The 115,343-nt window shown below is 73.0% G+C and carries 92 protein-coding genes and 4 tRNA genes (1 of these 96 only partly in view); 53 read left to right on the forward strand and 43 right to left on the reverse strand.

Going from position 1 to position 115,343, the window contains the following annotated elements:
• A protein-coding gene (locus ACIGO8_RS26085; RefSeq protein WP_399735334.1) for a helix-turn-helix domain-containing protein crosses the window boundary here: on the forward strand, positions 1–2,394 show its 3' portion. Its footprint begins 36 nt before the window's first position; the window shows 2,394 of its 2,430 coding nt (coding positions 37–2,430); the start codon falls outside the window, past its left edge; it ends in the stop codon at positions 2,392–2,394.
• Between the two features lie 81 nt (positions 2,395–2,475).
• Here the strand turns inward: ACIGO8_RS26085 and ACIGO8_RS26090 are convergent, their stop codons facing one another.
• Positions 2,476–3,684: an IS701 family transposase gene (locus ACIGO8_RS26090; RefSeq protein ID WP_399735337.1), complete on the reverse strand. Its 1,209-nt coding sequence runs from the start codon at positions 3,682–3,684 to the stop codon at positions 2,476–2,478.
• Positions 3,685–4,149: 465 nt separating this feature from the next.
• On the opposite strand from ACIGO8_RS26090, the gene crcB (ACIGO8_RS26095) reads away from it, so the two are divergent.
• From crcB (ACIGO8_RS26095) to ACIGO8_RS26125, 7 genes are all read left to right on the forward strand, one after another.
• Entirely contained in the window at positions 4,150–4,572 is a 423-nt protein-coding gene (gene crcB / locus ACIGO8_RS26095) for a fluoride efflux transporter CrcB (RefSeq protein WP_399735340.1), read from the forward strand.
• Complete coding sequence (locus tag ACIGO8_RS26100) at positions 4,569–4,991, forward strand: DUF190 domain-containing protein (protein ID WP_399735343.1); 423 nt, start codon at positions 4,569–4,571, stop codon at positions 4,989–4,991. Before crcB (ACIGO8_RS26095) ends, ACIGO8_RS26100 begins: the two co-directional genes overlap by 4 nt.
• Positions 4,988–5,344: a fluoride efflux transporter CrcB gene (gene crcB / locus ACIGO8_RS26105; protein ID WP_399735346.1), complete on the forward strand. Its 357-nt coding sequence runs from the start codon at positions 4,988–4,990 to the stop codon at positions 5,342–5,344. Before ACIGO8_RS26100 ends, crcB (ACIGO8_RS26105) begins: the two co-directional genes overlap by 4 nt.
• A gap of 241 nt (positions 5,345–5,585) precedes the next feature.
• On the forward strand, positions 5,586–5,675 hold the full coding sequence (gene kdpF, locus ACIGO8_RS26110) for a K(+)-transporting ATPase subunit F (RefSeq protein ID WP_399735348.1): 90 nt from the start codon (positions 5,586–5,588) through the stop codon (positions 5,673–5,675).
• 8 nt (positions 5,676–5,683) lie between these two features.
• Positions 5,684–7,348, forward strand: a complete 1,665-nt coding sequence (gene kdpA / locus ACIGO8_RS26115) for a potassium-transporting ATPase subunit KdpA (RefSeq protein WP_399735353.1) — start codon at positions 5,684–5,686, stop codon at positions 7,346–7,348.
• Positions 7,345–9,474, forward strand: coding sequence for a potassium-transporting ATPase subunit KdpB (gene kdpB / locus ACIGO8_RS26120; protein ID WP_399735356.1), 2,130 nt, complete (start codon positions 7,345–7,347; stop codon positions 9,472–9,474). Before kdpA ends, kdpB begins: the two co-directional genes overlap by 4 nt.
• A gap of 21 nt (positions 9,475–9,495) precedes the next feature.
• Positions 9,496–10,140, forward strand: a complete 645-nt coding sequence (locus tag ACIGO8_RS26125; RefSeq protein WP_399735823.1) for a potassium-transporting ATPase subunit C — start codon at positions 9,496–9,498, stop codon at positions 10,138–10,140.
• Positions 10,141–10,219: 79 nt separating this feature from the next.
• Here the strand turns inward: ACIGO8_RS26125 and ACIGO8_RS26130 are convergent, their stop codons facing one another.
• Positions 10,220–11,629, reverse strand: a complete 1,410-nt coding sequence (locus ACIGO8_RS26130) for a DHA2 family efflux MFS transporter permease subunit (protein ID WP_399735359.1) — start codon at positions 11,627–11,629, stop codon at positions 10,220–10,222.
• A 14-nt stretch (positions 11,630–11,643) separates the two neighbouring features.
• Complete coding sequence (locus tag ACIGO8_RS26135) at positions 11,644–12,297, reverse strand: NADPH-dependent FMN reductase (RefSeq protein WP_399735362.1); 654 nt, start codon at positions 12,295–12,297, stop codon at positions 11,644–11,646.
• Positions 12,298–12,424: 127 nt separating this feature from the next.
• Here ACIGO8_RS26135 and ACIGO8_RS26140 point away from each other — a divergent pair, with 127 nt between their 5' ends.
• Positions 12,425–13,150: a TetR/AcrR family transcriptional regulator gene (locus ACIGO8_RS26140; protein WP_399735365.1), complete on the forward strand. Its 726-nt coding sequence runs from the start codon at positions 12,425–12,427 to the stop codon at positions 13,148–13,150.
• Here the strand turns inward: ACIGO8_RS26140 and ACIGO8_RS26145 are convergent.
• Positions 13,108–14,001 (reverse strand): hypothetical protein, encoded by an 894-nt coding sequence (locus ACIGO8_RS26145; protein ID WP_399735368.1) that lies wholly within the window; start codon positions 13,999–14,001, stop codon positions 13,108–13,110. The genes ACIGO8_RS26140 and ACIGO8_RS26145 overlap by 43 nt on opposite strands.
• Positions 14,002–14,070: 69 nt before the next feature.
• The gene (locus ACIGO8_RS26150) at positions 14,071–15,114 is read right to left on the reverse strand and encodes a serine hydrolase domain-containing protein (RefSeq protein WP_399735370.1); all 1,044 of its coding nucleotides are present in this window, start codon (positions 15,112–15,114) and stop codon (positions 14,071–14,073) included.
• 129 nt (positions 15,115–15,243) lie between these two features.
• Here ACIGO8_RS26150 and ACIGO8_RS26155 point away from each other — a divergent pair, with 129 nt between their 5' ends.
• Both ACIGO8_RS26155 and ACIGO8_RS26160 read left to right on the forward strand, forming a co-directional pair.
• Complete coding sequence (locus ACIGO8_RS26155; protein ID WP_399735372.1) at positions 15,244–15,603, forward strand: hypothetical protein; 360 nt, start codon at positions 15,244–15,246, stop codon at positions 15,601–15,603.
• 97 nt (positions 15,604–15,700) lie between these two features.
• Entirely contained in the window at positions 15,701–16,375 is a 675-nt protein-coding gene (locus tag ACIGO8_RS26160) for a DUF6928 family protein (RefSeq protein WP_399735374.1), read from the forward strand.
• Between the two features lie 41 nt (positions 16,376–16,416).
• Here the strand turns inward: ACIGO8_RS26160 and ACIGO8_RS26165 are convergent, their stop codons facing one another.
• Entirely contained in the window at positions 16,417–16,752 is a 336-nt protein-coding gene (locus ACIGO8_RS26165) for a TfoX/Sxy family protein (RefSeq protein WP_399735377.1), read from the reverse strand.
• Positions 16,753–17,075: 323 nt separating this feature from the next.
• A tRNA-Arg gene (locus ACIGO8_RS26170) sits at positions 17,076–17,151 on the reverse strand.
• A gap of 323 nt (positions 17,152–17,474) precedes the next feature.
• Here ACIGO8_RS26170 and ACIGO8_RS26175 point away from each other — a divergent pair.
• From ACIGO8_RS26175 to ACIGO8_RS26205, 7 genes are all read left to right on the forward strand, one after another.
• Complete coding sequence (locus ACIGO8_RS26175) at positions 17,475–21,872, forward strand: hypothetical protein (protein ID WP_399735380.1); 4,398 nt, start codon at positions 17,475–17,477, stop codon at positions 21,870–21,872.
• Between the two features lie 613 nt (positions 21,873–22,485).
• Positions 22,486–22,770 carry a helix-turn-helix domain-containing protein gene (locus ACIGO8_RS26180; protein ID WP_399735383.1) on the forward strand — a complete coding sequence of 95 codons (285 nt, stop codon included), beginning with the start codon at positions 22,486–22,488 and terminating at the stop codon, positions 22,768–22,770.
• 112 nt (positions 22,771–22,882) lie between these two features.
• Positions 22,883–23,095 carry a helix-turn-helix transcriptional regulator gene (locus ACIGO8_RS26185; RefSeq protein ID WP_399735386.1) on the forward strand — a complete coding sequence of 71 codons (213 nt, stop codon included), beginning with the start codon at positions 22,883–22,885 and terminating at the stop codon, positions 23,093–23,095.
• A gap of 210 nt (positions 23,096–23,305) precedes the next feature.
• Positions 23,306–24,529 carry a tyrosine-type recombinase/integrase gene (locus ACIGO8_RS26190; protein ID WP_399735389.1) on the forward strand — a complete coding sequence of 408 codons (1,224 nt, stop codon included), beginning with the start codon at positions 23,306–23,308 and terminating at the stop codon, positions 24,527–24,529.
• Positions 24,530–24,686: 157 nt separating this feature from the next.
• Complete coding sequence (locus ACIGO8_RS26195) at positions 24,687–25,634, forward strand: hypothetical protein (protein ID WP_399735392.1); 948 nt, start codon at positions 24,687–24,689, stop codon at positions 25,632–25,634.
• A gap of 557 nt (positions 25,635–26,191) precedes the next feature.
• A complete protein-coding gene (locus tag ACIGO8_RS26200) occupies positions 26,192–26,467 on the forward strand; it encodes a DUF317 domain-containing protein (protein ID WP_399735394.1) in 276 nt (91 codons plus the stop codon).
• Positions 26,468–26,544: 77 nt separating this feature from the next.
• Positions 26,545–26,790, forward strand: coding sequence for a DUF317 domain-containing protein (locus tag ACIGO8_RS26205; protein WP_399735397.1), 246 nt, complete (start codon positions 26,545–26,547; stop codon positions 26,788–26,790).
• 188 nt (positions 26,791–26,978) lie between these two features.
• On the opposite strand, the gene ACIGO8_RS26210 is transcribed toward ACIGO8_RS26205, so the two are convergent.
• Positions 26,979–27,051: transfer RNA gene (locus ACIGO8_RS26210), tRNA-Arg, on the reverse strand.
• Positions 27,052–27,312: 261 nt separating this feature from the next.
• Here ACIGO8_RS26210 and ACIGO8_RS26215 point away from each other — a divergent pair.
• From ACIGO8_RS26215 to ACIGO8_RS26250, 8 genes are all read left to right on the forward strand, one after another.
• Positions 27,313–29,130 carry a dynamin family protein gene (locus tag ACIGO8_RS26215; protein ID WP_399735399.1) on the forward strand — a complete coding sequence of 606 codons (1,818 nt, stop codon included), beginning with the start codon at positions 27,313–27,315 and terminating at the stop codon, positions 29,128–29,130.
• A gap of 148 nt (positions 29,131–29,278) precedes the next feature.
• Positions 29,279–31,057: a GTPase gene (locus ACIGO8_RS26220; RefSeq protein ID WP_399735826.1), complete on the forward strand. Its 1,779-nt coding sequence runs from the start codon at positions 29,279–29,281 to the stop codon at positions 31,055–31,057.
• 309 nt (positions 31,058–31,366) lie between these two features.
• Positions 31,367–31,813, forward strand: coding sequence for a single-stranded DNA-binding protein (locus ACIGO8_RS26225; protein WP_399735402.1), 447 nt, complete (start codon positions 31,367–31,369; stop codon positions 31,811–31,813).
• A 247-nt stretch (positions 31,814–32,060) separates the two neighbouring features.
• Positions 32,061–33,479, forward strand: coding sequence for a Cys-Gln thioester bond-forming surface protein (locus tag ACIGO8_RS26230; protein WP_399735405.1), 1,419 nt, complete (start codon positions 32,061–32,063; stop codon positions 33,477–33,479).
• Between the two features lie 281 nt (positions 33,480–33,760).
• Positions 33,761–35,425: an energy-dependent translational throttle protein EttA gene (gene ettA, locus ACIGO8_RS26235; protein ID WP_399735407.1), complete on the forward strand. Its 1,665-nt coding sequence runs from the start codon at positions 33,761–33,763 to the stop codon at positions 35,423–35,425.
• An 8-nt stretch (positions 35,426–35,433) separates the two neighbouring features.
• On the forward strand, positions 35,434–35,859 hold the full coding sequence (locus ACIGO8_RS26240; RefSeq protein ID WP_399735409.1) for an acyl-CoA thioesterase: 426 nt from the start codon (positions 35,434–35,436) through the stop codon (positions 35,857–35,859).
• Positions 35,856–36,545 carry a hypothetical protein gene (locus ACIGO8_RS26245; RefSeq protein ID WP_399735412.1) on the forward strand — a complete coding sequence of 230 codons (690 nt, stop codon included), beginning with the start codon at positions 35,856–35,858 and terminating at the stop codon, positions 36,543–36,545. The genes ACIGO8_RS26240 and ACIGO8_RS26245 overlap by 4 nt, the downstream gene beginning before the upstream one ends.
• The gene (locus ACIGO8_RS26250) at positions 36,542–36,973 is read left to right on the forward strand and encodes a GNAT family N-acetyltransferase (protein ID WP_399735414.1); all 432 of its coding nucleotides are present in this window, start codon (positions 36,542–36,544) and stop codon (positions 36,971–36,973) included. The genes ACIGO8_RS26245 and ACIGO8_RS26250 overlap by 4 nt, the downstream gene beginning before the upstream one ends.
• Here ACIGO8_RS26250 and ACIGO8_RS26255 read toward each other — a convergent pair.
• From ACIGO8_RS26255 to ACIGO8_RS26275, 5 genes are all read right to left on the reverse strand, one after another.
• Complete coding sequence (locus ACIGO8_RS26255; protein ID WP_399735417.1) at positions 36,954–37,574, reverse strand: hypothetical protein; 621 nt, start codon at positions 37,572–37,574, stop codon at positions 36,954–36,956. The genes ACIGO8_RS26250 and ACIGO8_RS26255 overlap by 20 nt on opposite strands.
• A 117-nt stretch (positions 37,575–37,691) precedes the next feature.
• The gene (locus ACIGO8_RS26260) at positions 37,692–38,699 is read right to left on the reverse strand and encodes an ABC transporter ATP-binding protein (protein ID WP_399735418.1); all 1,008 of its coding nucleotides are present in this window, start codon (positions 38,697–38,699) and stop codon (positions 37,692–37,694) included.
• On the reverse strand, positions 38,696–41,512 hold the full coding sequence (locus ACIGO8_RS26265) for an ABC transporter permease (protein WP_399735421.1): 2,817 nt from the start codon (positions 41,510–41,512) through the stop codon (positions 38,696–38,698). The genes ACIGO8_RS26260 and ACIGO8_RS26265 overlap by 4 nt, the downstream gene beginning before the upstream one ends.
• A gap of 146 nt (positions 41,513–41,658) precedes the next feature.
• Positions 41,659–45,114, reverse strand: a complete 3,456-nt coding sequence (locus ACIGO8_RS26270; RefSeq protein ID WP_399735424.1) for an FtsX-like permease family protein — start codon at positions 45,112–45,114, stop codon at positions 41,659–41,661.
• 206 nt (positions 45,115–45,320) lie between these two features.
• Positions 45,321–45,725, reverse strand: a complete 405-nt coding sequence (locus ACIGO8_RS26275) for a globin (RefSeq protein ID WP_399735427.1) — start codon at positions 45,723–45,725, stop codon at positions 45,321–45,323.
• Between the two features lie 108 nt (positions 45,726–45,833).
• Here ACIGO8_RS26275 and ACIGO8_RS26280 point away from each other — a divergent pair, with 108 nt between their 5' ends.
• Entirely contained in the window at positions 45,834–46,799 is a 966-nt protein-coding gene (locus ACIGO8_RS26280; protein WP_399735429.1) for a methyltransferase domain-containing protein, read from the forward strand.
• A gap of 13 nt (positions 46,800–46,812) precedes the next feature.
• Here ACIGO8_RS26280 and ACIGO8_RS26285 read toward each other — a convergent pair whose 3' ends face one another.
• From ACIGO8_RS26285 to ACIGO8_RS26350, 14 genes are all read right to left on the reverse strand, one after another.
• Complete coding sequence (locus ACIGO8_RS26285) at positions 46,813–48,192, reverse strand: FHA domain-containing protein (RefSeq protein ID WP_399735432.1); 1,380 nt, start codon at positions 48,190–48,192, stop codon at positions 46,813–46,815.
• A 50-nt stretch (positions 48,193–48,242) separates the two neighbouring features.
• Entirely contained in the window at positions 48,243–49,619 is a 1,377-nt protein-coding gene (locus ACIGO8_RS26290; RefSeq protein WP_399735434.1) for a VWA domain-containing protein, read from the reverse strand.
• A gap of 77 nt (positions 49,620–49,696) precedes the next feature.
• Positions 49,697–51,145, reverse strand: coding sequence for a PP2C family serine/threonine-protein phosphatase (locus ACIGO8_RS26295; protein WP_399735828.1), 1,449 nt, complete (start codon positions 51,143–51,145; stop codon positions 49,697–49,699).
• Between the two features lie 2 nt (positions 51,146–51,147).
• Positions 51,148–53,595: a tetratricopeptide repeat protein gene (locus ACIGO8_RS26300; RefSeq protein WP_399735831.1), complete on the reverse strand. Its 2,448-nt coding sequence runs from the start codon at positions 53,593–53,595 to the stop codon at positions 51,148–51,150.
• 62 nt (positions 53,596–53,657) lie between these two features.
• Complete coding sequence (locus ACIGO8_RS26305) at positions 53,658–54,935, reverse strand: hypothetical protein (protein WP_399735437.1); 1,278 nt, start codon at positions 54,933–54,935, stop codon at positions 53,658–53,660.
• 15 nt (positions 54,936–54,950) lie between these two features.
• A complete protein-coding gene (locus tag ACIGO8_RS26310) occupies positions 54,951–55,955 on the reverse strand; it encodes a glutamate ABC transporter substrate-binding protein (protein WP_399735833.1) in 1,005 nt (334 codons plus the stop codon).
• Between the two features lie 356 nt (positions 55,956–56,311).
• Positions 56,312–57,748, reverse strand: a complete 1,437-nt coding sequence (locus ACIGO8_RS26315; protein WP_399735440.1) for a hypothetical protein — start codon at positions 57,746–57,748, stop codon at positions 56,312–56,314.
• 299 nt (positions 57,749–58,047) lie between these two features.
• On the reverse strand, positions 58,048–59,031 hold the full coding sequence (locus tag ACIGO8_RS26320; protein ID WP_399735443.1) for an N-acetylglucosamine kinase: 984 nt from the start codon (positions 59,029–59,031) through the stop codon (positions 58,048–58,050).
• The gene (locus ACIGO8_RS26325; RefSeq protein WP_399735446.1) at positions 59,022–60,287 is read right to left on the reverse strand and encodes a 6-phospho-beta-glucosidase; all 1,266 of its coding nucleotides are present in this window, start codon (positions 60,285–60,287) and stop codon (positions 59,022–59,024) included. The genes ACIGO8_RS26320 and ACIGO8_RS26325 overlap by 10 nt, the downstream gene beginning before the upstream one ends.
• An 8-nt stretch (positions 60,288–60,295) precedes the next feature.
• Positions 60,296–61,198 carry a carbohydrate ABC transporter permease gene (locus ACIGO8_RS26330; RefSeq protein WP_399735449.1) on the reverse strand — a complete coding sequence of 301 codons (903 nt, stop codon included), beginning with the start codon at positions 61,196–61,198 and terminating at the stop codon, positions 60,296–60,298.
• 3 nt (positions 61,199–61,201) lie between these two features.
• Positions 61,202–62,143: a carbohydrate ABC transporter permease gene (locus tag ACIGO8_RS26335; RefSeq protein ID WP_399735451.1), complete on the reverse strand. Its 942-nt coding sequence runs from the start codon at positions 62,141–62,143 to the stop codon at positions 61,202–61,204.
• A 3-nt stretch (positions 62,144–62,146) separates the two neighbouring features.
• Entirely contained in the window at positions 62,147–63,490 is a 1,344-nt protein-coding gene (locus tag ACIGO8_RS26340) for an ABC transporter substrate-binding protein (protein WP_399735454.1), read from the reverse strand.
• A 58-nt stretch (positions 63,491–63,548) separates the two neighbouring features.
• Positions 63,549–64,763, reverse strand: coding sequence for an ROK family transcriptional regulator (locus tag ACIGO8_RS26345; RefSeq protein ID WP_399735457.1), 1,215 nt, complete (start codon positions 64,761–64,763; stop codon positions 63,549–63,551).
• 244 nt (positions 64,764–65,007) lie between these two features.
• Positions 65,008–66,072 (reverse strand): mechanosensitive ion channel family protein, encoded by a 1,065-nt coding sequence (locus ACIGO8_RS26350; protein WP_399735836.1) that lies wholly within the window; start codon positions 66,070–66,072, stop codon positions 65,008–65,010.
• Positions 66,073–66,330: 258 nt separating this feature from the next.
• Between ACIGO8_RS26350 and ACIGO8_RS26355 the strand changes: the two genes are divergently transcribed.
• Complete coding sequence (locus ACIGO8_RS26355) at positions 66,331–66,900, forward strand: HNH endonuclease (protein WP_399735460.1); 570 nt, start codon at positions 66,331–66,333, stop codon at positions 66,898–66,900.
• Positions 66,901–66,916: 16 nt separating this feature from the next.
• Here the strand turns inward: ACIGO8_RS26355 and ACIGO8_RS26360 are convergent, their stop codons facing one another.
• The gene (locus ACIGO8_RS26360) at positions 66,917–70,009 is read right to left on the reverse strand and encodes a beta-N-acetylglucosaminidase domain-containing protein (RefSeq protein WP_399735463.1); all 3,093 of its coding nucleotides are present in this window, start codon (positions 70,007–70,009) and stop codon (positions 66,917–66,919) included.
• 200 nt (positions 70,010–70,209) lie between these two features.
• Between ACIGO8_RS26360 and ACIGO8_RS26365 the strand changes: the two genes are divergently transcribed.
• The 3 genes from ACIGO8_RS26365 to ACIGO8_RS26375 are packed head-to-tail and all read left to right on the forward strand — an operon-like array spanning position 70,210 to position 72,930.
• Positions 70,210–70,470, forward strand: a complete 261-nt coding sequence (locus ACIGO8_RS26365; protein ID WP_399735838.1) for a hypothetical protein — start codon at positions 70,210–70,212, stop codon at positions 70,468–70,470.
• Between the two features lies 1 nt (position 70,471).
• The gene (malQ, locus tag ACIGO8_RS26370; RefSeq protein ID WP_399735465.1) at positions 70,472–72,682 is read left to right on the forward strand and encodes a 4-alpha-glucanotransferase; all 2,211 of its coding nucleotides are present in this window, start codon (positions 70,472–70,474) and stop codon (positions 72,680–72,682) included.
• Positions 72,683–72,702: 20 nt separating this feature from the next.
• On the forward strand, positions 72,703–72,930 hold the full coding sequence (locus tag ACIGO8_RS26375) for a hypothetical protein (RefSeq protein WP_399735468.1): 228 nt from the start codon (positions 72,703–72,705) through the stop codon (positions 72,928–72,930).
• Between the two features lie 183 nt (positions 72,931–73,113).
• Here ACIGO8_RS26375 and ACIGO8_RS26380 read toward each other — a convergent pair whose 3' ends face one another.
• The gene (locus ACIGO8_RS26380; protein WP_399735471.1) at positions 73,114–73,611 is read right to left on the reverse strand and encodes a MarR family winged helix-turn-helix transcriptional regulator; all 498 of its coding nucleotides are present in this window, start codon (positions 73,609–73,611) and stop codon (positions 73,114–73,116) included.
• Positions 73,612–73,740: 129 nt separating this feature from the next.
• On the opposite strand from ACIGO8_RS26380, the gene ACIGO8_RS26385 reads away from it, so the two are divergent.
• The gene (locus tag ACIGO8_RS26385; RefSeq protein ID WP_399735474.1) at positions 73,741–74,766 is read left to right on the forward strand and encodes an EamA family transporter; all 1,026 of its coding nucleotides are present in this window, start codon (positions 73,741–73,743) and stop codon (positions 74,764–74,766) included.
• A gap of 5 nt (positions 74,767–74,771) precedes the next feature.
• Positions 74,772–75,767: a DMT family transporter gene (locus ACIGO8_RS26390; protein WP_399735477.1), complete on the forward strand. Its 996-nt coding sequence runs from the start codon at positions 74,772–74,774 to the stop codon at positions 75,765–75,767.
• Here ACIGO8_RS26390 and ACIGO8_RS26395 read toward each other — a convergent pair.
• The gene (locus ACIGO8_RS26395) at positions 75,742–76,179 is read right to left on the reverse strand and encodes a hypothetical protein (RefSeq protein WP_399735480.1); all 438 of its coding nucleotides are present in this window, start codon (positions 76,177–76,179) and stop codon (positions 75,742–75,744) included. The genes ACIGO8_RS26390 and ACIGO8_RS26395 overlap by 26 nt on opposite strands.
• 94 nt (positions 76,180–76,273) lie before the next feature.
• Here ACIGO8_RS26395 and ACIGO8_RS26400 point away from each other — a divergent pair, with 94 nt between their 5' ends.
• The 3 genes from ACIGO8_RS26400 (at position 76,274) to ACIGO8_RS26410 (ending at position 80,188) form a co-directional block, all read left to right on the forward strand.
• A complete protein-coding gene (locus ACIGO8_RS26400; protein WP_399735482.1) occupies positions 76,274–77,194 on the forward strand; it encodes a LysR family transcriptional regulator in 921 nt (306 codons plus the stop codon).
• Positions 77,195–77,253: 59 nt separating this feature from the next.
• On the forward strand, positions 77,254–78,399 hold the full coding sequence (alc, locus tag ACIGO8_RS26405) for an allantoicase (RefSeq protein WP_399735485.1): 1,146 nt from the start codon (positions 77,254–77,256) through the stop codon (positions 78,397–78,399).
• 79 nt (positions 78,400–78,478) lie between these two features.
• Positions 78,479–80,188 carry an FG-GAP-like repeat-containing protein gene (locus ACIGO8_RS26410; RefSeq protein WP_399735488.1) on the forward strand — a complete coding sequence of 570 codons (1,710 nt, stop codon included), beginning with the start codon at positions 78,479–78,481 and terminating at the stop codon, positions 80,186–80,188.
• Between the two features lie 131 nt (positions 80,189–80,319).
• Here the strand turns inward: ACIGO8_RS26410 and pepN (ACIGO8_RS26415) are convergent, their stop codons facing one another.
• From pepN (ACIGO8_RS26415) to ACIGO8_RS26430, 4 genes are all read right to left on the reverse strand, one after another.
• Positions 80,320–82,899: an aminopeptidase N gene (gene pepN, locus ACIGO8_RS26415; RefSeq protein ID WP_399735490.1), complete on the reverse strand. Its 2,580-nt coding sequence runs from the start codon at positions 82,897–82,899 to the stop codon at positions 80,320–80,322.
• A 141-nt stretch (positions 82,900–83,040) separates the two neighbouring features.
• Positions 83,041–84,057: an aspartate-semialdehyde dehydrogenase gene (locus tag ACIGO8_RS26420; RefSeq protein ID WP_399735492.1), complete on the reverse strand. Its 1,017-nt coding sequence runs from the start codon at positions 84,055–84,057 to the stop codon at positions 83,041–83,043.
• A gap of 158 nt (positions 84,058–84,215) precedes the next feature.
• Positions 84,216–87,545, reverse strand: coding sequence for a S8 family serine peptidase (locus ACIGO8_RS26425; protein ID WP_399735494.1), 3,330 nt, complete (start codon positions 87,543–87,545; stop codon positions 84,216–84,218).
• A gap of 197 nt (positions 87,546–87,742) precedes the next feature.
• Positions 87,743–88,285, reverse strand: a complete 543-nt coding sequence (locus ACIGO8_RS26430) for a CGNR zinc finger domain-containing protein (RefSeq protein ID WP_399735496.1) — start codon at positions 88,283–88,285, stop codon at positions 87,743–87,745.
• Positions 88,286–88,425: 140 nt separating this feature from the next.
• On the opposite strand from ACIGO8_RS26430, the gene ACIGO8_RS26435 reads away from it, so the two are divergent.
• From ACIGO8_RS26435 to ACIGO8_RS26455, 5 genes are all read left to right on the forward strand, one after another.
• A complete protein-coding gene (locus tag ACIGO8_RS26435) occupies positions 88,426–88,878 on the forward strand; it encodes a VOC family protein (protein WP_399735499.1) in 453 nt (150 codons plus the stop codon).
• Between the two features lie 40 nt (positions 88,879–88,918).
• Entirely contained in the window at positions 88,919–89,794 is an 876-nt protein-coding gene (locus ACIGO8_RS26440) for a pyridoxamine 5'-phosphate oxidase family protein (RefSeq protein ID WP_399735502.1), read from the forward strand.
• Positions 89,791–90,345 carry an HPP family protein gene (locus ACIGO8_RS26445; protein ID WP_399735505.1) on the forward strand — a complete coding sequence of 185 codons (555 nt, stop codon included), beginning with the start codon at positions 89,791–89,793 and terminating at the stop codon, positions 90,343–90,345. Before ACIGO8_RS26440 ends, ACIGO8_RS26445 begins: the two co-directional genes overlap by 4 nt.
• Before the next feature lie 28 nt (positions 90,346–90,373).
• Positions 90,374–90,841 carry an NUDIX hydrolase gene (locus ACIGO8_RS26450; protein ID WP_399735508.1) on the forward strand — a complete coding sequence of 156 codons (468 nt, stop codon included), beginning with the start codon at positions 90,374–90,376 and terminating at the stop codon, positions 90,839–90,841.
• Between the two features lie 92 nt (positions 90,842–90,933).
• The gene (locus ACIGO8_RS26455; protein WP_399735510.1) at positions 90,934–92,103 is read left to right on the forward strand and encodes a serine hydrolase domain-containing protein; all 1,170 of its coding nucleotides are present in this window, start codon (positions 90,934–90,936) and stop codon (positions 92,101–92,103) included.
• A gap of 13 nt (positions 92,104–92,116) precedes the next feature.
• On the opposite strand, the gene ACIGO8_RS26460 is transcribed toward ACIGO8_RS26455, so the two are convergent.
• Together ACIGO8_RS26460 and pepN (ACIGO8_RS26465) are read right to left on the reverse strand one after the other, a co-directional pair.
• Positions 92,117–92,947, reverse strand: a complete 831-nt coding sequence (locus ACIGO8_RS26460; protein WP_399735512.1) for a hypothetical protein — start codon at positions 92,945–92,947, stop codon at positions 92,117–92,119.
• Positions 92,948–93,120: 173 nt separating this feature from the next.
• Complete coding sequence (gene pepN / locus ACIGO8_RS26465) at positions 93,121–95,667, reverse strand: aminopeptidase N (protein WP_399735515.1); 2,547 nt, start codon at positions 95,665–95,667, stop codon at positions 93,121–93,123.
• 136 nt (positions 95,668–95,803) lie between these two features.
• On the opposite strand from pepN (ACIGO8_RS26465), the gene ACIGO8_RS26470 reads away from it, so the two are divergent.
• Positions 95,804–96,448 (forward strand): DsbA family protein, encoded by a 645-nt coding sequence (locus ACIGO8_RS26470; protein ID WP_399735517.1) that lies wholly within the window; start codon positions 95,804–95,806, stop codon positions 96,446–96,448.
• Positions 96,449–96,569: 121 nt separating this feature from the next.
• Here ACIGO8_RS26470 and ACIGO8_RS26475 read toward each other — a convergent pair whose 3' ends face one another.
• The 3 genes from ACIGO8_RS26475 to ACIGO8_RS26485 all read right to left on the reverse strand — a co-directional run bounded on the left by ACIGO8_RS26475 (position 96,570) and on the right by ACIGO8_RS26485 (position 100,436).
• Positions 96,570–97,214, reverse strand: a complete 645-nt coding sequence (locus tag ACIGO8_RS26475; protein WP_399735521.1) for a superoxide dismutase — start codon at positions 97,212–97,214, stop codon at positions 96,570–96,572.
• A gap of 177 nt (positions 97,215–97,391) precedes the next feature.
• Positions 97,392–98,834 (reverse strand): amino acid permease, encoded by a 1,443-nt coding sequence (locus ACIGO8_RS26480; RefSeq protein ID WP_399735524.1) that lies wholly within the window; start codon positions 98,832–98,834, stop codon positions 97,392–97,394.
• A 117-nt stretch (positions 98,835–98,951) separates the two neighbouring features.
• On the reverse strand, positions 98,952–100,436 hold the full coding sequence (locus ACIGO8_RS26485) for an amino acid permease (RefSeq protein WP_399735527.1): 1,485 nt from the start codon (positions 100,434–100,436) through the stop codon (positions 98,952–98,954).
• A gap of 264 nt (positions 100,437–100,700) precedes the next feature.
• Here ACIGO8_RS26485 and ACIGO8_RS26490 point away from each other — a divergent pair, with 264 nt between their 5' ends.
• Positions 100,701–101,294, forward strand: a complete 594-nt coding sequence (locus ACIGO8_RS26490; protein WP_399735530.1) for a biotin transporter BioY — start codon at positions 100,701–100,703, stop codon at positions 101,292–101,294.
• Between the two features lie 7 nt (positions 101,295–101,301).
• Here ACIGO8_RS26490 and ACIGO8_RS26495 read toward each other — a convergent pair whose 3' ends face one another.
• Together ACIGO8_RS26495 and ACIGO8_RS26500 are read right to left on the reverse strand one after the other, a co-directional pair.
• Complete coding sequence (locus tag ACIGO8_RS26495) at positions 101,302–102,636, reverse strand: FAD-binding oxidoreductase (protein WP_399735533.1); 1,335 nt, start codon at positions 102,634–102,636, stop codon at positions 101,302–101,304.
• 80 nt (positions 102,637–102,716) lie between these two features.
• Positions 102,717–104,168, reverse strand: coding sequence for an amino acid permease (locus ACIGO8_RS26500; RefSeq protein WP_399735535.1), 1,452 nt, complete (start codon positions 104,166–104,168; stop codon positions 102,717–102,719).
• Positions 104,169–104,385: 217 nt separating this feature from the next.
• Between ACIGO8_RS26500 and ACIGO8_RS26505 the strand changes: the two genes are divergently transcribed.
• A complete protein-coding gene (locus ACIGO8_RS26505) occupies positions 104,386–104,880 on the forward strand; it encodes a ribose-5-phosphate isomerase (RefSeq protein WP_399735538.1) in 495 nt (164 codons plus the stop codon).
• A complete protein-coding gene (locus ACIGO8_RS26510) occupies positions 104,880–105,698 on the forward strand; it encodes an Fpg/Nei family DNA glycosylase (protein ID WP_399735541.1) in 819 nt (272 codons plus the stop codon). Before ACIGO8_RS26505 ends, ACIGO8_RS26510 begins: the two co-directional genes overlap by 1 nt.
• Positions 105,699–105,720: 22 nt before the next feature.
• On the opposite strand, the gene ACIGO8_RS26515 is transcribed toward ACIGO8_RS26510, so the two are convergent.
• Positions 105,721–106,950, reverse strand: coding sequence for a GNAT family N-acetyltransferase (locus ACIGO8_RS26515; protein WP_399735544.1), 1,230 nt, complete (start codon positions 106,948–106,950; stop codon positions 105,721–105,723).
• A 107-nt stretch (positions 106,951–107,057) separates the two neighbouring features.
• Here ACIGO8_RS26515 and ACIGO8_RS26520 point away from each other — a divergent pair, with 107 nt between their 5' ends.
• The 5 genes from ACIGO8_RS26520 to ACIGO8_RS26540 all read left to right on the forward strand — a co-directional run bounded on the left by ACIGO8_RS26520 (position 107,058) and on the right by ACIGO8_RS26540 (position 112,547).
• Complete coding sequence (locus tag ACIGO8_RS26520; RefSeq protein ID WP_399735547.1) at positions 107,058–108,200, forward strand: PP2C family protein-serine/threonine phosphatase; 1,143 nt, start codon at positions 107,058–107,060, stop codon at positions 108,198–108,200.
• Positions 108,201–108,526: 326 nt separating this feature from the next.
• Complete coding sequence (locus tag ACIGO8_RS26525; RefSeq protein ID WP_399735550.1) at positions 108,527–109,297, forward strand: ABC transporter ATP-binding protein; 771 nt, start codon at positions 108,527–108,529, stop codon at positions 109,295–109,297.
• The gene (locus tag ACIGO8_RS26530; RefSeq protein ID WP_399735553.1) at positions 109,297–111,717 is read left to right on the forward strand and encodes an FtsX-like permease family protein; all 2,421 of its coding nucleotides are present in this window, start codon (positions 109,297–109,299) and stop codon (positions 111,715–111,717) included. The genes ACIGO8_RS26525 and ACIGO8_RS26530 overlap by 1 nt, the downstream gene beginning before the upstream one ends.
• Before the next feature lie 5 nt (positions 111,718–111,722).
• Positions 111,723–112,184 carry an HD domain-containing protein gene (locus ACIGO8_RS26535; RefSeq protein ID WP_399735556.1) on the forward strand — a complete coding sequence of 154 codons (462 nt, stop codon included), beginning with the start codon at positions 111,723–111,725 and terminating at the stop codon, positions 112,182–112,184.
• A gap of 168 nt (positions 112,185–112,352) precedes the next feature.
• Positions 112,353–112,547, forward strand: a complete 195-nt coding sequence (locus ACIGO8_RS26540; protein WP_399735559.1) for a hypothetical protein — start codon at positions 112,353–112,355, stop codon at positions 112,545–112,547.
• Between the two features lie 50 nt (positions 112,548–112,597).
• Here the strand turns inward: ACIGO8_RS26540 and ACIGO8_RS26545 are convergent.
• Positions 112,598–112,671, reverse strand: a tRNA-Gly gene (locus ACIGO8_RS26545).
• Between the two features lie 131 nt (positions 112,672–112,802).
• On the opposite strand from ACIGO8_RS26545, the gene ACIGO8_RS26550 reads away from it, so the two are divergent.
• The 3 genes from ACIGO8_RS26550 (at position 112,803) to ACIGO8_RS26560 (ending at position 115,288) form a co-directional block, all read left to right on the forward strand.
• Positions 112,803–112,879: transfer RNA gene (locus tag ACIGO8_RS26550), tRNA-Pro, on the forward strand.
• A 148-nt stretch (positions 112,880–113,027) separates the two neighbouring features.
• On the forward strand, positions 113,028–114,407 hold the full coding sequence (gene tig, locus ACIGO8_RS26555; RefSeq protein ID WP_399735562.1) for a trigger factor: 1,380 nt from the start codon (positions 113,028–113,030) through the stop codon (positions 114,405–114,407).
• Positions 114,408–114,670: 263 nt separating this feature from the next.
• Positions 114,671–115,288, forward strand: coding sequence for an ATP-dependent Clp protease proteolytic subunit (locus tag ACIGO8_RS26560; RefSeq protein WP_399735565.1), 618 nt, complete (start codon positions 114,671–114,673; stop codon positions 115,286–115,288).
• Positions 115,289–115,343: the final 55 nt, after the last annotated feature.

The following is a 115,343-nucleotide window of genomic DNA, read 5'->3' on the forward strand; positions in this document are numbered from 1 at the left end:
GACGCGCTCGCCGTGCTGGAGCTGCTCGCCCGGCAGGAAGCGCCTGAGCGGTTCACCGAACTCCTCGACGGCGCCCGTGCGGCCGGCCTCGCCGAGCCCGAACTCCACCAGCTGGAGAGGGCCGTTCAGCTCGCCACCGGCGTCCGCCACTCCCTCGCCCGCCACGACCGGCGCGAGGCCGGGCTCGACGCCCTCACCGACACCGCCCGCGACCTGACCCTGCCCCACGACGTGGACGGCCTGCTGCGGGTCGTCGTCCGCCGTGCCAAACGGCTCCTCGACCTCGACCTGGCCTGCCTGACGCTGCGCGACGACCACGGCGCCCGCGTGCTCCACAGCATCGAGGGCGCCGTCGGCCCGATCGACCCGGCCACCTGCCGCGGCGCCCTCGGCGAGCACGGACTCGGCGGCCTCGTCCACGCCCTCGGCACTCCCGCCTGGACCGAGGACTATCTCGCCGACGAGCGCTTCAGCCACCATCCCGACGTCGACGCGGTGGTACGGGACGAGGGCCTGCGCGCCGTCCTCGCCGTTCCGCTGCGCGCGGGCGACGCCGTTCTCGGCCTGCTGTACGGCGCCGACCGCCGGCCCCGCCGCTACACCGCGGGCGAACTCGCCCTCGTCGCCTCCCTCGCCGACCTCGCCGCCGTCGCCACGGAGAAGGCCCGGCTCCTCGACCACACCAGGGCCGAGGTCACCGAGCTCGAGCGGGACAGCTCCCGCGCCCGGACCCTGCTCGCCCGCATGCGGTACGTCGGCGAGGCGCACGGCCGGATCATGAACCTGATCCTGGCCGGCGGCGACCTGCTGGGCGTCGCCAAGGCCGCCGGAGACGCCCTGGACGCCTGCGTCCTGATCCGCGACACGGGCGGCCGCACCCTCGCCGCCGCCGGCGAGATCCTGCACCTCGACGAGGAGGCGGTGACGAAGGCCGCGCTCGACGCGCACGCCGGCCGCCGCCCGGTCCTCGCCTGCGGCCGCGCCGGCCCGGACGACACCGCCACCGGCCCCGGGACCGCTCCCGGCACCGGCCTCGGCACCGGCCTCGCCCTCGGCTTCGGGCCCGAGCCCGGCTTCGCCCGCGAACCCGGCTTCGGGCCCGAGCCCGGCTTCGCCCGCGAACCCGGCTTCGGGCCCGAGCCCGGCTTCGACCGCGAGTCCGGCTTCGCCCGCGAGTCCGGCCCGGCCCGGGGCGACGCCCCGCCAGGCGGCCCCACGGACAGCAGGCCCGAGAGCTGGACCGACGGCCGGACCGACGGCCGGGCGGGCAGCCTGGCCGGCAGTCCGGCGGACGGCCGGACCGGCAGTCCGGCGGACGGCTTGAGGGACATCCCGGCGGAGATCCCCGCCGAGGCCCCGGCCGGCGGCCTGGAGGAGTGCCTCGCGGAGGACCGGCCGTGCACCCGGACCTGGGTCGCGCCCGTCATCGCCGGCTCGGAAGACCTCGGCGTCCTCGTCGTCCGCGCCGCCACCCCGCTCACCTGCGAGGACGAACGGCTCCTCGCGCTCGCCGCGCAGTCCGTCGCCTTCCTGCTCCTGATGCAGCGCTCCACCGCCGTCGCCGAGGGCCCCGTCCGCGACGAGCTCCTCGACGACCTGCTCGCCGAGCCGCAGCACGCCCCGCAGCAGATCGCCCAGCGCACCCGCCGCCTCGGCATCGACCTGCGCAAACCGCACCTCATGGTGGTCGCGCGACCCGAGGGCGGCGAGCAGGGCCGCGCCGTCGTGTGGGCGTCCTCGTACGCGTACCGTCTCGGCGGACTGAAGACCGTGCAGGGCGGCTGCATCGTCCTGCTGCTGCCGGGCGTGGACGCCTCCGCCGCCGCCAAGGCCGTCTCGGCCGAGCTGGGCCCGCTGCTCGGCCACCCGGTCTCGGTGGGCGCGGCCGGTCCCGGCTGGAGCGCGGACAGCGTGGGCCGGCTCTACCAGCAGGCCATGCGCTGCCTGGACGCGATGAGCGCGCTGGGCGGCGCGGGCGCCGCGGCGTCCGTGGACGACCTGGGCTTTCTCGGGCTGCTGCTGTCGGACGACCACGACGTGGACGGCTTCATCGAGTCGGCGATCGGTCCCGTACTCGACTACGACGCCGAGCGGTTCACCGATCTGACCCGCACCCTGGAGGCGTACTTCGCCTCCGGAGCCAGCCCGACCAACGCGGCCGAGGCCCTGCACGTGCATCCGAACACGGTCTCGCGCCGGCTGGAGCGGATCGGCGAACTCCTCGGCCCGGAGTGGCAGAAGCCCGGCCAGGTCCTGGAGGTCCAGCTGGCGCTGCGCCTCCAGCGCACCCGCGACGTCCTCGCCCGCCGCCGCGCCGCCCTCACCGACTCCCGCCCGCCCACGTCGCCTTCGGCGCCGCCCGTCAAGGAACCGCCGTCCGCCAAGGAGCCCTAGGCGCACGGGAGGCCCGGGAGCCACGACTCCCGGACCCCGCCGCTGAACGCGCCTTCGCCTCGGCCCACCGGCGCCCCCGGCTCAGCCCGCCGAGCGCCCGTGGACCGATCCGTACGCGTCCCGGTCGGTGTCCAGGACGGTCGCCGCGTGTGCCGCCGAGGCCAGGGTGATGTGCCGGTGCCAGCCGCGGAACGAACGGCCCACGAAGTCCCGCAGTCCCGCGCCCTCGCCGACCTGCCGGAAGTCCCGCTCCACCCGCCGCGACAGCTTCGTGAGCCGCAGCAGCGGGCCGACCGCCGAGCCGGTCAGGTCCGTGATCCACAGCCGGGCCGGGGAGCGCCGCGGGTCGTCCCACTCGCCGAGCAGGAGCAGCGGCCGCTGCCGCTCGCCCGCCGGCACGGGCAGGGTGACCCGGACCGCGGTGGCGAGCGAGGTGCGCGACGTCCGCACACCGGCCGCCGAGTCCACCCAGCTGACCGGGCGGCGCAGGCCCTTCAGGGACTCCAGGATCTGCAGCGCGGTGAGCGGTCCGGAGCCGAAGCCGGGCAGCGAGCGGTCCGCGACGGTCAGCCGGCAGCCGGCGCCGATCCGCGCCACCACCGGGACACCCGCGAGGGCCAGCCGGTGCAGGGCCGCCCGGCCCGCGCCGCCGCGGATGTCGAGGAGCAGCGGCTTGCGGGCCACGTCGGGCCAGCGCGCCACGTCGAGCGCCGCGTTGACCGCGCACTCCTCGAGGGTCTCCTCGGCCGCGCCCTCGGGAACCTCCGCCCGGTCGCGCCGGGTCGGGTCCTTCACCCACGGATCGGGCAGGAAGAGCCGCCAGTTGACGGGAACGCTGGTCTCCTCCGAGGCGAACCAGACGCCGAACGCCTGCTGGCCGCGGAAGACCTGGCCCCGCTCCGGGTCGAAACGCCGGTCGACGCCCACCGAGTGCTGGCCGGCCTTCGGTATCGGCATCGGGCGGACCACCCAGGCCTGCGGGCCGGCGGCGCGCTGGACGAACTGGGCGAGCTCGGCCCGCATCGGCCGCCAGTCCCACGTGGAGCTGGAGATGAAGTGGTGCAGGCTCTGCTCGGCGGCGGGGCCGCCGATCTGCGCGGCGATGTTACGGATCGACTTGCGGCCCTGCGCGGACAGCAGGCCGCGCAGATACTGCTCGGCCTTCAGCCGCTGGTCACGGCGCGGGAATCCGGAGAAGAGCGCGGCGCAGAGTTCGCCGTACACGTCCTCACCGGCCGCCTCACGGTGCGCGGCGACGGTCCTGAACCTGGTTGCGACGGATGTACTCACGACACTCCTGCCCTACGGGTAGCGCAGCTCCCTCCCGCTGCACCTCCACGGTCGCGGGTTCCGGCCGCGAGCACGAGGTGTACCCGGCACCCGTCTGGGCCGCCTGATGGTGGCCGGACCACCGCCCCCCGCGCGACCGGGCCGCAGCCCCGCATCCGGGCGCGCCCCGGCCCCCGCGCCGCCCGCCCGTGATTCCCCTCCATACCCCTCCGGGGGATCTGACAGACTCGGCGGACCGGCTTTGACCCGCGCGATGTCCCGCCCGGACCATCAGGGTGAGGCAGCACGGGCCGGACTCCGGTTAATGCCCCAGGCCGGAGGCCGAGCCTGTGCGCCTCGTTCACGAGCACGTGTCCGTCCGCACGGCTCGTGGAGCTCGTTTCCGCGTTCACGAGCACGTGCCCGTCCGCACGGCTCGTGACGCTCCGTTCCGCCCCGCCCGTCCCGGCCGCCTAATCTGGCCCCATGGGATTCCGCGCGCAGCTGCCGGTCGTCGGGGTGGTCGCCGCCGGCGGCGCCCTCGGCGCCGTCGCCCGCTACGGCGCGACGCTCGCCTGGCCGACCCCGGCCGGCGCCTTCCCTTGGACGATCCTCACCGTCAACGCGGCCGGCTGCGCGGTCCTCGGCGCGCTGATGGTCCTGGTCACCGAGACCGTCACCGCGCCTCACCCGCTGCTGCGGCCCTTCCTCGGGACCGGTGTCTGCGGCGGTTTCACCACCTTCTCCACCTACGCGCTGGACGCCCAGCGGCTGCTCGCCGACGGCGACGCCGCACGCGGTGTGCTGTATCTCGCGGCGACCGCCGTCACCGCGCTCGCCGCCGTGTGGGCGGCCGTCGTGGCGACCAGGGCGGCCGTACGGGCCGTCCCCGAGAGGAGGCGAGGATGACCCGGCTCACCGGCCCCGCCCTGCGCCTGACCGTGCTCGTCGGCGAGAACGACACCTGGCACCACCGGCCGCTGTCCACCGAGATCGTGCACCGCGCCCACGCCGCGGGCCTCGCGGGCGCCTCCGTCTTCCGGGGCGTCGAGGGCTTCGGCGCCTCCTCGCGTGTCCACACCGCCCGGCTGCTCTCGCTCGGCGAGGACCTGCCGGTGGCGGTCGTCGTCGTGGACACCGAGGAGCGCGTACGGGCCTTCCTGCCGGAGCTCGAGGAGCTGGTGACCGACGGCCTGGTGCTGCTCGACGCGTGCGAGGTCGTCCGCCACGGCCCCGCGACGCCGCCCCCCACCGAGCCGTCCGCGACACCGGCGGCCGAAACCCCCACCGAGCCGCTGTCGGAGCCGCCGTCGGAGCCGCCCGCGTGAACTGGCTGCTCGTCGTCGCCGGCGCCGCCGTCGGCGCGCCCCTGCGCTATCTCACCGACCGCGCCGTCCAGGCCCGCCACGACTCCGTCTTCCCCTGGGGCACCTTCGTCGTGAACGTCGTCGGCTCCTTCGTGCTCGGCCTGCTCACCGGCGTGACCTCCGCCCGGGCCGGTCTGCTCCTGGGCACCGGCCTGTGCGGCGCGCTCACCACGTACTCCACGTTCTCCTACGAGACGCTGAAGCTGTACGAGGGCGGGGCCAGGGCCTACGCGGCGGCGAACGTCGCCGGGAGCATCGCCGCCGGTCTCGGCGCGGTCTGGCTGGGCGTGACCGTCGCGGCCGCCTGGGCGTAGCCGGCGCCCCGTACGTACCCCGCGCGCCGGTTCGCGTAGAGAACCCGTCAAGACGGTCCGCGGCGGCGTCAGGGGCCCGTCAACGGCGGCGGTCGGATGGCCGAAAAGGGGTTTCCTCGTCGGGTCAGACAATCCGCTCTCATCCCTGTCAGGAGCTCACGATGGCCGACGTGGCCTTCGTCGTCACCACGGTCGCGGTCTTCGCGCTGGTGGCCTTCGTCGCCAAGGGGGTGGCCAGGCTGTGACCGCCGAGAACGTCGTCGGCCTCGTCGTGGCCGTCGCCCTCCTGGGCTATCTCGTCCTCGCCCTCCTCAAGCCGGAGAGGTTCTGAGCCCCGTCATGAGCCCCGTCCTCGCCGGCGTCCTCCAACTGCTCGCGCTGATCGTCGCCCTCGGCCTGTCCTACCGGCCGCTGGGCGACCACATGGCGCGGGTCTACTCCTCGGACCGGCACCACCGGCCCGAGAAGTGGATCTACAAGGCGGTCGGAGCCGATCCCGACACCGAGATGCGCTGGCCCGCCTATCTGCGCGGCGTGCTCGCGTTCTCCGTGGTCGGCGTCCTCTTCCTCTATCTCCTCCAGCGGCTCCAGGGCTCGCTGCCCGGCTCGCTCGGCTTCGTGTCGATCGACCCGGACCAGGCCTTCAACACGGCCGCGTCCTTCGTCGCGAACACCAACTGGCAGTCGTACTACGGCGAGCAGGCCATGGGCCACGTCGTGCAGACCGGCGGCCTCGCCGTGCAGAACTTCGTCTCGGCGGCCGTGGGCATGGCCGTCGCGGTCGCCCTCGTCCGCGGCTTCGCCCGCTCCCGTACCGGTGAACTGGGCAACTTCTGGGCCGACCTGGTCCGCGGCACCCTGCGCGTCCTGCTGCCGATCTCCGTGGTCGGCGCACTCGTCCTGGTCGCCTGCGGCGCGATCCAGAACTTCTCCGGGATCCACGAGGTCGGCCGGTTCGCCGGCGGCGCCCAGCAGTGGAACGGCGGCGCGGTCGCCTCCCAGGAGGTCATCAAGGAGCTGGGCACCAACGGCGGCGGCTACTTCAACGCCAACTCCGCCCATCCCTTCGAGAATCCCTCCGGGCTCTCCAACCTCTTCGAGATCTATCTGATCCTCGTCATCCCGTTCGCGCTCACCCGCACCTTCGGCCGCATGGTCGGCTCGGTCCGGCAGGGCTACGCGATCCTGGCGACCATGGCCACCGTCTGGGCCGGTTTCACCGCCCTGATGATGTGGACCGAGTTCGCCCATCACGGCCCCGCGTTCGACCTGGCGGGCGGCGCGACGGAGGGCAAGGAGACCCGCTTCGGCATCGCCGGCTCCTCGATCTTCGCGGTGGCCACCACCCTGACCTCCACCGGCGCGGTGAACTCCTTCCACTCCTCGTACACCGGCTTCGGCGGCGGGATCGCGATGCTGGGCATGCAGCTCGGCGAGATCGCGCCCGGCGGAGTCGGCTCCGGCCTCTACGGCATGCTGGTCATGGCGGTCATCGCGGTGTTCGTCGCCGGTCTGATGGTCGGCCGCACGCCCGAGTACCTCGGCAAGAAGATCGGCAGCCGCCAGATCACGTACGCCGCCTGCTACCTCCTCGTCACACCGGCGCTCGTGCTCGGCTTCACCGCCGTCGCCCTGGCCCTGCCCACCCCGGCACAGTCGATGACGAACTCCGGCGCGCACGGCTTCTCCGAGATCCTGTACGCCTACACCTCCGGCGCCAACAACAACGGCTCCGCCTTCGCCGGCCTCGACGCCGACACCCCGTGGTTCAACACGACGATCGGCATCGCCATGCTGCTCGGCCGGTTCCTTCCCATGGTGTTCGTGCTCGCGCTGGCCGGCTCGCTCGCCGAGCAGACGCCCGTACCCGAGACCGCGGGCACCTTGCGCACCGAGAAGCCGCTGTTCACCGGCCTGCTCGTCGGCACCGTTCTCGTCGTCACCGGTCTCACCTACTTCCCGGCCCTCGCGCTGGGACCGCTCGCCGAAGGGCTGGCAGCATGAGCACCCTCACTCCCACTCCCACCCGGGCCCCGCACCAAGGCGACGTGCCATCGGCGCGCACCGGTCACGGGAAGCCGGTCGGCGGCGGCCTGTTCGACCCGCGGCTGCTCGTCGCGTCGCTGCCGGACGCGCTGCGCAAGCTCGATCCGCGGATCATGGTCACGTCCCCGGTCATGTTCGTCGTCGAGGTCGGCTCGGTCGTCACCACGGTCCTCGCGGTGCGGCACCCCGGTGACTGGTTCGGCTGGGCGATCGCCGGCTGGCTGTGGCTGACCACGGTCTTCGCCAACCTCGCCGAGGCCGTCGCCGAGGGCCGCGGCAAGGCGCAGGCCGACACCCTGCGCCAGGCGAAGACCGGCACCGTGGCCCGCAGGTTCGTTCCGGCGGGCGAGGAACGCGTCCCCGGCACCGAGCTGCGCGTCGGCGACCACGTGGTCTGCGAGGCCGGCGACGTCATCCCCGGCGACGGGGACGTCGTCGAGGGCGTCGCCAGCGTGGACGAGTCCGCCGTCACCGGCGAGTCCGCGCCGGTCATCCGCGAGTCCGGCGGCGACCGGTCGGCCGTCACCGGCGGCACGAAGGTGCTGTCCGACCGGATCGTCGTCAAGATCACCACCCGGCCCGGCGAGACCTTCATCGACCGCATGATCCACCTGGTCGAGGGCGCCGCCCGGCAGAAGACGCCCAACGAGATCGCCCTCAACATCCTGCTGGCCTCGCTGACCATCGTCTTCCTGCTCGCGGTCGTGACGCTCAAGCCGTTCGCGATCTACGCCGGCGCCGACGAGCAGACCTCGCTGATCGTGCTCACGGCCCTGCTCGTCTGCCTCATCCCGACCACGATCGGCGCGCTGCTCTCCGCGATCGGCATCGCCGGCATGGACCGGCTCGTCCAGCGCAACGTCCTCGCGATGTCCGGCCGCGCGGTCGAGGCCGCCGGCGACGTGTCGACGCTGCTGCTCGACAAGACCGGCACCATCACGCTCGGCAACCGGCAGGCGGCCGCGTTCGTGCCGGTGCGCGGCGCCACCGAGGCCGAGCTCGCCGAGGCCGCGCAGCTGTCCTCCCTGGCCGACGAGACGCCCGAGGGCCGCTCGGTCGTCGCCCTCGCCGAGGAGAGGTACGGCCTGCCCGGGCGCCACCGGGACGAACTCGCCTCCGCCCGGTGGGTGGCCTTCACCGCCCAGACCCGTATGTCCGGCGTGGACGTCGACGGGCGCAAGGTCCGCAAGGGCGCCGCCGGTTCGGTCCTGGCGTGGGTACGGGAACGCGGCGGCGAGATCGCGCCGGACGCCCGGCAGCTCACCGACGCCATCGCCCAGGGCGGCGGCACACCCCTGCTCGTGGCGGTCGAGGACACCGCCCCGGACGGGACCCGGCGCGCCCGCGTCCTCGGCGTCGTGCACCTCAAGGACGTCGTCAAGGAGGGCATGCGCGAGAGGTTCGAGCAGCTGCGCCGCATGGGCATCAGAACGGTCATGATCACGGGCGACAACCCGCTGACCGCGAAGGCCATCGCCGAGGAGGCGGGCGTCGACGACTTCCTCGCCGAGGCGACGCCCCAGGACAAGATGGCCCTCATCAGGCGCGAGCAGGCCGGCGGCAAGCTCGTCGCGATGACCGGCGACGGCACCAACGACGCACCGGCGCTCGCCCAGGCGGACGTGGGCGTGGCGATGAACACGGGCACGTCGGCCGCGAAGGAGGCCGGCAACATGGTCGACCTCGACTCCGACCCGACCAAGCTCATCGAGATCGTCGAGATCGGCAAGCAGCTCCTGATCACCCGGGGCGCGCTCACCACCTTCTCCATCGCCAACGACGTGGCGAAGTACTTCGCGATCATCCCGGCGATGTTCGCGGCGGCCTACCCGGGCCTGGACACGCTGAACATCATGCGGCTGTCCTCGCCCGAGACCGCGATCCTCTCCGCCGTCGTCTTCAACGCGCTGATCATCGTCGCGCTGGTGCCGCTCGCCCTCAAGGGCGTCCGCTACCGGCCGGCCGGCGCCGACCGGATGCTCCGCCGCAACCTCGGCCTGTACGGACTCGGCGGCCTGGTCGCCCCGTTCCTCGGCATCAAGCTCATCGACCTGCTGCTCTCGCTCGTTCCCGGGCTGCGTTGACCAGAAAGCGTGCCGATCACCATGAACAACACCTCCGTGGCGAGCGCCACCCGGCTGCTCGGGGCGGCCCTGCGCGCCCTCCTCGTCCTCACCGTCGTGTGCGGCGTGCTCTATCCGCTCGCCGTCACCGGCGTCGCCCAACTCGCCTTTCCGCGCCAGGCCAACGGATCGCGGATCGAGGACGCGAGCGGCCGGGTCGTCGGCTCGGAGCTCATCGGGCAGACCTATCCGGACCTGCGGTGGTTCCAGCCCCGCCCGTCGAACGGCCTCGGCGTCAACTCCGTCAACACCCGCTACCGGCTGCTCGTCTCGGGCGCGACCAACCGCTCCGGCGACAATCCCGAGCTGATCAGGTGGGTGAGCGACGCCAAGGCGGCCGTCGTCAGGGACAACTCGACGCCCGGCTTCACCGTACGGCCCGAGGACGTCCCCGCCGACGCCGTCACCTCCTCGGGCTCGGGCCTCGACCCGCACATCTCGCCGCGGTACGCGAGGCTCCAGGTCCACCGGGTCGCCGCGCGCAACCACCTCACCGTCGCCCAGGTCGACCGGCTGGTCACGGAGCACACCGAGGGCCGGCTCCTCGGCTTCGTCGGCGAGCCGAGGGTCAACGTCCTGCGGCTCAACGTGGCGCTCAGGGACCTGGTCTTCGCCGGCCGCCGCTGACGACGTGAGGGCGGGGGCCGGACCGGGCCTCAGGCCCGGCAGGGGTACCGGGCTTCAGGTCCGGCGGCCGGCCGGGGCTTCAGGTCCGGCGGCCCGGCAGGAACAGGGCCGGCACCACCGCGAGCACGAGCAGCAGCGCCGCCACCGCGTACGTGAGGCGGAAGCCGGCCGGGTCGGCGCCCGCCGTGCCCAGGACCACCGAGCACAACGCCGTGCCCACCGACGCGCCGACCTGCGAGTTGATGCTCAGCGCGGTGCTCGCCGCCGCCATCCGCTCCTTCGGCAGATCGCGGCTCGCCGTGGTCATCGTCGGCATCAGGACCATGCCGGCGCCCACGCCCATCACCATCGCCGCGCCGACCACCCGCCAGACCGCCACGTCCTCCGTACCGGTCTGCAGCGCGCTCAGCGTCATGCCGAGCGCCGCGACGGCCACGCCCGCCGGGATCAGCCGCCGGGGCGCGGCGGTGTCGATCCGCCGCGCGGCGACCTGCATCGTCAGTCCGACGGTGAGCCCGACCGGAGCGGCGAGCAGCCCGGCCGCGCTCGCGCTGAAGCCCCGTACCGCCTGCCAGTACACCGGCCCGAGCAGCATCGAGCCGAAGTACGCCATGGTGAACAGGGCGAGGGTCACGATCCCGGCCGCGAAGGTGCGGTCCCGCAGCAGCCGCAGGTCGAGCAGCGGTTCACGGGCCGTCAGGGCCCGGCGTACGAAGGCCGCCACGAGCAGCACGCCCGCCGCCGTCGGCACCAGCGTCCCGGGTGCGGTGAAGTCGCCGCCCTCGCCGCCGCGCGCGAGCCCGTACAGGAGCAGGGCGAGGCCGGGGGAGAGCATCAGGAGACCCGGGACGTCGAGGCGTGGCGCCGGGTCGCCGGCGCGCGGTGCGTCGGGCCGCAGCAGCCGTCCGGCGAGCGCGAGCGCCAGCGCGCCCAGGGGCAGGTTGACCAGGAAGATCCAGTGCCAGGAGGCGGCGTCGACGAGCCAGCCGCCCAGCGTGGGCCCGATCACCGGGCCGACCAGGATGGGCAGTCCGCCCACGGCCATCGCCCGGCCCATCCGTGCCGGGTCGGCCGCGCGCATCGTCATCGTCATGCCGACCGGCATCAGCAGCCCGCCGCCGAGTCCCTGCACCGCGCGGAACGCGATCAGGCTGGGGGCGTCCCAGGCGAGCGCGGCGAGCAGCGAGCCGAGCGTGAACAGGACGAGCGCGGTGAGGTAGGTGCGCTTGGCGCCGATCCGGCCCATGGCCCAGGCGGCGGTCGGGATGACGGCGGCGAGCGCGAGGGTGTAGGCGGTGGCGGCCCACTGGATGGTGGTCAGTGGTGCGTGGAAGGCCTCCGAGAGACTGCGCAGGGCGACGTTGACGATGGTCATGTCGAGGACGGACATGACGGAGCCGAGGACGACGACGGCGAGGACCCGGCCGAGCGGTGTCGTGGGGGCGGGCGGCTCGGCCGTGTGCCGGGCGCGGAGCTGGGTGGTGGTCATGGCGTGCGGCCCTCTCAGAACTGGTAGGGGAGGGCGGCCCGGGCGGTGCGCAGCGCGCGTCCCCACCACAGGAGCTGGTCGAGCATGCCCTTGGCGGCGCCCTCGGTGACCGCCCGGTCGCGCGGCGCGCCGTCCTCGCCGATCCCGGACCAGGGGCCGTGCAGGCTGACGGAGTCGCGCACGGTGGTGGCGTGCATCTCGGCGAAGACCTGCCGGAGCTGCTCGACGGCCCGCAGGCCGCCGCCGAGTCCGCCGTAGGAGACGAAGCCGACGGGCTTGGCCTGCCACTGCGGGCGGTGCCAGTCGATCAGGTTCTTCAGGGCGGCGGGGAAGCTGTGGTTGTACTCGGGCGTCACGACCACGAAGGCGTCGGCGTCCGCGAGCCGCGGCGAGACCTCGGCGAGCGCGGCGACGGCCTGCGGGCTCGGCTTGCCGCCCCAGCCGGGCATGGCCAGCGGCAGGTCGACCTCGGCCAGGTCGATCACGTCCAGGTCCAGGCCGCCGTGCCGGGCGGCGAAGCCGAGGAACCAGTCGGAGACGGCGTCGGCGTGCCGGCCCTCGCGGACGCTGCCGACGATGACGGCGACGCGCAGCGGTGCGGTGGCGGATGCGGCTGCGGGTGCGGCGGGCGTGGTGGCGGTGGTCGTGGCGGCAGTGGTCGCGGACATGGTGGGTCCCCCTGAGAAGCGGGCCGGGACGCCCGGTGCGTTCGGCTCGCCCTGAACGTACAACGCTCGTTGTAAAAAGTGCAACGCCCGTTGTACTTCGAGGCGCGGCCGCGAGTAAGGTGCAGACATGACCGGCATGAGCAGCAGCACCAACGAGGCCTGGATGGCGCGGGCGCGTCGCGAGGTCCCGCCCCGGAAGCTGGAGAAGCAGCTCGCGATGGTCCACGCGGCCTGCGGCGTCTTCGGCCGCGAGGGCTACGCGCGCGCCTCGGTCGACGCCATCGCCACCGCGGCCGGCGTCTCCACCCGCACGCTCTACAACCACTTCCCGGGCGGCAAGGCCCAGCTCTTCCAGACCGTCGTCACCTGGACCGCCCACGAGGTACGGGACGCCCAACTGGCCCGGATCCGGACCCTCCTGGACCCCGCCCGGCTGCCCACCGCCGACACCCTCGAACGCGACCTCGTCGCCGTCGCGCAGGCCTTCACGGACCTCATCTCCGAGTACCCGAACCACTTCGCGCTGGTCCGGCACATCCACTCCGAGGCCGACCACGTGCCCGGCGAGGTCCTCGACGCCTGGCAGCAGGCGGGCCCCGCGCCCGTCGCCGCCGCGCTCGCCGCGGCCCTCACCGCCCTCGCCGACGGCGGCCTGCTCGACCTCCACGGCGACGCCGCCCTGGCGACCGGCCACTTCACGGCGCTCAGTTCCGCGAGCATCCTGCTGCGCTCGCACTACGGCGTCCTGCCGCTGCCGCGGGACGAAACCGACCGGCTGCTGCGGGGCGGCGTCGCCGCCTTCCTGCGCGCCTACCGCCGTACGGGCGAGGCGGCGGCGGCCGACGGGGCGTAGGCGCGCGGAGCCGGGGCGGCGGCGACGGCCAGGGCGAAGCCGTGGTTCGCGGCCACGGACCGGATGTGGTCGGCGGACAGCGAGCCCGACCGTTCCAGCGTGAGCGCCGGCAGCCCGGACCTGCCCCGCCCGGCCGGACGGTGGAACGCGAGCACGCTCGGCGCCGCCGCCGTGTGGTGCGGATACCGCGCGGCACGGCCGGCCGCCCCGCCCTCGTCGTCCGGCGCGAGGACATGGACGTCAGGGTCGAGGGCGGGCGGCCCGGCGAGAGGCATGCGGGCCGGCGCGGCGGGCAGCGTGACGGGTGGCGAGGCGGTCTGCGTGACGGGCGGCGAGGCGAGCTGTGTGAGGGTCGACGCGGCGAGCGACGTGGTCGGCAGCGTTCCCGGCGGGGCTACGAGTGGCGTGACGAGTGGCGCGACGAAGAGGCAGTCAGCGCCGGTCAGTTCGAGCGCCGCGCCGAGAAAGGCGTTGGACGGGCAGTGCCGGCCCGGCGCGAGCACCCGTACGGTCCGCACGCCGTCCCGGCCGGCGGTCAGCCGCTCCGGCACCCGGTCCGAGGCCGGACCGCGGAAGCCGAACGGCCCCAGCTCGTACAGCTCCTCCATCAGCGACCACACCTGCCGCCGGGGCAGCTCGGCGGGCAGCCGGGTCCAGTCGAACAGGGCCGCGATGCCCGACGACACGGTGGTGACACCGCCGCCGCGCCCGGCGACGCCCGCTCCGGCCGCGGCGGCCTCGGGCCGGTCGGGACGGGTGGTCACGGCGTGGCAGTGCGCGAAGCCGTGCATCACCGCGCGCCCCAGGGCCAGCTCCTCCGCCGCCCGCCGTACCGCCCGCTCGTCTCCCATCGCCGCGCCTCCGCTGTCCGTTCGCCTACCTGATCGTTTACGGCGTGCAACGAGCCCGGCCCGATCCGGTCACCGCGGCGGGAAGACCGCCTCCCGGAAGGCGTCGCGCACCGAGGTCACCGGACCGGTTTCGCGCGTGTAGTAGAGCTTGTTGGTGAGCAGCACCGCCCAGCGGCCGCGCGAGGGACTGACCCACATGCCGGTGCCGGTGAAGCCGTAGTGCACCCAGACGTCGTCGCGTAACGCGGTGCCCGGTGCCAGGTGCCAGAACAGGCCGCGGACCGGGGCGAGTTCGCCGGTACGGACGCGGAGCGAGGCCGCGGCCCACTCGGGCCCGAACGGCGGCCGGACCGGATCGAGCACCTGCCGCAGGAAGCGCCCCAGGTCGCCGACCGTGGAGAAGGTCCCGGCGATCCCGCAGGCCCCGCCCAGCAGCCGGGTGGAGAAGTCGTGCACGGTGCCGCGCAGATGGGCGCCGGTCTCCTCGTCGTACTCCGTCGGAGCGGCGCGCTCCACGAGCGCGTCCGGCAGCGGCCCGTAACGGGTGTCCGTCATGCCGAGCGGCTCCCAGACGCGGCGGGTGGCCAGTTCGCGCAGCGGCCGGCCGGTGAGGAACTCGGCCAGATAGCCGAGGACGAGGGCCGCCCGGTCCGTGTACTCGACCGCCTCACCCGGCCGCCGCCGCAGCCGCTCGCGCAGCACGCCGTCGCGCACGTCCTGCGGATCGGAGCCGTACAGGGCACGGAGGTTGGCCCGCAGCGGCAGTCCCGCGGTGTGCGTGAGGAGCTGGAGCGCGGTGACGTCGCCCAGCGGATGCCCGGCGGTCTCGGGCCAGAACGCGCCCAGCGGCACGTCGAGGCGCAGCTTTCCGGCCTCGACGAGGGTGCCGACGACCGGCCACACCGCGATCACCTTGGTGAGGCTGGCGAGGTCGAAGAGCGAGTCGAGCCGGGCGGGTCGAGCGCCGGCGCCGGGCGCGAGAACCCCGGCCGAACCACCCGCCACCGGCCCGCCGGCATCACCGACGGCCCAGGCGGCACCGGGATAGACCTGGGCGTGGAACCCGTCCTGGAGGAGCCGCGCGATGCGGGGAGCGGTGAAGGTCGTGTTCACATCATCTGTCTACCCACCGGAGGGGCCGGAGCCGCGCCAGGGGAGGGGCGCCCTGCCGCCGGCGGTGACAAACCGCCCATCAACGGATGCGCCACCAGCCACCGGCAGTCTGCATGCGACGATCCCGGGGTGAACGCTCCAGAAGACCTCTCCGCCGCCGAGCGCGCCTTCATGCTCAACGCCTTCGAGATCGACATCCTCCCGGGTGTCCGCGGCGATCTGGACGAACCTCTCGCATCGGCGTCACCCGAAGAGCTGACTCCCCTCCTCCTTCCCTTGATCGACAGGGGATGGATCGACGTGTGCCGGGTCATTCCCTGGACGCCTCCGAGCGGAGGCTCCGGCTTCCAGCCCGGTCCGCCCCTCGCCCGCGAGGAACTGTTGGACGTGCTGGCCGACGCGGACAACTGGGAGTATCCGGAAAACGGTGACTGGATCGGCTGCGTGACGCTCACCCACACACCCGAGGGCCGCCTGATCTCCTGGTGACCACCTCTGCCCGGTTCGAGAGGGGCAGGCCGCTCCCAGAAACTTCGGGCATTCGGGAGCGGCGAGGCTGTCAGTGGTGGGGGCTAGCGTGCGTCGCATGGGAGCGAAGACGGCGCTATTGGCGTACGCGGACGGAGACGTGGCCTCTGCACTGCGAAAGGCCGGCGAACCGGCGGCTGAGGGAACGGCGGCGTTGGTCGCCCAGGTCTTTCCAGGCTGGACGATGGAGTCGACGAAGGGCGATGTCCTGGGGGAAACGACGTACCCGCCGGAGCGCCTCACGTATGCGGCGAGCTTCCCCGGCGTGGACCTGGTCTGCGATCGGCGTCTGATGTGCGACCGCCCGTCGGAGCTCCCGGCGCACTTACTGGAGACCGCCGCGGGCCGTCGCGTGATCCTGCACGCGATGCACAGCGCCTCGGACTGGCTTGCCTTCGCGGTCTGGGAGGACGGCCGCCTCCGCCGCTCGCTGAGCCTGTCGCCGGACGGTGGCATCGTGGAGAATATCGGTGACCCGTTCCCCTTCGAGATGCCCTACTGGGCAGGTGACCGGCCCGTGGAGTGTGACCCGGCGTGGGACGAGGAGCCGTACGAGCTGCCGTTCCATCCTCTGGAACTGGGCAACGAAGCCCTTCGAGCCCTCTTCGGCTTCCTCCTCGAAGGCCGGCCCTTGCCTAAGGACGTCGACCCGTACAAAGTCCCGCTGCTCGGCTTCGACCTCACTGACCCGGACATGTCCCGGCGAGCCCGGGAAGGGGGTAGCACTCAATGAGGCGGCCTCCGACCAGGGGCGCTGAGGAGGCGTAGATCCCGCTACGTCACTTCGGTGGCAGGGTCGTCGCGAAGGCGCGGCCCCTTGGCGATCCATGCGGCCAGGGCCCCGTCCTCGGTGACGGCGGAGGCGTCGACCACGACCCAGCCGCGCATCGGCCGGCCCGTCATGTCGAAGATCCGCGCGCCCGGCCGGGCCAGGGCCTCGGCGGTCGCGTCCGGGCCGACGCGGACCATGAGGTCGTCGCCGGTCACACCGACGGCCATGTTGCCCCGCCAGAAGAAGGCGATCCCGCCGAACATGCGCTTCTCGGTGACCTCGGGGTCCGGGCCCAGGTGGCCGCGGATCCGTTCCGCCAGTCCCTCGTCGTATGCCATCGGATGCCTCCCGGTTGGGGTGACGCCTCCTCTTCAAGGATGGCCGACATGGCGGACGCGTGCGTACGACGACCTAGCCGGAATACCAAAAACCGGGCATAAGGCTCGGGCGCCCCGATGTGAGCAGCCGCTCGTGCTTCCCGGGGCCGAGGCCGCGCGCCCGGTCGCCCGTGTTGCGGGGCCGTGGAGGAGGCCGCTTATGGCCGGTTTCGGCCGGACATTTCAAGCCATCCGGAAGCCCCCGGACGGGCTGCCCGCCCTCGACCGAAAACCGCCCCTGACCAGCAAAAAGACCCTCCCTGGGGAGGGTCTTCGTCGTGCGCCCCCGGCAGGACTCGAACCTGCGGCCAAGTGCTTAGAAGGCACTCGGTAGGTCTCGATGACATGTGCCTGTGACCTGCGTGTTTGGGTTCGATGGCGGGTAACGACTCCAATCTTCCGGCGTTTTCGGGACGTCGAGGAGGTGGTGTTGCTGCTGGCCGCCGGGACCTCTGGGGCCAAGGACATCTGCCCTGAGGAGGGTGAAGAGCTCAGCTAGACGGTGGGCTCGAGGCTCGTCGAGCTCATGCCTGGAGGTGGGAACCTGGGGTTTCTCAAGCTAGGGCTTCCCGGGCGTGTCGCCAGCGGCCGTCCTCGCCGTGGATCAGTGATCGCCGAAGTCCAGCCAATGCCTCCTGGCGAAGCACTAATGTGGAAAAGCACGCGCGGCGGAAGGATGAAGCATGCCGGAAGTGCCCACAGGGAGCGCAGGGTTGGCGCTGACGGAGGCCTTGCAACAGGCTGAGTTCGGCGAGGCGATCGCGTCCGAGCTTGAGAAGTGGCAGCAGACGCACGACACCCGGATCGTGTTCGACCGATGGCTAACTCCCGGTAAGAGCAAAGCGGTCCTGGCAGCAGTCGCGCTGACCGGCCCGGTCTTCAATGGCAAGGTCGTCATGAAGGTATGCCCTCCGGGGACGATCACCGGCCGGGAGCCTGGACGGCACACTAAGGCGATCGAGGACGCCCCCGAGGGATTCGCCGACCGGCATCTGGTTAGGCAGCCCGTTGAACCCGTCAGCGTCCCGGGCGTCCCGGGTGGCGCCAAGGTGATGTTCCAGGAGATCGCCGGCGGTAACATCCGCGACGTCAGGCCGCTATCGGCTACCCTGCGCGGCCGTGAACTGCCGGAACTTGTCAGTGTCATCGCACGCTCGATCCTCAGCGACTGGAACCCAACGCCGACGGATATCCGGCGCATGGCCTCGCGGGACTTCATCCTGAGCCATGTGGGCACCCGGATGGACAAGGGCGGCCCGGTCGCGAAGCTCGCCGAGCAGCTGGCCTACGAGCCCGTGGGTGAGCAGGTGCCGCTCTGGATCACCTTCGCAAGCGGCGGGGTCGTACCGAACGTCGTCGCCTGGCTGGAACGCTCCCTCTGGGACGAGCTGGACAGCGACCATGTGCTCGCGATCCTCGGCCGGGCCCATGGCGATCTTCACGCCGACAACATTCTGCTGCCGATGTCGCCAGTCGTGGATGCCGCCGCGTACCGGCTGATTGACCTCTCCGGATATCAGGCAGATGCACCGCTCTCCCGGGATCTTACCCACCTGACGCTCGCTCTCATTCTGAGGGAGTTGCCGGAGCTGACCGAGCGCCAACGCAGTGTCCTGGCTGAGTTTCTGGTTGATCCCGAAGCAGACACCGATGTGGTGCTCCAAGTCGTGGGGCTGGGCAACCTCTCGAACGACATCGCCGAGGCCGGTGAGGTGTACGCCAAGCAGCTATCGATGCCTGACGACTGGCAGGATCAGTACCTCCTTTCGCTGGCAGGAAACGCGCTGCTCTTCGCGACCCGGGACGCGACGGTCGGGTCTCAGGAGCGGGCGTGGTGCTACCAGTTGGCCTGCAGCGCCCTGGGTCGGTTCTTCTCGGGGCGCGGTCTGCATGCGCCCACGGCGACGGCTCCTCGCTGCTCCCTCACCCGAGCCGTCGAGGCTGCTCCGGAGGTCTCGGCCGCTGTCGACCGGCTTGTCGAGGGCTGCGACCGCTGGAGCGCCCGCCGTACGACCATCGCCGTCATTGACTCGGCCGCCTTCGGGGAGGAAGACCTCCAGAAGTTCGCTGGGCTCGGCTGGAACCTGGTCGTCGAGCTCAACCCGGACACCGATGTCGATGGCGGCTGGAAAGCGGCTGCTTCTGCGGGCGGGGGTCGGATCCACCGGCTCCAGCTGCGTGACCAGGACATGATGTTCGGCCGCAACAGCACTAACTGGGTCGCGGCGGCGGGGATCCGCGGGGCGGACCCGGTCTCCCCGACCACGGCCCTGCGCCGCTGGCGCTCGATGTATCTGCCGTTCGTACGGGAGTCAATTGAAGCGCTCAACCGTCACTCAGGGAGGCCGGCGACGGTCGTCTGCTTCGGCGAGGGCGGCAGCGCTGAACGAGCGCTGGTCGAGGCATGCATCGACGTCTTCGACGACCGGGCGAGGATTCTCTCGATCTCGGCCACTGGCGAGGGCAGCCTTGCCGAGTACGATGTTGAACCGCTCGTGTGTGAACCCGCGGACATCCTGGGCGCGTTGCCCAAGCCCTCGTCGGCTGAGGTGCAGAGCCGCCGACCGAGGGTGCCCGCCGAAATGGGCTTCGTGGACGTTCCCGACGGGTTGCTGTCGCGCTTTGAGGACACGGCGGTACTGCTGCACTCCGAGGTCGGGGTGGAGTCGGAGGCGGGCGAGTATGAGGTAGGCGCCTTCTACCGAGGGCGTCCCATTTCGTGGTTCGAGCTGGACCTTCACCTGGACCTGCCACGGGCAGTCACCGAGGACTTCACTGGTCAAGTGCGCACCGCTCTGGAGCAGCGCGACACTCTGCGGGTGATGCTCGCCCACAGCCCTGGCGCCGGGGGCACGACCATAGCTCGCCGGGTGGCCTGGAATCTCAAGGACGAGTTCCCCACGGTCGTGGCCCGTGGCAACCAGGACGAAGCAGTCCTCTCCCAGCTGGCGTCTGACCTGTCGTCCGAGACCGGAAGCCCCGTCCTTCTCCTGCTGGAGCTCCTTCCTGAGTCCTCCCAGCAGCGTCTGTACGAGCTGCTGCGGGCGAGCAGTGTGCCGGTCGTCATGCTGATCACCGCGCGTCGGAGTTCCGCCGGCGATGATGTCGTCCAGACCTCGCCCCAGCGCAGCCTGCGGGTCGGGCCGATGAAGCGGAACGACCGGTTCGAGATGGCCAGGCACTTCACCGATCTGGTGCCGGACCGGGAGGAACCCCTATTCGAGCTGGTCGCAGAGGAGTCAGATCACGGCGTTCCGTTCTTCTTCGCCCTGACCGCATTCAACAAGGAGTTCGAAGGGCTGCCCGGGTACGTCGCCCCGTTCCTCGACGAGGTGTCGGACGTCGACCGGGAGATCTGCACACTGCTTGCCCTGGCCCACCGCTTCAGTGGTGTTCCAGTGCCCTCTGACCTGTTCACGGACCTGCTCGGGGTGGCACCGGCCGACGACGTGGATCTCCGTCTGCATGTCGATGATCGCGTGCTGCCGCTCCTGATCGAGGAGAGCGACGGCATGTGGCGGCTGTCGCATAGCCTGATCGCCGAGGAGGTGCTGCGTCAGCTGCTTGCGCCGCCCGGAGCGGCCGCGGGCCCGGAGGACTGGAAAGCCGCGCTGCCGGGCTGGTGCGAAACGCTCATCGCCCAAGCCGGCCGGGTGTTCCAGAACCGTCTCCCGGACGACATGAAGATCCTGCTGGACCGCCTCTTCATAATGAGAGATGCCCGAGAACCGGTGGAGTTCCAGCGGACCGGCACCTACACGGAGCTGCTTCAGCAGATGACTGTGCCCGGGCGCAAGCAGGTGATTCACGCCCTGGTGCAGGCGTTCCCGAACGAATCGCACTACTGGGGCCACTACGGCCGCCTGCTGTCCTACGACTCCCGGGACTTTCAGGGGGCCCTGAGTGCGGTGGACAAGGCCATCTCGCTGGCTCCGAGCGACCCATTGCTGCATCACATGCGGGGCATGGCCTTCCGGAACGAGATCAGGTCCGTGATCGAGAACCGGGCCCACTCCCACGATGACAGCAGAACTCGCGAGGGTCGGATCCTTGAGCTCGTCGAGTCCGCAAGTGCTTCCTTCGACAAGGCCACGGAGCTGGACGACTCCAGCGAGTACGGCCACATCGCTCTAGCTCAAATGTGCATCAAAGTAATCGAGTTCGGGTTCTCGTGGTCCGGAGCTGCCACCTACTCGGAGTTCCTTGCCCGGCCGAGTGCCGGCGCTTACCGGGCGCTTCTGGAAGAGGCCGAAAGTGCCCTCGACGCGGTGTTGGAGATCCGTGGCTCGGACCGGCTCTCCTATCGGGCGGAGGAAACGGAGGCCGAACTGCAGAAGCTCTACGACAACTATCAGGCGCTGTTGCAGGGCTGGCGAAATCTCCTCTCACGCGACGACGCGTACAAGCCGCCGGTGCGGCGTCGGCTGGCCCGTGCGTACCGGCAGCGCAACGGGTCGTGGCGCAAGGCCCCAGCACACGATGTGCGCCAGGCGGTCGAGCTGCTGAATGCGAACCTTATGGATAACCCGCGCGACTTCACGAGTTTGCGCGAGTGGCTACAGGCAGCCCGGTTCCTGCCGGCATCCCTGGACCGCGCGGCCGACTACGTGACCACGTGGGCCCGGACGGAGTCCATCCGTGAGGCCTTGTTCTACGATTACGTGCTCGCCTGTTTGCGAGTTCTCGAAGGTCAGGACTCGGCTATCGAGGAGTATCGCTCGAAGTTGAACAGGTGTCGGGATCGCACCACTGGCTTCGCCAACCGACACTCGACCGCATATGAGTGGCTAGGGGATGGACAGGAGCTGGGCCGCCTAGTCTCCCACCGGGACCTGAAGCAGTGGAATCGCCGAGAGGGAGAGCCGCCGCCCGCGTATCTGACTCGCCTCCGAGGCCGCGTCTCCCAGATCAAAAGCCGAGCCTCAGGGACCATCGACTTTGGTCGGGGCATCCAGGCATTCACTGTGCCAAGCCGGGCCGGACTGGTCCGAGGTGTGCATGAGAACTGGCCTGCTACTGCCCTGGTCGCCTTCCGCTACGACGGCCCCGAGGCGTGGGCAGTCGAACTCAGTCAGCCATGAGCTGGAGGGCGCGACCTTCGTGGGCGTCGCCGCCCCGGGTTTGGTCCCGGGCTTCGTCGCCCCCAGTTCGTCGACGCCGGATGGCCGCGCGATTCGAACATCTGTTCGGGAATGGGTGGAGTGGTGGGACAAGAAGCCTCACCGGCGAAGTTGAGGTCACCTTGGACGACGGTCTGTACTACGGGTGGCCGACCTGGTCGGCCACCCGTACTGGAACGCCCCCGCAGCCGTAGTCACCAAGGATCTTTACCACCTTGTCGGCTTCGACAAGCCTCGCATAGTGCTTCAACCTCAGTGACTGTCCGACGCGAACGCCTCGGGCTTGATGGTGCGGATACGGGCGATGTCGATCGACCACCATTCGGAATCGGGAAGGGGGGCAGGGAATCCGGCGGCGCCGGGGTGCGTGGACAACACAGCCACACCCGGTGCGTGAAAGTCCAGACTTGATTCTGGAACCACTCAAAAGTCGTCTCGCCCGTGGCCCGGTGACTGTAGACCCGAAATCCCGGTTGGTAAAACCGCTGCCGGAAATCGCCGTGTGATCCGCATCGCTCACGGCAGACAGGAATGCCCTTCCGGAAGGTCCAGCGCGCAAGCTACAGCACCACCCATGCCGCCACGCTCCCTCGAAATCGGACCCGCCGGACGAGCCGCCGCCCACGCCATCGAACGCACCCGCGCCGCCCGCGGATACTCCCAGCGCCAGCTCGCCGCCCGTGTCACCGCCCTCGGCGGGCCCATGACGTTCACCGCGCTCTCCCGCATCGAACGCATGGTCAGGCGCTGCGACATCGACGACCTCGTCGCCATCGCCACGGCCCTCGGGGGCGCCCCGCAGGCCCTTCTCCCCGGCGCTCTCACACCCCCAAGGGTGGCCAGGGCGGGCGCAACATAGCCGACGATCGCCGGTTAGCCTAACCGGGAATTCTGCGGATGATTGTGGGTCCCGGAACGCCCGCCGTGCCGGTCCCTGCCAGAGCCATGTCCATTTCCCGAAAAGAGAAACCTTGCGCCGATCCCCGATATCCGCCCCCCGTCGCTCCGAAGAAAAGCTCACCATCGACGAGCTCTGCGAAGAGCTCCGGATTTCCCGGTCGACCTTCTACGACTGGCGCCAGAAGGGACGCGCGCCCCGCTGCGTGAAACTCCCGAACGGCAGCCTGCGCGTCCGCCACAGCGACCTGGAGAACTGGCTCACCGACTGTGAGGCCGCTGCGTGACCAACCGGTCCTACAAGGTCCGCTTCTACAAGACGGAGGTCTACGAGGGGAAGCGCGGCACCACCTACACCGTCCGCTGGTCGGTCGACGCCCGGCGGCACGGCGAGACGTTCAAGAAGAGCGCGCTCGCCGAATCCTTCCGCGCCACCCTGCTCGTCGCCACCAACAACGGCGAGCCCTTCGACCGGGACACCGGCCGCCCGGCCTCCCATGCCGCCCCCGTCCACCGAGATCACCTGGTACGACTTCGCCCTCCAGTACGTCGACATGAAGTGGTCCCGTATTTCGGCGAACAACCGCATCAGCGCCGCCAAGGCCCTGACCAAGGCCACGCTCGCCCTCCTCCGGGCCGAACCCGTCCAGCACGAGGGCGTCGACGTCCGCAAGGCGCTGCGTGAGTACGCCTTCAACAAGAACCGCCGGGACGAGGCCCCACCCGAGTACCGGGCGATCCTGGCCTGGATCCGCCGCAACTCGCTCCCGTTGGGCGCCTGGGAGGACACCAGACACGTCGACGCCGTCCTCCACGCGCTCGACACCGTCCTCGACGGCACGCCGGCCGCCGCCAGCTCCGCCAAGCGCTACCGCCGCATCCTCAACGTGGCCCTGCGCCATGCTGTCCGCCAGAACGTCCTCCGGGCCAACCCCATGGCCAAGGGACAGGAGGAGAACGCCGCTCCGAAGACCTCCGGCGCCGTCGACAAGCGGTCCCTCCTCAACCCCCACCAGGTGGCTGCCCTGCTCCTTTGGATCGCCGCGCGTCCTCGCACCGGCCATCGACTCACCGTGTTCTTCGCGACCCTGTACTACGCCGGCCTGCGCCCGGAGGAAGCGGTCGCCCTGCGAGTCGAGGACGCCGTCCTCCCGGCTACCGGCTGGGGCGAGCTCCGCGTCCACACAGCCGAGCCCGAGGTCGGCAGCCACTGGACCGACGACGGCGACGTCCACGAGACCCGCAACCTCAAGGGCCGGGCATCCGGCGACACCCGTACCGTCCCCCTTCACCCCGACCTGGTCGCGAGCCTTCGGGAGCTGATCGCCCGCGATCAGCTCAAGCCCGGCGACCTGCTCTTCCCCGGAGAGAAGGGCGGTTTTCTGGCCGGCTCCGTCTATCGACGGATCTGGGCCAAGGCCCGCAAGGCCGTCCTGCCCGAGCACGAGTTCAAGTCGCCTGTCGGGAAGCGCGTGTACGACCTCCGGCATACCTGTCTCACGACCTGGCTCAACAGCGGCATCCCGCCCGCCCAGGTCGCCGAATGGGCCGGCAACAGCGTCCCCGTCCTGCTCTCCACCTACGCCCGCTGCATCACCGGGCAGATCGCCGAACTCCAGCAACGCATCGAAGGCCCCCAGGCGCTCCCCGGCACGCTCGGCTCTGCGGCTGCCGCGCTTCTTTCTCCCCGGACTTCCCGGACGCTGGGGCGCGCTTGCTGAAGCAGGCGTCGCTCTTTGGAAGGTCCCGCCGGCCCAGTCTTTAACGAGGCAAGGCCGGGCCCGTTGGTCGTAGTCGCCGAAATAATCTGCATAGATGTGTCGGACCTGCGTGGTACGACTGCAACCCAGCAGAGATCGAGTGGAGGGGCGGTCATCAGTGGGACGACAGGAAGAAGCGATCCGTGTTGCGGACGAGCTCTTGGCCGACATCGAGCTCAAGCGATTGAAGACGTCCGAGGTCATCCTGAAGGCGAGCAGGCTCGCCCGCCTGGTCGGTCACACCGAGCTGATGGAGTTCCTCGGGTTCGAGCGTGGCGGTTACCCGACTGACGGTTCCGCGACGACGTGGATCGGACGTGCAGGTCGCTGGGCCGACCAGGAGCAGAAGAAGTTCTACACTCAGTCGATTGCGAAGTTGGAGGCCGAGATCGAGTCCGGTCGCCAGGCCATCGACGCCATGCGCGGCGGGGGCAACTATTCGGGTGACATGGCCAACCTTGCAGCGAGTCGCCATGACGAGCGGATCATCCGTTCTTCGGCCTCCGTCAGCAGGGGGGCCGGGATCTGCGGGCAAGTTGTTGCAACCGTCTATGACATGGTCACCGAGGTCTACCACGAGCTCCTTTTCAGCGAGCTGCAGGCAAGTCTTTTCGCGGACACACAGAAGAAGGTCGACGGGTCGTTGGCGGCAGCGAGTGGGACTGCCCTCGACAAGATCGAGCGCATCTCTGACCGTCTCCGTGACGGCGATCCCGAGTCTGTTAGCCAGGCCCTCACCACCTGCCGCCGGTTGATCGACTCTTCTGCGGACTACGTATTCCCTGCCCAAGAGGAGCCGTACAAGATCGGGGACGAGGCCAACCTCAAGGTCGGCCCACAGCAGGTGCTAAACCGGCTTCAGGCCCACACCCACGCCTGCGGGGTGTCCAAGAGTCGCAGGGACCGGCTGCGTCGAACCCTGTCCGATCTCTACGATCGGTGCTCCGCAGGCACTCACGCCGAGGTCACCATCGACGAGGCCCGCTTCATCTTCCTGCAGACCTACATTGCCCTCGGCGAGATCCTGACCCTAAGTGCGCCGGAGGGCAGCGAATCCGGACTCTGATTGCTGCCGCTGAAATGCCCCGGGACTGCTGGTGACAGGATCGCTGGAAAGCGAACCAGGAGGGACCAGCAGGTGTCACTGGGCGGGTCCCGTTGGGCTGGTACGCGGTCACCCCGCAGGTGCTCGTCTGCGCAGTCGGCGGCGAGTTCGTTGCGTTCGGCGTCGGTGTCGTGCAGGTCGTCCTCCAGGGTCCGGGTGAGGGGAGCTGAACGGCCGCGCCCTGCCGCGTGCTGCCGGGTACGGCGTGCGCCAGCGCTGGGGGCGCCCGTGGCCGCCCCTTCTGCTGTGCCAGTTCGCCGGAGGCAGACGGCGAAGAAGCCGACGGGACTGGGTACGACCCTGGGCCATGTCATCGTGGACGACTGTCCAGAACTTCAACCGCATGGAGGTGCCCTGTACCAACAGCACCCCGAGAGCTCCTCCCTCCCCAACCCGACCTACTGGGTCACCCCTCGCCACCTGACGGGCGGCGAGGAGGCTCTCGCCGACCAGGTGGGCGCGGCACTCTCGTCCGCAGGCTGGCGGATGTGGCCGACCGCCCGCGACACCCTTCCTACATGAGCCCCAACGGGCTGTGCGGTGCCGAGTGGACACGCGCTGCCTACTCGTTCCAGCTGGGGGACCCTCCGGTTGCCTGGCAGGTTTCTGCCCGGTCGCACTCCGGTAGCGGCCTGCCAGAGTGGAACGCGTACTTCACCGCCGGCGTCCCCCCACGAGACGCTGACCGACTTCCTTCTCGCCCTCGACGCCCGCACGGAACCCGCCTTCTCCTTCGAAAGCCCCGAGATCGTCCTCGCGGCGGTCTGTGCCCAAGGATGGGTACGCGACATTGACCGCCCGCACATCGCCGCTCTCGCACCCGGACTCTCCGTCGGTATCTCGCTGGAGGAGGTGCCCCCGCTCGTTCGCGATGCCGATCCGCGGCCTGGTTGCTTCGGCTGGCAGGTGTGGGGCGGAACCTTCTGTCGGCGCCTCGTATCTCTGGTGCGCGACCTTCAGCGGCAGCACGCCGCACGACCTGGTCGCGATCTTCGCAGCATCGCTCGCCTCTCCCCACCCCGTGCCGCGCTCCTGCTTGCCCGCCGGCCTTGAGGGGCAGGTCGACGTCGTCCCCTCAGGCACCCGGTGGCAGAGGGGAGCACGCGGATCCGAGTGAGGCAGGGCAGCGGGCGCCGCCGAAACTTCGGGAAGTTTTCGGGAAATCCAGCCGCCAGAGGCCGCCTCCGACCGGATCCAGCCGGACAGATCCAGCCACTCGGGGAGCTTTCCCCGACCCCCTCGCCCCCGGCCGAAAACTGCCCCTGACCAGCAAAAAGACCCTCCCTGAGGAGGGTCTTCGTCGTGCGCCCCCGGCAGGACTCGAACCTGCGGCCAAGTGCTTAGAAGGCACCTGCTCTATCCGCTGAGCTACGGGGGCCGGCGGTGATCGGGTCAAGGATAGGGGTCCCATTGCCTTGGCCCGGTTGCTTCACCTGCGTGGCACGATGTGGAGGTTCGGTGAAGCGGTCCGATAATCGCAGGCAGGTGCGATTCGTGCAGCGCTTTTCGCGCCACTCGGGCCGGGTGTTGTGCAGTCGTTATGCCTGAGGTCTCCGGCTACATCCGTTCGGTCGGCGCGCAGGGCCGCAATACGCTTCAAAAAGGCTCCAAAATTGGGCATTCTTCGCATGTGGTGACCTTGGACGAACGGCCTCAGCTGATCGACGCACTCTCCGCCCTGCGCGACTGTGTCGCCGCCGTGCGTCTCCCCCTCCCGCTCCCGGGTGCCCCCCGTGCCCGGCAGACCCGGGCCGAGTTGCTCGCCCAGCTCGACGACTACTTGGTGCCCCGTTTGAAAGATCCCGACGCGCCGCTGCTCGCCGTGGTCGGCGGGTCCACCGGGGCCGGGAAGTCGACGCTGGTGAACTCGCTCGTCGGGCGGCGGGTCAGCGAGGCCGGAGTGCTCAGGCCCACCACGCGCACGCCCGTCCTGGTCTGCCACCCCGAGGACCACCACTGGTTCGCCGGAATGCGCGTGCTGCCGCAGCTCACCCGCGTCTGGCTGCCCCAGCAGGACGAGGAGCACCTCGCCGACGAGCCGCTGGAGGACAACTCCCTGCGCGTCGAGACCGCCGCCACCCTGCCCCGCGGGCTCGCCCTCCTCGACGCGCCCGACATCGACTCGCTGGTCGTCGAGAACCGCCTCCTGGCCGCCGAGTTGATCTGCGCCGCCGACATCTGGGTCATGGTCACCACCGCGTCCCGGTACGCCGACGCCGTGCCCTGGCACCTGCTCCGTACCGCCAAGGAGTACGACGCCACGCTCGTCACCGTCCTCGACCGCGTCCCGCACCAGGTCATCGGCGAGGTCTCCCGGCAGTACGAGGCGCTGCTCGACAAGGCGGGCTTCGGCGATCTGCCCCGCTTCACCATTCCCGAGCTGCCCGAGTCCGCGGGCGGCGGCAGCGGGCTGCTGCCCGACAACGCCGTCGCCCCGCTGCGCGGCTGGCTCGCGCACTGCGCCCAGGACCCGGCCGCCCGCCAGCAGGCCGCCGGCCGGACCGCGGCCGGCGTGATCGACTCGCTCGACACCCGGATGCCGGAGCTGGCCGGAGCGGTGGCGGCCCAGTACGCGGCGGCCGTACGGCTCGGCGGCGCCGTCGAGGCGGCGTACGCGGAGCAGCGGCAGCGGGTCAGGGAGCAGCTCCGGCGCGGAGCCGTGCTGGCCGGCGACGCCCGTACCCGCTGGCGCGGCTATCCCCGTGACAGCACCGCGGAGGAACTCCTCGACGCCCTTGTCGAGTCCTTCGCCGCGCTCGTGCAGTGCGCGGTCGCCGCGGCCGAGGAGCGGGTGCGGGACGCCTGGCGCCGCGAGCCGGCCGCCGGCGCGCTCACCGAGGACCAGGACCGGCCCGCGGACCAGGAACCGGACCCGTACCGGTACCCGCACACCTACCCGTACCCGTACCCGTACCAGCAACCGCAGCCGCAACCGCAGGCGAGCCGCGGCCGGCGGCGGCAGCCCGGAGGCGGCGCCGCGGCGGACGAGGGCCAGGACGCCGGTGAGCGGATCGCGATGACCGTACGGCGCTGGCGGCGCGTCCTGGAGGAGATGGTCGAGGAGGAGGTACGGGAGTCGGATCGCCCGGCCGGCGTCCGCGGCACGGGCCTCGGCTCCGGCCGGAGCGCGGCCCGGGGCCCGATCCGCCGGGGCGGCGGCCGCCGCGGCGCCGCTCCCGCCGGCCCCGACACCGAGACCCTCACCGCCCTCCTCGCCGCCGCCCTCCTCGGCGGCCGCCGCGCCCGGGCCGCGGGCGACCGCCTCGCCGAACTCCTCGGTGCCCAGGGCGCCCTGCGGCTGCGCGACAAGGGCGGCGAGCTGGTCGCCGAGTACCTCGACCGCGCCCTGCACACCGAACGCGACCGGCGTCTCGCGCCCCTCGACGCCCTCGACGTGACCCCCGAGCCGCAGGCCGAGCTGATCGCCGCGCTCTCCGTACTGCAGAAGGAGAAGTGACGCCGTGGACGACGTGACGCAGCGCGACCGCGCCGAGCGGCCGGGCCAGGCCGACGGTCAGGCCGAGGGTCAGGCCGAGGGTCAGGCCGACGGCCGGGCGGGCGGTCAGGCCGACGGCCGGGCGGACGGACGCTGGGACGACGGCCTCATCGCGCGCCGCGCCGCCGGCCGCCCGGCCCCGTCCGCCGCGTCCGGCCCGACCGTCACGGCCCGGGACGGCGACTGCGGACCCGACGAGGACGACGACGCGCTCCCGGCCCTCGGCGGCGCCTACGGAGGCGCCCTGCGCACGCGCCTGGACGCCCTTCACGAGCTCGTCGGCCTGTCCCGTACCCGCGTCGAGAGCGAGGTGCTCGCCGAGGCCGGCCGGGTCCTCGACGAGGCCGCCGCCCGCCAGCGGCTGTCCGCCCGGCACACCGTCGTCGCGATCGCCGGCGCCACCGGCAGCGGCAAGTCGACCCTCTTCAACGCCCTCGCCGGCGTGCCCGTCTCCGAGACCGGGCTGCGGCGCCCCACCACCGCCGCGCCGATCGCGCTGAGCTGGTCGGAGGGCGCCGCGGGTCTGCTCGACCGGCTCGGCATCCCGGGGCGGCTGCGGCGCAGACCGCTGGCGGGCGGCGCGGCCGACGCCGACCTGCAGGGGCTTGTCCTGATCGACCTGCCCGACCACGACTCGGCCGTCACCGCCCACCGCGACCAGGTCGACCGTCTGCTCGGCCTGGTCGACGCGGTGATCTGGGTGGTGGACCCGGAGAAGTACGCGGACGCGGCGCTGCACGAGCGCTATCTGCGGCCGCTCGCCGGGCACGCGGAGATCACCTTCGTCGTCCTCAACCAGATCGACCGGCTCGGCACCGAGGCCGCCGACCTCGTCCTGGACGACCTGCGCCGGCTCCTCGACGAGGACGGCATGGCGCTCGGCGAGCACGGCGAACCCGGCGCGACCGTGCTGGCCCTGTCCGCGCACACCGGGGAGGGCGTGCCGGAACTGCGCGAGCTGCTCGGCCGGTTCGTGCAGGAGCGCGTCGCGCCCGAGCGGCGGCTGTCCGCCGACGTCGACGCCGCCGCGGCCAAGCTGCGGCCGGTGTACGTGGCGGACAGCCGGCCCGGGCTCGGGGAGCGGGCCCGTGAGGACTTCGCCGACCGGCTCGCGGTCGCGGTCGGCGCCCGGGCGGCCGGCGAGGCGGCCGAGCGGGTGTGGCGGCGCGGCGCCATCCGCGCCTGCGGGACGCCGTGGCTGCGGCTCTACCGCTGGTACGAGCGGGTGCGCGCGCACGGCAGCGCGGACACCCACGCGGAGTCCCGCACCGAGGACGAGCTGACCGCCCGTCAACGCGTCGAGCAGGCGGTGCGGATCGTGGCCGAGGAGGCCTCGCACGGCCTGCCCGGGCCGTGGGCGCAGGCCGTGCGGGAGGCGGCGGCGCGCGGGGCCGACGGGCTGCCGGAGGCCCTGGACGAGCTGGCGGTGACCATGGGCGACCCGGCGGCCCGGCCGCCCCGCCCGGCGTGGTGGCCGGCGGCGGTCCTCGCGCAGGTGGTGATGACCTTCCTGCAGATCTTCGGCGCCGTGTGGCTGGTCGGCCAGATCGTCGGTGTCGTGGAGCCGCTGCTGTGGCCGCCGGTGCTGATCATGATCGCCGGGATCGTCGGCGGGCCGCTGGTGGAGTGGGCGTGCGCGGCGGCGGTACGGGGGCCGGCGCGGCGTTACGGGCAGGAGGCCGAGCGCAAGCTGCGCGAGGCGGCGGCGGCCTGCGGGCGGGCGCGGGTCCTGGACCCGATCGCGGCGGAGCTGATGCGCTACCGGGAGGTGCGCGAGCAGTACGTGACGGCGGCGGGCGCGACGCGGCTGGCGAGCCGGGCGGCGGGCGGCGCGCGCTTCGGCGTCACGCGCTTCGGGCCGGCGCGGGGAGTCGCACGCGTGCAGTGACGGGAGTCCCACGGGGAGTGCGGTGACGGGAGTCCCACGGGGGGTGCGGTGAGGCGCGGTCCCCGGCGCCGGGCGGGCGGTACGGGCCGTTCGAGGCGCCCGGGGGGGGCCGGGCCGCACGGGCCGTACGGGAGGCCCGGGCGGCCGGGTCGCCACGGCCGTACCGCCCGTGCGGAATCGCTCGTTCGGGTGGCGGAGTTGTCCCCAACCTTCCCGTTGTCCACAGGCTTCAGCGGGTTTCGTCCGCTCGGTCCAGCATGGAGATCGAGCGGAGGAATCCGAGGCGAACGAGGCGTGAGGAGCGGGGACATGAACGAGACGACGGTGACGCTGGTCGGCAACGTGGCGACGAACGTGGAGTATCGGGAGACGGTGTCGGGCGGGGTGGCGCGCTTCCGCTTCGCGGTGACGGCCCGCCGCTGGGACCGCGAGCGCGCGGTCTGGACGGACGGCCCGACCAGCTTCTACACGGTCTCGGCCTGGCGCTCGCTGGGCGCCAACCTGGCGGCGTCGGTGTCCGTGGGCGAACCGCTGGTGGTGCACGGCCGGCTGAAGGTGCGTGAGGAGGAGAGCGACGGACGCCGGAAGACCTTCGTGGACGTGGACGCGCTGGCGGCGGGACACGACCTGACCCGGGGCACGGCGGCCTTCCGGCGATCGGTGAGGCAGAATCCGGAACAGAGCATTCCGGAAGCCCGCGTGCCCGATCCCTGGCAGACGCCACCCGCCTCCGACCTTGCCGTAACCGCCTCCTGACCTTGCGTTGTGGGAATTTGTCGACACCGTGACCAGCGGTTCTTCGTGAACTTCCGGCCTCTGATAACGATTTCGAGTCGGTATGGTTATCGGATCGCATGACGGGACACGGGGGGCTTCCCCCTACCTACTATTCCCGGGTACTCATGAGGCGCTTGCTTCCAGTGGGTCAGTGAGTCTGCTGGCGGGTGCTCCCCCCACGCGTATCGATGGAAGACGCGGAGCAGCCCGCCCGGAGGGGAAATCCATGTTTTCTGTACGGAGGCGCGGCACCGCCCGCCTTGCCGCCGCGACCGTGGTCACGGGCCTTGTCGCGGCGGGTGCGATAGCTGTCGCGGGACCGGCGATGGCCAAGGACGGCAACGCCGGTGGCGGCGGTGCCGCCGCCACGCTCGGCAGCATCGCCGACGGCGGCCTGATCGACGTCAAGGTCGGCGCCAAGACCGAGACCTACACGGGCGGTGTCTTCAACCTCACCGTCGACGGTGGCGGTTCGCTCAAGGCCTACTGCATCGACCTGTTCACCAAGACCAAGCAGGGGACGTCGTACAAGGAGGTCGGCTGGGACGAGTCGACCCTGCACGACAACAAGAACGCCGGCAAGATCCGCTGGATCCTGCAGCACTCGTACCCCGAGGTGAACGACCTCAACGACCTGGCCGGCAAGGCGCACGCCAAGGGCCTGACCAACGCGACCGCCGCGGCGGCCACGCAGGCGGCCATCTGGCACTTCTCGGACAACGTGGAGACCGCTCCGCAGGACGCCGACGCCAAGAAGCTGACCGACTACCTCGTCGCCGAGGCGGAGAAGGCGCCGGACCAGGGCGAGCCCAAGGCCTCCCTGAGCGTGTCGCCGTCCTCGGTCGCCGGCAAGTCCGGCAGCCGTCTCGGCCCCGTCACGGTGCACACCAACGCGGCCCCCGGCGTGACCAAGGTCGCCCTCTCCGCCGACGCCCCGAAGGGCGTCAAGGTCGTCGACAAGGGCGGCAAGGAGATCACCTCGGCCAACGACGGTGACGCGCTCTACGTCGACGTGCCGGCCGGTGCCGGTGACGGCTCCGCGAAGGTGAACCTGGAGTCGACCACCAAGGTCTCGATCGGTCGCGTCTTCGCGAGCACCACCGAGCGCCGTCAGCAGACCCTGATCCTCGCCGGCAGCAGCGAGTCCACGGTCAAGGCGCAGATCGACGCCACCTGGGCGAAGCAGGGCGTCGTCCCGGCCGTCGACTTCAAGGAGAACTGCGCCAAGGGCGGCGTGGACATCACCGTCTCCAACAAGGGCGACGAGGCCTGGAACTTCGACCTCAAGGGCCTGAAGTACACGATCGCCGCCGGTGAGTCCAAGACGATCACCGTCCCGGTCGACGAGGACGCGGAGTACGACTTCACCATCACCGGTCCGAACGACTTCAAGAAGGAGATCAAGGGCGTCCTCGACTGCAAGACGTCCACTCCGGGCCCGAAGCCGTCCGAGACCCCGGCTCCGTCCCAGACCCCGGCCACCGGTGGCACCACCACCGGCGGCTCGACCACCGGTGGCGGCGACCTCGCCGAGACCGGTAGCTCCAGCGCCACCCCGATGATCGCCGGCATCGCCGTCGCGCTCGTCGTGGTCGGCGGCGGCGCGATCTTCTTCCTCCGCAAGAAGAAGGCCGTCGGCCAGTAAGACCCACGCCTGATCCGAGCGGCCCCGGTGCGCGAGACGCGCACCGGGGCCGCCCGGCTTTTCAGGACCCGCGACTCCGCCGGGCGTGGCGGAGCGCGACCACCCGTGACCGTCCATGACCTTCCGTGACCGGACCCGGGCATGGAGATCCGGGTGGAGCGGCGGTGGGGGCCGGGTGAGGCCCAGGTCAGGCGGACGGCGTGGTACTGGTTTCCGCCGACGGGGCTCGGTCAGGCAAGATGGGTCTATCTGCCCACTCACTCCTTGCCGGACGGTTTCTCTTGGCTGAGTACATCTACACCATGCGCAAGACGCGCAAGGCGCACGGCGACAAGGTCATCCTCGATGACGTGACGCTGAGCTTCCTGCCCGGTGCGAAGATCGGTGTGGTCGGCCCCAACGGCGCCGGTAAGTCCACCGTGCTGAAGATCATGGCCGGCCTGGAGCAGCCCTCCAACGGTGACGCCTTCCTCTCGCCCGGCTACTCCGTCGGCATCCTCATGCAGGAGCCGAAGCTCGACGAGTCCAAGACGGTCCTGGAGAACGTCGAGGACGGCGTCGCCGAGATCAAGGGCAAGCTCGACCGGTTCAACGCGATCGCCGAGGAGATGGCGACGAACTACACCGACGAGCTCATGGAGGAGATGGGCAAGCTCCAGGACGACCTGGACCACGCCAACGCGTGGGACCTCGACGCCCAGCTGGAGCAGGCCATGGACGCCCTGGGCTGCCCGCCCGGCGACTGGCCGGTCAACAACCTCTCCGGTGGCGAGAAGCGTCGCGTGGCGCTGTGCAAGCTGCTGCTCGAGGCCCCCGACCTGCTGCTGCTCGACGAGCCCACCAACCACCTCGACGCCGAGTCGGTGAACTGGCTCGAGCAGCACCTCGCCCAGTACAAGGGCACCGTCGTGGCCATCACCCACGACCGGTACTTCCTCGACAACGTCGCCGAGTGGATCCTCGAGCTCGACCGCGGCCGCGCCCACCCGTACGAGGGCAACTACTCGACCTACCTCCAGAAGAAGGCCGAGCGCCTCAAGGTCGAGGGCCGCAAGGACGAGAAGCGCCAGAAGCGCCTCAAGGAAGAGCTCGAGTGGGTGCGGTCGAACGCCAAGGGGCGTCAGGCCAAGTCCAAGGCGCGCCTCGCCCGCTACGAGGAGATGGCCGCCGAGGCCGACAAGATGCGGAAGCTGGACTTCGAGGAGATCCAGATCCCGCCGGGCCCGCGCCTGGGCTCCGTCGTCGTCGAGGTCAGCAACCTCTCCAAGGCCTTCGGCGAGAAGGTCCTCATCGACGACCTGTCCTTCACCCTGCCCCGTAACGGCATCGTCGGCGTGATCGGCCCGAACGGCGCCGGCAAGACCACGCTCTTCAAGATGCTCCAGGGCCTGGAGACCCCGGACGCCGGCGAGATCAAGGTCGGCGAGACCGTCAAGATCTCCTACGTCGACCAGGGCCGCTCCAACATCGACCCGAAGAAGACCCTCTGGGCGGTCGTCTCGGACGAGCTGGACTACATCAACGTCGGCCAGGTCGAGATGCCGTCCCGCGCCTACGTCTCCGCGTTCGGCTTCAAGGGCCCGGACCAGCAGAAGCCGGCCGGCGTGCTCTCCGGCGGTGAGCGCAACCGCCTCAACCTGGCGCTCACCCTCAAGCAGGGCGGCAACCTGCTGCTCCTCGACGAGCCGACCAACGACCTCGACGTCGAGACCCTGTCCTCGCTCGAGAACGCGCTCCTCGACTTCCCCGGCTGCGCCGTGGTCGTCTCCCACGACCGCTGGTTCCTCGACCGGGTCGCCACGCACATCCTGGCGTACGAGGGCGACTCCAAGTGGTTCTGGTTCGAGGGCAACTTCGAGTCCTACGAGAAGAACAAGGTCGAGCGGCTCGGCCCGGACGCCACCCGTCCGCACCGCGCCACCTACAAGAAGCTGACCCGAGGCTGACGAACCGCATGGCACGGCACATCTACTCCTGTCCCCTGCGCTGGTCGGACATGGACGCCTTCGGGCACGTCAACAACGTCGTCTTCCTCCGCTATCTGGAGGAGGCGCGGATCGACTTCATGTTCCGGCTGGCGCCGGGGAACGGGAGCCCGTCGTTCTCCGGCGGGTCCGTCGTGGCCCGGCACGAGATCGACTACGTACGGCCGCTGGTCCACCGGCACGAGCCGGTGACCATCGAGTCCTGGGTCACCAAGATGGGCGCGGCGTCGCTGACGATCGCGTACGAGATCAAGGACCCGGACGTGACGTACGTACGGGCCTCGACGGTGGTCGTGCCGTTCGACCTCAAGGAGCAGCGTCCGCGCCGGATCAGCGACGAGGAGCGCGCGTTCCTGAAGGAGTACATGGACGACGGGATGACGTCCGCGCCATGACGCCGCTCGCACCGCTGCACTTCGACGACGCCAGGGAGGCGGCGGGCCTCGCCGCCTTCCTGCGCCGCCTGCTGCATTACGACCGCGCCGCCGCCGTCCGCCTCCAGGCGGGAGGCGGGGCGCTGGCCGTGTTCGGACGGCCGCCGTCGTTCGAGGTCGTCGCGATCCGTACGGCCCGGCTCGTCGACGCGGTCGACCTGGACGTCACCGTGTCCGCCGGCGAACTCCTCGAAGGCATCGAGGAGTCGGCCGGCAAGGCCGTCGTCCCCGACGCCGTCACCGGTCCGCCGTGGGCCGGAGTCCTGCCGCCCCGCGGCGGCTGGGAGCCGGTCGCCGGACTGCCTCCGGTCGCGGACATGCGGCGCGCGGTCACCGCGGCCGTGGCCGAGTTCCGGGCCCGCGACGAGGCCCTGCCCGAGGAGCGGCGCACCCGGGCCGAGCGCGACCGCATCGGCCGCGAGATCTGGTCCAGGACCCTCGGCGCCACCGGCCTGCCGCTGCGCGCCGTCCACGCCGCCCAGTCCCTCGGCTTCCTGCCGGCCCTTCCCGGCGCCGGCGCCGACCAGCTCCCGGTGGCGCTGTTCACCGCCGGCCCCTGGCTCCGCCTGCGCACCCCGTACGGCTCGATCGCCCTGCGCACCGCCGGCCCCACGTCCTTGACGGTCACCCCGGGCGCCGCCCGTTGAGGCACCCCGAGCACGCGTCCGCGGCGGGCTTCGACGCCGCTCCCGTGCTCGCCGTCGACCGCGAGCTCACCGGCGCCGAGCTCAACGAGCTCTTCCGGGCCTCCTGGCCCGGCCATCGGGACACCGACTTCGGTCCTGTGTTCGCGCGCAGACTGCTGCATGTGACCGCCTGGCGGGGCGGGCGGCTCGTCGGGTACGTGAACGTCGTCGGGGACGGCGGCGCGCACGCGTTCCTGCTCGACACCACCGTGCGTCCCGAGGAGCGGCGCAAGCGCCTCGGCGTCGCGCTCGTACGGGCGGCCGCCGAAGCCGCCCGGGCCCGTGGGGCGCAGTGGCTGCACGTGGACTTCGAGCCGCACCTCGCCGGCTTCTACGAGGAGTGCGGCTTCCGGCCCACGGCGGCCGGGCTCATGGCGCTCGACGGGTGAATTCGGCCTCCTCGTCCGCGTCCTCCGCGACGATCGACAACGCCGACACCGCCGCGCACAGGGCCAGCAGCACCGACGGGAAGACCAGGGAGCCGCGGGCCACGTTGTCCTTCTCCAGGACCGGGTCCATGCGATGGGCCGGGTCGTAGGCGATACGGACGGTCTTGCCCTTGTCGCCGATCCGTTCCTCGGCCTTGAACTCCGTCGGATAGCCGCCGTCGCAGTCGAGCGGATGGCGGTAGAGCCACTTCTCGCTCGGCGCGCCCTCGCCGAAGGTCGGGTGGTACGTCGCCGTGGCCTTGCCCGTGATCACGCACTCGGCGACCTCGCCGCGCACCCGCGAGTCCCGCGCCTCCACCCACACCGCGCCCAGGCCCGCCACCAGCAGCAGCATCGCGACGATGCCGCCGGTCCCGCCGTCCCGGAAGAGCGCGTTGTGCGCGAACAGCGCGGCGGCGGCCAGGACGAGGCCCACGAGGACCGCCACCGCCGTGGGCAGCCGCACCGGACTGCGCATGCTCCAGGCGGCCCACAGGTGGAGCAGGGCACCGGCGCCGAACGGCACGAGGACCGTGCCGGCGTACGAGAGAACCTTCCGCATGCGTCACCCCCCGTAGAGGGACGCGTCCGCGCCCCGCCCGGTTTCCTCCGGCCCCGCGCGCCCGGTTTGCTCCGGCCCCGCGCGCCCGGTTGCCTTCGGCCCCGCCGCGCCCCGGTCTCAGTGCTCCGCGCCGTCCGCCACGTCGTCCGGCCACACGCCGATGTGGTCCTGCTCCAGTTCCAGCGCCACCCGGTGCCGCATGCCGAGGGCCTCGGTGTACTCGGCGGGCAGCTGGAGCCGCCCCGCCCGGTCGAGCATCGCGTACTCCCGCGCCACCAGCGACTCCTGGCCCTCCGCGTCGATCTCGGTGCGGCGCAGCACCTCGGAGGAGGTGCGGCCGTCGCGGATGGCGACCGTGCGGCGGACCTCGGAGGCCACGGCCTGGTCGTGGGTGACGATCACGATCGTCGTGCCCAGCTCCTCGTTGGCACGGCGGAAGGCCGCGAAGACCTGCTCGCCGGTGGCCGAGTCCAGCTCGCCGGTCGGCTCGTCGGCGAGCAGCACGGACGGATGGTTGGCGAGGGCCACGGCGATGGCCACCCGCTGCTGCTGGCCGCCGGACAGCTGGTGCGGGCGGCGGTCGCGGATCTCCGGGATGCCGAGCATCGCGAGCAGCTCCTCCGCCCGCCGGGCCTTGTGGCGCGCGCCGCGCGCCCCGCCCTTCAACTGCATCGGCAGCGCCACGTTCTGGGCGGCCGTCAGATAGGGCAGCAGATTGCGCGCGGTCTGCTGCCAGACGAAACCGACGACCTCGCGGCGGTAGCGCAGCCGCGCCTTGCCGTCCATGGCGAGCAGGTCGCAGCCCGCCACCTTGGCGGCCCCGGCGGTCGGCACGTCGAGCCCGGCCAGGATGTTCATCAGCGTCGACTTGCCGGAGCCGGAGGCCCCGACCAGCGCCATCAGCTCGCCCTCCTTCACCAGCAGGTCGAGGCCCTGGAGCGCCTGCACCTCGACACCGTCCGTGGTGAAGATCCGTACGAGACGGTCGCAGGCGATCAGCGCGTCATGGCCGTACGCGGGCCCGTCCCGCCGCGCCGCCGCCCGCCGCTCAAGCTCCTCCAGCGTCGTACCGGAAGCCGTCGTACCGGAAGCCGTCGTACCGGAGGTTCCCGAGGTCGTCGTCATCGTGCGTCTCCTGCCCTGAGTTCCCTGATCGAGCCCCTGCGCGACGCCCACCACGCCTGCACCACGGCCGCCCCGCCCGCGAGGACCACCACGCCCGCCGCCGGCAGACCGAGCGACCACACGTCCGCCCGCAGCGCCGCGCCCAGCTCCACCGCCTCGTCCGGCGCCGTGGCGAGCGCCAGCCGGGCCAGGTCCACGCCGGGCGAGAGCAGCAGGATCGTCGCCCAGCCCACGAGCGCGCCGCCGCCCGCCGCGAGCAGCGCCTGCGGCAGCGCCTCCAGACCCAGCAGCCGCCGTGCCTGCCCGCGGGTCAGGCCCATGGTGCGCAGCCGGGCGAGCAGCGTGGTGCGTTCGGGCGCGGCCTGGAGCAGGGACAGCAGCACGGCGAGGACGGCGTAGCCGGCGCCCGCGCCGATGGCGACGAGATAGATCCGTTCGGCGCCGGTCTGCATCGGCGAGTCCACGTACTCGGCCCGCTTCTCGTCCCGCAGCACCACCTGGAGGTTCTTCGCCTTCGCGTCGACGGCGGCGCGCAGGGCCCGTCCGTCGAGCGCCCCGTCCGGGCCCGCCGTCACGAGCAGCGCGGTCGCGGCCCGGTTGGTGAGGTCGGCCGCGTTGACGAGGAGGAAGTCCTTGTCGGGCAGGGCGGGCGTGGTGGCGCGCACGGCGACCACCCTCACGTGGAAGCGCCCGGCGGCCGCGGTGACCTCCATCGGCCGGTCGCCGAGCCGTTCGGCGACCCGCGGCGAGGCGATCACGGGCAGCACCCGGCCGGTGTCGCCGACGTGGGCGGGGCCGCCGGTGCCGGTGGACCTCAGCAGCTCGGCGGCGAACGGCCCGAAGCCGGTCCTGGCCGCGAGCCGCGCGTACGAGGCGGGCTCGACGCCGATCAGCGGGGCGGCCATGCCGGGCACGGCGCCGCCGCGCGGCGAGGGCAGCTCCAGGCCGTACTCGATCTGCACGGGCGCCACCTCCCGCACGCCGGTGAAGCCCCGCACGGTCTCGGCGATCCCGGCGGGCAGCGGCGTCGCGTCCAGGTCGCCGCCGACCCGGGCGTCCGCGCCGGCCGTGAGCAGCGCCGCCCGGTCGCGGGCGTCGGCGATGCCGGTGAGCACGGAACCGCCGAACGCCGCGGTGGTCAGCGCCACCAGCAGCGCGAGCAGCGGCAGCGCGCCGGTCGCCGAGGAGCGTCCGGCCCGGGCCAGCGACAGATAGCCGACCGCGCCGCGCAGCCGGCGCGCGGGCCGGGCCATCCAGCGCAGCGGCAGCGGATAGAGCCGTACGAGCACGAACGCGGCGATCAGGCCGACCAGCACCGGCGCGGCGCTCACCAGATGGTCGCCGGCGTCGCCGGTGCCACGGCGGCGCAACGCGGTGACCGCGCCCGCCGCCAGGACGAGGACGGTGAGCTCGACGACCGTACGGCGCCGGGAGGGCCGGGCGGCGATCAGGTCCTCGCGCCCGCCGTGCAGCTGGGGCCGGCGGTGCAGGAACACCGCGCGCAGCGGCAGCACGAGCGAGGCGAGCAGCGCGACGGCTACGGCTCCCGCGCAGGCCGGCCAGAACCGGGCGCCGCTGTCGCCGGCACCGCCGGTCCCGCCGCCGATTCCGTCCGCGGCGAGCGGCAGGGCGAGCAGCAGCCCGAGCGCGGCGGACGGGACGGCGACCACGGCGGTCTCGCCGAGCAGCCGCCCGCCGAGACCGGTCAGCGAGGCGCCGCGGGAGCGCAGCAGCGCCAGCTCGGCGTGGCGGCGGGCGGCGAACAGGCCGCCGGTCATGGCGAGCACGACGGCCGCGACCGCGCCGATGCCGAAGGCGGCGACGGCGACGACCGAGGCGATGGCGGCGCGCATGCCGACATGGGCGGCGACGACGTCGTCGAGTCCGGTGGCGAAGGAGCCGGTCGGGCCGACGACCTCGCGCATCCGCACCAGGTCGGGGCCGCCGGCCGCCGAATCGAGGGCGGCCGTCAGCCGGTCGGTGTCCTGCGCGGTGAGGTGGCCGACGGAGGGCGCGAAGCGCCAGTACTGCTCGGGCTCGCCGAGCGTGGTGGGCAGCCCGGGCGCGCTCTGCGGGGCCACGAGCAGCGTGGCCACCCAGTACCACTTCGGGTCGGAGACGCCCTTGGCGGTGAAGAGCGGGGTGTCCAGGAGCGGGTCGACCGCCCAGTAGCCGCCGCCGGTGCCGCGCGGCTCGACGATGCCGGTGACGGTGACGGGCTTCGGCGTGCCGTCGGTGCCGGGCACATGGACGACGGAACCAACCTTCAGACGCAGCGCCTTGGCGGTCTTCGCCGTGACCGCCGCCTCCATGCCGCCGTCCGCGGCGGCGGCGGGCGCGCGGCCGGCCGTGAGGGTGGCGTGGGCGGCCAGGTCGGAGGGAGCGTCGAGGACGAGCTCGGGCGGCAGCCCGTCCGGCTGGGGCAGCCACCGGTCGAGGCCCGGGATCCGCTTGGTGGTGTGCACGCCGTACGCCGAGTTCGTGGGATCGGTGCGCAGCGGCGCGGGCAGCAGCGGCACCAGCTGGTCCCGCTTGGCGCGGAGCTTGTCCGGCGCGTACGACGCGGCCAGCGCCTCCGGCGGAAGGCTGCTGGGCACGGACGCGGTGAGGCTCATCGCGGTGGTGCGCGGCGCGGCGGAGCCGACGGCGTGCCGCAGGCCCTCGGTCTCGTACGCGTCGACGGCACGCGGCAGCGCGGCCGCGAGGAACGCCGTCACCAGCACGAGCAGGCCGTAGGCGAGCGCGCCGCCCGGGGCGGTCCGCAGCCGGGTACGGACCCACGGCGCCACGGCGCGTGCGGGCTTGCGGGGCATGGCGTTCGCCTTTCCGCGGGCGGAGGTGGACGACGACGTGGGTGTGGAACCGGAACCGGACCCGGCGCCTGGCGCGGGCCCGGGGGCGGCCGGTGGGGTGGAGGTCGGGTCGTTCGGCTGCTTCGGAGGACGGGCGGGGGGCGTCATCAGTGGTCTCCCTGGGTGCGCAGGGTGACGGCCGGGTCCGTGCGGCGCAGGGCGATGACGGCGACCACGGCCACCGGCAGGGCGGCGACTCCGGCGAGCAGCAACGCCACGTGGCCGACGGGGAGTTCGACCAGGACCGCGGGGACGGGCCGGCCGGCCTGGCCGGTGAGCACCACGAGCGGGACGACCACCCGGGTCAGGACGGTCCCGAGCGCGACGCCGACGAGCAGCCCGATGCCGATGAGCAGGCCCTGCTCGGCGGCGACCAGGCGGGCCAGCTGGCGGCGCGGCGCGCCCAGCGCCCGCAGCACCCCGAACTCCCGCGCCCGCTCCCGCAGGGAGCCGGCCGAGCCGACCGCGAAGCCGACCGCCGCGAGGGCCGCGGCGGCGGCCGCGACCGCCATCAGGGCCGAGTTGGGGCCCGCGCCGAGCGGGTCGCCGAGGAGTTCGGCCGCGGCCTCGTCCCGTACGAGGACGAGCGAGGGGTCGGCGTCGGGCCGGTCCCGGAGCTGTGCGGCGACCTCGGCGGCCCGGCCGGGCGCGGTGGTCAGCCACCACTCGGTGGGCGCGAGGGCCGCGGCGGGGTCCTTCGCGAGGGCCCGGTTGGCCGCGTACAGGTCGACCAGGATCGCGCCGCCGTCCTCGGGAGTGGCGGCCGGGGCGGTGGCGGACACCGCACGGGCGCCGGGCCCGGTGGTCGGCAGTTCGCGCACGGTCTCGGCGATCGTCACGTTCAGGGTGTGGCCGCCGAAGGTGACGTCGACGTGGTCGCCGCGCCCGGCCTTGGTGGCGGCGAGGAAGGCGTCCGAGGCGATCGCCGGGATCGACTTGGGCGGGACGGGGCGCGGGGCGGAGAGCGTCAGCGTGTAGCCCTCCGAGCCCTGGCCACCGTCCGCGCCGCCGCCCGCACCGAAGGAGACGGTGAGCGGGGCCGTGGCGGTGGGCCGGCCGCTCAGCGGGAAGGTCTTCGTCTCGCCGCTGCTGAGCTCGGTCGTGTACTCGCCCGCCCAGGCGGCGAGCGCGGCGCGGGCGTCGAGGGCCTGCTCGGCGCCGCCGGCGCGGACGGAGACCACGCGGGCGAGGGTGAGTTCGTGCGGTCCGCCGCGGCCGTCGTCGCCGGTCACACCGCTCAGCTCCAGGCCGGTCAGACCGAGGCCGCTCGCGTCGGCGGTGCGACCCGCGCCACCGGCGACGCCACCGGCACCACCCGCGCCGTCGAGTTCGGGCAGGGCCACGGCGAGCCGGTGGAGACGGCCGTCGGCGGGCAGGGTGCCGAGGAGGCGGCGGTACGGGACGCCGTAACGGTCCGCCAGGACGGCCGTGACCTGCGTGGCCGGTGTGCCGGCCGGCGCCGTGTCGCGCAGTTCGAGGCCCAGGGAGCGGGTGCCGGCCGGCAGCGCGAGGCCCGGGGCCGGTCCGGCCTTCGGCTGTACGGAGGCGAGGCGGGCGGCGGGCGAGCCGTCGGCGAGGTCGGGGCGCAGGAGGACGCCGCCGGCGGCCCGCCGGGTGTCCACGGCGAGCACGGTGGCGAGCCGCCCGGCGATGTCGGTACCGGCGCGGTGCACGGGCGCCGCCTCGGTGACGCCCGGCACGGCCGCGAGCCGCTCCGTCTGCGCGAGTTCGCCGGGGCCGGCGCCGAGCACCCGGACGCTCGCACCGGTCCGGAAGTCGGCCTGGTCGCGCTGCGAGCGGTCCCACGAGTCGCTCTGCCCGATCGCCAGCATGCCCATGGCGACCGCGAGCACGAGCAGCAGCACCGGGCCGGCGCCGCGCAGCGGGCGCCGGCTGAACTGCCAGCCCGCCAGGGCCGCCGGCAGGCCCCGGCCGCCGGCCGCGCGCCGCTCGGCGAGCCGGGCGGCGGGCGGCAGCAGCCGGAGCGTGAGGACGGTGCCGGCCAGCAGCGCGAGGGCGGGCGCGGCGACCAGGAGCGGGTCGACGCCCAGGCCGCCGGAGCGGTCGCCGGTGAGCGCCCCGCCGCCCGCACCGCCCGCGCCGGTCTGCCGGTCGAGCTGCCAGTAGGCGATGCCCGCGACGACGAGCAGGGCGAGGTCGGCCCCGGCCCGTACGGGCGCGGGCAGCGCGGCCGAGCGGCCCGGCCGCAGTGTGACGGCGGCGCCGTCGCCGGCGGCCAGTGCGGGCGCCACGACCGCGGCGGCGCAGCACAGCGCGACGGCGGCGGCGACCAGCCAGACGAACGGCGGGGGAGTGAGGCCGAGGCCCGGACCGAGCGCGTCGAGCGCGGTCCGGTCGGCGAAGAGCCGGGTGAGCGGGCCCGAGAGCAGCGGGGCGGCGACGGCGGCGGGCAGCGCGAGCAGCAGCGCCTCGACGGTGGCGAGCCAGGTGATCCGGCGGCGGGAGGCGCCGCGGGCGCGCAGCAGCGCGGTCTCGCCGGAGCGTTCGGTGCTGAGCAGCCGGGCGACGAGCAGCAGCGCGTAACCGGCGAGCAGCACCAGCTGCACGGCCACGATCGACAGGGTGGAGCGGGAGACGAGCAGGGCCCGCTCGGTCTGCTCCAGGACGGTGGGCAGCGAGGTGGAGGCGGTGACGGTGGTGCCGAAGCCGGCGGTGTCGGCGACGATCGCCTGGGGGCCCTCGGTCGCGGAGGCGCGCAGGGCGGCGATCCGGTCGGTGGTCACGCCGGTGTAGTCGGCGGTGCCCAGCCAGCTGGTGCCGCCGGTGGTGACCCGGCCGGAGTCGAGGACCGCCGGGTCGGTGAGCAGCGGGCCGTAGGTGGTGAAGACGAGGGTCTTCACGCCGCGCCCGGCGGCCTGGTCGAGCTGCCAGTAGAGGTCGGCGGTGTCGACGGGCCGGTAGATGCCGGTGATCCGGGTCCGTACGGGCGGGCCGCCGAGCCGGTCGGTGAGGTCGAGGACGGTGCCGGGAGCGACCTTGAGCCGCTTGGCGGCCTCTTCGGGCAGGGCGGTCTCGATGACGGCGCTGCCGCCGCCCGCGTCGGCGGCGGTCCCGGCGCCCGCGGCGGTCGAGGAGCCGGGCGCGGCGGTCGAGGAGCCGCCCGCGGCGGTCGAGGCGGCGGTGGCTTTCGGCCAGGCGCCGCGGACCAGGGTCAGCCGCGAGCGGTCGAGGGCGGCGAAGTCGGTGAGGTCAGGGTCGCCGGCCCGGGCGGCCGGCGGCTGGAGCGAGCGGGGCAGCGCGTACGGGCCGGAGCGGGCCAGCTTGTGCACGGTGACGGGCAGCCCGGCGAAGGTCCGCTCGGCACCCGCGCGGGCGGCGGCGTCCGCGCTCGCCCGCTTGTCGGGCGGGATCTGGCCGGAGACGACGAGGGCGGCGGCGGGCGCCGAGCGGCCGCGGAGGGTGCCCTGGAGCGCGGCGTCGCCGATGGACCCGGAGAAGGCGGCGAGGGTGGCGAGCACCGCGGTGGTGAGGAGGACGGCGAGCAGGGCGGCCGCGAGGAGCAGGCGATGTGCTCTGACCCGCAGAAGTACGAAGCCCGTCACCCGTTTCCCCCCTGAAAACACCGCGATCGTTCACTATCGAACGTTCTCCGGATGCTTTCAGAGGGGCTTGGCCCTGGAAACCGCTTTCGGACCCACCTTGATGCGATCGTGACCGTTAATCGACGTCCGGTCACCGGAATGTGTTCGTCCGGGAGCGGGCGGTCAGACGACGGCTCCCGGCCGGTCAGACGGGGCTCCCGGCGCGGTCACTCCGCGGTGTTGATCATCGAGGCGGCGGCGTAGGTGAGGTAGCGCCACAGCTGCTCCTCGTGCTCCGGCGCGAGCCCCAGCTCGTCCACCGCGTCCCGCATGTGCCGCAGCCAGGCGTCGTGCGCCGCCCGGTCGACCGTGAACGGCGCGTGCCGCATCCGCAGCCGCGGGTGCCCGCGGCCGTCGCTGTAGGTGCGCGGGCCGCCCCAGTACTGCATGAGGAAGAGCGCCAGCCGCTCCTCGGCCGGGCCGAGGTCCTCCTCGGGGTACATCGGCCGCAGCAGCGGGTCCGCCGCGACACCCTGGTAGAAGCGGCGGACCAGGCGACGGAAGGTCTCCTCGCCACCCACCTGCTCGTAGAAGGACTGCTCCTGAAGCGTGCCGCGCGGAATCTCGTTCACCGTTCCATCGTCTCAGATGCCCCGGCCGAGGACCCGAGGCTTAGGACTGCCCGCTGTCGGGCCACGGTCCGCTGGCCGGAACCGGGCGTCGCGCAGCACCCTGGACGCATGCGCGACACGTTCGCCGAGGAGGGCGCGCGGGCGCGGCGGGCCCTGGTGCGCGAGATCGAGGCGTACGGAGCCCTGGGCGACCCGGCCTGGCGCGAGGCCTTCGCCCGCGTCCCGCGCCACCTCTTCGTGCCCTACTACTACGTCTCCGGCACCGGCGGCTACGAACGCCTCTGGTCCGGCGACCCGGCCCCGCTCCGCCGCACCCGCTGGCTGCGCGGCGCCTACCGGGACAGCGCGCTCGCCACCCGGGTCAGGGACGGCGAGCTGGTCTCCTCCGCCAGCCAGCCCTCCCTCATGGCCCAGATGCTCGAAGCCCTCGACGTCCACGACGGCCACGACGTCCTGGAGATCGGCGCGGGCACCGGCTACAACGCCGCGCTGCTGTGCGAACGCCTCGGCGACGAGCACGTCACCACGATCGACCTGGACGAGGAGATCGCCGAGTCGGCCCGTGCCCACCTCGCCGCCGCCGGCTACCGGCCCGCCGTCGTCACCGGCGACGGCTCCCGCGGCTGCCCCGAGCGCGCCCCGTACGACCGGATCATGGCCACCTGCGCGGTGCCCTCCGTCCCGTACGCCTGGCTGGACCAGTGCCGGCCCGGCGCCCGCGTCCTGACTCCGCTGTCCACGGGTCTGGTCCTGCTCACCGTGGACGGCCCGGGGCAGGCCGAGGGCCGCTTCCTCGCCACCTCCGCGTACTTCGTGGCGCTGCGCGGCGGCGGCGTCCGGGTCCCGCGCCGGCGCGCCGGCGGGGTGCCGCGGCGGGTCTACGAGGACGAGGGCTTCCAGTTCCTGGCCGGTCTGGCCGGCGAGGTCCTGGACATGCGCGAAGCGCTCTCGCTCTGGCAGCGCGAGCGGCGGCCGGAGCGGGAGCGCTTCGGAGTGACGGTGAGCGGCGGCCGGCAGTGGGCCTGGCTGGACGACCCCGAGGGGCCGTACGCCTGGCCGCTGCCGGACCTGTGAACGTCGTCGCCGCTCAGCCGCGGCGCACGGTGATCGTCGTCCAGGCGCCGACGTGCACCCGGTCGCCGTCCTGGAGCCGCACCGGCACATAGGGCTGGATCGGGTCGGGCGAGCCGTTGATCGTGGTGCCGTTGGTGGAGTTCTGGTCCACCACCGCCCACGAGCCGTCGGGCTGCGCCACGAGCACCGCGTGCTGGTGCGAGACGCCCGGGTCCTCCGGCGGCACCGACAGGTCGATGTCGGGCGACTCACCGGTGGAGTGCCGGCGGCGGCCGATGCTGATCTGGTTGCCCTGGAGCGGCACGTGCTGCTCGGGGGAGTACGCGGGCAGGTTGAGCCCGGACGCCTCCGGGCCGCTGCGCTGCATCATCGCCATGAAGTACTCACGGTCCGGACCGACCACCGCCGTCCAGCCCAGCTGCGGCTGCGGCGCCTGGGGCTGCGGCGGCTGCTGCTGGTACGGCGGCGGAGCCTGCGGACCCGGACCCTGCGGACCGGGACCGTGCTGGCCAGGACCCTGCGGACCGGGACCGTGCTGACCGGGACCCTGCGGACCGGGACCGTGCTGACCGGGACCGTGCTGACCGGGACCCTGCGGACCCGGACCCTGCGGTACGGGGCCGGGCGCGGGCGCCGGCGGGTGCGGCTGGGCGTGCGGCTGCGACGGCGGGGACAGCATCCAGTCGTCGTCCGCACGGGGCTGCGGCGGCGCCGGCGGCGCGGGCGCGGCCTGCGGCGGGGCGGCCGCGAACGCGTGCGGGGCGTGCGGCGCCGGAGGCGGCTGGTGCGCCTGCGGGCCGGGGACCTGCGGCGGGCGCGGCGGTGCCTGGTGGTGCGTCGGCTCGGCGCCCAGCGGCTCGGCCGGCCGGTTCACCTGCGAGGGCCGCGAACCCTGGTACTCGAACGGGTCCGGGTGCGGCGGCTGCGGCTGCGCCTGGGCGGGAGGCTGCGGCGGCGACTGGAAGCCCGGCGGCAGGTTGAGCCCGGGCGGCGGGCCCTGCGGCGCGCCCTGAGGAGCGGCCGGGGCCGGCGGGCGCCCGTGCGGCGGGGCGACCGGCGTGTAGGAGGTCGCCGTGTTCGTGAGGAAGTTCCAGCGGCACTCCTCGCAGAACGGCGCCATGTGCTCCCGCGGCGTGCGGCACTGCGGGCACAGCTCCGCCTGCGCCGTCGCGTTCGGGTCGCCGCCGGGCGCGAAGCCGCCGGGCGCGGGCGGGGGCGGCGGCGGGACCGGTCCGCCCGGCCCGCCGGGGCCGGGATAGCCGTACGCGGGCGGCGGCGGGGGAGGCGGCGGCGGTACGGCACCCGGCGCACCCGCCCCGGCCGCCATGCGGTGGCCGCAGACCTCGCACCAGTCGTCGGAGACCGACTGGTGTCCGTTCGGGCAGGTCGGCATGTCGGTGCTTCCCCCTCTCGTCGTCCTCGCCCTGGCGGGCTGTCGCTCGGCTACTTCTTCACGCGAACGGTCTTGGTGGAGCGCGTCTCGAGAGTCATCTCGTCCGCTTCCGCGACCTTCGCCTTCAAACGCACAGTACCCGTCGCGGCATCGACCACGTCCACCACCTTCGAAAGCAGTTTCGCCGTATCGGCGTTGCCCGAGGCCGCCGCGAGCTGCACCGCACGCCCCAGTTTGGCCGTCGCGCCGTCCCGATCACCCGATTTGCGTGCATCCAGGCCCTGCTGGATCGCGTCGGCCAGCTCGGCCTGGCCGGTGTAGTGGGCGACCTGCGGGTTGATGGACGTGCTCATCGCCATGTCGTCCGTCCACACCGCCCGTACCAGCCCTTGGGACAGCGTCGTCGGCGCGCCGCCCGCCGGGTCGGGGACGACCAGCGAGACCCGGGCGGCCAGCATCTCCTGTCCGACCGCCGCCTGCGGCACCCGGACGGACACGTGGTAGTCGCGGGACTCGTCGCCCCACGAACCGGTCGGATAGTCGCCGGCGCGCGGGCCCGCCTCGGTGCGCCGGCCGGTCAGGTCCTCGACGGTCGGCGCGACCTGCTTCACGAAGACGATCTCGACGCCGACCGGGGTCCACAGGCGCAGCGCGACGTCCGCGACCTCCTTGCCCATGGCGTTCTCCATCATGGTGGTGAAGTCGTCCGCCAGGCCCGCCGGGTCGGCGACGATGTCGGCCGTGCCGAGCAGCGCCCGCGCGATGCCCTTGACCTCGTCGACCTCCCAGTCGGTGCCGACGCCGCGCGCGTCGCAGGTGAAGCGGCCCGCGCAGGCGTCCAGGGCGGCCCGCAGCTCCTCGGCCGACTCGTGCTCGTTACGGCCGTCGGTCAGCAGGATGCCGTGCCGGATCGCCGCGTCGGAGGCGGACAGCAGCCGGTCGGCCAGGCGCAGCCAGGTGCCGATGGCGGTGCCGCCGCCGGCGTCCAGGGCGCGCAGCGCCTCCTTGGCCTGCGCGCGGGTCGACGCGTCGGCGACGGCGAGCCGCCCGCCGCCCGGATAGACCTCCTTCGCCACGTGCGTACCGGCGACGACGGCGAAGGAGGTGCCGTCGCGCAGGGTGTCGATGGCGGCGGCGGCCGCCTCGCGGGCCCCGCGCATCTTGGTCGCGGGGTACTCCATCGAACCGGAGCAGTCGAGCATCAGGACGACGGCGGCCGATCCGGACGCGGCGGCGGGCGCCGGGGCGCCGGGGACGGCGTCCGCCGGGCCCTGGGCCGGGACCCGCGCCGGGGCGGGCCCGGCGCCGTTGCCGGTGGCGGTGACCGTGACGATCGCGCTGACGTCCCGGCCGCCCTCGGGCAGGTACTCGTTCTGGTAGACGTCGACCGAGAACTGCGGTCCGGTCGGCTTGGTGAAGTTGGCCATGGGTGATGCGGCTCCTCGGCTCACGAGAAGGAGGGACGTGTCGGTGACATGTCGGGGCGTGGGCGGTCGGCGGCCGGTCAGGCGGATCCTGCCCCGGAGGGCGGGAGCGTGAACGGCAGCAGCGCGACCGTGATGTTGTCGTGGCCGCCGCCGTCGAGGGCGTGGCCCACCAGGACCTGGGCGGCGTGCAGCGGACGCCCGGCCGCGTCCGGCGGCAGGATCCGGGCCATGTCCTCGGCGGCCTCCGCGTAGTTCCACAGCCCGTCGGTGCAGACCACGACCACGCCCGGCCGGTCCGGTTTGAACGCGGCGGTGTGCGGCTCCAGTTCGTACGCGTCGGCGCCGAGCCAGCCGGTGATGGCGTGGGCGCGCTCGTCCGCGTACGCCTGCGCCTCGCTCATCAGGCCGGCCGCGACCATCTGCGCGGCCCACGAGTCGTCCTCGGTGAGCCGGGCGGGCGGCGAGCTGCGGTCGTCGGGCACCCAGTAGGCGCGGCTGTCGCCGACCCAGCCGACGGTCAGCAGACCGCCGGCGACGACGGAGGAGACGAGGGTGCAGGCCGGCGCGTTCTGGTGGTCGCGGTCCGCCGCGTCGGCCTGCCCGGCCAGCGCGTTGACCGCCTCGGCGGCGGCGACGATCGCCTCGTGCATGGCCTGCTGCGGATGGGTGCCGCGGGGCAGGGCCGCGACCAGCGCGGCGCGGGCGGCGGCCGCCGCGGCCTCGGACGCCTCGTCGGGGCGGGTCGCCGAGGACACGCCGTCGCAGACGACGGCGAGCGTGGCGGGCGAGCCGTCGGGTAGCGCGGCGGCGGCGACGGCGAAGGAGTCCTCGTTGCGGTGGTGCCGCAGCCCGCGGTCGCTGACGGCGGCGACGGCCGGCAGCTCCTCCTCCATGTGGTCACGCTCGCGCGGCTGGGCGTGCCCGCAGTGCTCGCAGTACCCGTCGCCGTCCACCCGGCCGGCGCGGCAGGCCACACACACCTTCCGCTCGTCACCGCCCGCGGGCGCGGCGGGCGCGGCGGGTGCCTGGCCCGGAGCGGCGGGTACGACAGGTGCCTGGCCCGGTGCGGCGGCCGCCGAGGCCGGCGTGGCCGGTGCCTGCAGCGCGGCCCGCGGATCGGGCGCGGGAAGCGTGAAGTCCCCGTCGGCGCCTGACTCTTCGCCGCCGCCGGCCTTTCCGGCGCCGTCCTCTCCGCCGCCGGCCGTGGCCGCCGGGCCCCGGCCCGGTGTCTCCGGCACCTCGTCCGTACGGACCGGGACCGTCGGGAGGTCGCGGCCGCCCGAGTCGGTGCCCGGGAGCTCGCCGGGATGCTGGGTGGCGGCGGTCAGCGAGTCCGGGTCCCGCGGCGGAGGCTCCGGCCAGTCCACGGGCAGGGCGATCGGGACCGTCGGCCGGTCGGCCTCCGGGGCGGGCGCTGCCGACAGGTCGTAGCCGCAGGCGCCGCAGAAGCGGTCGCCGGACTCGAGCGGCTCCGAGCAGCCGGGGCAGTTCCCCAGGGGATGCGGGGGCTTGGGCTTCAGGGACATACTCACACCCACGTCCTGGGGCGGAAACGGTTGGCCCGCTCCACCAGTTCGATCCTCTCCTCGCCGCGCTGCGCGAGCCGGGCGAGCACCCGGTACGAGCGTTCGAGGCCGAAGCGCAGTCCGCGCTCGTCCAGTTCGCTGCCGAGCAGCACCGTGCCCGCCGGGCCCGCGCCGGGGCTGCCGGACAGCACCCAGTCGAGGGCCGTACCCAGCACCTCGGTGGACAGCTGCTCGCGGCGCACCGCGTCCAGGCCGAAGCCCTGCAGCGCGGAGACCTGCGCGGCGGCGGCCGTCAGGTCGGCGCCCAGCGGCTCGTTCGCGGGCCGGCGGCGCAGCCGGGCCCGCACGGCGGCCACCCGGGCCGCCGTGTAGTGGATGGACGACTCCGGCACCGACTCCAGGGTGCGTACGGCGCCTGCCCGGTCGCCGGCCGCGAGCTGCACCCGGGCCAGGCCGAAGGCGGCGCTCACATAGCTGGGATCGGTCGTCCACACCAGGCGGTAGTACTCGGCGGCGTTGTCCAACTGGCCGAGCACCTCGGCGCACACGCCCAGGGCCAGCTTGGGCGCGGGCTCGCCCGGGAAGGCGTCGTAGATCGCGTCGAAGGCGACCGCCGCGCTCTCCCGGTCGCCGCCGATCAGCGAGGTCACGCCGCGCAGCCAGACCACCCGCCAGTCGTCGCCGTGGCTCTGCTCCAGGGTGGCGAGCGCCCGTCCGGCGGCGCCGAGGTCGCCCATCTCCAGGCGGGCCCGCAGCTCGCGCAGCCGCAGTTCGAGCGAGGCGACCGGCGCCGCGTGCAGCGCGGTGATCAGCTCGGCGGGCGCGGCGGCGAGCAGACCGGCGAGGAAGCCGGCGTTCGGGTCGCCCGGGTCGACCCGCGGCACCGGCAGCGCCAGCGCGGTCGCCGGCACGTCCAGCGGGCGCAGGAAGCTGCCGGCCCGGCCCGCGACGGAGGTCGGCAGGGCGCCGCGCCGGCCGCGCCGGTTCCGGCGTGCGCCGAGCACCGACACGTCGTCGGTCAGCTCCGCGAACAGCTCCGAGTCCGTCACCCGCACCTCGGCGCCGAACAGCGTCGACAGCGCCGGCCGCGGCCGCCCCGACTGGAGCGCCACGACCTCCCGCAGCACACCCGTCAGCTGCTCGGCCATCTCCTGCGCGGAGGCGAACCGGCGCGCCGGGTCCGGGTCGGTGGCCCGCACCAGGAAGCGGTAGAAGGACTCGTAGGTGCGGAAGACCTCGATGCCGTCCGGTTCGGGCAGCGAGTCGGCGAAGACGTTGGTGTAGCCCTGGAAGTCGAAGGTCAGCACGGCGAGGGTGCGGGCCACGGTGTAGAGGTCGCTCGCCACCGAGGGACCGGCCTCGGCCACCTCGGGCGCCTGGTAGCCGACGGTGCCGTAGATCGCCGACTCGTCGTCGTCCATCCGCCGGACCGCGCCCATGTCGATGAGCTTCAGCTGGTCCTCGGTCTGGATCGCGTTGTCGACCTTGAAGTCGCAGTACAGCAGGTTGCGGCTGTGCAGATGGCCGAGCGCCTCCAGCGCCTCGATGCCGTACGCGCAGGCCTGCTCGACCGGCAGCGGGTCGCGCCGGCCGTCCGGTGTGCGGCGGTCGTTGGCGATCTCCTTGAGCGACTTGCCGCCGACGTACTCCATGACGATGTAGCCGTCCAGGGAGCCCGTGCGCGGGTCCAGGTGCTCGACGAAGTTGTAGATGCGGACGATGTTGGAGTGCTCGATCTCCGCGAGGAAACGGCGCTCGGAGATCGCGGCCGCCATGGCGTCCTGGTCGCCGGTGTCGAGCAGGCCCTTGAGCACCACCCAGCGGTCGGAGACCGCCTTGTCGACGGCGAGATAGATCCAGCCGAGGCCGCCGTGCGCCAGACAGCCCGCCACCTCGTACTGCCCGTGCACCACGTCACCGGCGCGCAGCTTGGGCACGAACGAGTACGGATGGCCGCACTTGGTGCAGAAGCCCTCCGTACGGCCCGGCCGGTCGCCGCGCGAACGGCCCACCGGCGCACCGCAGTCGGAACGCGAGCAGAATCGCTTCCTCTCCGGCACCTCCGGGTCCGTCATCACCGCCGCCCGCGGATCGGGACGCGGCACCTCCGGCACCGTCACCAGGCCCGCGCCCAGCCGGCCCCGCCCCGACGGGCCGCCGGTCGAACCGGAGCTGCGCACCGACACCGAACGCGCCGTGGACGGACCCGACAGCGAACGCGACAGCCGTCCCGACACCGAACGCCGCGACGCCGAGGACCGCGCCGACCGCGAGGACGTACGCGACGAGGCCGCCGACCCGGTCGAACCGGAACGCGACGAGTCGGCGCCCTGCCCGGCGGTGCCCGAACCGGGCACCGCCACCCCGGTCCGCGTCGACCGCAACAGGCCGCCCGGCGCCACCACCGGCGCGAGCCCGCACGTGTCGCAGTACAGCTCGCCGCCTCCCATGTCCTCGTACGAGCCCTCGCACGACGGACGCTGACAGCTGCCGCCCACTCCCGACACCCCGCTCACCACTGACTCCCCCCGTCGTGCCTCGGCCCGGACAGCGTCTCCGCGGCCGCCTGCTGATAGCGCAGCACCGCCTGCTCGGCGACCCGCAGATCGCACGGCGCGCTCCACAGCATCCGCCGGGCCGTGTCGTACCGCTCGACGAGCAGCGGGTCCTCCGCCGCGCCGAGCCGGGCCACCTTCGCCTTGTACGCGTCGAGCCGGCCGCGCAGCTCGGCGCGCACCGCCAGCGGCGCCGTCACCGCGGTCAACGACTCGCGGGCCCGCAGCAGTTCGTCCTCCGCCTCCCGCTCCAGGGAGTCCAGGAGCGGCGAGAGCCGGTGCCACTGGGCGTGCCTGCGGTACTCGGCGGCCTGCGCCAGCCGCTCCTGCAGCGCCGTCGGCGGCCCGCTGACGGCCGGCACCTCCGTGGCGGCGATCTTCGCGAGCACCTCGCCGCGGGCCGCCCGGGCCTCGGCGAGCGTACGGTCCGCGCGCGACAGCACGTCCCGCAGCCGCAGCAGCCGGTCCTCGGAGTCCTGCCGGACCTGGAGCACCGCCTCGATCTCCCGCCGGATGTCCTCCAGCGCGCGGGCCGCCGTGTCGTAGCGCCGGGTGTCCGGCCGGCCGCCGCCGGGCGCCGAACTGCCCTCGGCGGGCGTCCAGAACGCCAGCGGATCGGAGACGACCTGGGCGCGCAGCGCGGACAGCTCGGCGGTGATCTCCGCCAGCTCGTCGCCGGCCGGATGCTCCCCGGGCCGCACGCCGACCGAGTGCGCCAGCGACCGGGTCCGGCCCAGCTCGGCGGCGAGCAGGTCTATCCGCGCGGGCAGCGCCGACCACACGGCGTCGGCCGTGACCACCACGTCCAGCGAGGACGCGTACAGCTCGTTCATCCGCGTGACGAGCCCGTCCAGCGTGAACCGCTCGGTCAGCTCGGAGCGCTCCCGCGCCCCGCCCGCCACGAGCACGCTCTCGCCGCGCAGCCGGTCCGTCAGCTCGACCAGCTCGTCCCGCCCGGGCCAGCGGCGCCGGGCCCGCACCTCACGGGCGTCGTGCAGGGCTGCCGTGTACGCGTCGAAGTACGTCCACAGCAAGGTGATCGTCCGCTCGGTGGCCGCCCAGCGGTCCCGGGTGGTCCCGGTCAGCGCGGCGCCCTCGAGCAGCCTGCGGCCGGCGTGGTCCTGGAGCGCGAGGAGCGAGTCCTCGACCGCCTTGTGCTCCGCGCCGAGCCTCGCCAGCGCACGGTCCACCTCGTCCCGGTCCATCACCGGCCCGGGGGGTCCCGCGACGCCCATCGATCACCTCTCGTTCTACTTGTACTTGGGAGCGGGCGGCCCGGCTATCCCGGGCAGGTCCGCCTTCAGCCACTTGTCGTACGCCAGCTGCCACGGCCCCCGCCGGTACTCCACGAGCACCTGGTTGACCCGGCGGACCAGGTCGTCGTCGCCGAGCTTCGCGGCCACTCCGTAGTACTCGGTGGTGAAGGGTCTGCCCTTGAGCTCGACGGCCGGGTCCTGGGCGGCCTGGCCGGCGGCCAGCGCGTTGTCGGTGACGACCGCGTCGACCTCGCCCATCTGGAGCCGGGCCAGACAGTCCAGCTGGTTGGGCACGGTCAGCAGGTCCGGGTCGTCCTTCGTGCCGTCGCCGACGTCCTTGAAGACCGCGCCGAACGAGTTCTCCTCCAGGGCCTCGTAGGCCGTGGAACCCTCCGCGGTGCAGACCCGCTTGCCGCTCAGCGACGCGTCGTAGCCCGTGACGGGCGAGGACTTGGGCGCCAGGACCTGCTGGCCGGCCTGGAAGTAGGCGGTGGAGAAGGCGACCTGCTGGATCCGCTTGCAGTTGATCGTCATCGTGCGCACCACGAGGTCGACCTTGCCGCTCTCCAGCGCCGCGATCCGCTGGTTGGTCGGGATCGTGCGGAAGATGACGGCGTCCTCGGAACCGAGGAGGGACTTGGCGATGGCCTTCGCCAGGTCGATGTCGAAGCCCTCCAGCTCGCCGGGAGTCTCCTTCACCGAGCCGTCGGCCTGCCGGGTGACGGTCGGCGGCGTGCGGAAGCCCCACTTGTAGCTGGACTGGTCGACGCCCACGACGAGTTTGCCGCGGTTCTTGATCCGGGTGACCGCCGGGCCGTCGGCGGTCGACGGCGTCAGCGAGGCCTCCGGGTCCCTGCAGGTCTCGGCCTTGATCTGCACGCCCCGGCCTACGCCCGGCCCGGAGACGACCGGCGCGACACCGGCGCCGGGACCGCCCGCTCCGGTGCGCGGCAGCGCGAACAGGGCCAGCGAGGCGGTCAGTCCGCAGGCCACCGCCATGGCCGCGACCCCGCCCCACCCGCGCAGCCGCCCGACGCCCCGGCCCGTGCCTGCGCCCGAAGCGCGCCCGAGGGCGTGCGCGTGACCGGTGCCGCCGCCTCCCGGCGACGCGACCCGGGCGGCCCCGTACCCGGCCCCGCTTCCGTCGCCGTACCCGAGCCCGGCTCCCGGTCCCGCTCCGCGCCCGACGGCCTGCCCGTACCCGCGCCCGGCTCCGGTCGTCACCGGTCCTGCGAGGGCGTCCTGTCCGCCGCCGCCCGCCACCCGGCGCGGCCGGGGCACGGCCGTGGCGCCGTCGGCCGGCACCCCGCCCGTCCCGCTCGTCCGCTCGACGCCGTCCGACATCCCGCCCCCTCTCACCGGTACTCCGACAGTCTGCGGTTGACACCCGTCACGGCGCACGCCGCGCCGAGCACACCGAGCACCGCCGCGCCCAGCGGCAGCGCGGTCAGCGCGTCCCGGCCGCCGTCGGCGGCGCGGGTGAACTCGTCCTGCTCGTGGTCGATGGCGCGGCCCAGGGCCGCGTCGATCTGGTCGAAGGACTGCCCCGTCGACTCCGTCGCGCCGATGACCTTCTTCAGCGTGCCGGTGTAGTCGCCCGCGTCGTCCAGCGCCCGGGCCTGCTGGTGGCGCTCGCGCCACTCGCCGGTGCGCGCCGCGGCCTCCGTCACCGGAGCGCGCCCCGCCTCGTCGTCGGCCATCCGCCCGGCCTCGTCGAGCGCCGAGCCGAGCGCGGCGACGCTGGCCGCGTAGTCGGCCTCGTACTTGTCCTGCTTGCCGTCGTCGGTGAGCACGGCGCCGCGCGCCACCACCGTCAGGTTCTCGTCGGCGCGGGCCTTCAGCGACCTGATCCGGGCCTCGTTGAGGACCTGGAGCGAGGCCTGGCCCTCCGCCCGGGCCTCGCCGAGCCCGGCCCTCGCCAGGCCGTGCCCGGCGAGCAGCCACAGCAGGGCGACCAGGCAGGCCGCGGTCGAGGCGAGCAGGCCGCGGTTGAACACCCGACTTGTCATCGCGTAGTTGCGGCGCTGCGCCCACACCAGGACCGCGAGCACGAGCACGCCGAGGCCGATCGACAGGAACGGCCAGGCGCGGGCCTCGTCGTCGTCCCGGTGCAGCCGCTCGGTCTCCGCCGCGTACAGCCGCTCGGCGGCGGGCAGCAGCTGGGTGCTCATCGTCTGGTTCGCGTACCGCAGATAGGCGCCGCCGAGCGGCAGGCCCTGCCGGTTCGCGGCGCGGGCCCGCTCGATCAGGCCGGTGTAGCGCGGCAGATGCTCGCTGAGCGTGGCTATCTCGCGGGCCGACGTGCCGTCCGCGTCCGTGCTGGCGGCGGCCCTGACGAGCAGCCGGGAGGCCGTCGTGATGTCGTCCGCGTACCGCCGGCGGATCTGCTCGGACTCCTGCGGCCCGGACAGGAAGCCGCTCGCCGCCGTGGCGTCCGCGTCGGCCAGCGAGCGGTAGATGTCGGCGGCGTCGGCGCTGAGCGGCTGGCTGCGGCCCACCACGTCGTCCGCGTACGACGCCCGGTCGGCGACCTCGAATGCCGTCACGGCGCCGAAGGCGACGACGAGCAGCGCCAGCACGGCGCCGAGGATCCGCAGCCGGCCCGGCTCGGTCGTGGCGGCCCGGCGCAGCACCTCGCGGCCCTGCGCCCAGGCGCCGGGCGCCGCGGGCGGCGGAACGGCCGCACCGGCCTGCGCCGCCTGCGCGGGCACACCGGAAACCGGCCGCGCGGACGCGGCGGTGCTGGTGCCTTGCGCCACCGAGGCGGCGGGCGCGTTCGGCGGGTATGTCACGTGACCTCCCCCTCGGTCTCAGACGACGACCCGTCCTGCCGGCGCGGTGGCGGACGACGACCCGGCCAGCAGTATGGCCGCAGCGCCCGTCCCGCACACCGGGATTGACTGGATCTTGTTCCTATCGTGCCCCATGTGTCCGCCGCTTCCGCAGGCGAACCCCCCTTCGCACTCCCTTCACTCTGAATACGTCGCCCGGCCGAAATCGGTTCCGCCCCGAACGTCCTCGAACGAGTGAACACGCGTGCGGGGCGCCCCCGAGAGGACGCCCCGCACCCGTCACCCCACACCCGCCGGACTCAGGCCCCGTAGTGCTCCCGCAGCCGGGCCGCCGCCGTCCCGGGCGCCCCCACGGCGTCCAGGGCGAGCAGGCCCGCGCCCAGGACCGGCGGCGCGGTCACCACGCCGATCACGGCCTTCGGGGCCTTCACCGCGAGGAGTTCGGCGATCCGGCCGTCCAGCCGCGGGTGGCGCGCGGCGAGGACGCTGCCGCCGAGCACCACCGGCGCCGCCTCGTCGAGCAGTTCGAGCCGGCCCAGGGCGACCGAGGCCAGCGCCACCACCTCGTCGGCCAGCCGGTCCACCAGGGCCTCGGCCACCGGGTCGCCCTCCGCCGCCGTACGGAAGAGGACGGGCGTCAGCTCGTGCTTGCGCACCAGCGGGACGCGGCCCAGGTGCAGCGCCTCGATCAGCGCGTACATCGTCGGCAGACCGAAGTGCCCGGGCAGCGCGCGGGCCAGCGCCGTCGGCTCGCCCCGGCCGTCCTCGGCGCGCGCGGCGAACCACAGCGCCTCGTCGGCCAGTCCGCCACCGCCGCCCCAGTCGCCGGAGATCTTCCCGATCGCGGGGAAGCGCGCGGTCCGCCCGTCCGGCAGCATGCCCACGCAGTTGATGCCCGCCCCGCACACCACCGCCACGCCCCGCGGCTCGTCGATCCCGGCCCGCAGGAGGGCGAAGGTGTCGTTGTGCACCCGGACCGAGCGGCTCCAGCCGCGCGCCAGGAGCGCCGCCGTCAACTCCGCCTCCTCCACCGGCAGATCGGCGTTGGCGAGACAGGCCGCGACATGGGCGAACCGAGGGTCGAGCCCGGCGCCGCCGGCCGCCTCCCACGCCCGCCCCACGATCTCCGCGAGGGCGTCGACCGCCGTCTCCACTCCCACCACCGGCGGCTGGAACCCGCCGCCGCGGGCCTCCCCCAGGACCGTGCCGCCCGGGCCGAGGACGGTGACGTCGGTCTTGCTGTTGCCGGCGTCGATCGCCAGCAGCGTCCCGTTCAGGCCCACGCCAGGTGCTCCCGGTTGTGCGCGATCAGCCGGTCGGTCAGCTCGTCCGCGGTCGCGAACTGCCCCACCAGCGGGTGCGCGAGGAGCGCCTTGAACACCCGGTCCCGTCCGCCGCGCAGCGCCGCCTCCAGGGCCAGGTCCTCGTACGCGGTGACGTTGGCGATCAGACCCGCGTAGAGCGGGTCGACCGGCGCCACCGGCAGCGGCACGGCGCCGTTGGAGCCCACCGCGGCCTGTACCTCGATCACGGCGTCGTCCGGCAGGAACGGCAGCGTGCCGTTGTTGTACGTGTTCACCACCTGGTACGGCGAGCCTCCCGCTCCCACCAGCGAGGCCGCCAGGTCGACGGCCGCCTCCGAGTAGAAGGCGCCGCCGCGCCGGGCGAGCAGCTCCGGCTTCTCGTCGAGCGCCGGGTCCCCGTACATCTCCAGGAGTTCCTTCTCCATCGCCGCGACCTCCGCCGCCCGCGAGGGCTTGGCGCGCAGCTCCTCGACGACGGCGTCGTGCGCGTAGAAGTAGCGCAGGTAGTACGACGGGACGACGCCGAGCCGGTCGACGACGGAGCGCGGCAGGCGCAGGTCGGCGGCGATCGCGTCGCCGTGCTCGGCGAGCAGCCGGGGCAGCACGTTCTCGCCCTCGGGGCCCCCGAGCCGTACCCCGGTCTCCCAGGTCAGGTGGTTGAGGCCCACGTGGTCGAGATGCACCTCGGCGGGCGTGACACCGAGGTGCGCGGCGAACCTGCGCTGGAAGCCGATCGCCACGTTGCACAGCCCGACGGCCTTGTGCCCGGCCTGGAGCAGCGCCCGGGTCACGATGCCGACGGGATTGGTGAAGTCGATGATCCAGGCGTCCGGGTTGGCGCGCCGGACCCGTTCGGCGATGTCCAGGACGACCGGGACCGTGCGCAGCGCCTTGGCGAGGCCGCCGGCGCCGGTGGTCTCCTGCCCGACGCAGCCGCACTCCAGCGGCCAGGTCTCGTCCCGTTCGCGGGCGGCCTGGCCGCCGACGCGCAGCTGGAGGAGGACGGCGTCGGCGCCGTCGACGCCGGCGTCGAGGTCGGAGGTGGTGACGATCCGCCCGGCGTGGCCCTGCTTGGCGAAGATCCGGCGGGCGAGGCCGCCGACGAGGTCGAGCCGGTCGGCGGCCGGGTCGACGAGGACGAGTTCGGTGACGGGCAGGGTCTCGCGCAACCGCGCGAACCCGTCGATGAGTTCGGGGGTGTAGGTGGAGCCGCCCCCCACGACAGCCAGTTTCATACGCGCGGTCAGCCCTTCACTCCGGTCAGTGTGACGCCTTCGACGAATGCCTTCTGGGCGAGGAAGAAGACGAGGATCACGGGGGCCATGACCAGGACGGTCGCGGCCATGGTCAGATTCCAGTCGGTGTGGTGCGCGCCCTTGAAGGACTCCAGGCCGTAGCTCAGCGTCCACGCGGCCGGGTTCTCGGAGGCGTAGATCTGCGGTCCGAAGTAGTCGTTCCACGCGGCGAAGAACTGGAAGAGCGCGACGGCGGCGATGCCCGGCTTCGCCATCGGCAGCACGATCCTTACGAGCGTGCGCAGTTCGCCGCAGCCGTCGACGCGGGCCGCGTCGAGGTACTCGTTCGGGATGGTCAGCAGGAACTGGCGCAGCAGGAAGATGGAGAACGCGTCGCCGAAGGCCATCGGGACGATCAGCGGCCACAGCGTGCCGGACAGGTCCAGCTGCTTGGCCCAGAACAGGTACATCGGGATGACGACGACCTGCGGCGGCAGCATCATCATCGAGATGACCAGCATCAGGGCGAGCCGGCTGCCGCGGAAGCGGAACTTGGCCAGCGCGTACGCCACCGGGACCGAGGACACCACGGTCAAGGCGGTGCCGAGGCCCGCGTACAGCAGGGTGTTGCGCCACCAGGTGAGGAAGCCCGGCGTCTCGAGGACGCGGACGTAGTTGCCCCACTCCCAGGTGTCGGGCGTGAGGTCGCGGGTGAGCGCCTGCTGGTCGCTCATCAGCGAGGTGAGCAGCACGAAGACGAACGGCAGCACGAAGAACAGCGCGGCGGCGACGCCGAGCGCGTGCACCGCGATCCAGTGCAGCACGGCCTTGCGGCGGGCGGTGCGGCGGGCCGGGGTGGGCCCGGCGTCGCGGGTGTCGAGCGCCGTGGGCGGGTCGAGGACCTGGCTCATGGTTCAGTCACCTGCCTGGATCAGTCCGCCGCGGCGGCGCATGAGTAGCGCGGTGAAGGCCATGGCCAGGGCGAAGAGGATGAGGGCGGTGGCGCAGGCCGCTCCGTAGTCGAAGCGCTGGAAGCCGAGGTTGTAGACGAGCTGCGGCAGGGTCAGCGTGGACTTGTCCGGGTAGCCGGGCTCGAACGGCTGGCCGGAGCCGCCGATGACGCCGGAGGCGACCTTTCCGGCCACCAGCGGCTGGGTGTAGTACTGCATGGCCTGGATGACGCCCGTGACCACGGCGAACATCACGATCGGCGAGATGTTCGGCAGGGTCACGTAGCGGAACCGCTGGAGGGCGGAGGCCCCGTCCAGCTCGGCGGCCTCGTACTGCTCCTTCGGTACGTCGAGCAGCGCGGCCATGAAGATGACCATGAGGTCGCCGACGCCCCACACCGCGAGCACGGTGAGCGCGGGCTTGGACCAGGCGGCGTCGTTGAACCAGGCGGGTCCGGGGATGCCGATCCTGTCGAGGAGCGAGTCGACCGGCCCGGTGCCGGGGTTGAGCAGGAAGACGAAGGCGAGCGTCGCGGCGACCGGCGGGGCCAGGTAGGGCAGGTAGAACAGGGTCCTGAAGACGCCGGCGCCGGTCTTGATCCTGGTGACGAGCAGGCCGACGCCGAGTCCGAAGACCACCCGGCAGGCGGTCATGACGACCACCAGCCACAGGGTGTTGCGCAGCGCCGGCCAGAACATCGGGTAGTCCCGGAAGACGTACGTCCAGTTGGCCAGGCCGTTGAAGGACGGCGCCTGGAAACCGTCGTAGTCCATGAAGGAGAAGTAGACGGTCGAGATCATCGGGTACGCGAAGAAGACGCCGAACCCGACGAGCCAGGGCGACAGGAACGCCGCCGTACGAAGCGCCGCGCGCCGGCGCTTCGAGCGGAGGGAGTGCGTGCTCATCGGCTACTTCGCCTTGGCGATGTCGGTGTCGATCTGCTGCGCGGTCTTCGCGAGGCCGCCCTTGAGGTCGCTCACCGCGCCCTTCTCGTAGCTGAGGGCGAAGTCCTGCAGGGTGTTGAGGTAGGTGGCGCCGTTGACGGCGCCGGCCGGCGTGTTGGACTTCGGGTGCCGGGCGATGTCGAGGAAGGTCTTGAAGCGCGGGTCGAAGGTCAGGTCCGGCGACTTCAGCGCCTCGAAGGTGGAGGGCACGTTGCGGATGCCGTTGGCGAAGCCGACGACGGCCTTGGTGTCGGTGGTCATGAACTTGACCAGTTCCCAGGCGGCGTTCTGCTTCCTGCTCTGCGGCGCGATGCCCATGATCGTGCCGGACAGGAAGCCCTTGCCGTAGTCGGCCGCCTGGCTGTCCGGGACGGGCATCGGGGCGACGCCGATGTCGAAGGGCACCTTGGCGTCCGTGGCCATGCCGAGCCGCCATTCGCCGTCGAGCTGCATGGCGACCTGGCCGGTGTGGAAGGGGTGCTTGGCGCCCCACTCGTCGCCGAAGGAGGTGCGGTACTTCTCCAGCTTCTCGTAGCCGCCGAGTTCGTCGACCATCTTCTTCTGGACGGTCATCATCTCGGCGATCGCCGGGTCGGTGCCGACGGTGGACCTGCCGCTGGCGTCGAAGTAGGCCGGGCCCCAGCTGCCCAGGTAGTGCTCGGTGGTCGTCTCGTAGCCGTGGTAGTTCGGCATGAAGCCGAGCCGCTCGTAGCCGCCGCCCTTCTCCTTGGTGAGCTTCTTGGCGTAGGCGAGCAGCTCGGAGTAGGTCTTCGGCGGCTTCTCGGGGTCGAGGCCGGCCGCCTTGAAGGCGTCCTTGTTGTAGTAGAGGCCGTAGGCGTCGGTGAGCAGCGGCATCGCGCAGCGCCTGCCCTCGAACTGGGTGTAGTCGAGGAGCGTCTTCGGGATGATCGCGGCGAGGTCCAGCCTGGACTTCTCTATGAAGGGCTTGAGGTCGGCGAAGGCGCCCGAGGAGCAGAACTTGCCGACGTTGGACGTGGTGAAGGACGAGACGACGTCGGGGCCCTTCGAACCGCCGGTGCGCAGCGCCTGGTTGAGCTTGTCGTCGTCGATGTTGCCGACGACCTCGACCTTGATGTTGGGGTGCGCGGTCTCGAAGCGCTTGATGTTGTCGGTGATGGCCTGCACCTCGGAGGGCGCGGACCAGCCGTGCCAGAAGGTGATCGTGGTCTTCGCGTTCGGGTCGTCGGTCGCGCCGTGGGTCGCGGAGCCGGTACACGCGGAGGCGAGGAGGGCGGTGGAGGCGGTGGCGGCGAGTGCGGCGACGAGCCTGCGGGGGCGTGCGGGCATGACGGGTACTCCCTGGACGGGTGGAGGAGGAGGAAGGGGCGGGGCGGCCTGGTGAGGTCTAGCGGGAGGTGTCGAAGACCTCGTCGCGGGTGGCGGCGAGGGCGGACTCGAGCGCGCCGCGCAGGACGGGATGCCGGTCGACGGCGGCGAGGACGAGCCGCGGCCGGGCGGCGGCGAGGTCGGCGAGCTGGGTCTGGACGCGGGCGCGCAGCGGCTCGCCGCCGGGGCTGATGGCCTCGCCGGAGAGCACGAGGAGTTCCGGGTCGAGCACGGCGACGAGGGCGGCGAGCCCGGTGGCGAGGCGTTCGGCGTAGTCGTCGAGGAGGCGGGCGTAGCGCTCGTCGTCGGTGTGGCGTTCCACGGCCTCGCGCAGCAGCCGGGCGGCGACCTCGACGTAGGGCTGCTCGGGCGTGCGGATGCCGAGGGCCTTGGCGATCCGCGGTACGGACTGGACGCCGGCGAGTTCCTGGAAGCCGCCGGAGTTGGCTTTGGCGACCTGCCGGACGAGCGGGGTGCCGGGCACCGGCAGGAAGCCGACCTCGCCGGCGCCGCCGGTGAAGCCGCGGTGCAGGCGGCCGCCGAGGACGAGGGCGGCGCCGAGGCCCGTCTCGTTCCACAGCAGGACGAAGTTGTCGTGGCCGCGGGCGGCGCCGAGGCGCTGTTCGGCGAGGGCGACGAGGTTGACGTCGTTCTCGTACTCGAACGGCATGGGCAGCGCGAAGGCCAGCTCCTGCAGGAGGGTGGGGGAGTGCCAGCCGGGCAGGTGGGAGGCGTAGCGCAGCCGTCCGGTGGCCGGGTCGAAGGCGCCGGGCGTGCCGATGACCAGGCGGTGGACGTCGGCGAGGGCGAGTCCGGCGTCCTTGACGGCCCCGTCGAGGGCGTCGACGACCTGGCGTACGACGTCGTCGGCGGCCCGGCCGGGCGTGGGCAGCCGGAACTCGCCCACCACCTCGCCGGTGATGTCGGCGACGGCCGCGTGCAGGCCTTCGGGAGTGACGTCGAGCGCGGCGGCGTGCGCGGCCCGCGGGTTGACCGCGTACAGCTGCGCGTTGGGCCCGGGCCGGCCCTCGGTCGTCCCGGTGGCCACCACGAGTCCGGCCGCTTCGAGCCGGGCGAGGAGCTGGGAGGCGGTGGGCTTCGACAGCCCGGTCATCTTGCCGATCCGGGTGCGCGACAGCGGGCCGTGCGCGAGCAGCAGATCGAGCGCGGCCCGATCGTTCATGGCCCGCAGCACCCGTGGCGTCCCGGGCGTTCCCGGCGTCGTACCGGCCATCGCGTTCCCCCTGCGTGAGCTGCACTGTTAGGAAAGTTTCCTATTGGGTTGGGAGGAAGGTAAGGCCGACGTCGTCGAACCGTCAATACCCGGACACCGCCCGCCTTGCGCGGGCCGGTGCGGAAGCGGCGGTCGGACCGCCACGCGGGCCGACGGAAATCACCGCGCGGGGCACCGAGAAAAAGGGGGGCGCCCCGCCGGTGGCCGGCGGGGCGCCCCTCGCGTCCGTGCACGCGCCGGCGCGCTACTTGGTCAGGTCCGGCCTCGGCAGCGGCGTGGCCGCGGCGGACTGCGGAGAGGACGGCGACGCGAAGGCCGACGGGGCCGCGACGGCGGCCGACGGGTCGGCCGCGGCCGGCTCCTCCACCTGCGGCGGGATGCCGCCGACGATGCGGATGCCCGCCTCGTCCAGGGCCCGCTTGATGCGCCAGCGCAGCTCGCGCTCCACGCCCAGCTTCTTGCCCGGCATCGTCTTCGCCGAGACCCGGACCGTCATCGAGTCCAGCAGCACCTCGGTCAGGCCGAGCACCTCCACCGGGCCCCACAGCCGCTCGTTCCACGGCTCTTCCTTGGACATGGACTCGGCCGCCCCGGCGATCGCCTCGCGGACCCGGTCCAGGTCCTCCGTCGGACGGACGGTGACGTCCACGGCCGCCGTCGCCCAGCCCTGGCTGAGGTTGCCGATCCGCTTGATCTCGCCGTTGCGGACGTACCAGATCTCGCCGTCGACGCCGCGCAGCTTCGTCACCCGCAGGCCGACCTCGATGACCTCGCCGGAGGCGACGCCCGCGTCGACCGTGTCGCCGACGCCGTACTGGTCCTCCAGGATCATGAAGACACCGGAGAGGAAGTCCGTCACCAGATTCCGCGCGCCGAAACCGATCGCCACACCGGCCACACCCGCGGAGGCGAGCAGCGGTGCCAGGTCGATCTTGAAGGCGCCCAGGATCATCAGCCCCGCCGTGCCCAGGATCAGGAACGACGCCACCGAGCGCAGCACCGAGCCGATCGCCTCCGAGCGCTGGCGGCGCCGCTCGGCGTTGACGAGCAGACCGCCCAGCGCGGTGCCCTCCACCGCCTGCGCCGACCGGTTCATGCGGTCTATCAGCTTGGTCAGCGCCTTGCGGACCAGCATCCGCAGCGTCAGCGCGACGACCAGGATGAGGACGATCTTCAGTCCGGTGTTCAGCCAGGTGGACCAGTTCTGCTCCACCCAGCCCGCGGCGTTCGTCGCCTTCTCCGCCGCCTCGTCCAGCGTCACCGGAACGGACTGCGAATCGTCGGCGGTCGCCAGGGCGGACCAGGACAACGGGGGCACAGCGAGAACCTCCAGGCAGGCGTGCGCGATCCATCCACACTAACGGGGGACGAGACGTCCTCCCGTTGCCGTGTGCACAGGGGAAGACGGATCGCGGCCGGGGAAGACTCCCGTACGCGTGCCGATGTGGTCGAGAACACCCCAGGGCCGTTACCTCCATGTGGTGGCGCACCGACCAGGCATGAGGAGAGACTGAGAGCAGTTCGTCCCGGCGCGAGCCACGCGCCGCCGGCGTCATAGGAGGCATCCGTGCCGCATGTCCTGGTCCTCAACGCGTCGTACGAGCCGCTCGGCGTCGTACCGCTCCGCCGCGCGCTCGTCCTCGTCCTCGAGAACAAGGCCCTCTGCCTGGAGGAGTCCGGCGCCTTCCTGCACAGCGAGAGCCGCGTCATCGCCGCGCCCAGTGTGGTGCGCCTGAAGCGGTTCGTCCGGGTCCCCTACCGGGGGCCCGTTCCCTTGACCCGCAGAGCCCTCTTCGCCCGCGACGGCGGTCGCTGCATGTACTGCGGTGGCGTCGCAACCAGCGTCGACCACGTCATTCCGCGCAGCCGCGGCGGGACCCACGCCTGGGACAACGTCGTGGCGGCCTGCCGCCGCTGCAACCACGTCAAGGCCGACCGGCACCTGCGCGAGCTGGGCTGGCGGCTGCGGCACCAACCCGCCCCGCCGACCGGACTGGCCTGGCGGATCATCGGGACCGGCCACCGCGACCCGCGGTGGCTGCCCTACCTCCAGCCGTACGGCGCGGACGACGCCCTGGCCCGGATCGACGCGGTCGCCACCGTCCCCCACACCCAGGGGGCCGTGACGACCGGTTGAGCCGGGCCTCGCGCGTTCACGGGGAGCCGGGCGCCGGCGTGCCGCCCGGCTCCTGCCGCGGCGCGTCGCCCGGGCCGTCGCCCGGGCCGCCGCCCTGGGCGTCGTCCGGCGCGGCCTTCGGCTCGTGGGACGGGCCGGCGGGCCGGCCGGTGTCCACGGCGTACGTCTCCACCGACCACAGCGAATAGCCGTACCGCGTCGCCCGCCCGTCGCCCTGCACCCGCAGGAAACGGGTGTCGGCCGCGTCCATGCGTACGGCCTCGCGCCCGCCCCGCCCGTCGCGGACCGTGGCGGCGGTGCGCCAGACACGGCCGTCGGCGGAGACCTGGATGCGATAGCGCGAGGCGTAGGCGTCCTGCCAGTGCAGCACCACCCGGCCTATCCGGGCCGGCTCGGCCAGCTCCATCTGCCACCAGGCGCCGTCCTCGGCGGGCGAGGACCAGCGGGTCGCCGGATCGCCGTCGACCGCGAGCGCGGCGGGGAAGTCGGGCGTCTCGTCGCCCGAGGACGAGGCCGTGGCCGTACGGGCCAGGTCCGGGCCACCGGTCCGCGGGAACGCCCGCACCGTCAAGGTCCGCTCCTCGCCCGCGAAGGACACCGGCACCTCGTACGAGCCGGCCGGCACGTCGGCCGCCACCGACACCTCCAGCGGCACCGTGGTCCGGGCGCCGCGCGGCACCACGGCCTCCTTCGCCACGTCCTTCGGCAGCCGCACCGAGACGCCCTTGGGCGGCCGTACGGTCAGCGGCCCGCGCACCTCCGCCGCGCGCCGCCCCGCCAGCGTCACCTCCACCCGCTGGGCCGGGCCGCCGATCTCGGCGTCCGTCTCCGCGCGGGCGAGCTCGAGACCGGCCCGCGGCTCGTCGGCGAACCACGGCACCAGCGAGCGCACCCGCCCGGGCGCGCCGCCGCTCCACACGATCCGCAGCGCCTGGGCCCGCAGGCCCTTCAGATCGGCCTGGGTCCAGCCGGAGGCGGCGAGCGGGCCGAGCCGGCGCCAGCCCTCGCCCGGCACGTACGCCTCCAGGAAGCCCTGCGCGGGCACACCGCCGGAGCCGCCACCCGGCTCCGTCATCACCGTGAGGGTGTCCACCGGGCGCGAACGGTCGAGCCGGACGGTGTACGCGTCCTCGGCGGCGTCCGCGGTCACGCCGGGCGCCCGGCCGCGGTCGGCACCGGTCCAGGCCGCCGACTCCTTCGCCGCCCGGGCGAGGAAGCCGTCCAGGACGCCCTTGCCGACCGTCACCCCGCCCGGCCGCAGCTCGGCGCGCCGCCGCTCCAGGTCGAGCTGGGCCCGCCAGGCCCCGGCGCCGTCGCCGCGCGCCTGCGCGAGCAGCATGTCGACGGCCGTCTCGCCGGCCGCGCCGTAGCGCGCGAGACGGTCGAGCCACGGCCCGGTCTCGGCGCCGAGGGCGCCGCCCGCCGTGCCCTTCAGCCGCCCGGGAGCCTCGCGCATCACGGTGAACGCGGCCCGCAGCTCGCGGGCCGCCTTCTCGCGCGCGGCCGGGTCGTGGCCGGTGCGGCTGGCCCAGAAGGCGGCCGTGAGCGGCTTCAGATAGGCCGACTCGCCGTCCGGGTCGAGGAGCGAGGAGGCGCCGTTGCCGGCGAGTGCCCGCAGCGCCTCGCGCGCGGCCGGGTCCGGGCCCGCGAGCGCGTCGACGGCGGCCCGCCAGGACTCCTCGGGCCGGTAACCCTTCGGATTCCAGGCGAAGTCGGCGGTGGTGAACAGCGGCACGCGGGAGGCGGCGGCCTGCTCCATGGCGTTGGCGAGGAAGCCGGCGGAACCGGCGGCCACGGCCGGCTCGCGGCCGGTGGCCGGGCCGAGGAAGAGCCGGTCCTGGGCGTAGTCGTTGACCGGGTAGTTGTCCATGGTGACCAGCGGGTGGCGCAGCGCGTCGCGCGCCCCGGCCAGCTCCCGCCCGGTGATGGTGCGCGGCACCGCGCCGACGCCCGTCCAGGCCACCTCCACGCGCGGGTCGAGGGCGCCGGCGAGCGCGGTGCGGTAGTCGGTGGCGCCGTCCTGGTAGTACTCGGTCGGCATCAGCGACAGCGGGGCCGCGCCCGGATGGCGGTCCACCAGGTGCCGGGCCACGGCGTTGGCCACGTGCGCGTGCGCCCGGGCGGCGGCCTCGGGCCCGCGCCCGAAGGCGTCGGCGTCGGCGGAGCCCTCGCAGCCCCACTCGCTGTAGCTGACGTCCTGGAACTGCAGCTGGAAGGCCCGCACGCCGAGCGCCCACATGGCGTCGATCTTCCTGGTCAGGGCCTTCAGGTCGGCGTCGGAGGACAGGCACATGGCCTGGGCCGGGGCGACGGCCCAGGCGAGCGTCACATGGTTGGCGGCGGCCCGGTCGGCCAGCTCCCGGAACGCGGCCCGCTCGGCCGCCGGGTAGGGCTCGCGCCACAGCGCCCGGCGGTAGGGGTCGTCACCGGGCGCGTACAGATAGCGGTTCTGCTTGGTGCGGCCCATGAAGTCGAGCTGGGCGAGCCGGTCGGCCTGCGACCAGGGCCGGCCGTAGAAGCCCTCGGTCAGCCCGCGTACGGCCGTGCCCGGCCAGTCGCGCACGACGGCGCCCGCCAGCGTCCCGCCGGCGCCCACGAGCTGACGGAGGGTCTGGACGGCGTGGAAGAGTCCGTCGTCGCCGACGCCGTCGAGCACGACCGTGTCCCGGCCCTGGAGCTCTCCGGTCGCCAGCCGGTAGCCGCCGTCCGGCAGGTCTCCCCGCTCGGGCACGCCCAGGGCGCGCAGCGCCGTCTCGGTCTCGAACGTGTCGCCGATCCGGATCAGCGGGCCGCGGCCGGGCAGGGTCTCGTGCACGGTCCGCACGCCGGCCGCGTCCAGCAGGGCGCGCAGCGCCTCGACGGCGTACGGGTCGGCGTCGGGAGGCGCGAGCAGCGTCACCTCGCGGCCGAGCGCCACGGTGTGGCCGGTGCCCGCCAGGGACTGGGGCCGGGGCCAGACCGAGGGCGGGGCGGCGGGCTGCCGGTCCGGCGTGGTGACGGGAGGGACGGGTGCGGCCTGGGCGACGCCGGGTACGCCGCCGCCGAGGAGTCCGCCGATCACCGCGGCGGCCACGGCCGTCGCGGTCCGCTTCCTGCGCCCGAGGTGCACGGGGGACTCCCCTTCCCTTTGGTCACGCTGTTCGCTCGTCGTTCGCTCGTCGTGCTCGCTCTTTGGTCACGATTCGATGACGAGCCCACCACCCGGGCCGACGGAGTGTCAATGCACCTGGTCGAACTGTCCGATTTGCCCGTCATCCTTTCGGCGAGGTGACGTCGGTTCGCCAGATTCGACCGGTAGAACGGGAAACGATGGGTAGGGCTCCACCAGCCGTCCAGATGTCTTATCTGTCGAGACGAACCGGGAGATCCCCCGTGACCGCGACCTCCGCGACCGACCACGCCTGCAAACGGATACGCATTCCGACCCAGGGAGCGCCGCTCACCAGCGAGCCGCCCCTCGCCGACGCCACCCCTCTCACCAGCGAACCGCCCCTCACCGAGGTGGCGCCACTGACCAGCGAACCCACCGTCCGCGCCGCCGCGGGCGGCTCGGAGTCCCCCGGAGTGTGACGTGACCCTGGCCCGTCTCGCCGCCCTGCACGGCGTCGCCACCGAGTACGCCCCGTCCGAGGGCGTCACGGTCACCGTTCCGGACGCCACCGTGGTGGCCGTCCTGCGCGCCCTGGACGTCGACGCGTCCACACCGGAGGCGGTCGCCGCGGCGCTCGACGCGGCGGAGCGGGCCGGCCGGGAGCGTCTCCTCCCGCCCACCGTGGTGCTGTGGCGGGACGAGCCCGCGGACACCACCGAGGCCGGGACCGGAGCGCGGGAGACCGGTGAGGCGCCGGAGGGCGCGGGGACGCCGCGAGGGGCGTCGCGGAGCGCCGGGACTCCGGGAGCCGGTGAGGCGCCGGAGGGCCGTCCGCGGGCGCTGCGCGGCCTGCCGCCCGGCACCCGGCTGACCGTCACCACCGAGGACGGCCGGACGGTCACCGGCCTCGACCCGCGCGGTCTGCCGCTCGGCGTGCACCGCTTCGCCGCCGACGCGCCCGACGGGCGCCGCTCCACCGGCACCCTGATCGTGGCGCCCGCGCGCGTACCGACGCCCGGGCGACGGGTGTTCGGCCTGCTCGTCCAGCTCTACTCGCTGCTGTCCGGCCGCTCCTGGGGCATGGGCGACCTCGGTGACCTGCGGGAGCTCGCCGACTGGGCGGGCCGGACGCACGGCGCCGGATTCGTGCAGGTCAACCCGCTGCACGTGGCCGTGCCCGGAGCGCCCACGGACCCTTCCCCGTACCGCCCCTCCTCGCGCCGCTTCCCCGACCCGGTCCATCTGCGGGTCGAGGACGTCCCCGAGTACGCCCATGTCGACCCGGCCCGCCGCGAGGAGCTCGACCGGATCCTCGCCGACGCGGCCGAACAGCGCGAACGGGTCCTCGGCAAGGGCGCCCTGATCGACCGTGACGCGGTCTGGGACGCCAAGCGGCGCGCCCTGGAGCTGGTCCACACCGTGGAGCTCGCACCGGGCCGGCGGGCCGCCTACCGCGACTTCCTGGCCGAGCGCGGCCAGGCCCTGGAGGACCACGCCACCTACCAGGCCCTGGCCGAACGCCACGGCCACCAGTGGCGCCGCTGGCCCGAGCCGCTGCGCGAACCGCGCGGCGCGGAGGCGGCGGTCCGGGCCGACGCGGAGCTGGCCGCCCGGGTCGACTTCCACTGCCGGCTCGCCTGGCTGACCGACCGGCAGCTCGCGGACGCGGCCCGGGCCGCCCGGGAGGCCGGGATGGCGGTCGGGATCGTCCACGACCTGGCCGTCGGCGTCCACCCGGACGGCTCCGACGCCTGGGCGCAGCAGCACGTCTTCGCCGCCGGCATGTCGGTCGGCGCGCCGCCCGACGCCTTCAACGCCCGCGGCCAGGACTGGGGCCTGCCGCCCTGGCGCCCCGACGCCCTGGCCGCCGCGGGCTACGCCCCGTACCGCGGTCTGCTGCGCGAACTCCTGCGGCACGCGGGCGCGCTGCGGATCGACCACGTCATGGGCCTGTTCCGGCTGTGGTGGGTGCCCGAGGGCGAGGAGCCGACGCGGGGCGCGTACGTGCGCTACGACTCCGAGGCGATGCTCGCGCTGCTGGTGCTCGAGGCCCACCGGGCCGGCGCGGCCGTGGTCGGCGAGGACCTGGGGACGGTCGAGCCGGGCGTACGGGAGGCGCTGGCGCGGCGCGGGGTGCTCGGCACCTCCGTGCTCTGGTTCGAGCGGGACTGGGCCGGCACCGGCCGGCCGCTGTCGCCGGGCGAGTGGCGCGCCGACTGCGTGGCCACCGCCACCACCCACGACCTGCCGTCCACCGCGGCCCGGCTGTCCGGCGACCATGTGACGCTGCGCCACCGGCTCGGGCTGCTCACCGGCGACCTGGAACGCGAGCGGAGCCGGGACACCGCCGAGACCACCGAGTGGCTGGGCCTGCTCCAGCGGCTCGGATTCCTGCCGGAGGGCCCGGGCGACGAGGCGGCCGAGGTGCGGGCCGTGCACCGGTTCCTGGCGGCGACACCGGCCCGGATGGTGGGCATGTGGCTGCCGGACGCGGTGGGCGACCGCCGGCCGCAGAACCTGCCGGGCACCTGGGACCAGTACCCGAACTGGCGGCTGCCGGTGGCGGGCCCGGACGGGCAGCCGGTGACCCTGGAGGAACTGGCCGCCTCGCCCCGCGCCCACGACCTGCTGAGGCTGCTCGCGGAGCGGGTCGGAGCCCGTACGGCACCCCCGGGCGCGCGGGCCGTTTAGGTGTTCGCTACTTTTGCACCGTGGACAAGAAGAACGCCCTGCGCGCCGGCGCCGTCGCGGCCGGTACGACGCTGATGATGCTGCTCATGTCGTCCCCCGCGCTCGCGCTGACCCGCGACGACGGTGACGACCCGGCCCCCAAGCTGGAGGTCATCGAGACCATCGGTCTTTTCGTGGCCGCCCCGCTGGTGCTGTTCCTGGTCATCGCCGGCCTGGTGATGGTGCTCGACAAGTCCAAGAAGGCCTGAACAAGTAGGCCGGCCTGAACAAGAGGGCCTGATCAGCAGGCCTGACCGGCAGGTCTGAGCCGAGGAGGCCTCGGCCTCACTCCGACGTTCACGAGGGCGCCGCGCGGTACGGGAAGGTACCGCGCGGCGCCCTCGCATGTCCTCACCCGGTGGCGGCGCGCTCGCTCGTCGTCCCGCCGGTCCTCACGCCGTGGTCGCGAGCAGCTTGCGCAGCAGGCCGGCCAGCTGCTCCGCCTCCTCCCGGGTGAGCGCCGCCTCCAGGGCCGCGCGCTGCTGGGCGAGCCCGGCGCCGACGGCCTGGTCGACGAGGGCGCGGCCCTCGTCGGTGAGGGTGACCCGCAGTCCGCGCCGGTCGTTCGGGTCGGGGCTGCGGGTGAGGTAGCCGGCCCGCTCCAGCTTGTCGAGCCTGCCGGTCATCCCGCCCGTCGTGATCATCAGCGTGGCGGTCAGCTCGCGCGGCGAGAGGGTGTAGGGCGCCCCGGACCGCCGCAGCGTCGCGAGCACGTCGAACTCGCCCAGTGACATCCCGCCGTACTGCGCGTACGCCTTGTCCACCTTGCCGCGCATCGCGTTCGCGAGCCGGTAGATCCGGCCGAAGACGGCCATCGGCAGCGTCTCCAGGTCGGGGCGCACCGCGGCCCACTGATCGGCGATGGCGTCGACGGCGTCGTGGTTCTCCATGTCCCCAGTTTCTCCCCTCGGTGACTCGGTTGCAAGAAAGCCACTTGCAAGTAAGTAGCTTAGTGGTAAGTTAATTACCGCCAAGCCAGCCAGTCGGCCGGCGAACGCCCACCGCAGGGGGAAACCGTCATGTCCCGCAAGGCCGCGACCGTCGCACTGACCGCACTCGCCCCGATCTCCTGGGGCTCCACCTACTTCGTCACCACCGAGTTCCTGCCGCCCGACCGGCCGCTCTTCACCGGCCTGATGCGGGCCCTGCCCGCCGGGCTGGTGCTCCTCGCCCTCACCCGCAAGCTGCCGCAGGGCGCCTGGTGGTGGAAGTCGGCGGTCCTCGGAGCCCTCAACATCGGCGCCTTCTTCCCGCTCCTCTTCCTCGCCGCCTACCGCCTGCCCGGCGGTGTCGCCGCGGTCGTCGGATCGGTCGGCCCGCTCTTCGTCGTCGGCCTCGCCGCCCTCCTCCTGGGTGACCGGCCCACCGTGAAGGCGATGCTCACCGCCGTCGCCGCCGCCTTCGGTGTCAGCCTGGTGGTCCTCAAGGCGGGCGCGGCCTTCGACACGGTCGGCGTGATCGCCGGACTGCTCTCCTCGCTGTCGATGTCCGCCGGCACCGTCCTCACCAAGCGCTGGGGCCGTCCCGAGGGCGTCGGAGCCCTCGCCCTCACCGGCTGGCAGCTCACCGCGGGCGGCCTGGTCCTGCTGCCCGTCGCCTTCCTGATCGAGGGCGCGCCGCCGGCCCTCACCGGCACCAACCTGGCCGGCTACGCCTACCTCGCCTTCGGCAACACCGCCATCTCCTACTTCCTCTGGTTCCGCGGCATCGAGCGGCTGAGCGCGTCCTCGGTCACCCTCCTCGGCCCGCTTTCGCCGATCACCGCCGCCGTCATCGGCTGGGCCGCCCTCGGCCAGGCGCTCGGCCCGGTCCAGGTCGCCGGCATGGTGATCGCCTTCGGTGCGACGCTGGCCGGCCAGTTGAACGGCCCGGCGAAGCCCGCGAAGGCCGCGGAGGCCGCGACGCTTGCCGAGGTCGCGGAGATCGCGGAGCCCGTACAGGCCGCGCAGGCCGCGCAGGCCACGCAGGACGGATCGTTCAGCTCAACTGAAAAGAACGGTCAGGAAGTTTCGATGGACCTGGAAGGTTCGACGATGCGACGGTAGGCGGCATGAACCTCACGACCGCACGCCACCCGACCGCCGGCCCCACCGCCACCGGCACCGCCACCGACAAATCGACCGACACCCACACCGCCACCGAGAGGCCGGCGCCCGCGAGAAGGCTCGCGCGGGGCGCCGGCCTCGGCGTGCTGCTCGCCCTGCTCGCCACGGTCGTCTGGTCCGGCAGCTTCGTCGCCACCCGGGACATGGCCGACTCGATCCCGCCCGTCCAGGCCGTCTTCTGGCGCTGGGTCGTCGCCCTGGTCGCCGTCGCCCCGTTCGCCGCCTGCCCGTTCTGGCGGCAGCGCCGGGTGATCCGCCGTCACCTCGGCTTCGTCGCCCTCGCCACGCTGTTCGGCGTCACCCTCTACAACACCCTGGTCCACCAGGCCGGTCTGACCACCTCCGCCTCCAACATGGGCATGATCATGGCCGCGTCGCCGGTGATCATGGCGGTCTACGCCCGTCTCGGCGGCGAACGGCTCGGCGTCCGCCGCGTCCTCGGGATGCTGGTCGCCGCCCTGGGCGTGCTGCTGCTGGTCGGCAAGGGCTCGCTCGCGGTCGACTTCGCCGCCGGCGACCTGTGGATGTTCGCCGCGGCCCTGTCCTTCGCCTCGTACAGCGCCCTGCTCAAGCGCAAGCCCGCCGAGATCGACCAACTCGCCTTCCTCTTCACCACGTTCGTGCTCGGCGCGCTCATGCTCGCGCCCGCCTACGCCCTCTCGCTCGCCGTCCAGGGCGGCTTCCCCGTCTCCGCCGGGACCGTCGGCCCGCTGCTCTACGTCGGCGTGTTCTCCTCCGCCGTCGCCTTCTTCGCCTGGAACCGCGCGATCGCCCTGATCGGCGCCGCCCGCGCCGGAGCCGTCTACTACCTCCAGCCCGTCTGTGTCGCCCTGCTGTCGTACGTGCTGCTCGGCGAGCGCCTCGGCCTGCTCGGCGTCGCCTGCATGGCCCTGATCCTCGGCGGTGTCGCCCTCGCTAGCGCGACCCGTGCGCGGGCATGAGCGGGACGGGCATCACGACGAGCGCGAACACGAGGTGCCCCAGCGCCAGGAACAGGAGCATGTGGGCCGTCGACGCGAACAGCAGGAACCACAGCGGGAGCAGGAGCAGCCCGGCGAGGCGGGCGCGGAAGGCCGTCCCGGTCCGTTCGCCGAACAGCGCGCAGAGCCAGGAGATCAGGACCGACGGCACCGCGATCACCCAGACCATGTCGAGGGCGAAGCCCAGGTGTTCCAGGACGAGCGCGCCGCGGGAGGGGAACTCCGAGGGGTCCTGCCAGGAGTCGGTGACCCGCGGTGTCGTCAGCCCGACGGCCAGCCAGGCGGCCAGATATGCCAGGACGTAGCGCGCGGCGACGTCGGCCAGGCGCAGGCCGACGGCGCCCAGGCCCCGCCAGGGGCTGTGGGTCGTCATGCGGTCATCCTGACAGAGGAACTGAACGCGTTCAAGGCGATTCTTGAACGCGTTCAGGGCTGTTGGCCGTGACCGGCCCGGTAGGTTGCGCCCCATGACCGAGTGGGACATCAAGAAGCTCCAGATCCTCCGCACCCTCCGCGACCGCGGCACCGTCACCGCGACCGCCGAGACCCTGCTCATGACTCCCTCGGCCGTCTCCCAGCAGCTCAGCAACCTGGCCAGGCAGCTCGGCGTGCAGCTCCTGGAGGCGCACGGACGCCGGGTCCGGCTCACCGACGCCGCGCACCTCGTCCTGCGGCACGCCGAGGCGGTGTTCGCCCAGCTGGAGCGGGCCGAGGCCGAACTCGACGCCCATCTGCGGGGCGAGGCCGGGCGGGTACGGGTCGCCGCCTTCTCCACCGCCGTGCCCGCGCTCGTCGTCCCCGCCGTGCAGGCGCTGCGCCCCGCCCACCCTGGGCTCGACGTGCGGGTCCGGGAGGCCGAGGCCGCGGAGGCGTACGAGCTGCTCACCGCCGGCGAGGTCGATCTGGCGCTCTCGCTCGCGGCCCACGCGCCCACCGCCCGCGATCCCCAGTTCAGCCGGGTGCCGCTGCTCGCCGACCCGCTCGACGTCGCCCTTCCCGCCGGGCATCCACTCGCCGACGCGCCCGGCCTCCGGCTCGCCGACCTGTCCGCCGAGCCCTGGATCTTCGGCGGCTCCGGGCCCTGGTCGGAGATCACCACCGCCGCCTGCGAGGCCGCCGGCTTCGTGCCCGAGCAGGCGCACAGCGCGGCCGGCTGGACCGCGATCCTCGCCATGGTCGAGGCCGGGATGGGCGTGGCCCTGGCGCCCCGGATGGCCGCCGCCGAGCGCCGGGCCGGAGTCGTCATGCGGGTGCTCTCCGCCGATCAGCCGCGCCGCCATGTCGTCGCGGCGGTACGGCGCGGGGCGGAGGAGGGGCCCGCGGTGGCGCGGGTGCTCGCGGCGCTGCGGCAGGCCGCCGTCCAGCGCGAGACCGTTCAGCAAGCCTGAAAAGATCTGTCGAAAACATTCGATGGACCTGCCCGGTCGGTCGGCGGCACAGTCGACACATGAGCCTCGAAGCGAACGACCACGGCCCCGACCTCGACCCGCACGCCAACGACGCCGCGCCCTACGGCGGCGGCGACCCCCACGCCGACTACCGCACCGGTGACTTCCCGTTCACCGAGCTCGTCGACCTCGCCGACCGCCGCCTCGGCGCCGGAGTCGTCGCCGCCAACGACGAGTTCTTCGCCGAGCGCGAGAACCTCCTCGTCCGCGAGCGCGCCGTCTTCGACCCCGAGCACTTCGGCCACAAGGGCAAGATCATGGACGGCTGGGAGACCCGCCGTCGCCGTGGCGCCGACGCCGCCCACCCCTTCCCGGCGCCCGAGGACCACGACTGGGCGATCGTCCGCCTCGGCGCGCCCGGCGTCATCCGCGGCATCGTCGTCGACACCGCCCACTTCCGCGGCAACTACCCGCAGCGGGTGAGCATCCAGGCCGCCGCCGTCGAGGGCACTCCCGGCCCCGAGGAGCTCCTGGACGCCCCGTGGGAGGAGCTCGTCGCGCCCACGCCCGTGCGCGGCCACGCCGCCAACGGCTTCGAGATCACCGCCGAGCGCCGCTACACCCACGTCCGGCTCTGCCAGCACCCCGACGGCGGCGTCGCCCGCCTCCGCGTGCACGGCGAGGTCGTCCCCGACCCCGAGTGGCTCGACGTCCTCGGCACGCTCGACCTGATCGCCGTGGTCAACGGCGGCGTGTACGAGGACGCCTCCGACCGCTTCTACTCCTCGCCCACCCAGATCATCCTGCCCGGCACCTCCCGCAAGATGGACGACGGCTGGGAGAACCGCCGCCGCCGGGTGCGCGGCACCAACGACTGGGTGCGCTTCCGGCTCGCCGCGCAGGGCGCGGTGCGCGCGGTCGAGATCGACACGGCCTACCTCAAGGGCAACTCGGCCGGCTGGATCGCCCTCCAGGGCTGCAACGGCGATCCCTCGGGAAGCGCGGAGTGGTTCGAGATCATCCCGCGCACCCGCCTCCAGCCCGACACCCTGCACCGCTTCCGGCTCCCGGCGCAGGCCGTGGTCACCCATGTCCGCCTGGACGCCTTCCCCGACGGCGGCGTGGCCCGGATGCGGCTGCACGGCAGCCTCACCGCCCAGGGCGCGGCCGACCTGCGCGCGACCTACGCCCGGCTGACAAACTGACCGGCTGACCGGCTGACCGGCTGACCGACGGGCGGACGACCTGGCAGGTCCACGGCAAAAGATCACTAGGCTCTCGGCCATGAGACTTCTCCAGAGAGCGACGGCCGCGCTCGCGCTGCTGGTCTCCGCGGTCCTCACGACCGCGGGGCCGGCCGCCGCCGACGTCGTCGACCCGGCCACCGCACCGCCGGCCCGCGTCATCTCGTACAACGTCTGCGGCGCCTCCTCCGTCTGCCAGAGCAAGCTGGACCTGCCCACCTGGACCGCCAAGGTCAAGGAGCAGACCCTCGCCTGGGACACCGACGCGCTGATGCTCCAGGAACTCTGCTTCACCCAGTGGACGGCCGTGCGCGACGCGCTGGCCGACGCCGGCTACACCGCCGTCTGGGGCTTCGCGACCAAGACCTCCGGCTGCGGCCACTGGGGCGGCACCGACAACGGCTTCGGCCTCGGCGTCTTCGTCAAGGCCGCCGCCGTCGACCGCTACACCGCCCAGCTGACCACGCCCGGCACCGAGCCCCGCCCGGTGCTCTGCGCCCGCGGCCCGATCGACGGCCGCGCCACCCTCGTCTGCAACGTCCACCTCGACCAGAAGATCACCCCCGACAACGGATCCGCCGAGGCGCTCGCCCACGCGGACACCTGGGCGGCCGGACTCCCGGTGATCCTCGGCGGCGACTTCAACGCCGGTACGGAGCCGGCGTACGACCCGGTGCTCGACCCGGTCCGCCAGGGCACGCCCGGCACCGGCCCGTTCGTCGAGGCCGACGAGAACGACCAGGACTTCTTCACCCCGGCCTGCACGAGCGCCGGCGCCGCCGTCTGCCACTCCGGCGAGCCCACCGTCGCCTCCGGCAAGAAGTTCGACCACGTCTTCCTCACCGCCCGCGACTTCCGCACCGTCCGCGCCGACGCCCTCGAACCCGAGCCCGAGGGCACCGCCCCGCTCTCCGACCACAAGCTGCTGCGCGCCGCCGCCTATCCGCTCCAGCCCGGTGACCTCACCGGCGACGGCCGGCCCGACCTCCTCGCGGTCAAGGACGACGGCACCCTGCGCCTCTACCCCGGCACCGGCACCGGCGCCCTGTCCGGCATGCGCCAGACCGGCGCCGGCGGCTGGACCGGCGCCGCCGTCAGCCACCGCGGCGACTGGACCGGCGACGGCCGTGAGGACGTCGTCGCCCGCATCGGCGACGAGCTGTGGGTCTACCCGAACACGGGCAACGGCGAGCTCGGCACCCGGATCGCCATGGGCGGCCGTCCCACCGGCTGGTCCAACGGCGCCGCCCTCCCGCTGGCCGCCGGCGACGTGGACGGCGACGGCCTTCCCGACGTCGTCGCCCGCAGCACCACCGGCCTCTGGCTGCACCGCGGCGGCCCGGCCGTCGACGGAAAGCCCACCTTCGCACCCCGGGCCGCCGTCCAGATCGGCCCGGCCGCCTGGGCGGGCTACGACGTGATCCTGCCCGGCGACGTCACCGGCGACGGCAAGGCCGACGTCTGGGCCCGCGACCGCGCCACCGGAGAGATCAGGCGCTACGTGAGCCAGGGCGCGGCGCCGCTCGCCGCCGACCCGGCGCCGCTGACCGGCGGCCCCTGGACCGTCGCCGACCGGCGCCTCGCCGTCTCGGCCGGCGACGCGAACGGCGACGGCCGGGCGGACCTGTGGACCACCCGTACCTCCGGCACCGCCGAGAACCTGGAGTTCTTCCCGGGCACCGCCACCGGCCTCGGCACCCCGACGACGGTCGGCACCGGCGGCTGGCAGTGGCTCACCGCCCTGGGCTGACGCGGCCGCCCACGGAAAGCGCCCCGGGCCGAGGAGCCCGGACGCGGAAACGGCCCCCGGCTGAAGAGCCCGGGCACGGGAAAGGCCCCGGACCGGTGCGGTCCGGGGCCTTTCCCGTCAGGTCACGGCGGTCAGGAGGCCGCCGCCGCGTCCGCCGCGCGGGCCTTGAGGGCGCGCTCGACGCCCGCGCGCGACTCCGTCACCAGACGGCGGAGGGCCGGCGCCGGGTCGTTGGCGGCGATCCAGGCGTCGGTGGCGTCCAGGGTCTCCTGCGAGACCTGGAGCGTCGGGTAGAGGCCGACCACGATCTGCTGGACGATCTCGTGGCTGCGGGTCTCCGAGACGCGCTTGATCGAGGCGAAGTACTTCGCCGTGTACGGGGCGAGCAGCTCGCGCTGGTCGGTCTGGACGAAGCCGCCGATCACCGCCTCCTGCACCGCGTTCGCCAGCGTGTCGTTCTCCACGACCGACGCCCACGCCTCGGCCTTGGCGGCCTCGGTCGGGCGGGCCGCGCGGGCCGTGGCGGCGTGCCGCTCGCCCGCCGCCGTACGGTCGCGCTCGAGCTCGGCCGCGATCTCCGGCTCGTCGTAGACGCCGGTCGCGGCCAGCCGCTGCACGAAGGCCCAGCGCAGCTCGGCGTCGACGGCCAGGCCCTCGACGGTCTCGCGGCCCTCGAGGAGCGCCGCGAGCAGGTCGAGCTGCTGCGGGGTGCGGGCGGTCGCGGCGAAGGCCCGCGCCCACGCCAGCTGGTGGTCGCTGCCCGGCTCGGCCGCCTGGAGGTGGGCGAGGGTCGCCTCGGTCCAGCGGGTCAGGCCGGCCTCGCGCCACTCCGGCGCCGCGTACAGGTCGAGGGCCGCCTTGACCTGGCCCTGGAGCGACTGGACGACGCCGATGTCGGTCTCCTTGGCGATGCCGGAGAGCACCAGGTCCAGGTACTCGCGGGTGGCGAGCTCGCCGTCCCGCGTCATGTCCCAGGCCGAGGCCCAGCACAGCGCCCGCGGCAGCGACTCGGTGAAGTCGCCGAGGTGGGCGGTGACGTTGCGCAGGGACACCTCGTCGAGGCGGACCTTGGCGTAGGACAGGTCGTCGTCGTTGAGGAGCACGACCGCCGGGCGCTGCCTGCCCGCGAGCTGCGGCACCGAGGTCAGCTCGGCCGCCTCGATGTCCAGCTCGGCCCGCTCGGTGCGGACCAGCTTGCCGCTCTCGTCCAGGTCGTAGAAACCGATGGCGATGCGGTGCGGGCGCAGCACGGGCTCGCCCTTGGCGCCGGCCGGCAGGGCCGGGGCGGTCTGGCGGACGGCGAAGGAGGTGATCGCGCCGTCCTCGTCGGTCTCGATCTCGGGCCGCAGGACGTTGATGCCCGCGGTCTCCAGCCACGCCTTCGACCAGGCCTTCAGGTCACGGCCGGAGGTCTCCTCCAGCGCGCCGAGCAGGTCGGTCAGCCGCGTGTTGCCGAACGCGTGGCGCTTGAAGTACGCCTGCACGCCCTTGAAGAACTCGTCCTGGCCGACGTACGCCACCAGCTGCTTCAGGACGGACGCGCCCTTGGCGTAGGTGATGCCGTCGAAGTTGACGAGCACGTCCTCCAGGTCGTTGATGTCCGCCATGATCGGGTGCGTCGACGGCAGCTGGTCCTGGCGGTAGGCCCAGGTCTTCTCCGCGTTGGCGAAGGTGGTCCAGGCGTTCGGCCAGCGGGTGCCCTCGACGGAGGCCTGGCAGGCGACCGAGGTGTAGGTGGCGAACGACTCGTTCAGCCACAGGTCGTTCCACCACTCCATGGTCACGAGGTCGCCGAACCACATGTGGGCGAGCTCGTGCAGGATCGTCTCGGCCCGGCGCTCGTAGGCCGCGTCCGTCACCTTCGAGCGGAAGACGTACTGGTCGCGGATGGTGACCGCGCCCGCGTTCTCCATCGCGCCCGCGTTGAACTCCGGCACGAAGAGCTGGTCGTACTTGGCGAACGGGTAGTCGTACGCGAACTTCTCCTGGAACCAGTCGAAGCCCTGGCGGGTCACGTCGAAGATGTGGTCCGCGTCGAGGTACTCGGCCAGCGACGGGCGGCAGTAGATGCCGAGCGGGACGACCTGGCCGTCCTTGCCCTCGTACGTCGAGTGCACCGCGTGGTACGGGCCGACGATCAGCGCCGTGATGTACGTGGAGATGCGCGGGGTCGGCTCGAAGACCCACACGTCGTCCTTGGGCTCCGGCGTCGGCGAGTTGGAGATGACCGACCAGCCGCCCGGCGCCTTCACGGTGAACTGGAAGGTCGCCTTGAGGTCGGGCTGCTCGAAGGAGGCGAACACGCGGCGGGCGTCCGGCACCTCGAACTGCGTGTACAGGTAGGCCTGGCCGTCGACCGGGTCGACGAACCGGTGCAGGCCCTCGCCGGTGTTGGTGTACGCGCAGTCCGCGACGACCTTCAGCTCGTTGCGGCCCTGCTTGAGCTGCGGCAGCGTGATCCGGGAGTCCCGGAAGACGGCGGCCACGTCGAGGGCGTGTCCGTTGAGCACGACCTCGTGCACGGCGGGCGCGACGAGGTCGATGAAGGACTCGGCGCCCTCCTCGGCGGAATCGAAGCGGACGGTGGTGACGGACCGGTAGGTGCCGCCCTCCTGCGCACCGGAGAGGTCGAGGTCGACCTCGTACGCGTCCACGGACAGCAGCTTCGCCCGCTGTGCCGCCTCTTCACGGGTCAGGTTTGTGCCAGGCACCCGGTCAACTCCTCGGTTTCGTGACGTTTGGCCCATCCTTCCACGGGGTGTGTCGGCCGCGCACGGCGCATTTCCCAGGGCGAACACGCCGGAGGGCGGCCGCCTTGCGGACGGCCGCCCTCCGATGCGTACGGGCCGGTGTCAGCCCCGCAGCTCCGCCGCCACGAGCTCGGCGATCTGCACGGCGTTCAGCGCCGCGCCCTTGCGCAGGTTGTCGTTGGACAGGAACAGCGCGAGGCCGTTCTCGACGGTCTCGTCGACCCGGATGCGGCCCACGTAGGAGGCGTCCTTGCCGGCCGCCTGGAGCGGGGTCGGGATCTCGGAGAGCTCGACGCCCTCGGCGTCCTTCAGCAGCTCGTAGGCGCGCTCGACGCTGATCGGACGCTCGAAGCGGGCGTTGACCTGGAGCGAGTGGCCGGAGAAGACCGGGACGCGCACACAGGTGCCGGAGACCTTGAGGTCCGGGATCTCCAGGATCTTGCGGGACTCGTTGCGGAGCTTCTGCTCCTCGTCGGTCTCGAAGGTGCCGTCGTCGACGATCGAGCCGGCCAGCGGGACGACGTTGAAGGCGATGGGACGCTTGTAGACGGCGGGCTCGGGGAAGTCGACGGCCTCGCCGTCGAAGGCCAGCTGGTCGGCGTTCTCGGCCACGGCGCACGCCTGGGTGCGCAGCTCGGCGACGCCCGCGACGCCCGAGCCGGAGACGGCCTGGTAGGTGGTGGCGACCAGCGCGGTCAGGCCGGCCTCCTGGTGGAGCGGCTTGAGGACCGGCATGGCGGCCATGGTGGTGCAGTTCGGGTTGGCGATGATGCCCTTGGGGCGGTCCTTGACCGCGTGCGGGTTCACCTCGGAGACCACCAGCGGGACCTCGGGGTCGCGGCGCCAGGCGGAGGAGTTGTCGATCACCACGGCGCCCTGGGAGGCGACCTTCTCGGCGAGGGCCTTGGAGGTGGCGCCGCCGGCCGAGAAGAGGACGATGTCCAGGCCGGTGTAGTCGGCGGTGGAGGCGTCCTCGACCGTGACGCCGTCCACGACGGTGCCCGCGGAGCGGGCGGAGGCGAACAGCCGCAGCTCGTCCACCGGGAACTTCCGCTCGGCCAGAATCTTCCGCATGACTGTGCCGACCTGACCGGTGGCTCCGACGATTCCGACCTTCACGGGGACTCCTCCGTACGTTTGTGCAGGGTGCTGCCATCCATGATGCGTATGTCCACGGCCGCCTTGTCCAATCGATTGTCCAAGGGACGGGACGGGTCGGAAGACGCCGAAGGGCGGGCGCCGGGTTCCGGCGCCCGCCCCGCTTGGGTCGTGCGGTGCTACGGCGTGACCTTCTCGATCACCACGCTGCCGGTGCCCGCGGAGGTGCCGCGCGCGTTCAGCAGCTGGACCTCGCCGAAGAACTGCCGGCCTTCGGGCGCGGCGGCGTTCACGAGGACCTCGGCGGCCACCTCGGCGGCGGCGCCGTTGGCCAGCTGGACCTGCTTCGACTCGTCGACCTTCACGGAGCCGAGCGCGGACGAGTAGTACACGTCCTTGTAGTCGTAGCTGGTGCCGCCGGCGGCCTGCACCGAGTAGCCGTCGATGACGACGGTGTAGGTGCCCGCGGCGGGCTTGATCAGGGTGACGGACTCCTCGGAGTCGCCGTCGGCGGACTGGCCCACCTGGGTGTCGCCCAGCTTGACCGTGAGGTCGAGGTCGGCGGCCAGGTCGGAGGTGTTGCCGATGGCGATGTCGAGGCGCTCCACGCCCTCACCGATGGTGACGGTCTTGATCTGCTGCTCGTGGTGCTGGATGGTCGACTTCTCGGTCTTCTGCGAGCCGAGCGGGCCGCCCTTGAGCCGGCCGTCGAGCGCGGCGAAGCCGTTGGTGACCTTCCAGGTGACCGGAGCCGGCGTGCCGATCTTCGCCTCGGAGACCGTCTGGACGGCCGGGTCGAAGCCGGCGCCGAGGACGGACACGTTCAGGGTGAACGGGTTGTCCAGGTCGGGCGAGGTACGGCGGGACTCGACGATGATCTCCCAGACGCCCGGGATCGGGTTGGCGTAGGAGCGCACGTCGGGGCGGCAGGTGTTCGCCGGGTTGTAGTGCGGGTAGCACTGGTTGGTCGCGTTGTCCTCGAGGGCCACGCCGTACGGGTGCTGGGTGATGAACCGGGTCTGGCTCTTCTCCTTCAGCCCGCCGAGCGAGACCTCGAGCGACTTGGCGCCCTTGGGCACGGTCACGAAGTACGACTTGTGGCTGTTGCGCTGCGTCGAGGCGGTGGCGGTGAAGCCGTAGCCCGGCGCGGCCAGGTCGTGGGAGACGACCGAGGTGGCGAGGATCTGCTTGTCGACGCCCTCGGTGCGCTCGTCGTCGGCCTCGAGGATGACGCTGTGCACGCCGGCGGTCCGCGGACGGGCCTCCAGACGGACGGTGACCGGCTTGTTCAGCGGCAGGTCGATCTCGTCGTCGCCGAGGATGCGGAAGGTGCCGTCGTTGTACTTCAGGTCCAGCTCGTGCTCGATCGCCCGGTCCGGGCCGTTCGTGCGCGTGATGGTGACGTCGTAGACCTTCTTCTGGCCGACCTTGAGGCCGCCCTCGCGGTCGTACACACCGGTGCCGGTGTGCGGGGCCGGGAAGATCACGGTGTCGACCGGGGCCTGGACCTTGTAGTCGTGGGCGGTGGCACCGTCCTTGATCGACTCCCAGGCCTCCTCGATGTCGATGAGGCCGGCGCCCTGCTCGTGGGCCGCGACGCCCGGGATGCGCTGGGCGGTCGAGGTGAGCGCGGTGCGCAGGGTGAGCGGGGACAGCGCGAGGTGCTTCTGCTTCGCCGCGGAGATCAGCAGCGCGCTCGCGCCCGCCGCCTGCGGCGAGGACATCGAGGTGCCGTTGAGCATGCCGTAGCCGGCGGGCAGCGCGTAGCCCGACTCCGGGACGCCCGCGCCGGGCAGCCAGGTCGGGATGGTGTTCACGGCCGAGCCGGGCGCGGAGATGGTCGGGGTGAAGCCGCCGTCCTCACGCGGGCCGCGCGAGGAGAAGGGGAACATGGCGTACTTCTTCTCGACGGCCGAGCCGTAGTTGGCGGCCCAGGTGTCCTGGGAGACGGCCGCGCCGACCGACAGGACCTTGTCGGCCAGGCCGGGGTCGCCGATCGTGTTGATGCCGGGGCCCTCGTTGCCGGCCGAGATGACCAGCTGCACGCCGTACTCGTCGATGAGACGGGTGTAGAGGCGGGCGCGCACGTTGTCGCCGTCGTTCTGCAGCGGCAGGCCGCCGATCGACATGTTGACGATGTCGACGCCGCGGTTGGCGACGAGGTCGATCATGCCCTCGGTGAGCGCGGTGTTGGTGCAGCCGCCGGTCCAGGTGCAGGCACGGGCGGAGACGATCTTCGCGCCGGGCGCGGCGCCGTTCATCCTGCCGCCGAACAGGCCGTTGGCGGCGGTGATGCCGGCGACGTGGGTGCCGTGCGCGGACTCGGCGAGGCCGATGTTGACGAAGTCGCGCTTCTGGCCGACCCAGCTGCCGCCCAGCGGGTCCATCGGCACGTCCTTGCGGATCTGCACGACGAACGGGGTCTTCTCGACGACGTCGGTGGCCGGGTTGTCGGTACCGAAGTAGCCGACCTGCGCGCCGTCCTTGTACGGCTTCATCGGCGCGTTGTTGGTGAAGTCGCCGTCCTGGTCGTTGTCCACCCGGACGGTGCCGGCGGCGGCGTCGTACAGCAGGCCGAAGACGTCGGTGGTGTCGCCGTCCCGGTTGATGTCGCCCTTCGGGTCGCCGCCCTTGGTGACGGACTCGCTGAAGCGGCTGAAGGTGTAGGCGCCCTCGGGAGCCTTCCAGCTCTGGCCGGAGGCGGTGAAGACGGGGCCCGTGACCGGGGTGACCTGGGCGCGCCAGGTGCCGTCGCTCTCGGTGAGCGGGTCGGTGGCGGTGACCCAGTCGACGATCTTGCGCTCGCCGGTGGTGGTCTTCTGCAGGGCCGGGTGGCCGAGGTCGACACCGGAGTCGAGGATGCCGATGGTCACGCCGCGGCCGTCGGCCTTGGGGTGCTCCTTGACGAAGTCGACCGCGCCCGTCTCGTGGGACGGGTTGTACGGGTTCTTCGCCGGGGTGTCCTTGCCGGGGGCCGGCCAGGTCTTCGTGACGGTGGTGCCCTCGACGGCTCCGGTGGTGCCGGCGTCCGGCGTGGGGTCGTCGAGCTCGATCTCCGCCTGGAGGTCGATCGACTGGACCGAGGAGAGCTTGCCGGCGGCCTTGATGGCCGCGTCGGCCTTGCCGGTGGGCACGGTGGCGCGGACGTAGCCGAGCTTGTCGTCCTGCCGGCCGACGGAGGCGCCGGGCACGGCGTCGAGCTGGCCCGCGACCTGCTCGGTGGCGCCGGGGGCGGTGGCGACGAGGAGGGTGACGTTCGGCGCGCCGGCGGCCTCGGCGTCGGACAGGCGCTGGGCGTCGGTGGTGCCGAGCTTGTCGGCCGGGTCGGCGGTCTTCACCGGGTGGGTGGCCGGGTTGCCGGCCGCCGGGTCGTCGGCGGCCAGGACCGGGGCGGCGCCGGCCGCGACGAGCGCGGTCACGAGGCCGGCGGCGGCGGCGATGCGGGCCGCGCGTCTGGTCCCGGTGTTCGAGCGCCCGGGTATGGAGCTCTGCTTTTCGGGGGTGGTCATTTACATCCCTGAGATGAAGGAGAGGGTCCGGATTCCGGTACCGGATGACCGCTCAGCCTTTCGTAAACGACCGGGGTTTGGGGAGAGTTGCAAGGCCGCCGAATGCGCACATGGCGCACATCCGCCACTGCGGAGCATGCGCCATGCGGGACGAAACGGCCCCAACGGGGGCGTTGTGCCGGGACGGGCTGTCGGGACTAGTTGTCCTTTGTACGGGCATAGTGGCGCGAGGCCTTGGCCCGGTTGCCGCACGCGGCCATCGAGCACCAGCGGCGGGTGCCGTTCCGCGAGGTGTCGAAGAAGTGCAGGATGCACGCCTCGTGCGCGCAGCCGCGGATGCGTTCCGGATTGGCCCGCAGCAGATCGAGGTAGTCGCGGGCGGCGGTCCAGCCGGGGCCCCAGGCCGGGTCGGCGAACTCCGGCTCCTCGCCGGGGCCTTCGGTGGTGAGGGTGGCCCGGATCCGGCCGTGACCGAGGATCGCGTCGACCCGGGCGGTGGCCGCGGGCTCGCCGGGCCGGTCGACGAGCGCGGCGAGCGCGTCCCGGGCGGCCAGGGTGTGGCGCAGGGTGGCCGCGTCGGCCGTGAAGCGCCGGTCGAGGCCGTTGGCGGCCAGCCAGACGGCGAGACCCTCGGTGCCGGTGAGCAGGTCCTGGCGGACGCCGTCCTCGTTCCAGCGCGTGTTGAGCAGGTCCAGGGAGACGGGCTCGCCGGTGAGCGGCCGCGGGTCGGTGACGGTCATGGCGGACGGCCTCCTCGACGGACGGTTTTCGGACTAACCCCTCAAGAGTACGTGACCGGTTGCGCGCGACGGGATCTAACCTCTAAAGTCGTTGTGAGAGGTTAGCCACCGCCCGGAAGGCCCTCGGAAGGGGAACCGCCATGTCCATCGGCACGCTCAGCACCGCCCACATCGGCCTCAACGTCACCGACCTGGAGCGCTCGCTCGGCTTCTACGGAGACGTCCTCGGCTTCGAACTGATCGGCGAGGGCAAGGAGGAGGGCCGCCGCTACGCCTTCCTGGGCCAGGACGGCCGCCTCGTCCTCACCCTCTGGCAGCAGGCGGACGGCGCCTACGACTCCGGCCGCGCCGGCCTGCACCACCTCGCCTTCCAGGCCGAGTCCGCCGACCACCTGCGCGCGGCGGAGGCGGCCCTCACGGAGCGCGGCACGACCTTCGCCTACGAGGGCGTCGTCGCCCACGCCGAAGGCGCGTCCTCCGGCGGCATCTTCTTCCACGACCCGGACGGCACCCGCCTGGAGATCTCGGTCCCCCAGCTCGCCGACGACGCCGAAGCCCCCTCCGGCGCCGCTCCGACCTGCGGATTCTTCTAGAGGCCCCCGTCGCCCACCCGCCCGCACCTGAGGAGCACCCATGCGCGCGTACCACTCCGGCTCCGTCGCCGTGCAGGAGCGCGTCGGCGTCCGGCAGCTCGCCGACCACGTCGGCCGGTCCGTCACCGACGGCATCCGCCCCGTCGCCGCCGCCTTCCTCGAGGCGCAGCCGATGCTCGTCCTCGGCGCCCCCGACCGGCACGGCAGGATCTGGGCGCACCTGCTCACCGGCCGGCCCGGCTTCGCCCGGGCCGCCGGCCCGCACACCCTCTCCGTCGCGGCCGCGCTGCCCGACGGCACCGCCGACGACGCGCCCGTCGGCACGATCGTCCTCGACCCGCGCACCCGCCGCCGCATGCGGCTCAACGGCACCGCCCGCCGCAGCGCACGCGGCTTCACCGTCGAGGCGGACCAGGTCTTCTCCAACTGCCCCAAGTACCTCCAGCAGCGCGAGCTGTACGGCTTCGCCGGCACGCCGGCCCCCGAGGCCGGCGCCGCACGGCACGGCACCGTGCTCAGCCCCGGCCAGCAGCGCCTCGTCCGCACCGCCGACACCTTCTTCGTCGCCAGCGTCGCGCCCGACGGCGTCGACGCCAGCCACCGCGGCGGCAACCCGGGCTTCGTCACGCTCGTCTCGCCCACCGAACTGAGCTGGCCCGACTATCCGGGCAACGCCATGTTCCTCACCCTCGGCAACCTGGAGGCGGACGGCCGCGCCGGCCTGCTCTTCCTCGACTGGACCACCGGCACCACCCTCCAGCTCACGGGCCTCGCCCACACCGAGTACGGCCCCGAGGGCCGCGTGGTCCGCTTCCGCCTCGACCACGCCGTCGAAACCCCGGCCGCGAGCCCGCTCCGCTGGTCGCCGCCCGCATACTCCCCGGCCAACCCGCCCGTCCCGGAGGACCGCCCATGACGACCGCCCCGACCACCGCCGCCGCCGTCGCACCGCCCGCCCCGACCACCGCCGCCGCCGTCGCACCGCCCGCCCCGGCCGCCGCGCCCGCCCGCCCCCGCGCCCGCGTCCTGCTCGCGTCCACCGCCGTCAGCGTCACCGCCCTGCTCCTGCTCGTCGCCCTCGGCACCGTCCTCCACGAGCCGCTGCTCATCCCGCCGCTCGCCGCGAGCATGGCGCTCGTCGCGGGCGCGCCCGACCTGCCGCTCGCCCAGCCCCGCTCCGTCGTCGGCGGCCAACTCCTCTCCGCCCTCACCGGCTTCGCCGTGCTCACGCTCGCCGGGCCCGGACCGTGGGGCGCCGCGGTCGCCGGCGGCCTCGCCCTCGGCGTGATGGCCGCCGCCCGCACCCCGCACTCGCCCGCCGCCGCGACCGCGGTGATCGTGACCCTCCAGAATCCGCCGTTCTGGCTCTTCCTGGGCCTGCTCGCCCTCGCCGCCGTCCTCCTCGTCGCCACCGGCCTGGCCGGCGCCCGCCTCACGGGCCGCCGTTACCCCGCGTACTGGCTCTAGGCGGCGATAAAACCCCTAACCTCCCTTCATGAAGACCGAGTTGAGGGTGGCGGCCTACGCCGTGTGCGTACGGGACGGCGAGATACTCCTCGCCCGCTGGGTGACGAAGGACGGCGCCAGGCGGTGGACCCTGCCCGGCGGCGGCATGGACCACGGCGAGGAGCCCGTCCAGACCGTCGTACGGGAGGTGGCCGAGGAGACCGGATACACCGCCGAGCCCACCGCCCTCCTCGGCATCGACTCCATCCGCCGCAACTGGCTGCGCCGCCTCGGCGGGCCGGGCGACTGGCAGGGCCTGCGCATCCTCTACGAGGTCCGGATCACCGGCGGCGCCCTGCGCAACGAGACCGACGGCTCCACCGACCTCGCCGCCTGGCACCCGCTCGACTCCGTGACCTCCCTCGACCGCGTCGAACTCGTCGACATCGGGCTCCAACTCTGGCGCGACCGGCCGCCGTCGGGCCGCTCGCACCTCACCGATCCGGCGAACGGCTGAAAACGGCTCAACCGTCCCGAGCGGGCTCAACCCGCCGCACGTGCCGCGCGGTCCCCTCCCGTGACCGCACGAACGATCACGGGAGAGCCCGCATGACCGCCGCACGCACCGTCCGTACCGTCCTCGCCGCCGGCCTCGTGGCCGGCATCGCCGCCACCGCGCTCGCCGCGCCCGCCGTCGCCGCGCCCTCGGCCACGCCGCCGAAGCCCGCCGCCCGCCAGGCCGCCCACACCGCCACCCAGCAGGCCCTGGACGCGGCCGTCGCCGCGGGCGTGCCCGGCGCGGTCGCCCAGGCCCGCGACGGCAAGGACCGCTGGACCGGCACCGCCGGCGCGCGCAAGGGCGGCGACCGCTTCCGCGTCGGCTCCATCACCAAGACCTTCACCGCCACCGTCCTGCTCCAGCTCCAGGCCGAGGGCCGCCTCGACCTGGACGACCCGGTCGAGAAGTGGCTGCCCGGCGTGGTCCGGGGACACGGCCACGACGGCCGGAAGATCACCGTCCGCCAGCTGCTCAACCACACCAGCGGCATCTACAGCTACACCGAGGACACCGCCTTCCAGGAGAAGGTGTTCGGCCCCGGCTTCCTCCGGCACCGCTACGACACCTGGACCCCGAAGCAGCTCGTCGACGTCGCCATGGCGCACGAGCCGGACTTCGCCCCGGGCGCCTCCTGGAACTACTCCAACACCAACTTCGTGCTCGCCGGCATGGTCGTCGAGAAGGTCACCGGCCGCCCCTACGGCACCGCCGTCGAGAACCGGATCATCAAGCCCCTGAAGCTGCGCGCCACCACCGTTCCCGGCACGAAGTCCCGGATGCCGAAGCCGAACTCCGGCGCCTACTCCAAGCTCTCGCGCGAGACCGGAGGCCCGACCTACGACGTGACCGACCTGAACCCGAGCATCGCGGGCGCCGCCGGCGAGATGATCTCGGACTCCAACGACCTGCAGACCTTCTACCGCGCCCTGCTGAAGGGCCGGCTGCTGCCCGCGGCCGAGATGAAGGAGATGACGGACACCGTGCAGATCTCGCCCGAGCTGCCCGGCGTCGGCTACGGGCTCGGACTGATGCGGCAGAAGCTGAGCTGCGGCAAGGAGGTCTGGGGCCACGGCGGCGGCATCCACGGTTCCCACTCCGAGGCCCACGTGACCCGGAACGGCGAGCACTCCCTCGCCGGGAACTTCAACGCCGACTGGACGGGCGACACCCAGTCCGTCATCGAGGCGGAGTTCTGCGGCACCGCCCCGGCCGAGCGCTAGCCGTCGGCGGCCCTCAGCGGGGCAGGACGACGACGTAGGCGGCCGGCTGCCGGTCCGGCGCGGCCATCAGCGCCGTACGGACCACGGTCGCCTGCTGGTCCATCGCCTCGCGCAGCTTGCGCGGGGTGATGTGGACGACGGTGATGCCGAGCCGCTCCAGGTGCTCGCGCTTGCGCGTGTACTCCGACCACAGCGCGTCGTCGTCCTGCCGCGGCGCCCGGGTGTCCAGCTCCACCGCCACCGCCTGGTCCGGCCAGTAGGCGTCCACGCCGCCGAGGTGCGGGCCGCCCGGGAGCCGCAGGTCCACGTTCCACAGCGGGTCGGGCAGGGCGAACTCGCGCACCATCGCGTACAGCCGGTCCTCGGCGATCGAGCGGCCCTCGGCGAGCAGCGAGTCCACCGCGTCCACCACGTGCGGCCGGGTCAGCAGCCGCAGCCGGCTCAACTCACGGACCACCGCACCCGGTTCGCAGTGCCCGGCGCTCACCGCCTCGGTGAGCAGCCGGCGCACCACGCTCGCGTCGGACAGCGCCGAGACCGCGTCGGCGAGGGCCCGCGGGACCGGGGCGACCGGCAGCCCGTCGATCTCGACGGGCCGCGGCGGATCGGCGGCCCGCACCACCCGCACCTGACCGGTCGAACGCAGCCGACGGGTCCGCGGCACCAGGACGTCGACCCGGTCGATCATGCCGGCCGACGGAGCGGAGGCGAACCGGTGCAGCGACAGCGCCGCGAGCCCGGTGAGCATCGCCTCGGGGCGGGCGTGGCGGACGGCCTCGCGGAAGCGGTCGACGCCGGTGCGGGGGAGGGGAGGGACGGGAGCCTTGGGGGTGTTGTGGTTCATGCCGACGGTCTTCCGTCGTCCGGGGCCCGATTAACCGCTGTTGCAAGGGCGTTGCCCAATCCGGACAAGACCGCACTAAAGTACGCGCGTTCGAGTGCCGAGGTACGACGGCCCCCGGCGGTGCGCGCACCGCCGGGGGCCGTCCTCACTGTCCGCTCATACGACGGACGCGGCTACTCCGCGCGCCCGTCGCACTCCTGCGCCCGCAGCGCCCGCGCCAGGTCGTCGCGCGCCTCCAGCACGAGACGGCGCAGCGCCGGCGCCGCGTCCGCGTGGTCCGCGAGCCAGGCGTCGGTCGCCGCCAGCGTCTCCGGGCGGTCCTGCAGGCCCGGGAACAGGCCGCGCACGACGTCCATGCCGATCTGGATGGACCGGTCCGCCCAGATCCGCTCGATCACCGCGAAGTACTTCTCCGCGTACGGCGCGATCAGCTCGCGCTGCGAGGGCCGCACGAAGCCCGCGATCGTCGCCTCCACCAGCGCGTTGGACAGCGCGTCCGACTCGACGACCTGCGCCCAGGCCTGCGCCTTGACCGCCGCCGAGGGCCGCGCGGCCAGGCAGCGCACCTGGTGACGCTTGCCGGTGGCCGTGTCGTCCCGCTCCAGCTCGGCGCCGATCCGGGCCTCGTCCGCGCGGCCGTGCGTGGCCAGCGGCTCCAGGAACGCCCAGCGCAGCTCCTGGTCCACGACCAGCCCGTCGATCGCGGCCGAGCCGTCGAGCAGACCTTCCAGGAGCTGGAGGTCGGCGTCCGAGGAGGCCACCGCGGCGAAGAAGCGCGCCCAGGTCAGCTGGTGCTCGCTGCCCGGCTCGGCCAGGCGCAGCTCGCGCAGGCCGCCCTCGGCGAGCAGCCGCCCGCCCTCGGCGCGCCGGTCGGGCGCCGCGTAGTGGGTGACGGCCGACCGCGCCCAGGCGTGCACCATCTGCAGCACGCCGATGTCGGTCTCGCGGCCCGCGAAGTCGAGCACCACCCGCAGGAAGTCGCGGGCGGGCATCAGGCCGTCGCGGGTCAGGTTCCACAGCGCCGACCAGCACAGGGCGCGGGCCAGCGGGTCGGTGATGTCGCCGAGGTGGCCGCGCAGGGTGGCCAGCGAGCCCTCGTCGAAGCGGACCTTGCAGTAGGTCAGGTCGTCGTCGTTGACCAGGACCAGGTCCGGCTTCTCGGCACCGGCGAGGTCGGCCACGACGGTGCGCGCGCCCACGATGTCGGCCTCGGCACGCGCGTACCGCACCAGCTCGCCACCCGAGAGCCGGTAGAGGCCGACGGCGGCGCGGTGCGGACGCAGCTCGTCGCCGTCCTGCAGGACGGCCAGCTCGGTGATCCGGCCCTCGGCGTCGTAGGTGACGACGGGCGTGAGGGTGTTGACCCCGGAGGTCTGCAGCCAGGACTTCGCCCAGGCCTTCATGTCCCGGCCGGAGGTCTCCTCCAGGACGGACAGGAGGTCGCCCAGGCGCGTGTTGCCGTAGGCGTGGCGCTTGAAGTAGCGGCGCGCGCCCTCCAGGAACGCGTCCCGGCCCGCGTACGCCACCAGCTGCTTGAGGACGGAGGCGCCCTTGGCGTAGGTGATGCCGTCGAAGTTGAGCTTGGCGTCCTCCAGGTCACGGATGTCGGCCGTGATCGGGTGGGTGGACGGCAGCTGGTCGGCGCGGTACGCCCAGGACTTGCGGTTGTTGGCGAAGGTCACCCAGCTGTTGGTGAAGCGGGTGGCCTCGGCCAGCGAGAAGGAGCCCATGAAGTCGGCGAAGGACTCCTTCAGCCACAGGTCGTCCCACCACACCATGGTGACCAGGTCGCCGAACCACATGTGGGCCATCTCGTGCAGGATCACGTTGGCCCGGCGCTCGTACGCCGCCTGCGTCACCTTGCCGCGGTAGATGTACTCCTCGCGGAAGGTGACCATGCCCGGGTTCTCCATCGCGCCGAGGTTGTACTCGGGGACGAAGGCCTGGTCGTACTTCCCGAAGGGGTACGGGTAGTCGAAGTTGTCGTGGAAGAAGTCGAAGCCCTGCTTGGTGATCAGGAAGACGTCGTCCGCGTCGAAGTGCCGGGCGAGCCCCTTGCGGCACATCGCGCCCAGCGGGATCTCGATGTCGCCGCGCTTGTAGGTGTCGGTCACGTAGTGGTACGGGCCGGCGACGACGCACGTGATGTACGTGGAGATCGGCGCCGTCTCGGCGAACCGCCACACGCCGTCGGCGTCCTGCTCGCCCACGCCGTTGGACCAGACCGTCCAGCCCTCGGGCGCGGTCACCTCGAAGCGGTAGGGCGCCTTGAGGTCGGGCTGCTCGAAGTTGGCGAAGACGCGACGGGCGTCGGCCGGCTCGTACTGCGTGTAGAGGTAGACCTCGCCGTCCTCCGGGTCGACGAAGCGGTGCATGCCCTCGCCGGTGCGGCTGTAGGCGCACCGGGCGTCGACGACGAGCACGTTCTCGTCGGCCAGCCCGTCGAGGGTGATCCGCGAGCCGTCGAAGACGGCCGCCGGGTCGAGCGCCCGGCCGTTGAGGGTGACCGCGGTGACGGACGGGGCGATCAGGTCGACGAAGGTGGTGTCGCCCGTGCCGGTGCGGCGGAAGCGCAGGGTGGTCACCGAGCGGAAGGTGCGCACGCCCTCCCCGGACTCGCCGACCGCCGACCGCAGGTCGAGGGCGACCTCGTACCCGTCGACGGACAGCAGCTCGGCCCGCTCGCGGGCCTCGTCGCGGGACAGATTCTCACCGGGCACGGTCACTCCTTCGTGGCTCGTTCGAAACAGCACCGATCCTGCCATGTGCCACTGTCGCCCGGCACCGGGGGAATGCGCCGGGCCGCCGTGGCGTTCCGCCTTCTGGCGTAAATCGCATCCATCGCTGAGGAGTGACATGTCCGAGAGCAGGACCACCGCCGACTTCTGGTTCGACCCGCTGTGCCCGTGGGCGTGGATGACCTCCCGCTGGATGCTCGAGGTGGAGAAGGTCCGCCCGGTCGACGTCCGGTGGAAGGTGATGAGCCTCGCCGTCCTCAACGAGGACAAGCTGGACGAGCTTCCGGAGGAGTACCGGGAGATGCTGGAGACCAAGGCCTGGGGCCCGGTCCGGGTGGTCGTCGCCGCCAAGGAGCTGCACGGCGACGACGTCGTCGGCCCGCTCTACACCGCGCTCGGCACCCGCTTCCACAACAAGGGCGAGGGCCCGACCCGCGAGGCCATCGAGGGCGCCCTGACCGACGTCGGCCTGCCCGCCGACCTCGTCGAGTACGCCGACAAGGACGTGTACGACCGCGAGCTGCGCGCCTCCCACAAGGAGGGCATCGAGAAGGTCGGCCAGGACGTCGGCACGCCGGTCATCGCGGTTCCCGGCCCGGACGGCACCGAGGTCGCCTTCTTCGGCCCGGTCGTCACGCCCGCGCCGCAGGGCGAGGAGGCGGCCAAGCTGTGGGACGGCACGCTTCTGGTGGCCTCGATTCCCGGCTTCTACGAGATCAAGCGCACCCGCACCAAGGGCCCGGACTTCTCCAACCTGGGCTGAGCGCGCACGGAAGAACCCCCGCGATTCACGTCATCGCGGGGGTTCTTCGTCTTTCCGCCTGCGGGTGAAGGTTGAGAAGACGATCACGAGCAGGACGATCGTGGGGCGGGAGCGGGCGCCCTCAGAACGAGATCAGCGGCACCGAGGCCTTGGCGGCCTGGTAACGCCTGTTCACGTCCTGCCAGTTGACGACCTGCCACATGGCCTCGATGAAGTCGACCTTCTGGTTCTTGTACTGCAGGTAGAAGGCGTGCTCCCAGGCGTCGAAGACCAGGACCGGCACCGAGCCCTGGCCGACGTTGCCCTGGTGGTCGTAGACCTGCTCGACGATGAGGCGGCCGCTGATCGGCTCGTAGGCGAGCACGCCCCAGCCGGAGCCCTGGGTGGTGGCGGAGGCCTTGGTCAGCTGGGCCTTGAACTTGGCGAAGGAGCCGAAGGACTCGGTGATCGCGTCGGCGAGGTCGCCGACCCCGTCGGCGGCCAGCGGCTCGCCGCCGCCTCCGTCCTTCGGGCTGTTCATGTTGTTCCAGTAGATGGAGTGCAGGATGTGGCCGGAGAGGTGGAAGGCCAGGTTCTTCTCCAGGCCGTTGATCGCGCCCCACTGCTCCTTGTCGCGGGCCTCCTCCAGCTGCTCCAGCGTGTCGTTCGCACCCTTGACGTAGGCGGCGTGGTGCTTGTCGTGGTGCAGCTCGATGATCTGCGGATTGATCACCGGCTCCAGCGCCGCGTAGTCGTACGGCAGCTCCGGAAGTGTGTAGATCGCCATGTGCCGAGCCCTTCGACTGACTGCTTGTTGCAAACTATATGCAAGTGCAGGCTAGCAGCAGGTGCGGGCGGAAGATCATCAGCCCTTGGACCTAGGCCGCTGGTCCAGGCAGCACGAAGCCCCGCCGGGCGCATGCGCCCGGCGGGGCTTCGTGCGTCGGAGTGACGGGGGAGCGGGTCAGGCCTTGTCGGCCACCGCGTCCCGGGTGAGGGCGTCCTCGACGGCCGCGTCCTCGGCCACCGCCGCGGTCGCCGTCTCGCCGCGGTCACCGCGCGCCTTCTGCAGCGCGAAGCCGGCCACCGCGAGCACCAGCGTCAGGGCGCCGGTGTAGTACAGCTGGACGCGGGTGCCCTCCTCGCGGGCCATCAGGACGAAGATCGCGGCCATGCCGGCCAGCGCCACCCAGGTCAGCACCGGGAAGGCCCACATCTTCACGACCAGCTTCTCGGGCGCCTCGCGCTCGGTCCGCCGGCGCAGCACCAGCTGGGAGGCGGCGATGAAGAACCAGACGACGAGGATGATCGCGCCGATGGTGTTGAGCAGCCAGATGAAGGCCTTGTCCGGCGACCAGTAGCTCAGCAGCACACAGCCGAAGCCGACGACGCAGGAGACCAGGACGGCCGGGCGCGGCACGCCGCCGTACAGCCGGCCGAGCGCCTGCGGGCCCTGGCCGCGGGCGACCAGTGAGCCGGCCATGCGGGAGGCGCCGTAGATGTTGGCGTTCATCGCCGACAGCAGCGCGACCAGGACGACCACGTTCATGATCTGGCCAGCCGCCGGAATGCCCAGGTGGTCGAGGGTGGCGACGTAGGGGCCCTTCTCGACGACCGCCTTGTCGCCCCACGGGACGAGCGTGACGATGACCGCCATCGAGCCGATGTAGAAGAGCGCGATGCGCCACATCGCCGTACGGACGGCCTTGGCGACGCCCTGCACCGGGTGCTCGGACTCGGCCGCGGCGATGGTGACGGTCTCCAGACCGCCGTACGCGAAGACCGAGGCGAGCAGGCCGACGATCAGGCCTTCGGAGCCGTGCGGGAAGAAGCCGCCGGCGCCGGTGAGGTTGGCGGTGCCGGGCGCGTCGGTGCCGGGCAGGACGCCGACGATCGCGAGCACGCCGATGCCGAGGAAGAGGACGATCGCGCCGACCTTGAGCGCGGCGAACCAGAACTCGAACTCGCCGAAGTTCTTCACCGCCGCCAGGTTCGTGCCGCAGAACACCACCATGAAGAGGGCCACCCAGGCCCATTCGGGGGTGCCCGGGAACCAGCCGGTCATGATCTTCGCGGCGCCGATGCCCTCCAGGCCGACCGCCACGCAGAGCAGGAACCAGAAGGCCCAGCCCGCCGTGAAGCCGGCCCACGGGCCGAAGGCGCGCTCGGCGTGGACGGAGAAGGAACCGGAGGCGGGATTCGCCGCCGACATCTCGCCCAGCATCCGCATCACCAGCATGACGAGCACACCGGAGATCGCGTACGCGACGACGATGGACGGGCCGGCCGCGGCGATACCCGCGCCCGAGCCGACGAAGAGGCCGGCGCCGATGACGCCGCCGAGGGCGATCATCGAGAGATGGCGCTGCTTGAGACCGGGGGACAGGCCCGCGGTGGTCCGGGACATGGGCGAACCCTGTTCAGTAGCCGAGACGGGGAGGGTGGGCCACAGTCTGTGGGGCCGCACCGCTCACAGGGAACGGATGTCCGCTATACGAGCACGACCTTCACACAAGGTGAAGAACTAGTTCCCCTTCGTGTACGGCGTGTGTGCGGCGGACTCCGCGGCGTCCCCGCCCGTCCCCGCACCGCCCGTCCCCGCACGGCCCGCGCCCTCGCCGGCCGCCCGCCGCCCCGCGCGCAGCTCCCGCAGCCCGGCCACCGCCAGCACCGCCGCCGTCGCCCCGCTCGACCACAGCACCTGCGGCCGCGCCCCGTCGTCCAGGAGCATCAGCACCAGCACCGCCGCCATCGCCGCGAGCGCGGCCCAGGTCAGCCACGGGAAGCCCCACATTCGCAGGGACAGCGTCCCGGGCGCCTCGCGCTCGATCCGCCGCCGCAGCCGCAGCTGCGAGACCGCGATCAGTGCCCACACGAACAGCAGCACCGCGCCGACCGCGTTGAGCATGTAGAGGAAGACGGAATCCGGCCACTTGAGATTGAGCAGCACGGAGACGAAGCCGAACGCCACCGACGCCAGCACCGCCCGCCGCGGCACACCGCCGCCCGACACCGCGAGCAGGCCCCGCGGCGCCTCGCCGCGCTCGGCCAGCGAGAACACCATCCGCGAGGAGCCGTACAGATTGGCGTTGAGCGCCGAGAGCAGCGCCACGAACACCACCACGTTCATGATCTGCCCGGCCGCCGGCACGCCGATCGCGTCCAGGACCGCCACGTACGGGGACTCGCCCGGCCGCATCGCCGTCCACGGCAGCAGGGTCACGATCACCAGCATCGAACCCACGTAGAAGAAGAGGATCCGCCACACCGCGCTGCGCACCGCCCGCGCCACGTTGCGCGCCGGATCGTCCGATTCGGCCGCCGCGATCGTCACGACCTCCAGACCGCCGAACGCGAAGACGACCGCCAGGACGCCCGAGACCACGCCCGACCAGCCGTGGGGCAGGAAGCCGCCGTTCCCGGTCAGGTGGGTGAGCCCCACCGGATCCGTGTCCGGCAGCACGCCCGTGATCGCGAGCACGCCGAGGAGGAGGAAGAGGACGATCGCGCCGACCTTGAGCGCGGCGAACCAGAACTCGAACTCGCCGAAGTTCTTCACCGCCGCCAGGTTCGTGACCGTGAACACCACCATGAACAGCAGCACCCAGCCCCACTGCGGGACACCCGGCGCCCAGCCGTGCGCGATCCGCGCCGCGCCGGTCGCCTCGACCGCGAGCACCACCACCAGCAGGAACCAGTACAGCCAGCCCACCGAGAAGCCCGCCCAGCGGCCCAGCGCCCGCTCCGCGTGCACCGAGAAGGCGCCCGAGGCCGGCATCGCCGCCGACATCTCGCCCAGCATCCGCATGATCAGCATCGCCAGCGCGCCCGCGATCAGGTACGACACGACGATGCCGGGGCCCGCGACCGCGATGCCGGCGCCCGAGCCCACGAAGAGGCCCGCGCCGATCACACCGCCGAGCCCCAGCATCGTGAGGTGACGCTGCTTCAGCGCGGGGGACAGGGGCTCTCGTCCGGCGTCCGGAAGAGGCGGCGGGGCGTCGTGCATGGGGAGGCTCGTGCTCTGGGAGGTTTATGGAGACCCCACAGTCTCTCCTGTCGTCGTCCCATGGCGCAAAAAGGACCACTTGGCAGGAGTGCCCAGTGACCAGCGTCACGTGGCGCCGGGCGGGAACCGCGGGCTTTGTTTGATCTCCACGAAGGGCTCAACCTCCGCTTTGTGGGCGGCTGATGGTGATCGGCCGCTCACTCCTGGCATACGGTCGAGCCTGACCGCCCTGTCCCCTTGTCCCCGTCACCCCGCGGAGTACCGATGAGCACCGCCGCCGCCCCCGTCTCCTCCCTCCGGTCCGGAACGGTTCTGGCCGACCTGATCCCGGCGAGCCGCGTCCGCGACCTCGCGCTGGTCGTCGGCGGCGCCGCGCTGACCGGCCTCGCCGCCCAGCTGTCCGTCACCGTCCCCGGCTCCCCGGTCCCGGTCTCCGGCCAGACCTTCGCCGCGCTGCTCGTGGGCACCGCCCTCGGCGCCCGCCGCGGCTTCCTGGCCCTCGGCCTGTACGCCGTCGCCGGAATGGCGGGCGTGCCGTGGTTCGCCCAGGCCTCCTCCGGCTGGTCCATGCCGTCCTTCGGTTACATCCTCGGCATGGTGCTCGCCGCCACCGTCGTCGGCGCCCTCGCCCGCCGCGGCGCCGACCGCTCGGTGGCGCGCACGGCCGGCGCGATGGTGCTCGGCTCCGCGATCATCTACGCGGTCGGCGTGCCCTACCTGGCGCTGTCCACCGGCATGACGGCCGGTCAGGCCGTCGCCGCCGGCCTCACCCCGTTCCTCGTCGGCGACGCGCTCAAGGCGGCCCTCGCCATGGGCGCCCTGCCGGCCTCCTGGAAGCTGATCGGCCGCAAGGGCTGAGCCCTCCTCACGCCCTTTCGAAGAGGTTCGCCGGGTCGAGTTCCCTCTTGACCGCGGCGAGCCTCTTCGCCGTTCCGGCGTCGTACAGGCCCTCCCGGCGCTCCCGGTCGCCGAAGGCGAAGTTCACCGCACGGCCGAGCGTCCGGGGCGCCAGGACCTCGGCGACGCGCGCGTGCAGCCGCCGGACGGGCGCCGGGCCCTCGGCGTCGAGCGGGTAGAGCGCGCGCACCAGCCAGGCGGCCTCGCGGTACGGCACGGAGTTCGGCGCGCCTTCGCCGAGCGCGCCGCCCAGGTGGTTGAGCTGCACGACCGCCATCCGCCCGGCCTGCGGGCCGGTCAGCCACAGCACCTCGGCGAGCGCGTCCGGGTCGAGCGCGTCGAGCAGGAGTCCGTCGCCCCAGTAGGCGTGCGGGACGTCCGGGTCGGCGTGGATCGTGTGGCTCTCGGCGTACGGGAGTTCCCGCAGCGAGTCGGACAGCGCGGGCCCGGCCTCCCGCAGCGGCGCCACCAGCCGCTCGCCCTCGCTCGCGTCGCCGGTGAAGGCGACCCGCACCGAGAGCACGTACCGGCCGCGCAGGTGCGGCGGCAGCGCGGGCAGGTCCGGGTAGACCAGGGCGGCGAGCGAGGAGGTCAGCGTCCTCGGCAGCTCGGCCGTCCAGCGGGCGTAGGTCCGCAGCAGCGCGGCCGGGTCGACGACCGCGCCGTCGAAGGCGAGCGAGCCGCCGTAGAGCCGGGCGGCCGGCACCAGGCCGACCTCGACGGAGGTGACCACGCCGAGCCCGTGCCCGCCGCCGAGCACCGCCCCGAAGAGCTCGTCGCGCGGTGTGAGGCGCCGCAGGGTGCCGTCCGCCGTCACCAGGTCGAGGGCGCGGACGTGGTCGGCCGCCCAGCCGTAGGTGCGGCCGAGGATGCCGAGGCCGCCGCCGAGGAGGTAGCCGGCCACGCCGACGCCCGGCGAGGAGCCGTTCAGCGGCGCGAGGCCGTGCGGCGCGGCGGCCTCGACGACCTGGCCCCAGCGGGCCCCGGCGCCGACCCGCGCGGTGCGGGCCGCCGGGTCGACGACGACCTCGTCCATGCGACGGGTCAGGAGCAGCAGCCCGCCCTCGACGGGTCCGCCGCGGCCGTGGCCGGTGGACTGCACGGTGACCGTGAGCCCGTGCGCGGCGGCGTACCGGACGGCGGCGCGGACGTCGTCGGGTCCGGCGGCCTCGACGACCCGGTCGGGCCGCACGGGGAAGGCGGTCTGGAAGCCGGCGAGGTCGGCGAGGTCGGCGTGGTCGGTGAGGACGGCGGCGTCGGTGAGGCCGGTGATCTGGGCGTCGGACAGGGAGGCGTCGGACATGGAAAGGCTCTCCGTTCCCGAGGTGGTCGGTGTGCGGAGAGCCTTCCGTGGATACCTGACAGCGTCCGTCAGGTATGGATTCAGATCTTCTCGAGCTCCGAGGACGACTTCTGGATCCGGTCCTTCACGAGGCCGATGGCGAGCACCAGCGCGGCCACGAGCAGCGAGAGCACGACCTGCTCCCGGTTGCTGCCGCCGTCGTAGACCATGTAGCCGAGCACGAAGACGATCATGGCGGCGGTGGCCCAGGTCAGGTACGGGAAGAGCCACATCTTCACGACGAGCTTCTCGGGCGACTCGCGCTGGATGATCCCGCGCATCCGCAGCTGGGTCACACAGATGACCAGCCAGACGAAGAGGGCGACGGCGCCGGAGGAGTTCAGCAGGAAGGCGAAGACGGTGTCGGGCCACTTGTAGTTGAAGAAGACCGCGACGAAGCCGAAGGCCACCGAGGCGAGGATCGCCGTCGTCGGCACACCGCGCGCGTTGGTGCGGGCGAACGCCTTGGGCGCGTCACCGCGCTGGCCGAGCGAGAAGGCCATCCGGGAGGCGGTGTAGAGGCCCGAGTTGAGGCAGGACAGCACGGCGGTCAGGACGATCACGTTCATGACCTGGCCGGCGTGCGGGATGCCGATGGAGTCCAGCGCGGCGACGTACGAGCCCTTGTCGACGATCGACTTGTCGTTCCACGGCAGCAGGGTGAGGACGACGAAGATCGAGCCCAGGTAGAAGACGCCGATCCGCCAGATGACGCTGTTGGTGGCCTTGGTGACGGCCCGCTGCGGGTCCTCCGACTCGCCGGCCGCGAGGGTGACGATCTCGCTGCCCATGAAGGAGAAGACGACCATCAGGACACCGGTGAGGATCGCGCCCGCGCCCATCGGGAAGAAGCCGCCGCTGTCGGTGAGGTGCGCGAAGCCGGCGCCCGGGTTGTCCGAGCCGGGCAGCACGCCGAAGACGGCGAGCAGGCCGACGACGACGAAGGCGGCGATGGCGACGACCTTGATGCCGGCGAACCAGAACTCGAACTCGCCGTACGAGGAGACCGAGGCCAGGTTGGTGGCGGTGAGCACCACCATCACGATGAGCGCCCAGCCCCACTGCGGGACGGCCGGGATCCAGCTCTCCAGGATCTTGGCACCGGCGGTCGCCTCGACGGCGAGCACGACGACCCAGAAGAACCAGTACAGCCAGCCGATGGTGAAGCCGGCCCAGCGGCCGAGCGCCTGGTCGGCGTAGGCCGAGAAGGAGCCGGAGGAGGGGCGGGCGGCGGCCATCTCGCCGAGCATCCGCATCACGAAGACGACCATGGCGCCGACGAGCGCGTAGGACAGCAGGATGGCGGGGCCGGCCGCGGCGATGCCGGAGCCTGAGCCGACGAAGAGGCCGGCGCCGATGACTCCGCCGATGGCGATCATCGACAGGTGGCGGTTCTTCAGTCCTGCCTTGAGGCCGTTGCCGTCGGACTGCTGGGAATCACCGGTGGTTCCGGTGTTCCCGCCTTCCTTCGCCAGGGTCGGCTGCGTGTTCATGAACGCTTCCTTCGGTGTGGGGGCAAGCTCGGGTCGCGAGCTGGAGACATGAAACCGGGTGACCGGGAAGTACGGAAGAGTTGATTCCGGATCGTGATTCAGGACATAAGGTCCGGACCAGCCGTGATCCGGGCCGGACGAGCCGTGATCAGGGCCCCGACGCGGGTCGCGACCCCGCTGACCGATACCCCGCCCCCGGCGTGCCACACTCGGAACCATGCGCGTGTACCTCGGCTCCGACCATGCCGGCTTCGAACTCAAGAACCACCTCGTCGAGTGGCTGAAGGCCCACGGCCACGAGCCCGTCGACTGCGGTCCCCACATCTACGACGCCCAGGACGACTACCCGCCGTTCTGCCTGCGCGCCGCCGAGCGGACGGCCGCGGACCCGGACAGCCTCGGCATCGTGATCGGCGGCTCCGGCAACGGCGAGCAGATCGCCGCGAACAAGGTGAAGGGAGTGCGCGCCGCCCTCGCGTGGAGCGTGCAGACCGCCGCCCTCGGCCGCGAGCACAACAACGCCAACGTCGTCGCCATCGGCGGCCGCATGCACACCCAGGACGAGGCCACCACCTTCGTCGAGGTCTTCCTCAAGACCCCGTACTCGGGTGACGAGCGCCACACCCGCCGCATCGACATGCTGAGCGCGTACGAGACCACCGGCGAGCTCCCGCCGATCCCGGCCCACCACCCGGAGGAGCCCACCGCCTGATGCCCGAAGGGCACACCATCCACCGGCTGGCCGCCGACTACCGGGAACGGTTCGGCGGCCGGCCCGTGCGCGTCACCAGCCCGCAGGGCAAGTTCTCCGACTCCGCCGCCCTCCTCGACGGCACGGTGCTCGCCCGCACCGAGGCGCACGGCAAGCACCTCTTCCTCGGCTTCACCGGCGACGAGTGGGTCCACATCCACCTCGGCCTCTTCGGCAAGGTGACCTTCGGGTCCACCGCCGGCGCCCCGGCCCCGCCGCCCACCGACACGGTCCGGCTGCGGCTCGCCCACCCCGACGCGTACGTCGACCTGCGCGGCCCGACGACCTGCGCGCTCGTCACCGACGGCGAGAAGCGCGCGATACACGAGCGCCTCGGCCCCGACCCGCTGCGCGACGGCGACGACCCGGCCAAGGCGTGGCGGCGGATCTCCCGGTCCCGCACCACCATCGCCGCCCTGCTCATGGACCAGAAGGTCATCGCCGGCGTCGGCAACGTCTACCGCGCCGAGGTCCTGTTCCGGCACGGCATCGACCCGTACCGGGCGGGCAAGGACCTGACCGAGCGCGAATGGCGCGCGATCTGGGACGACCTGGTGACGCTGATGCGCGAAGGCGTGCGCCTCAACCGCATCGACACCGTCCGCCCCGAGCACACGCCCGAGGCGATGGGCCGCCCGCCGCGCGTCGACGACCACGGCGGCGAGGTGTACGTCTACCGCCGGGCCCTGATGCCCTGCCACATCTGTGGCGGCGAGATCCGCACCGCCGACCTCGCCGCCCGCAACCTGTTCTGGTGCCCCGGCTGCCAGCAGGCCTGAAGGATCGCCCGGCGGCCGGTGGCTAGAACCCGTGCGGCAGCCAGGGCGCCACCGGCCACCCGAACGCCACGGACGCCTCCGTCAGCGCGCCCTCGCGCAGCTCCCGCACCCGCCCGGCCGCGGCGAGCGAGAGCAGCGACACCCCGCCCAGATACGCCGAGCCCAACTCCCGTACCGACAGGGCGAGATCCGGCTCGTCGTCCGTACGGACGCAGGACGCGCCCTTGACGTCGCCCGTCAGCCGCCAACGCCCCGCGTTCCACGGACAGAAGGCGTCCTCGACCTCGAACACCACGTCCACCGGAGCCTGGTACGTCCGCGCCTCCAGCGCCGCGCCCACGTCCACGAGCCGCAGGAACAGGTCCTCCCGCAGCGTCGGCTCGCAGCGCCGGATGTCCGACACCAGGTGCTGCCACCCGTCGTCCACCGGACGGCTGCGGACCTCCACCCGCGAGGTCAGGTCCACCGTGCACAGGAACCGCCACAGCGCCGCCTCCGCCACCGGGTCCAGACCCGCCAGCCGCTGCACCGCGACCACGCCCTCCGGACCCGCCCAGGACCACTTCGGCTTGATCGCGTAGTGCGCGTACCCGACGACCTCGCCGTCCCGCTCCGCGAGCACGCACTGCCGCGGCGACGCGCCCTCCCGCTCGCCCGGCGGGTCGAGCAGCGCCAGCCGCTCCCAGCCCGGCCGCCGCTCCAGCATCCCGGGCCGGCCCGGCACCAGCCGCGCGTACACCGCCTCGCAGGCCTCCAGCGCCTCCGCCGGCGTCGTCACCCGCAGCGCCACCTCGTCCGTGCCCTCCGGCAGCGTGAGCCGCACCCGGGTCGTGTCGATCACCGCCCGCGCGGTGAACGTGGCCACGCCGTAACCGAACCGCCCGTAGATCGCCGCCTCCGAGGCGGTCAGCACCGCGAGCGGCTCCCGCCTGGCCCGCACGTCGTCCAGCTGCCGTCGCATCATCGAGGTGAGGATCCCGCGCCGCCGGTGCGTCCCGGCCACGCCCACCATCGTCACCCCGGCCGCCGGCACCACCGCGCCGCCCGGCACCGTCAACCCGAACGAGAACGCGCCCGCCGTACCGACACAGCGGTCACCGTCCCAGGCACCCAGCGACCGCTCGGGCTCGGTCAGCTCCTGCCAGAGCGCCCGCTCCTCGTCCGCCTCCCGGACACCGCCGAACGCCAGCTCGAGCACCGCGTACCAGGCGTCCCATCCGGCAGGGTCGAGGACCCGCAGTTCAGTCGTCATATGCCATCGATATCAGCGCCCCACGACCCGACGCGACCCGATTTCGAATGCAATGTCACCCGGGTCCCCCTGCACGAGCTCCGACCGTGTGGATAGGGTCCAGCCCCATGGGACGTCGCCGAGTGGACTCGTACGCGGCCCGGACACGCAGACGCGCGCTCCGGGCCCGTACCGCGCTGCGCCGGTCCGCCGTCGACTACTTCCGCGGCGACGGCTCCGACTGGGTCGCCCTCGCGGGCCTGCTCCTCACCGTCCCCGCCATCGCCGTCGGCACCCTCGTCAACCCGGTGTGGTGCTCGCCCGTCGCCCTCGTCCTGCCGATCGTCGCCGGCGGCCTGATCCTGCGCCCCGCCAGCCTCCTCGGCCTGTACGCGGCGGCCGCCTCCGCGCTCATCGTCGAGTCCGTCGTCCTCGGGCCCTACACCCAGGGCCCCGCCCGGGTCACACCCGGCACCGTCCTCGTCGTCGCCGCGTGCGGACTCTTCGGCCTGCTCATCGCACAGTTCCGGGCCCGCGTCGGCGTGCCCTGGCGGCGCGGCGGCACCATGCTCTTCGACCTGCGCGAACGCATCCGGGTCCAGAGCGCGCTGCCCCGCCTCCCGGCCGGCTGGCACCGCGAGATGGCGCTGCGCCCGGCCGGCGGCCAGTCCTTCTCCGGCGACTTCGTCGTCGCCGCCCGCACCCACGGCGGCCGCACCCTGGAAGTCGTCCTCACCGACGTCTCCGGCAAGGGCATGGACGCCGGCTCCCGCGCCCTGCTGCTCTCCGGCGCCTTCGGCGGCCTCCTCGGCTCCCTCCCGCCGCACGCCTTCCTGCCCGCCGCCAACGGCTATCTGCTGCGCCAGGACTGGGACGAGGGCTTCGCGACCTCCGTCCACCTCGTCCTCGACCTGGAGTCCGGCGACTACGAACTCCTCTCCGCCGGACACCTGCCCGCGCTCCAGCTCCACGCCGGCACCGGACGCTGGGAGGAGCAGACCGCCGAAGGGCCGCTGCTCGGCGTCTACGACGGCGCCGAGTTCCACCCGGTCAAGGGCTCCCTGCGCCCCGGCGACGTCCTGATGCTCTTCACCGACGGCCTCGTCGAGAGCGCCGACCGCGACATCGCGGAGGGCATCGACCGCCTCACCGGCGAGGCCGACCGCTACGTCGCCAGCGGCTTCGAGGGCGCCGCCTGGCACCTCATCGAGGCCTGCGCCAAGGACGTCAACGACGACCGTGCACTGCTCCTGATCAGCCGCAAGGCATAGGTCGTGTCCGGAAAGTCCCGCCTGGCCCGCGACGCCCGGCACGCACTCCCCCGTAGCCCTTCGGGCACGGGAGGTGCCCCCATGCCGCGTTGTCGTCGGTCGCCATGGCTCCGCCATTGTCTCCCTCCTCCGCCTTGCGATCGCACGCACCGGACGCCGCGGCCCCTGCCCTTCGGGCAGACGACGCTACTTTCCGGACACGACCTAGTCCGGATCCTGGCAGGGTGGGGACAGCCCCACCCAAGATCCACCGGCCGCCGTCATGGCTCCCGCCCCGCCCCGCTCCGTACGTTCGACAGGACGACCACGAACGTACGGAGGAACTCATGGCCCGGGACGCCGCCACCACGACGGCAGCCGTCGAACTCACCGGAGTACGACGCCAGTACGGCAAGGGGCACCGCGCCGTGCACGCCCTGCGCGGCATCGACCTCAGCCTCCCGCACGGCAGCTTCACCGCCGTCATGGGCCCGTCCGGCTCCGGCAAGTCGACCTTCCTCCAGTGCGCCGCCGGACTCGACCGCCCCACCGCCGGATCCGTCCGGCTCGGCGGCACCGAACTCACCCGCCTCGGCGAGAACCAGCTCACCCGGCTGCGCCGCGGCCGCATCGGCTTCGTGTTCCAGGCCTTCAACCTGCTGCCCTCGCTCACCGTCGAGCAGAACGTCCTGCTCCCGCTGAGGCTCGCCGGCAGCCGCCCCGACCGGCAGCGCGCCGCCGAGGTCCTGGCCCAGGTCGGCCTCGGCGACAAGGGCGCGCGCCGGCCGTCCGAGCTGTCCGGCGGCCAGCAGCAGCGGGTCGCCGTCGCCCGGGCCCTCGTCACCCGGCCCGACGTGATCTTCGGCGACGAACCGACCGGCGCCCTGGACACCACGACCGCCGCCGAGGTCCTCGCCCTGCTGCGCGGCGCCGTCGACCGGCTCGGCGCCACCGTCGTCATGGTCACCCACGACCCCGCGGCCGCCGCCTACGCCGACCACGTCCTCTTCCTCGCGGACGGCGCCCTCGCCGACCGGCTGCCCCGGTCCGCACCGGCCCGGATCGCCGCCCGCATGACCGCGCTCACCGCCTCCGCCCGGCTCGGGGCGGCCGCCTGATGTTCCGCACCAACGGCCTCGCCCGCGCCGCCGTCCGCTTCAAGCCGTCCTCCTTCGTCGGCACCTTCGTCGCCCTGCTGCTCGCCGCCGCCGTCGTCTCCGGCTGCGGTCTGCTCCTGCAGACCGGCCTCACCGCCTCCGTCCCGCCCGGCCGCTACGCCGGCGCGCCCGTCGTCGTCGCGGCCGACCAGCGGGTGCACACCACCGTCGACCGGGGCGGCGAGCGCGAGACCGTCCACGCGGCCGTCCCCGACCGCGCCCGCCTCGACGCCTCCCTCGTCCGCACCGTCGCCGGCGTCCCGGGCGTCGCCCACGCCGCCGCCGACGTCAGCTATCCCGTACGCGACGCGTCCGGCGCCCCGCTCACCGCGTCCGGCTGGGGCTCCGCCGCCCTCACCGGCACCCGCCTCGCCACCGGCCGGGCCCCGGGCCCCGGCGAGGCGGTCGCGGGCGGCGGCCACGCGCGCGTCGGGCAGCGGATCACCCTGGACACACCCGCCGGCCGCACCACCCTCACCGTCTCCGGCACCACCACCGAAGCCGGCGTCCTGCTCTCCGACGCGCAGGCGCTCGCCCTCTCCGGCCGTCCCCGGCTCGTCGACGCCGTCGTCGTCCGGCCCGAGGACGGCACCGCCCCCGGCACCCTCGCCGAGGCCCTGGACCGCGCCCTGCACGGCAGGGCGGAGGTGTACACCGGAGACCGGCGCAGCCTCGCCGAAGGGGCCGAACTGCCCGCCGCCAAGGAGCTGCTGACCGCGCTCGGCGGATCCTTCGGCGGCACCGCCACCCTCGTCGCCGTCTTCACCGCCGCCGGCACCGTCGCGCTCTCCGTGAGCCAGCGGGCCCGCGAGTTCGCCCTGCTGCGGGCGATCGGCGCGACCCCGCGCCAGCTGCGGCGCTCCATCGCCACCGAGTCCCTGCTGCTCGCGCCGCTCGCCGGCGCCCTCGGCTGCCTGCCCGGCCTCGCCCTCGCCACCTGGTGGTTCGGGCAGCTCCAGGACAAGGGCGCCGTTCCTCCCGGCGTACGGCTCGACACCGGCCCGCTGCCGTTCTGCGCCGCGGTCCTCGCCGTCGTCCTGACCGCCCTGGCCGGCGGACTCGTCGCCGCCCGCCGCCCGGCCCGCATCCCGCCCGGCAGCGCCCTCGCCGAGGCGCAGACCGAGCGGCGTGCGGCCGGCCCCGTCCGTACCGCGTTCGGCGTGGCCGCCCTGGCCGGCGGCACCGTGCTCGCCGGTGTCGCGGCCGCCCTGTCCGGCGAGGACGCCGCCCACGCGGCACTCGGCGTCGTCATGCTGTTCATGCTGGCCGTCGCCCTGCTCGGCCCGCTCGTCGCCCGGCTCTGCGCGGCCCTGTTCGGTCTGCCGCTGCGCGCCTCCGGCGCCGCCGGGCACCTCGCCGCCGCCAACTCCCGCGGCAACGCGCGCCGGCTCGCCTCCGCGATCACCCCGATCGTCCTCGCCATGGCCTTCGCGTCGACCCTCGTCTTCCTGCACACCAGCACGGACCGGGCGACCGAGCACCAGCAGCGGGCCGGCGTCGTCGCCGACCACGTCGTCACCGCGCCGGCCGGCCTTCCCGTCGACGCCGCCGAGCGGGCCGCCCGCCTCCCGGGCGTCACCGCGGCCGTCACCGTCCAGCACACCGGCGTCCTGCTGCCCGACGGCGACGCGGGCTTCCGCGGCGCCACCGCCCAGGCCGTCTCCGCCGATCCCACGCCCGTCCTCGACCTCGACGTGCGCACCGGCTCGCTCGCCGCCCTGCGCCCCGGCACGGTCGCCGTCGACGCCCACCTCGCCGACGCGACGGGGGTGCGTCCCGGGCAGCGCCTCGACCTGAGGCTGCCCGACGGCCGCCCGGCCTCGCCGCGGGTCGTCGCCACCTACGGCCGCGGCCTCGGCCTCGCCGAGATCACCCTGCCCGCCGCCGACCTGGCCGGCCACGTCACCGCCCCGTACGCCGGGGAACTGCTCGTCCGCGGCGGCCGGCCCGCCGCTCTCGCGGCCCTCGGCACGGTCACCGACGCCGCCGGCCGGGCCGCGGCCCAGAGCCGCGACCGCGCGCTCAACGCCTGGGCCAACACCACCATGGCCGCGGTGCTCGGCGGCTTCGCCGCCGTCGCCGCCGTCAACACCCTGGTGATGACCGTCCTCGACCGGCGCCGCGAACTGCGCACCCTCCGCCTCGTCGGCACCACCCGCCGCCAGGTGCTGCGCATGATCCGCTGGGAGTCCCTGCTCGTCAGCCTCGCGGGCCTCGCCCTCGGCACCGGGATCGCCCTGGCCACCCTCGTGCCCATGACCCACGGCCTGACCGGCGAGGGCCCCTACATCCCGCCGCTGCTGTACGGATCCTTCGCCGGCGCCACCGTCCTCCTCGGCCTCGCGGCCACCGCGCTGCCCGCCCGGGCGGCACTACGCTGACCGCCATGGCCGCCACCCCGTACCTCTCCCTCGCCGAGATCGAGGCGATCGCCGTCGCCGCCCACGCCGGTCAGACCGACAAGGCCGGCCGGCCCTACGCCGAGCACCTGCGGGCGGTGGCGGACGGGGTGCGGGAAAGGGGCGGCAGCCCGGCGCAGATCGCGGCGGCGTGGCTTCACGACGCCGTCGAGGACGACGCCCTGTCCGAGACCTGGCTGGCCGGGGCCGCGCTGCCGGACGGGACCAAGGCGATGGTCCTCGCCCTCACCAAGCGGCCCGGCGAGGCCCTGGAGGACTACACCCGTCGCATTCTGGCCACACCCGGCGCCCTCCTGGTCAAGGAGTCCGACCTCGCCCACAACGCCGACCCGGACCGCCTCGCCGCCCTCGACGCGCCCACCCGCCGGCGGCTGACCGCCAAGTACGCACGCGTACGCGCCCTGTTGGGACTCGACACGCCGAACTGATCCGGCGGATCGGCGCGATATTCGTCACGCCCGGCCGATTGTGCCCTGGACGATTCGTCACCCGTCGCTCCTGGGCAGGAAGTTGGTGGCACGATAGATGCGGCGGGGGTGCTCTGTGACGCGCGCTCCCGGGCGGCAAGGCGGGACCGACCGAGGGTGTGATCAGTTGTGGCCATTTCACTGTCCGTGGTGCTGCTGTTGGCGATCATCATGGTGGTGCTGATCCGCGGCGGAAACCTGAAGGCCGGCCCGGCCGTCGTCGCGGTGCTCTTCGGCTTCTTCCTGGCCTCCACCGGCATGGCCGACGACATCCAGCGCTTCCTCGACTCGATAACCAACACGATCGGGTCCATCAAGTTCTGAGGGCGTACGACGAAGGCCCGCCGGACGGTGTCCGGCGGGCCTTCCTCGCATGGAGCGGGCGACGGGAATCGAACCCGCGTAGCTAGTTTGGAAGACTAGGGCTCTACCATTGAGCTACGCCCGCGAGCACGCGCCACGGGTGATCACCGCGCGGCACGGACGCCATCGTAGCGGGTCGCGGCGGCTCCTCGCACGTCCCTCGGAAACAGGGGGCGTCGCACCGTCTCCGTCCATGTACCCTACGTGTCGCACCGACGGGGTGTGGCGCAGCTTGGTAGCGCGTCCGCTTTGGGAGCGGAAGGCCGTGGGTTCAAATCCCGCCACCCCGACCAGCCATGATCACGTTGTGGGGCGCCTGGCGCTTGCGGTTACTATGCAAGCTGCGTGCCCGTGTGTCTCTCTGACCGGGCCGATCGGCCGGAACCGCCCCCGCGGGTGGTGCAGCCGGAAACCAGAATCAGTCACCAAGGAGACCGAACCGTGAAGAGCGCCGTGGAGACCCTGAACCCGACCCGGGTTCGGCTCACTGTCGAGGTGCCCTTCGAGGAGCTCAAGGACAGCCTCGACGCGGCGTACAAGAAGATCAACCAGCAGGTCACGGTCAAGGGCTTCCGCAAGGGCAAGATCCCCGCGCGCGTCATCGACCAGCGGTTCGGCCGCGGTGCGGTGCTGGAGGAGGCCGTCAACGACGCGCTTCCGAAGCTCTACACCGAGGCGGTCAACGAGGCCGAGGTCAACCCGCTGGGTCAGCCCGAGGTCGACATCACGGAGCTGAAGGACGGCGAGAAGCTGGCCTTCACCGCCGAGGTCGACATCCGCCCGGCCATCGAGATCCCGGACTACTCCGGCATCGAGGTCGAGGTCGACGCCGTCGAGGTCACCGACGAGGACGTCGAGAAGTCCGTGGAGCAGCTGCGCGAGCGCTTCGCCTCCACCAACCCGGTCGAGCGCGCCGCCGCCGAGGGTGACGTCGTCACCATCGACCTCGAGGCCAAGGTCGACGGCGAGGTCCTGCCCGACGGTGTCGCCGAGGGCGTCTCGTACACCATCGGTTCCGGCGAGCTGCTCGACGGCATCGACGAGGCCGTCACCGGCCTCGAGGCCGGCGGCGAGGCCACCTTCACCTCGCAGCTGAAGGGCGGCTCCGCCGAGGGCAAGGACGCCGAGGTCACCGTCAAGGTCACCGCCGTCGCCGCCCGCGAGCTCCCCGAGCTGGACGACGAGTTCGCGCAGATGGCGTCGGAGTTCGACACCCTCGACGAGCTCAAGGCCGACAGCCGCAAGCGCCTCGAGAACATGAAGCAGTTCGACCAGGCCACCCAGGCCCAGGAGCGCGTCCTCGAGGCCCTCCTGGAGCTGGCGGAGATCCCCGTTCCCGAGAAGCTCCTCGAGGACGAGATCAACACCCGCAAGCACAACCTGGAGCACCACCAGCTCGGTCAGATGGGCCTGACCCTCGAGAAGTACCTGGAGTTCCAGGGCAAGACGGTCGAGGAGTTCGAGGCCGAGACCAAGGAGCAGGCGGTCAAGGGCATCAAGACCCAGTTCATCCTCGACGAGCTGGTCAACAAGGAGAAGCTGAACGTGGACCAGGAGGAGCTCACCGAGCACCTCATGCGCCGCGCCGCCTCCTCCGGCATGTCCCCCGACCAGTTCGCCCAGGCCGTCGTCCAGGGCGGCCAGGTGCCGATGCTGGTCGGCGAGGTCGCCCGCGGCAAGGCCCTCGCGGTCGTCGTCGAGGCCGCCACGGTCAAGGACACCAACGGCGAGGTCGTCGACCTGTCCGACGAGGACGACGAGCAGGCCACCGAGACGGTCGAGGCCGTCACCGGCGACGCCGAGGTCTCCGAGGAGAAGTAAGGCTCACCGGGCGGCCCCAAGCCCCCGCTGAACCCCGCGCCACGGGCCCGGACGCACTTGCGGTGCGCCCGGGCCCGTGGACGTACCAGGACCCCTCCGTGGCCCTTTTATGCGCGGCCAACTACCTTGCGCTCCCAGCGAACAGTTCGGGAACCGGGATGGCGCCCGCCGACCAGCGCGTTAGGGTCCATGAATACGAGGGCACTGCCTTCTGAACGAGACGCGAGACGGCCCGGGGCCGTCGGAGACGAGCAGGTGGATACGTGACGAATCTGAAGCCTTACGCCGCGGGTGAGCCGTCCATCGGTGGCGGCCTCGGCGACCATGTCTACAACCGGCTGCTCGGCGAGCGCATCATCTTCCTCGGCCAGCAGGTCGACGACGACATCGCCAACAAGATCACCGCGCAGATGCTCCTCCTGGCCGCCGAGCCGGAGAAGGACATCTTCCTCTACATCAACAGCCCCGGTGGCTCGGTGACGGCCGGCATGGCCGTCTACGACACCATGCAGTACATCCCGAACGACGTCGTCACCATCGGCATGGGCATGGCGGCCTCGATGGGCCAGTTCCTGCTCACCGGCGGCACCCCCGGCAAGCGCTTCGCGCTGCCGAACACCGACATCCTGATGCACCAGGGCTCCGCCGGCATCGGCGGCACCGCCTCGGACATCAAGATCCAGGCCGAGTACCTGCTGCGCACGAAGAAGCGCATGGCCGAGATCACCGCGCACCACTCCGGCCAGACCGTCGAGGCGATCATCCGCGACGGTGACCGCGACCGCTGGTTCACGGCGGAGGAGGCCAAGGAGTACGGCCTCATCGACGACATCATCACGCACGCCGCGGGCGTTCCCGGCGGCGGCGGCACGGGCGCCTGAGCCCGGCAGACCGCTGACGAGCCCCAGCCCCCGCCGAACGCCACCAGGACGGTGA

Source organism: Streptomyces sp. NPDC053493 (genome assembly GCF_044544825.1).
GTDB lineage: Bacteria > Actinomycetota > Actinomycetes > Streptomycetales > Streptomycetaceae > Streptomyces.

Coding starts and splice junctions, on each gene's coding strand:
- crcB (WP_399735340.1), top strand. CDS start 4,150: ATGGGATTCCGCGCGCAGCTGCCGGTCGTCGGGGTGGTCGCCGCCGGC.
- ACIGO8_RS26100 (WP_399735343.1), top strand. CDS start 4,569: ATGACCCGGCTCACCGGCCCCGCCCTGCGCCTGACCGTGCTCGTCGGC.
- kdpA (WP_399735353.1), top strand. CDS start 5,684: ATGAGCCCCGTCCTCGCCGGCGTCCTCCAACTGCTCGCGCTGATCGTC.
- kdpB (WP_399735356.1), top strand. CDS start 7,345: ATGAGCACCCTCACTCCCACTCCCACCCGGGCCCCGCACCAAGGCGAC.
- ACIGO8_RS26125 (WP_399735823.1), top strand. CDS start 9,496: ATGAACAACACCTCCGTGGCGAGCGCCACCCGGCTGCTCGGGGCGGCC.
- ACIGO8_RS26130 (WP_399735359.1), bottom strand. CDS start 11,629: ATGACCACCACCCAGCTCCGCGCCCGGCACACGGCCGAGCCGCCCGCC.
- ACIGO8_RS26135 (WP_399735362.1), bottom strand. CDS start 12,297: ATGTCCGCGACCACTGCCGCCACGACCACCGCCACCACGCCCGCCGCA.
- ACIGO8_RS26140 (WP_399735365.1), top strand. CDS start 12,425: ATGACCGGCATGAGCAGCAGCACCAACGAGGCCTGGATGGCGCGGGCG.
- ACIGO8_RS26145 (WP_399735368.1), bottom strand. CDS start 14,001: ATGGGAGACGAGCGGGCGGTACGGCGGGCGGCGGAGGAGCTGGCCCTG.
- ACIGO8_RS26160 (WP_399735374.1), top strand. CDS start 15,701: ATGGGAGCGAAGACGGCGCTATTGGCGTACGCGGACGGAGACGTGGCC.
- ACIGO8_RS26165 (WP_399735377.1), bottom strand. CDS start 16,752: ATGGCATACGACGAGGGACTGGCGGAACGGATCCGCGGCCACCTGGGC.
- ACIGO8_RS26175 (WP_399735380.1), top strand. CDS start 17,475: ATGCCGGAAGTGCCCACAGGGAGCGCAGGGTTGGCGCTGACGGAGGCC.
- ACIGO8_RS26180 (WP_399735383.1), top strand. CDS start 22,486: ATGCCGCCACGCTCCCTCGAAATCGGACCCGCCGGACGAGCCGCCGCC.
- ACIGO8_RS26190 (WP_399735389.1), top strand. CDS start 23,306: ATGCCGCCCCCGTCCACCGAGATCACCTGGTACGACTTCGCCCTCCAG.
- ACIGO8_RS26200 (WP_399735394.1), top strand. CDS start 26,192: ATGAGCCCCAACGGGCTGTGCGGTGCCGAGTGGACACGCGCTGCCTAC.
- ACIGO8_RS26205 (WP_399735397.1), top strand. CDS start 26,545: ATGCCGATCCGCGGCCTGGTTGCTTCGGCTGGCAGGTGTGGGGCGGAA.
- ACIGO8_RS26225 (WP_399735402.1), top strand. CDS start 31,367: ATGAACGAGACGACGGTGACGCTGGTCGGCAACGTGGCGACGAACGTG.
- ACIGO8_RS26230 (WP_399735405.1), top strand. CDS start 32,061: ATGTTTTCTGTACGGAGGCGCGGCACCGCCCGCCTTGCCGCCGCGACC.
- ACIGO8_RS26240 (WP_399735409.1), top strand. CDS start 35,434: ATGGCACGGCACATCTACTCCTGTCCCCTGCGCTGGTCGGACATGGAC.
- ACIGO8_RS26245 (WP_399735412.1), top strand. CDS start 35,856: ATGACGCCGCTCGCACCGCTGCACTTCGACGACGCCAGGGAGGCGGCG.
- ACIGO8_RS26255 (WP_399735417.1), bottom strand. CDS start 37,574: ATGCGGAAGGTTCTCTCGTACGCCGGCACGGTCCTCGTGCCGTTCGGC.
- ACIGO8_RS26260 (WP_399735418.1), bottom strand. CDS start 38,699: ATGACGACGACCTCGGGAACCTCCGGTACGACGGCTTCCGGTACGACG.
- ACIGO8_RS26265 (WP_399735421.1), bottom strand. CDS start 41,512: ATGCCCCGCAAGCCCGCACGCGCCGTGGCGCCGTGGGTCCGTACCCGG.
- ACIGO8_RS26280 (WP_399735429.1), top strand. CDS start 45,834: ATGCGCGACACGTTCGCCGAGGAGGGCGCGCGGGCGCGGCGGGCCCTG.
- ACIGO8_RS26285 (WP_399735432.1), bottom strand. CDS start 48,192: ATGCCGACCTGCCCGAACGGACACCAGTCGGTCTCCGACGACTGGTGC.
- ACIGO8_RS26290 (WP_399735434.1), bottom strand. CDS start 49,619: ATGGCCAACTTCACCAAGCCGACCGGACCGCAGTTCTCGGTCGACGTC.
- ACIGO8_RS26295 (WP_399735828.1), bottom strand. CDS start 51,145: ATGTCCCTGAAGCCCAAGCCCCCGCATCCCCTGGGGAACTGCCCCGGC.
- ACIGO8_RS26300 (WP_399735831.1), bottom strand. CDS start 53,595: ATGGGAGGCGGCGAGCTGTACTGCGACACGTGCGGGCTCGCGCCGGTG.
- ACIGO8_RS26305 (WP_399735437.1), bottom strand. CDS start 54,935: ATGGGCGTCGCGGGACCCCCCGGGCCGGTGATGGACCGGGACGAGGTG.
- ACIGO8_RS26310 (WP_399735833.1), bottom strand. CDS start 55,955: ATGGCGGTGGCCTGCGGACTGACCGCCTCGCTGGCCCTGTTCGCGCTG.
- ACIGO8_RS26325 (WP_399735446.1), bottom strand. CDS start 60,287: ATGAAACTGGCTGTCGTGGGGGGCGGCTCCACCTACACCCCCGAACTC.
- ACIGO8_RS26330 (WP_399735449.1), bottom strand. CDS start 61,198: ATGAGCCAGGTCCTCGACCCGCCCACGGCGCTCGACACCCGCGACGCC.
- ACIGO8_RS26335 (WP_399735451.1), bottom strand. CDS start 62,143: ATGAGCACGCACTCCCTCCGCTCGAAGCGCCGGCGCGCGGCGCTTCGT.
- ACIGO8_RS26340 (WP_399735454.1), bottom strand. CDS start 63,490: ATGCCCGCACGCCCCCGCAGGCTCGTCGCCGCACTCGCCGCCACCGCC.
- ACIGO8_RS26345 (WP_399735457.1), bottom strand. CDS start 64,763: ATGGCCGGTACGACGCCGGGAACGCCCGGGACGCCACGGGTGCTGCGG.
- ACIGO8_RS26365 (WP_399735838.1), top strand. CDS start 70,210: ATGGGTAGGGCTCCACCAGCCGTCCAGATGTCTTATCTGTCGAGACGA.
- ACIGO8_RS26380 (WP_399735471.1), bottom strand. CDS start 73,611: ATGGAGAACCACGACGCCGTCGACGCCATCGCCGATCAGTGGGCCGCG.
- ACIGO8_RS26385 (WP_399735474.1), top strand. CDS start 73,741: ATGTCCCGCAAGGCCGCGACCGTCGCACTGACCGCACTCGCCCCGATC.
- ACIGO8_RS26390 (WP_399735477.1), top strand. CDS start 74,772: ATGAACCTCACGACCGCACGCCACCCGACCGCCGGCCCCACCGCCACC.
- ACIGO8_RS26395 (WP_399735480.1), bottom strand. CDS start 76,179: ATGACGACCCACAGCCCCTGGCGGGGCCTGGGCGCCGTCGGCCTGCGC.
- ACIGO8_RS26400 (WP_399735482.1), top strand. CDS start 76,274: ATGACCGAGTGGGACATCAAGAAGCTCCAGATCCTCCGCACCCTCCGC.
- alc (WP_399735485.1), top strand. CDS start 77,254: ATGAGCCTCGAAGCGAACGACCACGGCCCCGACCTCGACCCGCACGCC.
- ACIGO8_RS26410 (WP_399735488.1), top strand. CDS start 78,479: ATGAGACTTCTCCAGAGAGCGACGGCCGCGCTCGCGCTGCTGGTCTCC.
- ACIGO8_RS26425 (WP_399735494.1), bottom strand. CDS start 87,545: ATGACCACCCCCGAAAAGCAGAGCTCCATACCCGGGCGCTCGAACACC.
- ACIGO8_RS26430 (WP_399735496.1), bottom strand. CDS start 88,285: ATGACCGTCACCGACCCGCGGCCGCTCACCGGCGAGCCCGTCTCCCTG.
- ACIGO8_RS26435 (WP_399735499.1), top strand. CDS start 88,426: ATGTCCATCGGCACGCTCAGCACCGCCCACATCGGCCTCAACGTCACC.
- ACIGO8_RS26440 (WP_399735502.1), top strand. CDS start 88,919: ATGCGCGCGTACCACTCCGGCTCCGTCGCCGTGCAGGAGCGCGTCGGC.
- ACIGO8_RS26445 (WP_399735505.1), top strand. CDS start 89,791: ATGACGACCGCCCCGACCACCGCCGCCGCCGTCGCACCGCCCGCCCCG.
- ACIGO8_RS26450 (WP_399735508.1), top strand. CDS start 90,374: ATGAAGACCGAGTTGAGGGTGGCGGCCTACGCCGTGTGCGTACGGGAC.
- ACIGO8_RS26455 (WP_399735510.1), top strand. CDS start 90,934: ATGACCGCCGCACGCACCGTCCGTACCGTCCTCGCCGCCGGCCTCGTG.
- ACIGO8_RS26460 (WP_399735512.1), bottom strand. CDS start 92,947: ATGAACCACAACACCCCCAAGGCTCCCGTCCCTCCCCTCCCCCGCACC.
- ACIGO8_RS26470 (WP_399735517.1), top strand. CDS start 95,804: ATGTCCGAGAGCAGGACCACCGCCGACTTCTGGTTCGACCCGCTGTGC.
- ACIGO8_RS26475 (WP_399735521.1), bottom strand. CDS start 97,214: ATGGCGATCTACACACTTCCGGAGCTGCCGTACGACTACGCGGCGCTG.
- ACIGO8_RS26480 (WP_399735524.1), bottom strand. CDS start 98,834: ATGTCCCGGACCACCGCGGGCCTGTCCCCCGGTCTCAAGCAGCGCCAT.
- ACIGO8_RS26485 (WP_399735527.1), bottom strand. CDS start 100,436: ATGCACGACGCCCCGCCGCCTCTTCCGGACGCCGGACGAGAGCCCCTG.
- ACIGO8_RS26490 (WP_399735530.1), top strand. CDS start 100,701: ATGAGCACCGCCGCCGCCCCCGTCTCCTCCCTCCGGTCCGGAACGGTT.
- ACIGO8_RS26495 (WP_399735533.1), bottom strand. CDS start 102,636: ATGTCCGACGCCTCCCTGTCCGACGCCCAGATCACCGGCCTCACCGAC.
- ACIGO8_RS26500 (WP_399735535.1), bottom strand. CDS start 104,168: ATGAACACGCAGCCGACCCTGGCGAAGGAAGGCGGGAACACCGGAACC.
- ACIGO8_RS26505 (WP_399735538.1), top strand. CDS start 104,386: ATGCGCGTGTACCTCGGCTCCGACCATGCCGGCTTCGAACTCAAGAAC.
- ACIGO8_RS26510 (WP_399735541.1), top strand. CDS start 104,880: ATGCCCGAAGGGCACACCATCCACCGGCTGGCCGCCGACTACCGGGAA.
- ACIGO8_RS26515 (WP_399735544.1), bottom strand. CDS start 106,950: ATGACGACTGAACTGCGGGTCCTCGACCCTGCCGGATGGGACGCCTGG.
- ACIGO8_RS26520 (WP_399735547.1), top strand. CDS start 107,058: ATGGGACGTCGCCGAGTGGACTCGTACGCGGCCCGGACACGCAGACGC.
- ACIGO8_RS26525 (WP_399735550.1), top strand. CDS start 108,527: ATGGCCCGGGACGCCGCCACCACGACGGCAGCCGTCGAACTCACCGGA.
- ACIGO8_RS26530 (WP_399735553.1), top strand. CDS start 109,297: ATGTTCCGCACCAACGGCCTCGCCCGCGCCGCCGTCCGCTTCAAGCCG.
- ACIGO8_RS26535 (WP_399735556.1), top strand. CDS start 111,723: ATGGCCGCCACCCCGTACCTCTCCCTCGCCGAGATCGAGGCGATCGCC.